We start from the raw sequence: 115,343 nt of genomic DNA on the forward strand, positions 1-115,343 counted from the left end.
TTTACCGTACGTTAACGTTACGGAGTAAATTTCGGTTATATGATAATATAAACCCCACTTCGCCGCTTCGTGGGAAGTTGGCAGAGTGGGGTTATTTTATGGCTTATAGGGACTATAACTTCAGCTTGGGTTTGGACTTTTCGGGCTGATCAGAATCGGGATCGTCCTTGTTGCCGGGCTTGGGGACACCTCCGATGACGAGCTTGCCGTCGAGTGTATCCATTGCCTCTTTGATGCTGATGCTTTGGGGCATTTCGCTTAGTTAGGGCGGGATGCGCTGTCTGTCGGTAAGGAAATCGGGCATCCGGTGGACATAAGGCTCGGCGGGGGCATGTCTCTCGGAACTCAAGGCAATCTGCTTTGTGTCACCGGCGGAGAAGGCACGGGAAAAAGTAACTATGTGGCGGCGTTGATTGTCGGTGCTATCCGTTCTTCCGGAACGGATGTGGATGCGCTGAGCGTTACGCTCCACGAAAACAGCAAGAACAAGGCAGTCCTGTTCTATGACATGGAGCAGAGCGAAGTGCAGCTGTATAAGAATATCATCAACCTGCTGCGTCGTTGCAGACGTGAGTCGATACTGGAATGGTTTAAGGCGTATTACCTTACGGGAATGAGCCGGAAAGAGTGCTTGCTTTCCATTATCCAGAGTTTGGACAAATACCATTATCAATATGGTGGCATCTGGTAGTGATAGACAGAATTGCGGATTTGATAAAATGCGCCAACGATGAAGCGAAGAGCATAACCGTCGTGGAAGAACAATGGATTCTGCCATCTTTTCACGAATGGTAGAACAGAGAGATGCCGTAAATTTTCATCTGTCATTATATTGCCGACGGGATATCAAATGAGGAATCTCTGAATGATACTCTCTCAACTTAACAAATAAAAGGGATTCGCTGTTAATACCAATGGATCCGGAAGCCATGTTGAGAGCAACCACTTCCAAATAAGAAAATCAGGGAACGACCCCACACTGAGGTAAATTTCCTTGCCCATTGATCAAATTCCCTGTAAACAGCTTGTGGATGTCGCTAAATTTTGCGAATATTGTATATATATTGTGCATATATGAATTAAAAACAGATTGTAAAAATAGGGAATATATATTATGAAATTCCCTATTTTCGTGAAATACTCCGTATCAAGAACCTCTGCCGCCTTGTCGGGTTCAGCGATGGGCAGACAGCAACGTTCGTCAAGGGAAAACCGTTGGAATACGCAGGGGAACTCTATTCGGAGGAACACAAGCGGAAATTCAAGACCGAAAAGGTGAGGGCAAGTGCTGAAAGCCCTGACGGACGGGACTAAATTGCTTCTTGCCATCGACCGAAAGCCCATTGCCTAGTGGTTCAAGGAGCAATTCGACAAGCTAAGGCAGAGCATACACCACCCCATGCAGCTACGAAGGAAAGGCAGGGGGGGCTATAAATGTTAAATCCCGTCCGATTTACCGAAAAAAGTGCGGTGTGCCGTTCGTGGTGTACCGCACTTTTTATATATTTGTAATTATACAGGATAAAGAAAGGGATAAACATTTCAAGATAATGGATTATCATTATAAAGAAGATGTAAACAATCATACAAATTGGGAATTGTTTTTTGAAGTAATGGATAGAATAATTTTATTTTTTTTAGGTAGTGTATTACTTTTATCGGGCTGCAAGAATAGTAAACAGCCGGAAGGCTATAATTCTGTTAATATTATCGAATATGTTAATGTTTACGATGAAAACAACAGGATTCTAACTGCACAGGGTAGTGAATATGACTATCTCTATTTTGGAGACAATAAAGATAAAGGGATCTTGGCAGCGACAAATAATTTTACAAAGACATATAGTTATGATAATGATTCTTACTGCTATACCGTAGAGGAGCCCTTGTCAGGATCATTGCTAAAAACAATGAGATATACTGAAAATAGCATAGAAGAACTTGTATTGGAAAATAATAAGGATACATTTAGTTATTCTTTTTCCCTCTATTATGATAAGAATAAACCTAAGTATAAAAAAAGTATTATAATATTAGGAGATGACCCCTTTTCTGACTCAAGATATGAGGAATACTACTACTATGACAATAATGGAAATAAAACCAAGAAAATCCGTCATGACTTGAACACCGGGGAAAGAGAAGAAACCTATAAATTTAATGATACGGATTATAAGGAAGCTGTTAATCTTGTCCCTTCTTCCGATTACAAACAAAACATCGAATGTTCATTGAAACAAACTGTCAATGATACCTTAATCTCTCGGATTACCTTAAACGGTGTACTTGATAGAGTGATGAAGGAATACACGATCGGAAAAAAGAAAATTAAGGAAGAGTTTGACAATGGTATGACTTTAGTCAATAAAGAAACAGAGTATGAAGAAAACGGACTGAGGGTAAACGTCAATCATACTTTAAGAAATACAGGCTACTCAACCGACAGTATCTATTATGAAGGAAACAAAAAAGTTAAGCACATTTATAATTCTGACTATAATGGCACCATAACACTTGAAATTTCAGAATATGATGAACAAGGAAATATAATAAAGAAAACAAAAAAACTCCGATGGGAGTCAGATAATGAAATTACCCGTTGAATGCAAACTTATTTATACATAAATCAAGTTGTCAAGTGTATGAAAAACATGAGCATAATGCCAACTGGAAATATAAGCACTCCCGTTTTTGTATTTGTGTTATTCCTGTTTGTCTGCGTGCAAATGGGTTGTACACATCGTCGTGCTATCCCATTCAACCGGAAAAGTTGGGACGAATGGGACGGCCATTATTATTCCAGATAGTTCATGATTGACGATTTGGTAAATAACCGTCTGAAGGTAGGGATGACTTACAGGGAAATACTGAATCTGTTGGGAGAATCGTATTTTGTGAATGAAGAGGATTCGATGCCCGGCATCCGTTACGAAATAGACGTTGAGTATCAATTCCTCGACATTGACCCCTACAAGGGAAAAGACTTATTCATAAAATTCGGTAAAGACTCTTTAGTGGTCAGTTATAAATTTATTGATTGGAAATCCGGTTCAGAAGACATCACAAAAGAAACTGAATGTAAACAATAAATAAAAGCCTCCGGCGGGGTTTTCGCTGGGGGCTTCTGACCTTTGTACATATAAAAAGCAAAAAGAAAGCTATATCGGAGCATTACACTCTAAAAAGTACCTGCTTGTCACGACAAAATGATATTGAGTGCCTTACTGACCGGGGCAGATCCGCACCCATGCGGACAAATCCCGGTAACAGAATGACAAAGCGGACAACGTTCTTGATATGCCAACTTGTGAATAGGACGAATGATTTTCTTTTTTTGCCAGCCGATTTTATAAAATTGCGATAGTTTGTACTTTCGGGGGAAACTATCATTTTTGCAAATGAAAGAGTTATTTAACAGCATAGCAACGCAAAACGCTGAAATTCGCACAGTTGCTAAATCGTTACCTCTATTTCTCAAATAATTCGCTAAAAGTTTATTCTTCAATCGGTTAGGCCAAACCGATAAAAATCTAAAATACCATAATACAAGTATGATTGAAAGAATAAATAAGCAAATTAATTAGTCTATTATCTAAATATCAAGCCACTATTGGCATTATCTTTATCACCAATATATTGCTTGTAAAGTGTAAAACACCTATATTTGCAACAAAACCATCTATAGAAAAGCGGATATAGCCGGTATAAATATGATATAAGAATGAAGCAGGAAGAGAAAAAAATCGAAACAGACGAACCAATGAACAATTAGACAGGGATGTGATGTCCGAACTCGAAAAACTTGTGGCGGAACAGGGCTTCGGCAATGTCAATCTAAGTACTTTGACAAAGGCCGCAGGAATGGAAGCCAACGTATTCTATAGAAGATACGGTTCGATGGATAATCTCTATGACAGACTTGCCAAGCAATATGACTTCTGGATGAACAATGCCATCGATATTTCCAACTTGAATGTATTGGGACCTAAAAAGTTCTTCGCTGAAACATTCAAGACACTCTTCAGGAACTTGTCTGATAATCCTGTTATGCAAAAGCTGTTGCTTTACGAAATGTCAGTCGTCAATGATACCACAAAAAGAACGGCGGAAACGCGGGACATTATGAACCTTAATTTGATTACATACTATGAAACGCTGTTTAAACCTGCAAAAGTCAATATTAAAAGCATCGCCGCAATCCTAATCGGAGGAATTTACTATTTGATACTTCATAAGGAGTGTGCCAAAATCTGCACGATAGACTTTAATACCCCGGAAGGAGAAAAAGCCTTTTCAGAGGGAATAGACTTCTTGACTGATACCATTTTCAATAGATTGGAAGCGTATGAAAGAGACAGAAATGCAGTCCGGCAAATGCTGGCTGACGGCATAAGCGAGCTAAAGATATGCAAATACATGGGCATTAGCAAGAATGACTTAAAAGTGTTGCTCTCAAAGTAACCACGGCACTACTTTTTATATAGCCATATTTTATATGACTATATTTTTTTCTCACAATGCGATTGGAATAATCATATTTCCATTTTTAGAAGGATTTATGCAAAATAATATTCAATTATAAATCAATAGATTGACGGATATTTTAATGGTGTAACCATCCAAAATACATGTAAATTTATTTGGTTCGAATCCTAATAATAATTAAAATGTATATCATATTTATAAGCAAAATATATTTCTTATAATCTATTTATGCTACTTTTGTCGATTGAGTAATAAAACAAAAAAAGCATGAAGAAAATTATGTTACTACTCCTTTCTGGAGTAATTGTACTTACGAGTACGGCACAGGAAAAGGTTTACCAGATAGAAGAAATCACCGTTATCAACTATGGGGATGGCCGAATGCTCTTTCGCCTGAACAATGAAGAAAAGACCCCGCTCAACGGCTCTCACCGCCTGATTGACGGCTATCACTCGGAGTACATTCTCGCTGACTTTAAGGATGGCATGTATCATGGCAATTACTGACATTTCAAAGAGAACAAACTACTTGAAGAGTGCCATTACAAAGAGGGAAACAGGGATGGATTATATAAGCACTATTATGGTGACGGACAGACCGTGCAAAGTGAGCGAACGTTTATAGACGGCAAAGTGGATGGCGTGAGCAGGACATATCACTCGAACGGCAAAGTTGAAACAGAAAAAGTCTATAAGTTAGGAATTGAAGATGGTTATGACCGCCGATACGGCAGCGACGGCACTCTGACGCTCGACGAATGTTATAAAGACGGTAAACGCGATGGCAAATGGACTGAACATTTGTCGGGCAACGTAGGTGATGTGATCCGCATCAGTTTCTATAAGAACGGCTTGCCCGACGGTCAGTGGATCGAAACGTGGAAAGACGGCAAGCCCCGTAGCAAAAGTAGCTATAAAGACGGCAAAAAAGAGGGTGTCTGGATTAGATATGGTAAAGGCGGCAAGCCCGAAAAGTCCACCACCTACAAAAATGATGAAAAGAACGGAGAAGAGATTACTTATTTCACTGACGGCACTCCTGAAAAGTCGTCAAACTACCTCAATGGCAAATTGAACGGAGTGACAAAGGAATTCTATTTTGGATCAGGCAAATGCAAATCGGAATATACTTTCAAGAACGGTCAACGTGAAGGAGCATATAAACGTTACTTTGATACCGGAGAGTTGCGGGAGGAGGGTTGTTGTGAAGCTGATAGCGAGGTCTATCGCAAGGAGTATTACGCTAACGGCAAGCTCAAATCGGTTGCCGAGCGCAAGGGCGGAGGTTGGAATACTATTGAAAGATATGATTCGGAGGGTAACAAAGAGTAAATGATTAAAAAGCAGAAAAGCATGAGATATAAAAAGACTGTCAGATTGATACTGATATCCGTAATCATTGTTGGAAGTATTGGACTCTTTTATTCCAACGTATTGCAACCTCCGTTTATCCACATAAATGACGGTAAAAGATTGGTAAACCCAAGAGGAACAGACAGTATCTATATCTATACCGAGGATATATTGGTGGCACATCCTCCTAAGGATACTTTGGAGCGCATGAAGATGATGATAAACTATTACGACACAGCAGGCGTGTCTTTAGTTGATTTAAAGAAGCAAGGAGATATAACATTCTACTATATGGGATTTTCGAAAAACACCTGTGCTACCCGGTAATTTTATTTAGAGAATCAAGTTCATGTAGAATGTAACGGTAATGAAACCTATATAGGATCTATTGGCATTGTCCGCAGCATGGAAGGAAGTCCTGATAAATGGAAGATTTCCATAAGTTATAATCTGGGGACAGAGCCCGATGCCGATTATATCGGGTGCAAAACAAAGGATTACATTTTATATGACGAAAGAGATTCTAATTTTTATGAGAGGCATAAGGATGATGAAATCGTGCGATACTACCATGAGTTGCAGGAACGAAAACGACATACAAAGAGCGAGCCAAAGAGTGAACAGGAGATTTTTATATAACAATTTAACCTATAGAATATGAACAAGATTATAATGATTGCAGCCTTATCGGCAGCTTGTGCGTTTACGGGATGTAACAATGCGTCCAAACAAAGAACCGGGAATACCAGTTCGGAAACCAACTTGCCTTCATGTCAGAAGACATCACAGGACAAACTGAACGTGATAGAGATTGACGGTACACCGTATCTTGCACTGAATAAGTTACTGGTATTACCAGATGATGCGAAGAATGTGGCAATACCCTTGCCTGTTTCATTCCTCGGCTATTATAACTATGGACAAGAAAATCCGGGATATCAACCTGCCGATAGTTTGATCTCTTTCTTAAAAACACTCGGATTCGAGGGTATGGAATTTCATATGTGCCATACGCTTCCGTTCAGGAATAAGAATATTCTTCCGGTATTGCTTTGCCTGTCCTTAGGAGACAACGACTACTATCTGCTCGTGACCGTTGATGCCGAACGAGGTGAAATAATTGACCATTTAGAGGTAGGCGAATCAAACGATAACGGTAGAGTTTCATTCCGTATAGATACAGCGTTCAATATTGAGAGATTCAGCGCAGAAACAGTATACAATGAAACGGACAATACTAAAGAAGAGGTCTATAAAGAGAAATTAGGTAGCTATCAAATCGGATCTGACGGCAAAATATGTGATAAATAATGTACAAGACGTTTTATTAAATCAATAATAACATGAAACTTTAAAAAAATATCGTTACGGTACAATTGTTTTTTATATCTATTCTCTCAATTTATATGCAGGATATAATAATTGGAAATGGAAATTTTAATTATATAAAAATAGAAATGATGAAGTCTATAAAAATATTGTTCTGTATTGGTTCCCTGTTCACCCTTTCTTCGTGCAACAGTTGTGCTTCTACCAATGATCAGTTATTGAATGGAATTGATAACCTGATAGGTAAAGTGGACCGGTTTCTGGAAGAACATAAAGCCGTTGCCAAACCCCAACCGCCTATTGATTACGAGAAGGAAGGGGTAAACACCAAGCACTTGTTTATTTTTACGGATACTACCATGACTTACAATGGCAAATCGTTTATGCCGGGAATGACAATTGGAAAACTGTGTGAGATTTTCGGACAATACGAACGTCTTGCAGAGCCCGGAATTTATATTTGGGACTCTATAGGGCTTACTATGACTTCATTGGATGAAAGCGGAAAAGATAGTTCTCCTGTTAACGGAATACTTATCGATTGGAATATAGAGTTGCGGGGAGCTATCAGTGAAGACAATATAAAATGGCTAAGAAACCGTTGTCCCCGTCATTATTTCACGGGCAAAATCATTGTCGATGGTGCTGTTTTGGGTAGAGGGATGCATATTGACCAATTCTTAAAAAAAACGAATTTAAAATTTAGTAACGACCCGTTCCCACTGCTTTATTTCTGTGATTTGTATGACTGGGACTATACAAAAGCACCTATTCACCGAAAGGAAAAATACTATACTTACATGATTAGAAAATCGAATGATGGCACTGATATTGAAAGTTTTAATGCCGCCATTAATTCACGTGGTATTGGTGACCCTCCCTATGATGGCCCTGAATATGAAAAATATGTGAATGGAGAATGAAACAGCAAGAGAATAGAAGGTTTACAGCAAGGAATTATTAATAAGAAACTCAACTAAGGTGTTTGCATTGGCAAGTGTGACGCTTATTGTTCCAGCAAAAGAAGTACTATAATGAAGATAAGCATTATTCTAAAAATTCTCGGATTATCAATTGCATTAGCAATAATATCATTTTTTATTCTTAACTACCTGGCACGAAGTAGATTAAATAGAATAGTTAATCCAACTTTTGATATAACCAAAGTTGTTGCTATTGAGCGTGCTTCTATTTCGGAGCATTCAGAAGTCTACAACGACGGTCGTTTTATAGAGTATGAATGCGTATATAAGGATTCTTGTCTGGATTTGGTAAATCTGGGGCGTGTTGATTCGTTATTTCATCATGTGGAAGATATAGTGGAAGTTACAAATACTCCCATACCATTTCCTAATTCTTTTTTTCCATATTTAATAGCTGCTGAACCTTATAGCGTGAGTATTCAGATAACTTCTTTTTACAATGTCTACTCAATGCCCTATAGCTCTCTAAATAAGGTAAAATTATATATTAAAGGGCAGATTAAAAATAAAATTAGTGAGTCGACAACTACCGTTAAGTACGAAGTATCAGCAAATCGAATAGACATAGCTTTGAACAATAGTCCAGAGGTAGGGCTTTCCTATAATATTGGTATAGACAACAATAGGACTGACGCTGAATTAGTTTTTAATCTACATAATGGTAAGTTGTATGTTGTGGTATTGACAAAAGCACTTGATGTAAACAATTTGCTGAAAAAATATTTGCCATAAAGGATAGTATAGTACCTTATTATGTAGAACAACGAAGAAACAGTAAGAGATATGGGAATACAGAACTATAAATCAACGTAACATGAAACTTAAAACATTTATCGTTATGGGAGTATTTGTCTGCGTGCAAATGGGTTGTACACATCGTCGTGCTGTCCCATTCAACCGGAAAGGTTGGAACGAATGGGACGGCCATTATGCAAAATACGGAAATCGAGGGTGTCAATTCGAGCTAAGAATAAATGATAATGTAACAGCAGAAGTCAAACTATAAACTATATCTGAAATGAAAACGATATATAGTCTTTTATATGGAATGCTTGTACTCTTTAGCACCTGTGGGCAATCTAAGGTACAAGAAAAATTTGATACCATAACAACGTACAGCTATACAAACAGTTATGGTAAAGATGGACGCTTGGCCGAGGTTCTTATCAAACAACAATCACAATTTCTGGAGAATGGAGCATATATTTCGGGACGGGCTGTTGAAATTACTCAAAGATATAACTACCCGGATAATGATACGTACATGATTACAGAGACTGATGATTTATCTCCCAATGAAATATCAACAGTAATCAAAGGTAAAACTTTTGAAAAGTATTATACACTCAAAAATAATGATACCATTAAGTTTCGTATGCGTACTTATACGGATGCAACACAATCGAAGCCACTGGTGGAAAGAGAAAACTATACACTTTCCGGATTCCCAATTACTGATGAAGAGGAAAACATAAATATAGAATCAAATTATTATTATGATGATAAAGGTGATTTAATCAAAATAATAAAGAGGGATTTTAATAGCGGTGAAGTTGTCGAAACATATGGGCTTAAAGAAGTTATTGCAGATACGACAATTATTTATTACCGCATCAATACAGATACTTCATATGCTGTAAAACGATACATAGATAATGGCAAAACCATTGAGATTACATTCGATGAAAATCAGAAGCCGCAGAATAAAATCACCAATTATACGGCCAATGGCTTTGATATTAAAGTAAGAGAATCAGTAAAAAACGGAATTATTACAGTTGATAGCATCTATCAGATAAAAGGAAAAAAGGTTAGAAGTGTTTCCGTCTCGCCTGAAAATAAATCGGTCACTACATTAGAATATGACGGAAAAGGCAATATTACAAAGGAAATTTGCAAATCAAAGTCGGATATTACTATCTCAAATGAAGAGCTGAATGAGATGATTCAACGTTATAAGATGATATGAAACCAGAAAGTGCATATAAGTTGGTAAAAATATGGAGCCATACGAATGCAACAATCATGACTTTGCTTTTCGTAATTCAATGTCATTCTCTTTGGCATGCATTCTGTGTAATTTTTACTATGCCGCTACTCGGTATTGGTACAATAGTAATGTATGAGACTCAAGCTAATGATTACACCGCTCTGAAGGAAAATCTGACAGAAAAGAAGAAAAAGGAAATGCCCTATATCCGTTGGGACGAAGTAATCAAAGATGCACGTAAAGACTATTTATGGGGAGTAATCGGTAGTATAATCCTAAACATTATATATTCCGGGTTTATAATATTTATCCTATGGATGATAATATATGAAGGAGTGTCGACTATTTTTTCATAAATTCATTTCACCATACAAAGAAAAATTGGAAATTATGGAACAAAAAACAATGAAAGGTCATAAACATTCTCTTAATAAGTATCATCAATGGGCTGATGAGGTTCAAGTAGGAAAAGAGGCAGAACAAAGGGAAGAACGGAAATGGAAAAAGATTTTTTTCATTATGGCATTATGCGTTAGTTTATCATTTTGTGCTGTATTTTTTGTCACCTGTTCTCTTTTTGAAACGGCAACAATCACTAATCTTGCTCTTTCGGTAGTAATGATGTTAGTTATTACTTCTGTTTGGCTTATTATGATACTTTATTTAATAATCCCCAAGATATATCCTAAAATTCCTCTTATCAATAACGTCCAACTTAAGTATTATGGTTGTTTCGATTTCGGAAATAAATGGGTTAGTGAAAATATAGAGGTATTTAAGCAGTTTGATGACAAGAAAATCATCATAGATGCAACCTCCCCGACTCGAAATGGTGCAGCAATTTTGTATATTGCAATTTTGATAACATTGGCATTATTTGATTTCTATCCTAAAGTATATGACAACCTATTAGATGGAGATATCTGGGGGACTACTCAAGCTTATACTGTTTATCACAGAATTCTGGATGAGCGAGGTGTATTATTACAAATAATGATAACGTCATGATAAATAAACTCTCGTTTGCAAGCAATATGGCATTAGCATCTGTTTATGCAATTTTTATTCTATTAGCACTACTTTCCGTTTTATCCCCCCGACGAACAGTTATCTTCGACCGGGAAAAGAAAACAATCACCATTCCTCCGCGTTGGAAGATACACAAAGCGGAAACTATACCGTTTTATGATGCCGTTATTACATTTGGTGCTAAAGTAGATAAAAAATCATTTAAGGGAGATGAGGAAATAGTAATAGCTAATTACAAACACCTCGTCAAGGGAGTTTCTTTGCAGTTTGCTGGTCGTACAAACGGGTATTGTTTTGCTCGTTTGATTCAAGCTTATATGACTGAAGACGATTTATCAAATCATCCTGAATTTGAAGCTTTCAAACAGATACAAGAGGAAATGAGAATAAACAAACTACGGAAAGAGGCTGAAAAGCAATAATACAATGAAAAGCCATAAAGAATATAAAAATGAATATCAACACTGGCTTGATGAAATTCAGGCATTAAATAAAGCAGTGCAACATGATGCGAAAAAATGGAAAATTGTAGGCTGTTTTTTCGCTCTGTGTGCGAGTCTATCATTCTGTGGTTCATTTTTTGCGGCTTGCTTTATCTGTGAGATAGCAACAATAACCAACTTGACTTTATCTGTAGGTGTTACAATATTAGGATTTTGCTTTTGGTTAGTATTGATATTTTACAAAGTAGCTCCTAAAGTTTTCCCAAAAATTCCTCTTATTAACAATGACGAATTTGGACATTATGGTTGTTTTGATTTCCGAGATGAATGGGTGTATAAATATATTGATGTATTTAAACAATTCGATGAGAAAAGAATAGTGATTGATGCAAGTAATCATGATAAAGTTGGAGTGTTTTTGACTTGTCTTTTGGCTTTTGTTTTACTTGCTCTATTGGAAATGTTTCCCTTTAGAGACGGAAATAATAATTTCGTAGATAATTTTCTAATTGTTTACGCTTATACGATTGTATTGATATTGGGAATACCGATGCTTTTATCCCCCCGAAGGACAATTGTCTTTGACCGAGAAAAGAAGACAATCACTATTCCTCGCCGTTGGCTAATCCATAAAGAAGAAACGATACCATTTCAAAAAGCGGTGATTTCCTTTGGGCAGGATGCTCTCCGAGGAATTGATGGCGTAGTCATAGCCAATTACCAGCATCTTGTTGGTGAAGTTTCTTTGCAGTTTGCCGGGCGTACAAACGGGTATTGTTTTGCCCGTTTGATTCAAGCTTATATGACTGAAGAAGATTTATCAAACTATCCCGAATTTGAAACTTTCAGGCAAATACAGGAAGAAATCAATATAAACAGACTATGACAGAAAAACAGGTGACATGAAAAAGCAGAAAAAAAAGAGCAACAAGCAATCGAGGCGTGAAATCATAGCCGATGTCAAGCGTAGAGAGGCCGAGTGGAGAAAGGAAAGGAGAAAAGAAAGGTGGCGTATATGCAAATCCCATATCATATTGTGGGGAATATTCATATCTTTCTTTCCATTACTTGTATTTGTCACGGGGTCAGATATACGTAACACCTTCACCAATATCATACTTGGATTGATAACCATTAACGGGTGGATTTGCCTGTGCATGTATTTGCTGTTTAAAGAAGCCCGGAATCTGACCGTCTGGATACCTTTGAAAAATGGCGAAAGTACGGGAAACGCGCAATGGTTACCGGATTCTTCAGGGATTCCGGTAGAGCCTGAATATTTAAGCCGGTGTGATGACAAACAGATTGTTATTGATAATGACGGCATCTCGATGAGAATGGTGATTTTCCTGATCTGGCTTTTTGTATTTTTAGTTTCGGTTTGCGCCGGTTTAATTCCTTCAAACCTTACAACTGAAGATTATGGAAGTATATTACTGCTTCTTGAGCTGTACTTGATTATCCTGACAGCAGGAATAAGTGCCATTCTACAGCCGTGGCGGCGGATTGTTTTTGATCGTGTTTCCAAAACCGTAACGATACCGGGACGACTTCTGTTGCATAAAAAAGAAACGATACCTTATAGTCAGACTGAACTCACGATTCGTTATTATAGGCATAGTTCACGGCTTGCAGCGGATATAATAATTTCCAATGCCAATTCATCCAGTCTGTTAAGTGGAGTCTCCTTGATGCCCGGTGATCTGGATAAGGCCAGGCGTTTTGCACGTTTCATACAACTATACATGGAAGAAGAGGAGTTGCCGGACATACCGGAATTTGAGAAATACAGAAGTAAGGTAAACGTTTAAATTGAAATAATAATGGGTTATGATTCTGTATGATTATTTATTTTACTGTTCCTATAAAATGGGTATGAGGTCACATAACTTTGACGGATTACCAGTGTTAGCAGGCATGATGATGGTTATACCCAATATGGCTATACATTAACAATAGGGGGGTTACAGCAAGGAATCATCAATAAGAAACTCAACTAAGGTGTTTGCACCGGCAAGTGTGACGCTTATTGTTCCATCAAAAGAAGTGCTATACAATGAAGATAAGCATTATTCTAAAAATTCTCGGATTATCAATTGCATTAGCAATGATATCATTTTTTATTCTTAACTACATGGCACAAGGTAGATTAAATAGAGTAGTTAATCCAACTTTTGATATAACCAAAGTTGTTGCGATTGAGCGTGCTTCTATTTCGGAGCATTCAGAAGTCTACAACGACGGTAGTTTTATAGAGTATGAATGCGTATATAAGGATTCTTGTCTGGATTTGGTAAATCTGGGGCGTGTTGATCCGTTATTTCACCATGTGGAAGATATAGTGGAAGTTACAAATACTCCCATATCATTTCCTAATTCTTTTTTTCCAAATTTAATAGCTCCTGAACCTTATAGCGTGAGTGTTCAGATAACTTCTTTTTACAATGTCTACTCAATGCCCTATAGTTCTCTAAATAAGGTGAAATTATATATTAAAGGGCAGATTAAAAATAAAATTAGTGAATCGACAACTACCGTTAAGTACGAAGTATCAGCAAATCGAATAGACATAGCTTTGAACAATAGTTCAGAGGTAGGGCTTTCCTATAATCTTGGTATAGACAACAATAGGGTTGACGCTGAATTAGTTTTTAATCTACATAATGGTAATTTGTATGTTGTGGTATTGACAAAAGCACTTGATGTAAACAATTTGCTGAAAAAATATTTGCCATAAAGGATAGTAGTACCTTATTATGATATAAAATATGTATTTAGATATGCGTAACCACCTGCAAACAACGAGAATTACCTGCAACTAAACTATTAAATATCAATACTATTTAAAATTTAACACTTCACACACCTTATTTGTTGTTCCGCCATTTTCCGCATATTTTTGTGACGTATTTCTATCGCGGTGAATGTACGGGATTTTTTATTGCTACAAAATCGAAGCCTGTTGACATCGGTTTACAACCGTTTACCAAAGGCGACAAACGGCAGAGAAAAATGCGAAGACTGCCACAGATATTTACCCGGTTTACAACAGACGACAACGGTTGACCTATGTTCACTTCCCGATAGAATACACGAAAAGAGTGTGAAATATCAAAAAAGGGAAGAATGAAGACAACCAAGAAATGTGTATTTTGCGGCAGAGCGTTCACAACCAACAGCGGTATGCGGAAATACTGCTCCGTGCGTTGTGCTGACGAAGCCAAGAAAGCGAAGAAGAAACGGCAGCAGGATTTGCTCAATGCCGTAGAACCAGTTTTAGAGATACAGTATCAGGAGTATCTCACCTTTTCAAAGGCGGCAATCCTCATGGGATGCTCACGCCAGTACATTTACAAGCTCGTGGCACAAGGCAGGCTGCGAGCCTCGCGCATCAGCAACCGCATGGCGTTCATACGCAGGGCCGACATCGAAAAGATGCTGGAGGACAACCCTTATAATAGGGTGATGCCCGGTACCCGTCCGAAGCTGGACACTGCCACCGGTCAAAAGAAGTCCGGCAAGGAGAGACAAGCCGCTGTACCGGCTTCCGAAGAAATCCTCTCCTACATTTCCGGTGAGGAAGTCCTTTCCATTTATAAGGTAAAGAAGTCATGGCTTTACACCACCGCTAAGCGCAACCAAATCCCCATCTGTAAAATTGCGGGTAAGAACTATTACAGCAAAAGCCATGTGGAGGAGTGTCTCGGTCTGACCACGGACATTGCCGCCATCACGGACTGGCTCACCACGGAACAGGTGTTTGAGGTGTTCGGCATGAAATCGAAAGCCATCCATGCCTATGCCTACAGACATGGCATTCCCACCAAAAAGGAATACGGCATCCTTTATTATTCGAAGACACACCTTGACGAGTTGCGCCGAATTGACCTGACAGAGGACGAGAACTATTGCACCGTGGAAGACGTGTCGGAAAAATACGGACTTTCCAAGGCCAACATCCACCGCATCGTCAAGGTACACGGCATCGGAAAGCGGAAAGTGGGTATCAGAAACTTCTTGCTCCGTTGCGATGTGGAACGTGCGATGGCGGAAAGAGCCGCCAAAAGGCTGTAGCCGTCGGCAAATTCCCATTGACGGCACGTTTATCTGTCAATTACCGTCAATGACAGGCATCAACGGCATATCATTCGGTTCCTTTGCACCGTGGAGAAAAGCTCCACCAAGTAATATCCATCAAAAAGAAAGAAAAAATTATGGCAAACATTTGCAAGACCGTGAACCTATACACACGGAAAATCAAGGGCGGCAAGATGCTGTCCTACTTCCTCGACTATTATCCCGGCTACCGGGACGAGGCCACCAACAAGGTGATGCGCCACGAATCGCTCGGCATCTACATCTACGCCCACCCGAAGACACAACGGGAAAAGGACTACAACGCACGGCTGACTGAAAAGGCGGAAGCCCTGCGCTGCCGCAGGTACGAGGAAATCGTAAACGAGCGTTACGAGTTCTTTGACAGGAACAAGCTGAACGGCAGTTTCATCGATTACTTCAAGACCTACGCAAGCAAGAAGAACTCCCGTTACGAACAGGCATTCCTGCACTTTGACCGCTTCGTGGGAGGCAAATGCACATTCGGGGAAGTGACCGTGGAACTGTGCAACAAGTTTCTGGAATACCTGCGCAGCACACCGCAGGCCATCCATCAGAAACGCAAGCTGCACACCAATACCATCGCCAGTTATTGGTCGGCATTCCTCGGAACGCTTCACACCGCCCACCGGGACAGGAAGATAAAGGAGAACCCCTGCCCGTATCTGGAGCGGGTGCAGACCATCCCATCCGACAAGGTGGGGCTTTCCGCAGAGGAACTTGCCAGGGTCGCGGAAACCCCTTGTGAGATACCTGTTTTGAAGACCGCCTTCCTTTTCTCCTGCCTGACTGGGTTGAGAAAGAGCGATGTAAAGACTTTCTCGTGGGAAATGATACAGCCGGAAGCGGACGGGACGCTCTACATCACCACCCGTATGCAGAAGACCAAGCAGATAATCTACAACCCCATTGGCGAGGAAGCCCTGCAACTGATAGACGGCAGCAGGGAAGGTCTGGTATTTCCGGGGTTCAAGGACAGCATGACACAGGCCCCGTTCAAGAAATGGATAAAGGCGGCAGGCATTACCAAAAAACTGACCTTTCACGGGGCAAGGCACACTTTCTGCTCGCTACAACTCGATGCCGGGACGGACTCCAGAACCGTGCAGGAACTTGTCGGGCACAAGAACCTCGCCACCACGCAACGTTATCTTGACAGTGTGAACAGCAGGAAGAAGGAAGCGGCCAACCGGATTACCTTGAAACGTGCCGCAGAATGAAAAACACGGCTTTTCACCGGCTTATAGTATGATTTTGAGTATGAAATCATACTATAAGCGTAATTTTCCGTAAATATTTGCCTTTACCTGCAATTTTTGGGGGCGGTATAGCAGGTTTCATTATAATTTTGCAGTAAACAACCGCTGACAAGGCGCAAAAATCCGTAGAACAATGAAGAATCATAACACGATTGTCAATACTGAGAACTGCCTCTTTTATGGCTTGCCCGGCATCGTCATACTTGCCGTATCATTGATGGCGTCTACCCGAATTGGTGCGGATTTCGGAGGGGACACCTTTGTAAAGACCGTTTCCTTTTTGGGCTGCAACGGCCTGTTATGGCTGCTGTACCTCGTATTGTGCCAATACCTGCTTGCAGATCTGCTGGCGATATGCCTCCCAAAGAAGAAGACTGCCACCGTCGGGGTATTGGAGGCGAAGCCCGAAGCCGGTATGACTTTGTCCGAAACGGTTGCTGAACAGCCAACCACTCCAACCCCAGTTTTAAGTCAGGAGCAATACCAGTCCTATTGCGCGGATTTCGAACGGCAAAAACAGGAGGCCCGGGAAGAACTTGCCACATCCGTATTGGGATATGTCAACAGGAAGATGGCACCATTCACCACGGAAGAGAATCTTGCCCAGCTCTGTAATGAGGTCAGGACATGGTGCGACAATCCTCTACATAGCCCCAAAGCCATCAGACTGAAACCTGTTTCCAACCCGAAAGACCGGCTGAGGACTGTTGACTTCAAACATTTCGTGTGGAACATCGGCGCACGGCTCGGGTTTGAGAACGGATATTCGGTGCAGGTACAGGCCGGATTTATCAAGAGACTGTTTCCGAATGAACTTGCCGACATAGAACTCACGTCACTGGCCAGAAGTCTGACCAGCGAGCCGGACAAGGGGCACATCAAGTTGGACAAGCCCCTGCATACAGACAACTATATCTTCCATTCATAGAAAATCCCACATACATTTTTGGCAATCCGTACAGGGAAGTCCGTCTCGGGCTTCCCTATACCGTTATATGCCATTATGTATGATTGGCATCCATAACCAGTCGCCCGCAGACTGTCCAGAGTGTCTTTCCTCCCTTATATTGCCTGTCATTCCTTGATAATACGATTATCTGACGATTACCGTCAATGGTCTGAATCACAACCATATCATAACATTCCTTTGCAGCATCAAAATTTTATGAATATGGAAAACGGACTTACATTCAACGACCTTCCGCAAGTCGTGGCCGGGCTTCGGGACGAGGTAATCGGCATGAGGCAGATGCTCACCAGTCTGCAAAAAGAGAACGGGCAGCGCAAGGAGAACACCCACCGACCGATGTCGGTGGAAGATGCTGCCGAGTATCTGAAGATACCGCTGCGCACCCTTTATATGAAATTGGGCAACGACACCATTCCGGCCACAAAACCCGGCAAACGGTATGTACTCTATCAGGATGAACTGGACAAATGGCTGGAGTGCAACCGCAAGAATCCCGTACCGCTGACCGTGGAGGAAGAAAACGCGGCTGTCCTTGCCTCCAACAGGCGTAAACCCTACAACCGAAACTGGTAGCCATGGAAACCGGAGAGAAGAATGACAACATCCGGGAGCGGCCTTTCAATGTGATAGCCGCCATCGGTGCGGAACTGGATAGCCAAAGGCAACAGGCGGAAAACATACCGGCACAAAGCGGTATGTTTTCCGTCAAGACCGCCAACTTGACCATTCAAGAAGCAGCCAACCGACCGAACCCTGTCCCCCTGTGGCTCACGTTGTGGTATCAAGGAGAAGTGTGCTGCCTTTTTGCGGATAGCAATCTCGGCAAGTCCATCTATGCCGTGCAGATTGCGGCTGCCATTGCGGAAGAGCGTAAAGTCCTCTACTTTGATTTCGAACTTTCGGACAAGCAGTTCCAGTTGCGCTATACCAATGAGGCCACAGGACAATGCCACCGTTTCCCGGATGACCTGTACCGGGTGGAGATTGCGAGGGACTGTCTCTGTCCGCAGGACGATTTCGAGAACGCGTTGATTATGGAAATCGAGCAGTTGTCCGTGAAAATGGGGTGCAAGACCCTTATCATTGACAATCTGTCCTATCTCTGCATGACTTCGGAAAAGGGCGAGGATGCCGGCAGGCTGATGTCAAGGCTGATGGAACTGAAACGCAAGTATGGACTTTCAATCCTGATACTGGCGCACACGCCCAAGAGACAGCTGAATATGCCGATAACGCAGAACGACCTTGCAGGAAGCAAGAAACTCTACAACTTCTTTGACAACGTGTTTGCCATCGGCAAGAGTGCGAAAGATGAGAACCTGCGGTATATCAAGCAGCTCAAGGTGAGGTACGGCAACTTCGAGTATGGCAGTAACAACGTGATTGTGTGTGCTATTGAGAAAGCGGACGATTTTCTGCGGTTCGTCACGCTCGGCCATGCCGCTGAATCCGCACACCTCAAGGAGATAACGGAAGAGGAACGTGGCAGGATGAGGAATGAAGCCCGTACACTTCACTCGCAGGGGATGTCCTACCGTGCAATCGGAGAGAAACTCGGCATTTCCAAGACCACGGTCGAGAGGTATTGCAAGCAATGATGCTACCGTGTCCCGGTGTCCCACCTTTCCCCTATGAGACGGCAGGACACCGTGGACGGTTGAGGACACATGGGACAGGTGGGACAAGATGGGACACTCGTCAAAATCCCCCTGTAAACCCCAAAGGAGTGGAAACAATCATAGAGATACTGAATAAATCTGGTAAAATCTTGCATCCATGCGCTGTCCCACAGTGTCCCACTGTCCCAGCCATCCCACCCGGCACGGGGTGTAAAAGTGGGACACAGGGACAACAAAGTTCAATAACGAATAAAGAAATGTGACATGATGTATCAGTTGGAAAAATACAAGAACCGCAGCAGCCGTCATACCTGCCCCAAATGCGGGCGGCCAAGATGTTTCACCTACTATGTGGACGAGAACGGAAATCCGCTTGACAAGTCTGTGGGAAGGTGTGACCATGAGAGCGGATGCGGCTATCATTATCCGCCAAAGGACTATTTCAAGGACCATCCTGACAAGGATATGCCCGAAACACGGCCATTCCCGAGCAAGGCTATCAGAAAAGGCAACCATAGCAACACCCCCATTGATACCATACCGATGGAATATGTCACACGTTCACGGAGCGACAACAGCCATCTGGCACAGTTTCTCTTTTCCCTGCAAAAAGACAATGAGGCTGTCTTGAAACGTGTGCTGGATGATTACCGCATGGGAGCGACCCGGAACGGGGCGACCATTTTCTGGCAGATTGACAGGGACAACCGTGTGCGTGGCGGAAAGATTATCCCCTACAACAAGGAGGGCGGACACCGCATCAAGGACAAGGGCGTGAACTGGGGTGCATAGCCTGTTGAAAAAACAGGGTGTGTTCAATCAGGATTGGACACTTGCCCAATGTCTGTTTGGCGAACACCTGCTGTCACTACCGGCAAATCAGGACAAGGTGGTGGCTGTGGTGGAATCGGAGAAGACCGCCCTCGTCTGCTCCGTACAATATCCCGATTGTGTGTGGCTTGCCACAGGAGGAAAGAGCCAGTTGTCTGTTGACAAGATGAAAGTGCTTGCCAACCGTACCGTGGTATTCTTTCCCGATATGGACGGTTATCATGAATGGACGGAATGTGTAAAGGCTTTCACATTCTGCCGCAATGCCAAAGTATCGGACGTGCTGGAGCAGAACGCCACGGAAGCCGACCGTCTGGCGAAAATAGACATAGCGGGCTTGGTTCTCCGTGAATGGCAGTCACTCCGGCGATACCATGAGGACACACCGCTTGCAAGGGTGCGGAGGATGATTCAGGAAATGACGGAACGTAATCCCGTCCTGCAAACATTGATAGACACCTTCGGTCTCGTTCCGGTCGTGGACGACGGGTAAACCCGGCTGGCCGGTTGTAAGGCTTGCCGCTCATATAGCCCACTATAACTACACGCTCCGCTTTCGTAGTTGTGGGCTCTCCCGAGGGGATTATGGCTTTGCCTTAATGACCCACTCAGGGTGCTACCCTGAGAACCCGGCAAGGACTTTCAGCCCTATGCAACCCGACCAAAGAGTGACCCTCTCTTTGGAAACTCCGCTTAGGAAACTGTCCTAAGAACCTTATCGATTCGTTTCACTCAAAACCGAATAAAATGGCACAGACATCAGACCATATCAAGCCTTGCAACATAGGCAGCAGCGAGGCGCACAACAGGCGCACACGCGAATATCTCAAACACATCGGCAAGGAGAAATTCTACATCCGTACCGACCTTACACCACAGAACTCGTCATGGGTCTCACCGCTCATGGAGGGTAAAGACCTGACCGCCTATTATAACGAAATCGCCCGGATGGTAAAAGAGAAAACTGGACGTGCGATGCAGACCAGGGAGCGGACAGTCACCAACAAGAAAACCGGCAAGACAAAAGTCGTCAGTGGCAGTTCTCCGCTTCGTGAAAGTGTGGTGGTGTGCAAAGCCGACACGACCATTGACCAGCTTCGGAAGTATTGCGACCGCTGCCACGAGCGTTGGGGCATTACCGCCCTGCAAATCTTTATACACTTGGACGAGGGGCATTACGGCATACCGGGCAACAGTTCCACATGGAAGCCGAACTGCCACGCCCATATCGTGTGGGACTGGATGAACCATGAGACAGGCAAATCCTGCAAACTCGGCAAGGCAGACATGAGCCTGATGCAGGACATGGTGGCTGAATGCCTTGAAATGGAACGCGGCACCCGAAAGGAGGAAACCGGCAAGGCTCATCTGGAACGCACGGATTTCATCATCGCCAAACAGAAGCGGGAAGTGGAAGAAGCCGACAACAGGAAGAAAAGCCTCGACCACGAGAACCAGGTCCGTGAGAAAATCGGTGCGGAACTGGATAATGAGATTGCACGGAAGCAGAACAAGGCGAACCGGGAGAACGGCAATACCATCCTGTCGGGATTGGCCAGGCTGACCGGAAAAGGGCAGTTTGCAGAGACGGAAAAGGAGAATGCCGCTCTAAAAAAGCGGTTGGCAGATATGGTGCGCAGGATAAAAGCGATGGAACAGGAGTACCGCTCACAGTTAGGGCAAGCGTCCGAAAGGCAGGCAAGCCTTGAAGCCACCATCAAAAGGCTGCAATCGGAAATGGCTCATCTTCGCAAGGAAGCCGAAGAGAAGGATAGGCAAATCGCATGTCTTGACAGGTTGGCTTATCCACAGCGTTACCGTCTCTCTTCGGGAGCAGAGCTTACCCATATCCATGTGCCGAACTATCTTCATCCCTCCCTGCATATCTGGACGAAAGTCGGGAATGAACTTTTTGATGATGTGAAATACGGCATATCATACGAAACAGCCCAACGACATTTGCGTGGCGAACTGACGGACGAGGAATTTGTCAATGCGGTTTTTGAACCGCAAGAGCAAGTGAGTGTAGCGCAAGCTCAATTAATTGCTTGGGGCTGCTTTTATGTTGGCAAGCGGTGGACCGGCACAGGCTCATGTGGGTACTGGCGGAGGCGGCTCGCAATCGGATTTGCCGTGGAGAGAAAAGAGAAGAAATGGTTATGGTGTTAAAAAGAGACGATAAACTCTACCAAACAAACATCCTCTGTGTGCATAAAGCACAAGTATACCTTGTCAAGTGTTTAATAATCAGTTGTCATTCGCAGATTCTCAACCTTTTACATGTGAGTCTGCGAATCTTTCTATATATTTGTAGCCAAATAATGACAATTTAGAATATGTACAACAGGAATTAATATGAGCGACAAAATATCAGCAAGAGAAGCATTTGACAATGCTACCTACAAGCAAGCAGCAGATAAAATCAGACAGATTCTATCTGCCATTCGCAACAACCCAGCGTCTTCCGCAAAACGTTGGGTATGGGAACTTATGCAAAATGCAAAGGATATTCCAAACAAGTACGGCAAAGTTTCTGTAGAAATTGAACTAATCTCCGAAAACGAGTTACAATTTAGACACAACGGGAATCCATTTGGTATTAAAAATATTACTGGTCTTATTAGACAAGTCAGTTCGAAGGACTCTCTAAATAGTGATGAAGAGACTACAGGCAAGTTCGGAACAGGATTTATCTGTACTCATCTATTGTCTGATGTAATAGATGTCGATGGTGTGCTAAACTATGATACTTATAGGAAGTTTACACTTTCATTGGATCGTAGCGGTAGAAGTTCTGAGGAATTGATGCCTCGTATAAAAGAAGTTGAAAGCGTTTTTTATGAGCCTGAACGTCATTTTGATGAAATAACAGATTATGAAGCAAATCGTGAAGAGGGTGATTATGACACAGTTTTTACTTATCATCTAACTTCTGTCGAAAAGTTAGAATCTGCACAAGCTGGATTAAAAGACTTGGTAAACACTCTACCGATAACCCTTGTCACACAATCTAAGAAAATAAAACAGGTACATGTCATTGATAGAATAAGCAAATCTGATGTTATATATAAGTGTAACTCTGTCGAGTTAGACGATAATGTCACTTTTTCAAAGATCAGCATCAATGATACTGTAAAAATGTATTTGTCATACATCACAGAAGAAGTAGCCCTTACTATTGAGATAAAGCAAACAGAAGATGGGTATGAATTGATAAAGAGAGATAGCAAACAGCCAGTCTTATATCGTGATTTTCCATTGATTGGTTCTGAAAAATTCTATTTTCCATTCACACTTAATGGCTTTAGATTATGTCCTACGGAAAAACGTGATAATATTCCACTAAATGGAGAAGACAATGAAGAAGCTAAGGATAACCGTACAATAATTGAGCATGCTGTAGATACTGCAATTAAATTCAATGAATGGCTGATTGCACATAATGCAACCAATAGGTATTTGCTCGCTTTTTCAAGAAGACCCGAACCTGAAGTGGCATATGATGAACGCGTTGCTTTACCTTGGATAAAAGATCTTCAATCTGAATGGAGAAGGCAGCTGCTTTCGCAGCCATTGACTGAAACGAAAAACGGCGTATATGAGCTCAGTGAAATATCAGTTCCTTCATTTGCCGGATATGGCGAATCAAATGCAAAATCCACCAATGAAAAGTTCTTCGACTTGGTTGATGGTTTTTATTTAGGTCGTGGACAATTGCCTAAAAAGGAGCATTTACAAGGTTGGCTCGATGTATTACGACCTGAATATTCTACATGGAATGCTGATTTAAAATATGAGAAAGATGATTTTCTTACTGATTTAGAATCTGCTAAATCAGTAAGTCAGCTATGCTCACAACTGAACAAAAGCGAAGCCGAAATATACAATTGGCTGAATGACGTTTATAGCTTCTTAATAGAGCAGAATTGTCTGAATGACTTTGATAAATATTCTATCATCCCTAATATGGAAGGTACATTCATGAAGTTAGAGGAATTGAGTTCCGACAACTCCGAACCAATACCTTCAAAATTAATGGATCTATATAACAAGGTCATGCCATCAACCATAAACAGTAAGATACTCAACTATTCAATAAATTCTGCGGTATTTGGCAATTCTCTAAAAGTTTTCGCACTCAAGGATATTATTGAATGGTTCAATAAAAAGATAACTTCTAAAGATACTTACATTTCGGATGGAAAAAGTTATTATGCGAATTTTTATTTGGCCTACAATATTATAGAATTGTATCCAAAAGGTATTGATGATTCAGAATACGTTTCGTATAGAAAACAATTGTATAATTTCAGTAATGCAGATGGAAGAAATAACCCATTTTCACCTATAGCTGTAGATAATCGAGATCTATGGCGAGAAGCTGATATATATTGGTTTAACGACAATTACAGATATATTGCAGATAAAAAAACTGTAGATAACTTATCGAAGACTTATTTCAAAGAACCTAAAAGTATAGAAGATACATTGAATTGGCTGAATGAGTACATTCAGTTTTACAGAGATAACTCGAAAGGTGATTTGATTAAGGATAAATGTATCTTCCCTAATCAACAACTTGATTTGAAGAGTCTAAATTATTTGAGATATGATGACGATATAGAGGAGGTGTTTAAAGATCTTGCTGATTATGCCTTGAATGTTGAAAACACCAATGATAAATACAGACATGTTCTTCTGCATCGTTCTATTAGTGGCTATGAAAAGCATAACCCTCTCACTCTCAATGAGGTTTATAAATACATTAAGGAGGACGTATTCGACAAAAGTAGTGGCAACATTAGAGATGTCATTTCAAAACATGCTATATCGATAATCAAGAGATCGGAAGATTCAGAGTCTCAAGAAACTAAACTTTACGGATTTGTCAAGACTGTATTTGGAGATTCAATACCAAAGATAGCTTATGTAGACCAAAGCACGGGATTTAACTGGGGGTTTGCTCAAGAATATTATCTGAAAAAGTTATGCAAAACTATAGCTGAGTCTGTGAATCTGGCAGGATTGAAAGAACTTTCAGACGGTTTTGTTGATTATACAGACAAAGATTTGATAGAATGGGTGGATAGTCTAATCGAATTTCTTCATTCCTATAAAAGTAAGAAATATTGGACTATTATTACTGATTCAGATAACGGATATGGTATATGGTTGAACCAAAATTCTGATTTCTGCCGTTTTCAGGATATTAGGAAGGATGAAAATATTCCCAATGAGCTAATAGAACTCGTAGCGAACAATAAGCATGTTGCGTTTGACTATAAAGAACAACTGTATAATTTGGATGCAGCGTATACATCATATCTCGAAACGAACCCTGTTACAATCGAAGAGGTAGGTGAATATCTTGATGAGAAGATTGAAAAATATGAAGGTGACAAACAAGATAAAGACTTTGCTGCTCTGATATTCGCTGTAGGAAAATTATGCTCATCACACAAGGAATTGGGCAAAATAATGAAGTATTACTCAGAAAAGAAGAATGCTCTTATAGTTGGCTCTCTTGGCGAAGGTAAGACTCTCGATTTGGTTGGATCTATTATTCAGCATGGAGATGAAAAGCTCCAAGCTATTAATGACATACTGAACAATAATACTGTTGAAGACCTCTGTGAAGTAAGTAAAATATTGAGGGGTTGTCCTGATGGCAAGATTGAAAAGCTCAAAGACTTCATAAGCAAGATTTCTGGTGAGGAGCCTACTGTTATAGATGAAGATACACCTATAGGAGGTGAAGATTCGATGGATTTAGTATTAGTCCCGAAGACTTATGAAATAGAAAACGTAGAAAATTTCGAAGGTCAGATTCTAAATGTGAAGGCTGATCAAGCTCAGTATGCAGGTCTTTCGCTTGAAGAAATAGAAAAATATGTTAGTGAAGCCAAGGATAGAGTGGTAAAATATTTCAGAGAGCTGAATGATAAACACGATAGTGGCTATCAGTTTGATTCTGAGAAAATATGCAAACACTCTTATAGTCAATTGTATGGTATCTCAGACAAAGATGGCAATGAGATACCAATAGTTGTGCATAGTTACAAAGGCCCTCAATATAGATATTTTGACCTTAACTGGTATGACTGGCAATTACTTTCATGCAAAAATTCTCTCTTGTTCGTTTTGACCACTACAGGACTTCAGTGTATTCCTCTGTATGCACTTCCTGTTAGAAATGTCAACATTGAGATAGATAATGAAATGGCTGATATGAATAGAGCGGCATTACTAACGCTTGCTGCTGTGAGCAAAGAATATTCATCCATTAGTTTCGATTTCGGAAATAATATGCCACATGGCTTTGATAAACTGCTCCCATTTAATTTTGTTCCAAAGGAAATAAAGGAGTGTGTTCAGTCTATTAAAGAGGTATGTGATCAAAACATCCCCCAAATATCCAATATGTACAATTCAGCTAGAAACATACCATTGATTAGAAGTACAGAAGGCTATTCTGTTGCTTTGAAAGAGTATGAAGAGACAGGAAAAATGAGGGATGAGTTTGAGGCACCTATAAATGATTTGAAAGTTCCTGAAGTTGGTACTACATACATTGATTAAATGAATTATGAATATCGATCGTAAGAAACATTGGCAATTCCTCGAAGATGAATTAAAAGCTGAAACTGAGGAATTTAAAAAGATATATCTAACCACTGCAATCTCCCTGCTTAAAAACAGTGGGGGGATGCATGTGGCGCAATTCTTGTCGTTCAAGGACGGAGAAATGATTATGAAATTCTCCGTATCTCGACCTCTGCCAAGAAAAGGTGATTTCCTAGTATGCATGGTTTTACCTCCTCAATTGCAAGATTATCGAACATGGGGAGATAAGACTTATCGTGACCTCTATAAAGCTAGATACAACTCAACAGATTGTGTCTGCATTTGGCATTCACCTGCAAATGACCCTCGATATTCATTAGTTGGCTTTTCAAAGGTTAGTGTAGATTTTGCGAATTACATTAAAGAGTCTCCTAATATTGTCTTAACTTTTGCACCACAAAGGCCACCTATTGACTACGCTATTAACTTACAGAAAGTTGTGGAGGACAAGTGGAGCGAAGGTGTGGCAAGTGTACTTGATAGCAGCTATCATCACAAAGATTGGGAACCGACTTTAATAAAGCAGAATAATGTTTCTGAATTTGTCCATTCTCAGTTGTCTCTAACAGACACAATGCTATTAGAGGGACCTCCTGGTACAGGAAAAACATATATGATAGCTGAACTCTGTGCAAAATTGTGCGCGGAGGGAAAGTCTGTACTTGTTACAGCACTAACAAATCGTGCATTGATGGAAATTGCTGAAAAACAGGCAGTAGAGACGTTGCTCAACGAACATAAGATTTTCAAGACCAATATATCAATAGATGAAATTCGAGAAATCCGTAATCTTGAAAATATCAAATGTGTTGCCCCAATGCCAGGCTGTTTGGTTTTGTCTACGTATTTTATCATTAGTGGATTCGCAGCCGAATTATCGATAGAGCAGCCTTTTGACTATGTAATTATGGACGAAGCAAGCCAAGCTATACTCACCATGTTTGCAGCAAGTAGAAAGATTGGGAAGAAAAACTTATGGGTAGGTGACATCAATCAGCTATCTCCAATAGTGCTCCTTAATAAGGAACTAGTAAAGTTGTGTAATTATAAGCCAATGATTGAAGGACTTAAACTTTTGGCTGATAATAGCTCTTCGCCGATATACCAGCTAACGACTGCATATAGATTCGGCCAAAGAGCAGCAGACTATACTGGCATATTTTACAATAACTCACTTGTGGCAAAAGAATCTAAAAGGTACAATGATTTACCTTCTTTGTCTAACATATTATGTAAGGATGGAGGCCCAACTCTAATTCTTACAGATATGCCCATAGGGGATTGTACTCCAACATTTGCGATGTATATTGTCTCATTTATCGTGACTAATATTTTTAAGGATGCAAAAGATAAAGAAGTTGCGGTTTTGACTTGCATGAAGAAAACAGTCAGTACTCTTCAAATGACCATCGCTCAAAAAGTTAGTAGCCGAAAAAATCTTGTAGTTGATACTGTAGCGAGAGTGCAGGGCTTAACCACTGATGTTACTATTTTTGTTGTACCGGATTACTCTTATATTAGAACACTAGAACCTCGTCTGTTTAATGTGGCAACAAGTAGAGCCAAAGAGCATACGATTATAATTGCAGACAAATATATCTTCGACTGCTCGACTCTTGATATACGAGTGAGAAAGTATCTTGAAAAATTGAAAGCGAATAAATGTATATATGTTCCTGACCCTGAACATGGATTGGGTAAAGTTACAAACATCCTTGATTATCAAGATAGCATAGGTAGGCTACTCTTTTCTTAATGTTTTTGTCAATATAAAGTATTAATATAAAATGGCATTAGCAATAAACATAAACGACCTGCTGAACAAGCAGAAGATTGAATCCAACCGAATAGAGTTCAAGAAAGGCTGGAATCCGACAAGCATATACCATAGCGTGTGCTTTCGCCAATGATTTTGATGACCTCGGTGGCGGTTACATCGTGGTGGGCGTAGATACTGATGATAAGACAGGTGTCGCCATTCATCCAGTAGTAGGTATACCGGCAGAAAATGTTGATGGTGTTCTACAAGATATGGTGGGCTTCAACAACAAGATTGCGCCTTACTATATGCCTCGCACAAGTGTAGAGGAAGTTGATGGTAAGTATGTGCTTGTGATTTGGTGTCCTGCCGGTATCAACCGTCCCTACTCTGTACCGGAAAATGTAACAGCCAAGAACGGTAGTAAGGAATACTTCTACATTCGCAGTGGTACGAGCAGTATCATTGCCAAGGGTGAAGTGTTGGACGAGTTGCGTGAACTCGCCAGCCGTGTACCTTTTGATGAACGGGGTAATCCGGATATTCGGTTGGAAGATATTTCCACGCTACTTTTGCGTGAGTATCTAGTGAAGGTGGAAAGCAAATTGGCAAGCGACATCAATATCAAGCCACTTCATGATATTTTGGAACAGATGGATTTGTTTGTCGGACCAAAGGAGAATCGGATGCTTCGTAATGTGGTAGCCATGATGTTCTGCGAAAACCCAAGCAAATTCTTCAAACGCACACAGGTGGAGATTGTGTATTTCCCCGAAGGACGCTTAAACAATCCAAGCAATCTCTATGAGGGTGCAGTTATAACAGGTTCTGTGCCACAAATTATTGACCGCACGTTAGAGTACTTGAAGCGAATGCTTGTGATGCAGACCATTATAAAGCTCAAGGATGATTACCGTAGCAAGAAGTTCTACACTTATCCCTACCAAGCATTAGAAGAAAGTGTTACGAACTCACTTTACCACCGAGATTATCGGGAATGGGAGCCGGTGGTGATAACGGTCGAACCGGATGGTATCACCATTCAGAACGTGGGTGGTCCCGACCGCAGTATTTCTGCCGCCGACATTTCACGTTGTGAGATTCTTGTGTCTAAACGCTATCGCAATCGCCGTCTCGGAGAATATCTAAAAGAACTGGATATGACCGAAGGTCGCAGTACGGGCATTCCGACTATCCAGAATGTTTTGGAGAATAACGGTTCGCCTCGTGCAACGGTCGTGACGGATGAAGATCGCACTTTTTTCCGTATCACTATTCCTTGCCATGAGGCGGTTGGAAATATCATTGCAGACATTGCCTACAAGGATGATTCTCTCAAAGCATCAAGACGAGGTGTACTCAAAAGTGGACTGGAAAGTACACTCGAAAGTACACTGCAAAGTGTACTCGAAAATGCGCCCAAAAGTACACTCGAAATCATAAAACAAATACAAGGCAATCCCAAGGCTACTTATGCAGACATAGCTAATGCTACAGGCTATTCTCGCAGTTGGGTCGCCAAAACGGTGAAACGACTTCAAGAACAAGGAATCATAGGACGTATTGGCTCTGACAAGACTGGCTATTGGGAAATTATAAACAAATAAAAGAGGAATAGGAATGTTATTAGGTAAGAGAATAAAGGAATTGAGAGACGAGAACGGAGTGCTACAGCGCCAGCTTGCGGCACTTCTTGAAATCGACACACCCATGTTCAGCAAAATTGAACGTGGTGACAGAAGAGCCAAACGTACACAAGTGGTTCAACTCGCCAACTATTTCAATGTCGATGAGAAAGAACTTCTCACCCTATGGGTAGCTGATAAAGTTTTGGATGCTGTGGAAGACGAAGATGAGTTTAAGCATGATGCTATAAAGGTAGCTCAAGATGTCATTGAATAGCTTGATGGATGGTAAAGGTGTGGCAACATTCACTCCTTTACCGCTTTCTCATGGGTGTTTTATGCTACCGTAAATTCCTATGAAAGGTATGTTTCGAATCATTTGTTTTGATTTTTTATGTAAGCAAATATTAAAGTTGTTAAATCTTTGCTTTCAATACCAAATTTATTGAACCAAAAGGACTTTTCTATCGCATTAACTGTAAGTATCTGATAATAAGGCATCCACATATACACCTTTTAAATCCTCTATGGGGTAATCAGGAAAGATGGGATAGCTCGTATGCCAATCACCATCTTCCCTTTGATATTCAGTCTTTACTTCCAGTTTTTTAGCATCTTATCCCCGATATTCTGTGATACATATTGTATGGGTAGCTTTGCATAAATCTCGGTGGTCTTGATAGATGTATGTCCCATCATGATTTGTAACACTTCTTTGGATATGCCTTGCCCAAGAGCCACCGTACAGGCAAATGTATGGCGCGCTATATGTGTGGTCAGGGGAAAAGAACTGTTGAGAGCTAGCCCGATGCCTTTGAGAAACTGATTATACTTCTGGTTGGAGGTTATTTCCATTTTATAGTTGTTGCGTTCCAAGATTTTTCGTGTGATAGGCAGGATTGGAGTGACGAATTCACTCCCTGTCTTTATGCGGTGACCGTCAATGTAATCCTTGCCATCGATGGTGACAACATGCCGGGCATAGTCGAATGATTTTGCATCGCTGTATGCCATACCTGTAAAAGTTTGAAAGAGGAAGAAGTCAAGGTATCTGTTCATCACGTTATCCGTGCTTTCATCCCGCATGCGGATTAGCTTTCTCAGTTGTGCTTCGGTGAGGTGGGGGCGGTCACTTTTTTCTCCGCGCTTGTCTTGGAAACGCTCGTATGGGTTTTCCTTGATAAGTCCAATGCGAAATGCTTCGGATACATACGATTTAAACCGCTTGTGGTAATTGTGGATGGCAGCCTGACTTCTGACGATTGGCTTTCCTTTTGTTGTACAGGTTTGTTCCTCTTTTATGAAAAGGTCAAACTCATGGATATGCTGGAGGGACACATCATCGAATGTCTTGAACTTGCCGAAGCGTTCAAGTGCCTTGTAGGTTGTGAAATGCCCTTTCCGGGTACCTTCACGGAGCGGTCGGTTTTCTATGCGCTCCCTGAGCCATGCCATAAAGTTTCGGCGGTTGCCGCTACTTGTGCCAAGATACGTTTTGAATTGGGCGATGGTCATATCGTCCTTATTCACTTGCATGGCAATGAGGATATGCTCAAATTTGGTAACTTCCTTTTGGATTTCTTCGTTAATGATAATGGCACGTGGATGATTAACTACTGTTCCTTCTTCCCATTGATTGAGGGTGACACTGTGTCCTGAATGGAAATAACAGCGTTCTCTCTGAAGGCATACTACAATTTCAATAGCTCCTGCCACCGTTTCAGTGGCTTTTTTCTTCCGGTTGAAGAATAGTCTTACGTACTTACTCATAATGGTAACACATTTGAGAGATTGGTAACACAGCTATGGTAACACAAAACCCGTCCAAAAGGGGCTTTTCGTGTCTAAGTGTGTCGCTTTTTCTCGTTTTTTTTGATGGTGTTACCACCTTATATACCGCCTCGAAAGAATAGGTAATTGATTGAATGTCAGCGATTGATGATGACTTATAAAAGAAAAGGTCTTCAAAGTGAAGACCCCTTTTCAGTGATCCGCCTGGGTCTTTAACCCACCCGGTTCACAGTCCTAAATATCAATATTTTATCTATCCTTACCCTTTTGAGGGGGTACGATTTGGATACTAACTTTTTTATAGGTTTCTGTCTGCCATTATCTTGGATTCAAAAGTACGCATTCGTTTTGAATTATGCAAGTATTTGATTATTAATATTTCAACTTAGGTGCAAGGTGCAAGCATATATATATATATGCTTGCACCTTGCACCTAAAAATGACTTGTCCCAAAATGACCTTGCTTCGATTTGCCAACAGAGTTCGCAAATTTATTTTTGTTAATCTATTGCCTTTAATATGGTTTGTATGGGAATAAAATAGTATTTTCGGGATTGGAAAATATAAAAGACTGCTGTAAAATGAAAATTACCCGTGATGAATTACTGATAGCCGCGTTCAAGCTGTTTATGTCCGTGAACTATGAAAAAGCCAGTTTTGCGGAACTTGGAAAGATGCTTGGAATGTCGAAAGCCGGAATATTCAAATACTACAAGAACAAACAGGAACTATTTATTGCCGTAGTGGATAAATTTTGGTTCAGCACGCAAAATCCACGAAACAAATTCACTGAAACAAACGGTACATTTGCCGAATTTATAGACGAATATGTGCGTGGCGTACAACGGACAATGGATATGCTGGGCGACCTGATAGGTGCAGAGCGGGAAAAGGTGGCACAAGGAAAGTTCACATATCACGCCCAATATTTTCATTTTCTGTTTCAACTGCTCCAATACGATCCTGATGCAAAAGAAAAACTCCGTAATCTTGTAGAGGTTGATTATGCTTACTGGCGTGCTGCTATACAACGTGCCATAGCTACCGGAGAACTAAGAGAGGATGTGGATGTAGAGGATGCGGTAGTCATGTTCCGACAGGTTTACATGGGACTTTCGTTTGAAATGGCATTTATGGGCGGATTGAACACCCAGCGGCTTGCCAAACATCTACATGCCGTTTACTCCTTATTAAAGCGTTAAACAGTCCACCATTTAACGCTGATTGCTTGCTGACCTGATTGTCCGTGCAAAAAAAAGATAAAAAAGGAAACGTTCGTTTACTTTGTTTGGAATAGTTTTATAACTTTGGCAATATTATTTAATTAATGAGAGTTGTAATGTTATAAAACAAGCCCTACATGGATGCAAGCAAACAACGGGGAAGTATCGTACTGACAAAACAAAATATAGACGGTCAGGATTATATACGGATAGAATATACCGATAATCAGACTATTGCCTTGCTACTTTCGCAAGACAAAGGAATTAAAACAATCGGGAACGGAAGTGCATACATACAAGCATTCACTTTCCCGTTTCCGGAGTTCTACGTCCGTTACTCTCCCCATGCTTATATTGATTACAGCCGGGTATATGTCCGTCATCCTAACCTCCAGCGTGAATACGTGCTGCCGAAAGGCTATTTGGAATTGCTGGAACAGAAGTGTTACAGCCCCTCGACCATCAAGACTTATAGGATTTATTTCAGTGATTTCATGGAGTATCACAAAGGACGTAACATCGACCGTCTGAAAGTGGCGGACATCAATCACTATATACTTTATTTGGTAAATGAGAAAAAAATCTCCGTGTCACAACAGAATATGCGCATTAACGCTATCAAGTTCTACTACGAGAAAGTGAAAGGTGGCAAGTGGCAATATTACGGCGGAATCACAGGTGCCAAAGAGTACAAGACACTGCCCGAAGTGTTTAGCCGTAATGAGATAAGTCGTATCCTCTCCTGTTTGCCTAACTTGAAACATCATTGCATGATTTCGCTGATATATTCTGTCGGACTAAGAAGAAGCGAACTACTGAACCTTATCCCGAAAGACATCATCAGCGAACGGATGTTAGTACGCATAATGGGTAAAAGGAAAAAGTGCCGTTATTCGTTGTTATCAGAAAAAGTATTGAATGAGCTACGAACATATTACAAAGAGTACCGTCCGAAGAAATGGCTGTTTGAGGGGGATAGTCCCGGTGAGCAATATTCGGCGAGCGCATTGGTTAAAGTACTGAAAAGAAGCTGTCGAACGTGCAGGTATTAAACATCGGGTACATGTGCGCATGCTCCGTCACTCTTTCGCTACCTATTTGTTGGAACAAGGTACTGATCTAAGAACTATATAGGAGTTGTTGGGATACAATGGCATTAAGTCAACAAATATATATCTTCATATAACGAGTGCCCATAAATCAAGTATACCCAATCCACTTGATACACTAGATGATTCGTGAGGTGTGGATATTAGAGATTAGGAACTACCCCATAAGGTATGGTTATTGAATACATTATAAACAATGGTTGAAAAGAGTTTAATTCGTTATAATAGAGTTTGTTATGCTAATAGAACAGTTTTCATATTTCACTTTTAGTTGTTTTCAATGCTCGTTAGAGAACATTGTAAAAACTTTAAGTGCTGATTTCTTAGAGAATGGTAAACGAAAGTTATCGTTTAGACCATTCGTGTTTGATTTGTATGATAATAGTCCCCTAAAAGGTGGGGCACATTTTGAAAAAGCATATTTCTTTGCGCCTGCAACAAATAGAAATATCTGCGTTATGTATTCTAACTACTCGGACGGCTGGAATACTTTGGCTCGTTGCTTATCTTCAAAATTGCAATGCGATTGTTACAATTTTCAAATCACTAATATAGATAGTCCTGATAGCATGAACTCTTTTCAATTAATACAAAATGGAATAGATGTTAGGACTGTATATGTTATGAAAGACCCTAAATGGATTTTTTATGAAAATGGTATTGTCCAGTGGTTTGAAGATAAAAGCTATTATAAACGTAGGCTTGTCAAAAATAGAGTGAATAAAGACATCCTACTATCGTATTGTGTAAAACTGGGATTTGCAATAACAGAAGCTAAGTTTTGGGAAAGTAAGGATGCTATTTTATTTGAACGAATACAGTAAGCTATTTTCAAATACAAATTGAGTTTATAACAAGGTCGAGATAACAGCTTAACGCTGTTCCTCACCAAACCATTACTGATAATAGCAAATGAAAATAATGGAGATTAAATATATATTTTGTATCGTCTTTTGTTTTTGGGCAATGAAAACGACAATGGCACAAAGCGACAATAACTTGTTTGCTTTGGAAAAACAGCTTTGTTTTATTCAAGATACACTATCTATACTACGGCAAAATTATCCCTATACAGATGATAATTACTGCGATTCTTTACAACATAGATTCTCTATCCTGCTGGAAGAACTTTGTGCAGTCGATAAAGAAATGAAATACGATTTTATAGAATTGAGGAAAAAAGAACGGCAATTTACTATGGCAGTATCAGTAGACGAGGATATGAGGGTATTTTCCCGAAATACTTATTTCGGTGGTTCGATGCCATTGTTTGCTTCTTATATTCAATATAAGGATAAAGAACACTTGTATTTCTTCGATATAAACGAGGATAATGATATGGGAATATGTTATGATACAATTTATTCCATTCAGGCATTGAATAAAAGATATTACCTGCTTTCAGGAACAAGTCAAATAGTGGCCGCATATCCTTTAGCGGTAATGAAAGCTGTTAGTTGTGCAAACGGAGAGTTGAAGAAAGAAATAATATTCGTTTCCGGTAATCAGCAAACAGATTATTTGTCTATCTCTTATCGCTATGTAAAAGATAACATAGACACACGATTATTCATTAGTGGCAATTTAACGTTCCCCCGTATTGTATATGTTGAAACACAAGAGGAAATATTAAAGCCTGTTACCGTGAGAGATAAAGACGATATCAAATATATCGGTGGAGAAATTGACGTTTATAAACTTGAAAGAAATAAGAATGAAATAAAATTCATCAATAACAACGAAAGTTACCACCTAAACGATGATCCTTTCTAACCATTAGTGATAATTGTATGATATATGGATATAGCAAAAATTATATATGTAAGTTTAACAATGCTGACTGCATGGGTGTTTATGAGTATAGCATTTCCAATCGATACTTATAAGCATCTTTTGGGAGTTGTAGGCTCTTATATATGTGTGAGCTGTTCGGCGCTGTTTGCAAGCTGGTTTGCATGGCATTGGGTACACCCTTTTTCTTATGTAAAGTATTTATTGTGTGGCTTGCTTACTGCATTTTTGTTTCATGCAGGCTTAACTATTGGTTGCAGTATTCCAATTATCTTTTTATCTTGTTGTGGGGTTCATGTGATAAGTACAGAACCTATAACTCTGTGGGAAGTATTAAGCTATCTTTTTAGCATTTTCATTATGTCTTTCTATTTTGTGGGAATTTTTACTTTTGGACAATGCTTGCTAACAGCGAGCATAACAAAGATAATAATATGGAAATTGAATATAGGTAACAATATCACTAATAACGCAAGATAACGGCAAGCCGTTCCCTGCTGAACCATTACTAACAATCGTGCGATGAATAAAACAGTCCAGTCTATACTATCATTGACTGCTGTCAGCCTTTTACTGATAGTGATAACATTCTTTTTGGGTGGCTTAGGTTTCGGGCGACTATTCGGAATATATGGTATTATGGAAGATAGTTTTTTAGGTATGCTTATGGTTATAGATATGCTGGTAATCTACAAGGTCTATAAGCTATATTTCCGTCAGCCCAAAGCTATAATGTTATTGTTTGGTTTGGAATGTTGCTCTATTCTTTTGTGGCTTGTCTTTATCTGTTTAGACCAACATCTATTGGATTGGCAAATAACCAATCTATTATTGCAAGCAGTCAGTTTGGACGGCTTCGCAGGAGATGAACGAGGATTGAATATGCTTGCAGTCTTATGCGGTATGATCTATCCGCTTATTGGGATTGGGTGTTTATTCACTGGATTGAGATTTATAAATAAGTTAGTAACAACGAAAGATAGCATCTGACGATGCTCCTTTCTAACCATTATAAACAATAAAACGAAGTTGTATGGGAGATATTGATATTCTTAATAAATTTGATAATGACAAGTTGATAGATGTAGTGAAAAATTATAAGCGCTATGGTTATGATGATGAGCTTCGTGATTATGCGATCAACTTATTGGGAGAGAGAGGATGGAGCAGAGAAGATTTGCAACAATTTGGTTATTTAACAAACTATGATTATGATGAAGCTGAAAAACAGTATAAAGCATACAATAGAAATTCATTGATAGGCATTTGTACGCTTGTATTTAGTGGAGGGATTTTGGCTGTTGTTTATTTAATCTTTCTAATTCAGGCTTATCGGAATGTTGCAAAATTCTATAATGCGTTAGGGCATAATCAAGATGAAACCGCATTATTCAACGCTCTTGGCGTGCTGGCTTATTTTCATCTGAAAGGAAGAATGAAAAAAGAATTAAAAGGAATAAGATAAGTTTATAATGAAGTGGGATAACGTCTAACGGGGGATTATTGTTTGTAGCTGCACGGGCCTCTTTATATCCGTACAGCTAGTGCAAAAAAAGTTAAAAAGAAAACGGTCGTTTACTTTATAAAAAATGTTTCATATCTTTGGCGCGTCATCAAATTAATGATGTAATGTCTTGGCAGACTAATACCTAAAAGCCAACTACTAATTTTTTATATTTTGAATGATTATGAAAAAGTTCTTGTTTATTTTAACGGTAATTACCTGTTTTTTTGCAAGCAGTGTTGAAGCACGACGTGTGAGGTTTACAATCCCTGTGGACAACAGCATCCCGAAAGTAGTCACTCTTCCGGACAGTTCCTATTATAAAACAGATGAGGGCAGTCATTTAGACTTAGGCTATATCGAAGAAGATGGCAAACGTACCCTTGTACTATTCTCTGAGTCCAAGCCTAATACTTATTACGACATTTCGGACGAATATGCAGAAGTTATTTGTAGGGACTTGAACGTAGAAGAATTGGACACTCTTATTCCCAAGCCTACATTTTGGGATCAATGGGGTGGTAGCATCCTTTTCTACGGTATTGCCGCATTAGTGGTTATCGGTGTGGTGAGTTATCTGAAAGATTTTATATTCAATCTTTTGGGGCTGTCGAAAAAGAAAGAAGAGGAGGAGTGAAAAACAGCCCTAAAAGTTAATAGGCATGTGTATTAAATAACATCCGCAAAAATTTCTTACGGTAATAACAAACCACCAATAAAAATATTTATGACTGACTTTAATTGGATGCTTTGGATAGTAACTCCAATCATCATCGTTTACTATCTTTATCGTCACGTATGGCCTGCCGTACGCAAGTTTATTCGTCTTTTTCAGGGCATACGCATCAATCCCCGTTCTCACTTGACGGAAGCGGAGTACAAGAAGCTGTCCGTAGGTTCACTTTATGCCTTGCAGCAGGGAGCCTATCTTAACTCTCTGACACTGGACATCAAGGATAAGCTTCCCACCATTCTTGCCGATTGGTGGGGCATCTGTAATGCCCAAGATGCCAAGCAGACTTTGGAATACCTCGGAAAAAAGGGATTTGCTTATTACTTCCCCCATGTTTATCAAGCTTTTCTGTTGGATGACGAGGAGGCGAAAGACCGGATTTTCCAGCAACACATGGATAGTCAGGAGGATTATGACAAAGCCGTGGAACAATTGCACAATCTCGAAGATTGCTACGATGAATTGCTGGAGTGTGGTACTATCACTTGTCGGGAAGACCTACTGCGCTACGGTGTAACAGGTTGGGATGCCGGACGTCTTAACTTCATGGCACGTGCTTGCTATGACATGAAATATATCTCTGAAGACGAAGCGTGGCATTACATAAATCACGCTTACGAAATGGTGCACAGCCGTTTTTCCTCATGGCATGACTTTGCTATGAGCTACGTCATCGGGCGTGCCCTATGGGGAGGTAAAAGCGCATCCAATTCAGGCATGATGTATATGGCAGAGGATTTACTGAAAAGTGAGAAAAGCCCGTGGACAAAAATCGAATGGTAACTAATGTAGCCTGCTGGTGGTGAATGTTGTTCTTTATCAAAATATCAGGAGTTTTGTATAAATGAAGAAAGGCATAAAAAAAGATAATTATTTTGAACGTAACCGGATAATCCAGCAAACACAAAAATACAGGTACAACTTTATCGACTACCTTTATTATCAGGGAGAGCGATATAATAAGAGATATATAAGAAGTTCTGGAAATCAGTTAATAACATTGTATTGGATAGGTTTTGTTTTCTTGCCGCTCCTACCTTTTTGTACTCCTCACTATACGGATATCTTGAGGATATCTTGGAAAAAATGAATTTAATAGAAAATCTTCATCCGATAGTGGAGATCGTAATTTTTCTTTTTCCAATATTTGTTGCAATAGCACTTCCGCCCAATTTGTGGTGCTTGTTGAGATACAAAAAGACAGTGTGATGGCCATCAAGCATCACTACCGACAAAGTATATGGAAGGATGCGATTCCCATGTGCTGTTGTGGATGATTCCTTTTTTATTTCACCTGTTATTATTTGCAATCTATGTAACAACAAAAAAATAAACTAAAGGAAATAATGAAAGCAGAACTAGAAATTGAAGAAGAGCCCTTATTTTTCATAATCTCACTTTGAGGGGATGCAAAACTAATTTTAATCACTGTAAATGAGTTAAATAGAGTATGGGAGAATCACGTTAAAAGTAAGCCATTTTCCGACAATCGTACCCCCTAATCGTTTTTTGGAAAAGGGGGTACGATTTGGATACTAAAGTGTGACTTTTCGTGCCCCTTTTTTGTCTTTCAGGCAAGACGGAAACATAAAAAAAGTTCTACAATACGTTGATATTGTAGGACTTGTCTCTTTTTTGTCGCCGTTTGGCTTTGTTCTTATGTGATCCGCCTGGGATTCTCCTTGCAGAGTTACCACGCTGATATTTAAAACTTTATATTTTTTGCTTCAAGCATATCCCATGATTTATCCCACTAATTTGCTACGTGCTTTTGCGGTAGTTTGCTCATGGAGAATACTGAGGGTAAAGATAACTCTTTCTTATCAAGTTTGCAAATTCAAGAGATTGTTATCCTGATGAATTTATTGTGTATTTGTAGAATAAACTAATGATTGTGCTGCGGAATAAACTAATAGCTGTACATCAGAGTAAACTAACTGAAATATAAAGTATCATATTTTCATATCGGCAAGCCTGTTCGTCTTTGTCTGATAAAGTATGAGGTGTTGCCTAAAGCACAAGAATAGATTTGTCTATTTCTTGAGCATCTCTTATCAGAAGTGTCTTAGTGCTTGCTGTCTACTGTTTATAGACTTACAATTTATGCTTAAATGTCATGTAATTCAATACTTATCATCTCATAAATACGTAAATCTAATGACGTTTTCTGTAATACGCAAGTATAATATCCTGCATACACCCTGCAATGCGCACTAATTAAGAGCATTATTTTACTTGAAATACGCACTTTTTTGTCTATTTATAATTTATCCTGTATTCAAATTAAATTATAGTTGTAGGAAAAATAATAAACTGAAGTCTTTGCGGTCTGGCTAACATTATTTATATTTGCTCCTATTACAATATTAATAAAATGACTGAAGGCGCAAAAAATAAACCAATCAAAGATAAGCAACTTGATGCAGGACTATCCCAAAGAACTTGTGTTACTATCTTCTTGGCTTGTTTCGAAAGGATATCCGTATGAACTTCAACAATAGTATAGGAGAAACGGATGGATGAGGGCAGTTGGAACAGGTGTGATGTTAAAGGTAGGAGACCCATTTCTACTGTCCAGTAGCTTACAGCTTTGCAATCTCAAGCAGGTTAATTTTCTTGTTGAACTTACACCTTCATTAATTTCACAAAAATAGTAAAATAAGTGAATCATGAAAGCATTTAAAAATCATCAGTCAATCATTGAAGATTACAAGAAATTTCTAAAAAGTTTCTTCACTATTTCTGATAGACGGATAAAAGAAGAAGTAGAGAAGAAATTTGAAGAGAACTCGAGTTGCGATTCCTATATTCCTGAACCACTTATTCAATTCAACCCTTCCTATAAGACAGGTTTATCTTTGGATGATATCCCGGGGGCTCACTCAGAACTAAAAAATATCCTGGGAAAGTTTAGCCTTTATCATCATCAAGTGGAAGCCATTAAGAAAGGAATAGAAAATAAAGGATTTATAGTCACGTCGGGAACAGGTTCAGGTAAATCACTGACATTCCTTGCCACTATATTTAACGATGTTCTGAAGAGTCCGGGAAAAGGAATCAGAGCAATTATTGTATACCCGATGAATGCCCTGATCAATTCACAAGAAGAAGAAATTAAAAAATATGAGATAAACTATCTAAAGTCACTACTTCGACCAAATATTCCTTTGCAACAACAAAACGAAGGACTGGATGAGCAGATAACGGAACTCAAGTCGCTGACTAAAGGAACTTTTCCTGTGACTTATGCTAAATATACTGGACAGGAAAATGCCACAACTAAAGAAATTATTCGGGAAGAAGAACCACATATTATTCTGACCAACTATATGATGTTGGAACTGATTATGACCCGGTATGAAGAAAGAGTATTTAGAGAATCAATGTCTAAATATCTGAAATTTTTGGCTTTCGACGAATTACACACATATAGAGGTCGACAAGGGGCGGATGTAGCTATGTTAATCCGGAGAATTAAAAATCTGTGCAACAATAAACTTGTTTGCATCGGAACTTCTGCTACCATGAGTTCAGAAGGAAATGCAGATGAAAGGAAAAAAGCAGTCGGAGCCGTTGCCGACCTAATTTTTGATGAAAGTTATTCTCTCAATCAAATCATTGGAGAACAATTGGAGACATCTACCGATTATGCTGAACAGATTCCCTCTTCATCTCAGTTAAGCCGATCTGTCCATGAATCTATTGATTCAAATGATGGTGCTGACAAATTTAAATCTCACCCTTTGGCTATTTGGCTTGAACGCAAAATTGCACTTGATGATACGAACGGATATTTTGAACGGGGAAAACCTCAACCTCTATCTGCCATCATTCAACAATTATCCAAAGATTCTGGAGAAAATTCGGACGATTGTAAAAATGCAATGGATGGATTATTAGGATGGATAGAGCAACTAAACATAAAAGCTGCTGATGAAAATCCAAGAAAATCCTATCTGCCATTCAAAATTCACCAATTCATCTCTCAAACTGGTACAGTACAAGTAACTCTTGACTCAAGAGATGCCAGATACATAACACTCAATGATGAACTTTATACAAAGATAAACGGTGCTGAAACGCTATTGTATCCGGTGTTATTCAGCCGTTATTCGGGTGTAGATTTTCTATGCGTAAAGCTCATTAATGATAAAATTATGCCACGAGATCCAGATAATATGGATGACTTGCCGCCAAAAATTACACAAGAGGACATTAAAGCAGATAAAGTAACAGGGAGGTAAAAACGTATCTTAAATATCGAAGATTTTCCTTATGGATATTTAATTTTGCAAGATGATGATGAAGATGAAGTATGGAATGAAGACGACAAAGATTATCTCCCAGATAGCTGGTTTACAGAAACATTGAAATATGGTAGAAGAATAAAAAACTTTTATGAGTATCGCTTGCCTCAATTATTGCATTTTGACAAAAATGGCAATTATTCCTGGAAGAATGACAATAAATTGCCATTAAAAGCCTGGTATATACCTGCATATCTATTATTCGACCCGACGTCAGGTATTATTTTCGATTTAAAGACGAATGAAAATACTAAATTGTCGCGATTAGGGAATGAAGGACGTAGTTCTGCCACAACCATATTAGGAGCAAACATATTAAAATCTTTATCTGAGAATAATATTCCACTCAGGAACCAAAAGTTTTTGAGTTTTACAGATAATCGACAAGATGCATCATTGCAAGCAGGTCATTTCAATGATTTCTTTACCATAGCCCGTTTGCGTTCTGCAATTTATAAATCCGTTAGAAATAACCTTGATGGGCTGGATAGTAATCGAATTGGCATCGAAGTTTTCAAAGAACTCAATTTACGCGAAGATGAATATGCAAAGTACCTTTCCAAAAACCCGAATTGGCCTGATGAAGGGAACATAAATGCTATTCAAAAATACATTATCATAAGAATTTTATATGATTTGAAATTAGGGTGGAGATATACTACTCCTAATCTGGAGCAAACAGCTTTAGTGCAAATAGGATACAAAAAGCTGAATGATTTTTGTAAAATAGATAGTTTCTTTTCCCACCTGAGTTGGCTAAAAAATATGTCTTCTGAGGAGCGGGAATATACGTTCACACAAATCCTGAACTACTTCCGTACCTCATTTGCCTTTGACCACATTTACTTAGTACAAAAAAGAGAAGAAATTGAGACTGAGCTAAAGAACCTATTAGATGAAAAAAAACCATGGTCTTTGGATTTTGAAGAAAAAATAGATGTCCCCTATGTGTTGCTTCCCTATTCAAAAGGTAAGGCAAAAACAAGAGAATATACAGCTTCTATCGGCCCTGCGAGTTATTTAGGGAAATATATAAAAAGGCTTGTCAAGGATAGAACCGGACAAATTCTAAAGCAAGATGATTTATCAAAAGAAATAGATACAATTTGCCAAATTCTGGTAGAAGGGCATTATTTGAATCAAATACCTGTAAAAACAAGTGAGGGAACGATGCATGGCTACCGCATCCGTGTTGACCACATCCTTTGGAAACCTGGAGATGAGGTGCATACGCTCAGAGATGAAGTCCGCTTTATGAAATATAAAAATATCGAGAGTACCCCTAATCTTTATTTTCAGGACTTTTACAAGCAAGACTTCAAAACCTACGAAAGACAAGGAAAAGAACATACCGGACAGTTGGGAAATGCAAAACGTATCGAACGGGAAGATGATTTTCGTGAAGGCAAGCTCTCAGCCCTGTTTTGTAGTCCTACTATGGAATTGGGAATCGATATCAGTCAATTGAATATTGTTCACATGCGGAATGTCCCGCCACGTCCCGACAATTATTCGCAAAGAAGCGGACGTGCTGGGCGAAGCGGACAGTCAGCATTGGTATTTACTTTCTGTTCTCAAAAATCACCTCACGATCGTAATTACTTTAAGGACCCGACAAAAATGGTTCATGGATCAGTTATTCCGCCAAGGATGGATATCACCAACATGGAATTGATAAGGAGCCATCTAGATGCTTTTATCATGATGGAACTGGGGATTGATATCAAAGTTTCCATAAGTGAAATCATCGATATCAATAAACCGGAACTGCCGGTTTATGAGCATATCAGATTAAAAATAGAAGAAATACAAAAACACCAATTCCTGCAATGGGCCAAACAATTTGATAACATACTTCGAAATATCAATAAAATAGATGATACAAGTTGGTATAGTGACAAGAACTGGCTGATTGATCAAGTACAATTTTTTTATAAAAGGTTTGACAATGCATTCAAACGGTGGAGGATATTATATACAAATACCAAAAAAACACTGGAAGAGGCTCACTCGGTTATATCAACCCCCAATAGCCCTAAAATTGGTGATGCGAAGAGGATGCAAGCCATAGCGCTAAGACAGAGAGATTTATTGCTTAACAAAAGCAATTCTTCATCCGGAAATGAATCAGAATTTTATGTGTTTCGTTATCTTGCATCAGAAGGTTTTCTTCCGGGGTATAATTTCACACGTCTCCCTGTACGTACTTTTGTCGGAAATAAATCTGCCGAGCAGGGAGAATATGTCTCTCGCCCACGTTTTATCGCCCTTAAAGAATTTGGTCCCAACAACCTTATTTATCATGACGGGAGTAAATATAAAGTCGTTAAAATGCAGCTCAACCAAAATGGGGAACAGATGCATACCATAAAAATATCGAAAGAAACTGGTTATGTGTTTGTAGGGAAAGAGGCAGAGAATGCAAGCAATGATCCTATTACAAGAAAAGAGCTTAAAGACTTTGATTCTTTTGAGAAGTTTTCCAATGTTGTAGAATTAAACGAATCCGAAGCTAGAATAGAAGAACGTATATCCTGCAATGAAGAATACCGTACATCGCAGGGATATGATATCGACCATTATTTTTCTTTTTCCAAAGGAATCGACAATACGCAAAAAGCAATAATTAAAGCGGCAGAACATGATTTGTTGCAGGTTATTTATGACCAGTCGGCTACGTTACTACAAATCAACAATAAGTGGAAAATTACAAAAGATGATTCATTTCCTATCGGAACAATTTCTGGACGCTGGAAATCCAGAATTGAGGCGGAACAATCCAATCCTGATGAACCTATTGCAGGGGTAAGAATATACACCACTACTACTTCAGATATTTTGTATATCCAACCTGTTAAAGAGTTGCATTTGAAAGAGGAAGGAGTATGCACCTTAGCTTATGCTTTAAAACGGGCCATTGAAAAGGTCTGCCAAGTTGAAGAGAGCGAAATCGGTGTTTGGATAATGGGGAAAAATGAAAGCAAGAATATTCTTCTGTACGAATCCTCTGAAGGTAGTCTGGGAATACTTAAAGATCTACTGAATAATGCTGCTCAACTTCAGGCTATTTTCAAAGAAGCTTATAATCTGTTAGGATTCGATCCGGAAACATTAATCGATACACGTCCTGATACTCCAAAAGCTTCTTACGACGATTTATTATCTTATTATAATCAGCAATATCACGAAAAATTAGATCGTTTCAGCGTCAAAGAAGCGTTAGAGAAATTGATGCGATGCAATATAGACAATCAACAAGGTGGTCGCACATTAGAAGAACAGTACAATTATCTGCTTCGAACTTACGACCTCAATTCGTCTACTGAGAAACCGCTAATTGAATATTTATACCGGAACGGTCTTAAATTACCTGATAAGGCTCAAATGAACATTCAAAACTTATATGTAAATGCCGATTTCGTTTATAAAATATCTGACAACCAATTTGCCTTGATATTTTGCGACGGTTCAGTACACGACCAATACGAGATTAAAAAGGAGGATCAAATGAAGCGTCAGAACTGTAGAGACGCCGGATACGAAGTCGTCGAATGGCATTATACGGAGCCTATCGAGGAATTTGTAAAGCGAAATAAACATATATTCAAAGTTGTGAGGTAAAATGACAGAATCAATCACCAATCAGGATATCAAACCGGGAATGCTCGTTTACTTCCGACATCGGCAGTGGGTAGTACTCCCTTCCAATGATAAAGACATCGTGCAGCTGAAACCCATCGGGGGCTCAGACGCAGAGGCGACGGCAGTATATCGTCCGCTACAATTGCCCTCCGACAGCATGTATAAGGCAGAGTTCCAATATCCGGAGAAAAAAGATTTGGCAGATTTTCAATCGGCTAAAATTTTATACAATGCCGCCAAATTATCTTTCAGAAATGCTTGTGGTCCTTTCCGTTGTATGGGCAAATTAAGTTTTCGTCCACGTTCCTACCAGGTAGTTCCGTTAGTCATGGCCTTGAAACAAAAGGTTGTACGATTACTTATCGCCGACGATGTAGGAGTCGGGAAAACCATCGAAGCCCTTATGATACTGAAAGAACTGATTGAGCGGGGTGAAATAGAACGTTTTACCATTATTTGTTTGCCACACTTGTGCGAACAATGGCAAAAAGAATTGAAGGATAAATTGGATATCGATGCCGAAATAATCCGTTCAAGCACCATTGCTTCCTTGGAACGAAAATTGCAAGGTGATATTTCAGTATTCAAGCATTACCCCTATCAAGTAATATCCATCGATTATATCAAGTTGAAAGATAAACTGGGGCGAAGAGAGATGTTTATGAATGATTGTCCTGAATTGGTAATTGTTGATGAGGTTCACACCTGTGCTCGCCCTGCGGGCAAAGGCGACCAACTGCGATATGATTTATTGAAAGAGGTAAGTTCCCGACCCGACAGACACATCGTGTTGTTAACCGCAACACCTCATAGTGGAAAAGATGAAGAATTTCAATCGCTTATTGGTCTTTTGAACCCCGAATTCGCCGAATATAACATCTCCGGGATGGATGAAAATAAGCGAAAAAAGTTAGCCCGACATTTCGTTCAACGAAAGCGTGAAAACCTGAAACGCTGGCGTAAACATTCGGAAGAACAGAATCCCTTTCCCGAAAGAGATTCAAAGGAAATTCGTTATTCATTATCAGAAGAATATTTGAGCCTTTACAACGGAATCCTTGATTTTGCTCGTGGGTTGAGCACACAAACCGGGAAGAAAATTAAAAATACTTCTCCAATTAAGTATTGGGCAGCCTTGGCTTTGCTACGAGGTGCCATGTCAAGTCCGGCAGCCGGACTAAGTATGTTGAAGAACCGGAAAAACAAGCTTTCTGAAGAGATCCAGGAAGATGAGGAAGATTTCTATTTCAGAAGTACACTTTTTGATAAAGAGTTGAATCGGGATGACTCTCTGACAACAAATGCGATTAACGAATATGAGGTACAGGAAAAAAACGACGATTTTCTGGAAATATTGACTCAACGAGCAGAGGAACTGTGCAATTACCCTTCTGACAATAAATTATCCAAAGCAATTTCTGTATTATCCGACTGGACAAAAGGGGTACAAGAAATAGTCGATGGAGTAAAACAAAAGGTTGTATATCACCCCATTGTATTCTGCAAATACATTCAAACAGCCAAATATATTGGAGAGAAACTGAAAGACTATTTTGGAAATAAAGTGCAGGTAGTGGTGGCTACGTCCGAACTGGCCGACGAACAACGTCGTGACCTGATAGACTCTATCCATCCGGATAAACCCCGGATACTGGTTGCCACCGACTGTTTAAGTGAAGGTATCAACCTGCAGGAGTTATTCAATGCCGTCTTGCATTATGATCTTCCCTGGAACCCGAACCGTATTGAGCAACGCGATGGGCGTGTCGACCGTTTTGGTCAGGAAAGCCCTAGGATAAAAACATTTATTCTCTTAGGAGAGAATAACGATGTAGATAAAATCGTTTGGGATGTACTCATCAAAAAGATATATGAAATCCGGAATAGTATCGGGGTAAACATATCCATCGGCGATGATGACAGTTCGGTCATGGAAGGATTGATAAAAAAACTGATTACAGGGGAAGAAGAAGCCAGCAATAAGCAACTGAGTCTTTTTGCTGACGACCACATCACCAATGTGATTGAACAAATGCGGCGGAAAGCAGAAAACATACGTAGTATTTTTGCCCATGAAGCTGTCAGTGCGGAAGAAATTGAAAACGAGTTGAAAGAAGTAGACGATGCCATTGGAGATATTTCTTCCGTAGAATCTTTTGTAACATCCTCTATTATTGCTTTGAGAGGGACTTGTACTCCGATCTATGCCCGGAAAACAAACAGGGAAGATGGGATTCAATCCTACAAACAGGGATATAGAATCGATTTGACCAATCTTCCGACACATTTGCAGTCAATGCTGCCAAAAAATGGTAAGAATATTACCATCTGCTTCGAATCGCCTACCCCTGCCGGGCTCGTATATGTCGGGCGAAATCATAAATTTGTGGAGCAGCTGTGCCAGTTTATGCTATCATTAGCAATTGATATGAATAAGAACTCAGCCTATCCACGGGTAGCCAGAAGCGCTGTCGTGCTCACACAGAAAGTAAAAACTCGTACAACACTTATTCAATTCCGCGTGCGGAACGTAATTCGTGAAATCGGCAGTAAACGAGAAGTCATTGCAGAAGAAGTATTCTTATGGGGATACGAAGGAAGTCATGCTGATAGTCGTATATTGTCCGAAGATGAAAGTAAACAACTACTTTTTGAAGTAGAATCAGAAGAAAATATGTCGCAGGAATCACAGGAGAACGAATTTGACTATGAGCAACAACGGTTTTCTTCCAAAGCTGAGGCTTTTAAAGAAGTGGCGCAACAACGGGCCGATCACTTGGTCGAAGCACATGGGCGTTTTCGTTCACTAGTAGGCGGAAAAAGCTATGAAACTGTTATTCCCGTTTTGCCACCCGATATTCTGGGAGTATATATTTTCAAACCTGTAGCAACTCCATTATTTTAAGATTGAAAGAATATGAACAATACATCCGTCAATATACAAGGAAATATTATCTCGAGTGAAATCATTGAGAAGATTCGTTCGGAAGAACAAGGATATTATCAACGACCTTCGTATTTCGATACAGATCACTCCCTCCGTGAGGAAATAGGTAATGCATGGATTAACGCCAAAGCACTGTGGAACATATTTAAGTCTAAAAAAGAACGGGTTAAAGATGAAGATAGCGGTACTACCGAAACCCGGAAATCTTGGATGGAGCCTTTCCTTGCCGAATTAAACTTCACTGCCACCAAAGCACTTGTCTACCAACATGCTGAGAGTGGTAAAAGATTTGATATCAGCCACAGGGATGACGAACTAGACGGGTTTCCTATACATCTGGTTTCCTTCAAACAAAGCCTTGACAAAGCCACTGTCAACGGAAAATCGTCCCCACATGCACTTGTACAGGAATACCTGAATAAAGTGGAGCATACTTATGCGTTGGTTAGTAATGGAATATTCCTGCGATTGCTTCGCGATTCATCCCGGATTGTGCGAATCAGCTATTACGAGTTCAACCTCGAAAAAATGATGGAAGAAGATCTGTTCTCCGATTTCGCTATTCTGTATCGCACATTACACTCCTCGCGATTTAAACAAAAAAATGATTTTCCTGACGGATGTATTTTTGAAACGTACCACTTGCAATCGTTGGAATCCGGTTCCCGGCTTCGAAGTAGCCTGAGCAGTGCTGTTATTAACGCTCTGGTAGGGTATCCAAACGGAATCGTTTCTGCTAAAAATCAAAACTTCAAGAAACAAACAGGTTTAGCCAACGGATTTATACAAAATCCGCATAATTTGGAACTGAGAGAACAAATAGCATCTGGAAGAATTGCTGCAGATACGTTTTACGCCGAATTATTGCGATTGATATACCGCTTTCTTTTTCTGATTGTAACTGAAGAACGGGACCTTGTATATCCGGAAACGAGAGATGAGGAAGTCCTACGGAAGAAGCAAATTTATTACCGGTATTACAGTATTGAGCGACTCCGGAAACTGGCCGGAAAACTGCTATATGCCGATAATAGTAAAGACGACCTGTGGGAGGGAATGAAATCTACATTCATGTTGTTCGAAAACAAATATTACGGGGAAAAACTTGGTATACAAGCCCTTTCATCCGGCATTTTTGCAACAGATGCTTTACGTACATTGATGACACTCCGTTTGGACAACTGTACATTGATAGATACGATTGCTGGCTTATGTTTTTTTGTCAATAATCAGACCGGACAAACCGTACGAGTGAATTATTCGGATCTGGATGTGGAAGAGTTCGGCTCTGTATATGAGGGATTATTAGAGTATAGCCCTGCTTTCAATCTAAAGAACGAAACACCTCACTTTCAGCTCAAAGAGGGAAAATTCAGAAGCGATTCCGGTTCGCATTATACTCCAGAAGAATTATGTAAACCACTTATTCAGTATTCTTTAGAGTATATTCTCGAAGAGAGGTTACTGCAATCGAAAATAGATAAAACAATCCCCCTGCATCGTATCATTGGTCAGGAGCGTGAAACAGCCATAAGAGCATTGCTTGGAATTAAAGTTTGTGACGTAGCATGTGGCAGTGGGCATTTGTTGCTTTCTGCTGCCCGGAGAATCGCTTTGGAAGTGGCTCGTTTATATACAGGAGAAGAGCAGCCTAATCCGGTGGCAATGAGGCAAGCCATGCGGATAGTTATTAAGAATTGCATTTATGGTGTTGATAAGAATCCGTTGGCCGTCGAGCTTTGTAAAGTCGCTTTATGGTTGGAAGCCCACAATCCGGGCGAACCGCTCAATTTCCTCGATCATCACATCAAGTGCGGAGATTCGATAGTCGGGTTAGGTCATAAAGACGAGTTGATGAATGGTATTCCGGATGAGGCTTTCAAAGTGCTTCCGGAGGACGATAAAGAGATTGCAAAGCTTTATCGAACGGAGAATAAAAAAGGAGCCGGCTTGATTCAACAAATAGGATTGTTTGAGAACAAAGTTGGTGACTCTCTTGAAGAACTTATTAAACAGTTTGATTCACTGAATCAAATGCAGGAAAATACGCCAGAACAAGTTGCAGAAAAAGAAAGGCAATACCGGATGTTGATGAATAAATCAGCTATGCAAAGATTGAGAACTTTGGCAGACATGCAGGTTGCTCAATTCTTTGTACCCAAAACGGATGAGAATAAAAATAAGTTAGTCACAAACAAAGATTATTTTGAATATCTCCGGGGAGGTCAGATTCCAATGCAATTAGCGAGTGGAATAATTGAGGTATTTACTAAATATCAATTCTTTCATTGGTTTTTAGAGTTCCCAGAAGTCTTCACACAAGGTGGATTTGATTGCATTATAGGGAACCCGCCATTCCTTGGCGGACAAAAGCTAAGTGGAGCTTTTGGAAATAGTTTTTTGAAGTTTGTAAAATATGCTTATAAGCCTGCCGGGGCAGTTGATCTTGTTACTTATTTTTTCAGACGGATTTTCAATATTCTACGGCCAAATGGTTTTCAATCATTAGTATCTACTAATACTATATCTCAAGGTTCCGCTCGTGAAGGAGGATTAGATGTCATTTGTTCGAAAGAAGGTGTCATTAACCATGCGGTTCGTTCTATGCGCTGGCCGGGTGATGCGGCTGTCGAGATTTCGCTTGTTACCATCCATAAAGGAGAGTGGAGTAAAGATATAGTTTTAGATAAAAAGAAGGTCGAAAGAATCACTCCTTATTTGGATGATTCCGAGGTGTTGGGAAATCCATATCCTCTGAAACAGAATGCTGGGAAAAGTTTTATCGGTAGCTATGTTTTAGGAATGGGCTTTGTTTTGTCACCCGAAGAAGCTGAAGTATTGATTACCAAAGATCCACGGAATAAGGATGTGTTGTTTCCTTATTTGAATGGAGAAGATTTAAATAACGATCCGGAACAGAAACCATCCCGTTGGGTGATTAATTTCTTCGATTGGACGGAAGAAAAGGCCCGTACTTATCCGGATTGTTTTGAGATAGTAGAACGGTTGGTGAAGCCGGAGCGACAACGTTGGAAATTAGATGAGAATGGGAATGAGATTGTTGGAACTTATGCTTTAAGGAAACCATTACCTCAAAAGTGGTGGATATATGGAGAAAAACGACCAGCTCTATACGAGACCATTTCAAAGGTAGACCAGGTCATGGCTATTGCATTGACAAGTAAAACTGTTGCCATTGGATTATTAGCATCGACATGGATTTATTCACATTCTCTGGGTGTTTTTGCTTATGATCAATTTTTATATTTTTCTTATTTGCAATCAACTTTACATAATATTTGGGCTTGGTTCAATGGATCATCTATGAAAAGTGATTTAAGGTATACTCCTTCTGTGTGTTTTGAAACGTTTCCCTTTCCTCAATCTACATCGCATGAAGAGATTAATATTATTGAAGAAGCTGGACGAGAATATTTTTATTTTCGCGAAAAACTTATGAGTGATGTTAAAATTGGGCTGACGAAACTGTATAATCAATTCCATAATAGCCAATTAACCATCATATCTATAGAAGATGAGAACCTCCAAGATAAGATTTTCGAAAAAAAATATGGAAAAGAATCTATCTGGTTGAAAAAGCATTTAACAAATAGATCGTGTAATTTTTCTTATAATAATATTGTCGAGCGTATCCACAAGTTACGAACTCTACACATCCAGATGGATAATTATATTTTAGGCATATATGGGTGGAATGATATAAAGCTTGAACACAACTTCTATGAAGTTAGTTATTTACCAGAAAGCGACAGGATCCGCTTTACAGTTCACCCAGCCGTTCGAGAGGAAATACTAAATCGTTTGTTAAAACTTAATCATCAATTGCACAAGATGGAGATATCAAATCCTTATAGTACTCAAAAGGAATCAACTAAAGGAAATAAAGATAATGTCAGCAAAGATAAGATGTTATTCTGATCTTTGATTACACATCAGAAAACAAATCAATAAAACTTTGATCATTTTTTATCTTAATCCTTCTATTTTGTTTAGAAGGAAGAGATTCTTGTTCTTTGGAGTATTGCTCATGGTTGAGCAATAAAAGCCTTCTAAGAATTTCTTTTCTTGCATTAGGATGAATGGTGAAACGAACTCTGTCATTCTCTGGTAAGTAGTCAACTTCATAGAAATCATGTTTTAAACTTATATCACTCCAACCATAAGCATTCAATACAGAAATGTCTATTTTACAATAGAGTTCTCTAAGTTCGAGTATATCTCTACAAGCGTCTTTTATTGAAGTATTATTTGAATATTTACACAAATGCTTTAGAAATGAAAAATTTTCTTTTCCATATATCTTTTCAAACTCCTTTCCATTCGATGGGAAATGGGCCAAATTAGAAATTTCCAACAAACGATCATTGTGAAATTGATTGTAAAGTTTAGTCATACCTAACCTATTATCACACATTATTTTCTTACGAAGAGAATTATATTTCCTACTTACAGTTTCTAATTCTTTATTATTAAGAGTTATTGGGAATGGAAATGTTTCAAAACAATCTGTCGTTGAATAATTTAATGTGCCAGCTCCTAAAGTGGATGAATTCTTCCAACACCATATATTATGCAAAGTACTGGATAAAACACCGAATTCAGAGAAATTTTCAAATAATATTACTGCCAATTTATGCATATAAACGATCTTAGTTGGGACTAAATCAAAAGATGTGTATTTGCTCACTAAAGGGACTACCATGACCTGGTCTACCTTTGAAATGGTCTCGTATAGAGCTGGTCGTTTTTCTCCATATATCCACCACTTTTGAGGTAATGGTTTCCTTAAAGCATAAGTTCCAACAATCTCATTCCCATTCTCATCTAATTTCCAACGTTGTCGCTCCGGCTTCACCAACCGTTCTACTATCTCAAAACAATCCGGATAAGTACGGGCCTTTTCTTCCGTCCAATCGAAGAAATTAATCACCCAACGGGATGGTTTCTGTTCCGGATCGTTATTTAAATCTTCTCCATTCAAATAAGGAAACAACACATCCTTATTCCGTGGATCTTTGGTAATCAATACTTCAGCTTCTTCGGGTGACAAAACAAAGCCCATTCCTAAAACATAGCTACCGATAAAACTTTTCCCAGCATTCTGTTTCAGAGGATATGGATTTCCCAACACCTGAATTAGAAGTAATTATGACTTTAATTTTCTCATAATAAGCTTGTTATTGATCCCGTATGTGAAAATATCGTATTTTTGCACTTCATAAATACTTCACAATACTATATGAATACAAGAATATCTTATAAATTTGTTCTGAAAGCAGAGGCTAATAGCAGAGGATTATATCCGGTCTATATGAGAGCTTTTCTCCATGGGAAGAAAATAGAAATCGCCACTTCGATAACTATAGTGGAAGGAGATTGGTCGGAAACCAAGCAACGTGTGAAACGGCGCAATAAGCTCAACGAGAAGCATAATATGATTCTTGAAGCTTTCGAAAAGAAAGCCTTAAAATGCATTTTGGATAACTTTGTATACGAAGAAACTCCTTTGACTTTAAGGCAATTTAAAGATTATATGCTGTCTATTGGACAAACCGAAAACAGTTTCACCGATTATATTCTCAATTATCTGAATGAAAATAAATCACGTTTGCGGTCTGAATCGTGGTGGAGCTATAAATCTCAAATCACTAAACTGCTGAAATTCAGAAAACACATCAGCTTTGCAGATCTAACAGAAAAGTTCATCAATGAATACCAACATTACATGCTGTACACTCTTCATAATAACGAAAATACAGTGAGCAAAAGCCTACGCTCTTTACGAACCTTTATAAATATAGCCATGCGGTACGGTCTTATTAAAACTAACCCATTCAAATATATTACCATTAAGAAAGTAGATGGGAAACGGGATTTTCTTTCAGCAGAAGAGTTGAGCAAATTGTCCGATGCCTATATCTCAAATAAAATAATAGACGAGCAAGAAAAAGAAGTACTTCAATATTTTTTGTTTTCTTGCTATACCGGGTTGCGCTACTCTGACTTAAAAATGTTAAAAACATCATCAATAAAGAATAATATCCTACACATAAATATGCATAAAACAAACTGTCTGGTCAGTATTCCGCTATCTCAAAAGGCATTACAACTTCTACCGAATAAAATAAATTCAGAATCCGATTATGTTTTTCGAGTTTATTGCAACAAGGTGACCAACCGAGTTCTAAAACAAGTAGGTAAACGTTACGGAATCCCTAAAAAGTTGACATGTCATGTCGCAAGACATACTTTTGCCACAGTTTCTATCATTCTTGGTATACCTATAGAAGTTGTAAGTAAACTATTAGGACACTCAAGTCTTAAAACGACTCAGATATATGCTAAGATCGTAGATAGTGTGAAAGAACGGGAAATGGAGAAATGGGATAAATTATAAGTTCAAAGAATGATGAATGAGTTAAAAAAATACAAATTTGCAAGATTGATTAATAATCCTAATAAAAAGAGACATGGCTGGCCATACACTCAAATTAATGATTTATACAATTGTCTTAAGAGATGGAGAAAAGAAAGACTCAAATTTCAAGAAGCTCCATCAAGCTATTTATGAAAGCACAGAAAAGGAGAAGGCTAAATTGTTTGACATATACAAAGATAGGTTCTTAAAATCTTTTAAGGAGAAATTTGTTTTGTCAATAACAACACAAAAGGCATTGCAATAAAGTCTATAAACTGTATTCCTGAAATAAATATCATTGACGGAATGATGATAGGGGACTTACTGGCATTGAGCAAGAAGTTTATAAGACCTCAAGCTCTCGAGATAAAGAAGATACAATTACAGAGGATGAAATTACTGTACAGCCTTACTACTTTAAGATTTGGATGCCATATAATAGTAATTTAGGGGTTATAATGATTCAGAGTTATACAGAAGTAGGAGTGGTATCCCTCGTTGTAAATAAGCTTAGAGGCTTTGTCAGGAGCTATAGTTCATTTATTTCGACAGACCGTTTTGTCCATGAAAAATAGAAGAAAGACTTAAAATAAATATAGATAACTTGGATATATTACTAACGATTATACTTAGCGATGAATTCAAAGAACCAAGACAAGAATATCCGATTGTTGTAAAATGCAGATTCATATAAACACATTTTGTTGAGAAGAAAAAAAGAAATAGAATATAAAGTTCAGGATATGGAATAAAATTAAATTTAGTGAAATAAGAAAAAAATGCAAAAGTTTTTTTGAAATGTTAAAGATTTCAATAGGGGTAAAAATAATAATCATATAAATAGTATTTATACGTATTTCTTTGCCACTACTACTGTTTGAATACGCTCTTTTTTTCTTTTTTAAGGGTAGACGGTTATAGAATATAGATGACAAATACACATAATTATCTGCGCTTTACGTCTGTTTGCTAATTATTACCTTTTCCGTTCATACTTTCGCAACGAACATCTGCCTTACACAAGGTGTTCCGATATAGATACGTAGCCAAATGATGGGGCATACTAATATCAAGACAGTACAAATTTAGGCAGAGGTCACTAAAACGAAAATTAATGAGGATATGACAAATTTAACAGAACGGATTGAGGGAATATACCTTTGTGCCAGAGAAAAAAGTCAACTAAGTTTATTCCATTGGAAAATAAGATATTAGATTCTCTGTTGATATTGCGAAGTTCTCACCATCTATGGAGTAAAAAACTAACTTCTTGGCAAATGCACAACTTTTAGTATTGGCGTACTCTATGCAAATATTATTAAAATCGTATTTCTAGGCTACTTCTATCAGAAATCAGATAAAGCGAGTTCCGTATCCTATCTGTTCTTTACTAAAACTAAATCGGGCAATAATCAGGCAATCAGGTGGAAATTGACTTTTAATTTTCTGATAAACAGATGCAAATCTACTCGGCTGTTTCTTTGGGTGTCGATAATATTATTCACAGTCAGGTAGACAAGCGATTTGCAATACTTAAAACACTCCATCAGGTAACAGTCTATATCGGTTCTTCGTAATCAATTATCGTCTTATTCCTCTCTGCTTTTTCTTTTTGCGTTTTTGAACTTGTAATTCCTCTGCTAGTGTTACATCGTAGTTGTTGTTATCATCTAATGAAAAGATTGATAAGAGAGAATCACCGCCACTATTATTTTGCTGATTGTTAGAGTATTTATTGTCTTGTTTGCTATCAAGATTGCAAGATATATTGTTTTCTTTTTCACAGGATTGAAATCTCTCTTTTTTCTTTTCGCCAGTAAAGTTTTGATTCTGTATTTCAAGTTGTTCGGAGATAGAACTGTTCTTCATCGTATTGTAGTAATCAAATGATTCTGTTTGCTGACGATTGTAGTTGAATAGTTTATCAAAGCCCTGTTCCGCTTGTTTGAATAGGTTCACACGGTCAAAACCTCCTGTGACAGTGCCTTTCTTAGTATTCTTATGGTTGGTAAGCGGTGACAGTTTCTTTTTATTGACTTGATCTTTACGACTTACAATCAAATGACAGTGCATATTCAGCTTATTATCGGAACGACTACGGTTAAAATGAATCTTCCCATAGAACTTTATATCTGCTTCGGATAGTCCTTTATTGAAGTTATTGGCATATTCAGAAATAAACACCTCACGGATATAGCGTTTCATTGCTTCGGCTTGTTCTTGTTCTGTGTTACCCATTACTCGAAGTTCGCTTTCCGATGGGCTGACGTGGATAGCAAAAAACTTTGCATCTGTTTTCAGCAATTGCCCGATATTGGTGTCTATATCCTTAATAACTTTTGATTTGTAGATATTATCGTCTGTCAGGTTGAAAAATCCTTCGGTATAGATACCCTTTTCCATCCGTTCTAAATCTTCATGTTCCATGTAATTGGCTAACTGTCGGGAACTTTCTGCATTATTATATGCACCGTTAGATGGTGGAGCAAAGTCTATGTGCATCAGCTTATGTATTTATCAGGTTTGTAATTTCTGTTTTCAGATTCTCCTTCCTTTTACTATCCATCACACCACAAGCAGAAAGTTCCGAATAGAGTTGTATCAAGTGAAGCAACTTCTTATTATCCCGTTGGTGTATTTGGTATAGTGCATTTATCTGTTTGGATTGGTTGTTTATTACATCGGCATGATTACAGAACTGTTCACTTAACTTTTTGAGTACGGCTGTGTGTTTCTCTTGGCTGGCTTCCAGTTGAGAGAGAATAAGAGTTTCCAAAGTTTTACCGATTGCATCGAAACGCAAAGCGATAGAATTTGTAACTCGTATCATGGGATTTAGTTGTTCTTCCTCATAGTGACGGATGAAGCGGATAATATCATCCTGTCTCTTATTTATTTTCGCCAGTTCTGATTTTACAGATTCAGGGGCTTCGGCTGGGTTGATATGTGCCTTGTCTATATACCCGAATGCCAGTTTTACAACTTCACTCTTTTTCAGTGAATAGCGTTTGCATATCTTCTCTACTAAAGCTGCCGTTTCCTTGTCTATGGAAATGGTAGTGAATATCGTTTTTCTACTACTATTTGGCATGGTAATTACTTTTTTATAGAAATATGAATAGATAAATACCTGATAATAAGCACTGCAAAGAAAATGCTTATTACAGGTGTCATTACAGCGTGTTCTTGTAACACGCTAAAGCCGAAGGCTTTGCCCCGCAGGGCAAGAGGGAAGAACAGGACTTGTCCAGTTCCCTCTTGCTCAATTTAGCGAAACGAGCCGAGCCATAAGGCGAGGTGGTTTCTGCTAAATTGGGTGTGGAGATACTTCGTTAGGTGGTAATATTATCCGCCTTGTTTTGCATCGGTTTGCTTATCAAGCTGATTTTCCTTTTTGAACCGTTCGTAGGACTTACAATCTGCATTTTCTTGAACAAATATCCGAATGTCGGATGCTCGATAGTAAGTCTTATGGCTAATCATAAAGTAGGGAAGTTTACCACTTGCCCTATATCGTTGGAGTGTTCGGTATGATACTTTCAATAGAAACGCCAAGTCTTGATTATCCAACAATTTATCGTTGGGATCTAATACAGTGTCGGTATTGATTAGGGATTGTAGATTTTGCCCTATCTCGTTGAGTTTCTTCGATAGTTTCTCCATCCACTTATCAAAGTTTTCGTTGTCTATATACATTTTTCTTCATTTTTTAGTTGAACATTAATATTTTCAATCGATTGATGAAGCAAAGTTCGGAAAACGGATGCAAATAAGTTGGGGGAATACCACTGGTACTCCCCCATAAACAACTGCTATCTTGCTGATAAACAGAATATAATATTTCGGTATTTCTTACGGCTGATAATAGCCCTCATCCTTACTTTTTTGAATAATGGCAGCTTTCAACCTATCTAAAAATTCTGTGATTTTAATCGGCTTGCGTTTGATTACGGCTATTTCCTTTTTGTAGATGTCCCCAAAATTCACATTGAACATCTTCTCGAATATACGTGCTACATCACTAAGGAAGATTTCTTTATGGTCTATACGAACAATTCCCCCTGATATATAGAATATGCCACAAACCAGTTCCATCATATCTACCAGTTTTATAACTTCATTATTTAGATAGAATGGTGATTTCCATTCAGATTCGATATTTATAAAGAACTTAGGATATTCCATTTGACGATAAATAAGCTCTTGCTCCATAGTAATTAATGAAAGTAGTTTATCTATAAAAACCAATTTTAGTTTACTGTTTTCTGTAGGACATGATTCTTCCAACGCTTTGAGAGTTCCAAAATCAACAAAATTCATATTCAGTTGCCTAATACGAAGTTTGTTATCATTTACCCTATTAAGATAGTCGAACAACTCCTCTACAAATTCCAAATAGGCAGAAGACATGTCTTCAACAAAGGATTTGTCAAATTGATATGGATGTTTTAATAATTGATATATTCGTTTCTCAGTTAAGTCCCATTCCATCATAGTAATCTATGTATCAATCATCTTGATTAGATAGTGTATTCATACATTTTAGAAAGATTTGCAAGTCATTATTTAATATAGAAAAGAACTTTGTATCAACTGCCTCAACAATATTAATGGATTTTTGAGATATTTCTGTACCATTTTCTGTCAATGAAATTATTCTTATTCTTGTATCATGAATACTTCCTGTTCGACTTATATATTGTTTTTTCTCAAGAGTTCTGAGCACTTTAGAAACCATCATCCTATCAGTTTTACTATGATTGGCAATATCTGTTTGAGTAATAACCTTTTTTGATTTAGATAACATTGCCAAAACTGATAGAAGAACAAACTGAGTGTGAGTTAAGCCAATCTTATCTAATTCATTTTTTATCTTTCTTTGCCAAAACATATGAACTGTCCAAAGCAAATATCCTGGACTTTCATTCGTTGTAGAATAACTAAATTCAATATTATTTTTCATTTTCTACTAATTTTATCAAATTATCGACTGATTGTGGAAAGAGCTTTCTCAATACGTGAAAACTATAGGAGACTTGCCATTGACTGCGAGTTCCTGACCCAAACGGCAGAAGCTATGGTGGGGATAGCATTTATACAAATTGTCCTTAAGCGATTTTTCTAATCATTTCAAAACAGATTCTCAAAGCCCCCCAAAAAAAGAAATTACTGAAAAGAAGATACGTTGCAAAATCACAATACTATTTTATACAAAATATGTCTGTACAGAGGATGTTCGGGCTCCACTAACGGATGATTGAACTCTTTTATGCGTGTCATACCTATTTTTTGCATCACATGCTCTGAACGTTTATTAAGCAATGAGGTAAAAGAGACTATCTCTTTTAGCTTTAATTCCTCTTTTGCATAATTCAAACAAGCAATAGCAGCTTCCGTAGCATACCCTTTGCCCCAAAACTCGGGTAACAATCTCCATAAGATTTCAACAGCCGGAGCAAAGTCTACTTCAAATGTAACATTGTGCAATCCGACAAAACCAATAAAAACGCCAGTCTCTTTCTCCTCAACAGAGTATGCCCCAAATCCATATATAGTAAATTCCTCTTGTATTTGATTGTACAAAGCAATCGTCTGTTGATAAGACAATTTTTTCAGAAAATACTCCATGACTTTATCATCACTGTTCAATCTGGCAAGATACGAGATATCTTCCTCTTGCCAAGAACGGAAGATGAGGCGTTGGGTTTCAAAATATTGTTTCATCCTTCTATTATTTGTTTAAAGTAAATCATATCGTAAAGTTATTATTCCACAACACTTCAGAAAAAAAATCACTTTCATTTTCTGAGTATCCTCTTTAGATAGTCAATATTTAGCAAATTCACTGTCTCAAAAACTCCTTTATAAAACATAGCAAAATTATTGAAGACACAAGGTAATTCCTTGGCTTTTTGCAACGCATCTACTTGAATTAAAGATACAGAAAAGTCATTCATCTCACAATACTGCGTTATCGTCTCAATGTATTGATAAACATAGGGGTATTGCATATCATAATAAATCGTCATGTGGTAGCAATGTAATTAAATCTTCATCACCTTCTAATAGGTAATAAGCTACAAATATTAGAGGGGTTGAATCTGATGCATTATCAAAATGTAAAATAGGTTGATTTTTAGGCTCGTAAAAAGCTTCACCTGCTTTTATTAGATACGAACTTTGTCCCTCTATTTGAAATAATAAAGTTCCCGAAACTACATAACCCACAACTGGGCAAGAGTGAAGATGATAATCTGCTTTCCCCTTTTGAGGTATTACAATCTTCTTAATTTCGACTTTTGATAAACTCTGTTTATCATGTAAATGAACTGTCAGAAGATCAGTTCTAGTTACTGTACTCTTTTTCATACAAATGCAGCTATTTAGTGATAAAAATAAAACGAATATCAATACTTTATTCATGATTTCTTTGTTTTGCTGCAAAATTAGGGTGAATGAGGTAATTATGTCATTGACCTATGTTAAGAGATTTAAGCCTGCTCAAAGATTCTGGTTTAATACCAAGATAAGATGCAATATGATATTGTGATACATGTTGTTCAATATGCGGGAACGTTCGTAAAAGCAATTTATATCTATCCAATGCACTATCCATTAGTAGCGATGACTCTTTACCGCACTTTCTGATAAAGAGTGTATCTGCAATATACTTTCCTAGCTTATACCACTCATTAGATTCCTGTAACAAAAGTTCGTAGTTGGATTTGGATAAACTCAGTATGAGAGAATTCTCTAATGCCTGTATGCTTCCTATACTTGGCTCTTTGGTTAGAAAACTTCTATAGGAAGTTGTAAAAGAGCCATCTGTATAAAAATCACTTGTATATTCTTCACCATCTTTTTCTATATAAGAGCGAAGTGTTCCCTTTTCAACAAAACCAATAAAAGTGCACACTTTACCCTGCTGCAAAAGAAAATCTTTCTTTTTTAACGAAAATCTTTCAGTTACTTCTATTAATCTCTCATAAGAGCTATTTGATAACCCAATTTCTTCTATTATCAATTTCTTTATGTCCATGATATTCCTTATTAGTTTTACAAAAGTAGGCATAATATTGTATTGGAAAAATGTGAGGTTTTAATTATATCATATTTAGGCTATTTTAGAGCATAGAATATGCCTAATCATGCCTTTATCAGACACTTCTGGACAGTTTTGAAAACGACTCTTGATTCTTCTTTCATTTGCCGATGAAAATAGAATCAACACGTTTTATAAACCATTAAAAATTAAAAGCATGGAAGTAGTAACCATTGAAAAGAGAACCTTTTCGTATGTCTGCGAACGGTTCACCGAGTTTGCCAAACGAATAGAAAGTTTGTGCAGCACTCATACCCAGAAAGTAGAAAACTGGTTGGATAGTCAGGAAGTGTGCTTGTTGTTAGGTTTTAGCAAACGAACACTGCAATATTACCGAAGCAGTGGACGGCTGGCTTATTCTCAAATCGGCAACAAGATTTATTATAAGTCTTCCGATATTGAAAGAATTATTGCGGACAGTGAAACACAAAATCAATCACCCAAACAAACCACGCCTTATGAAAAGAACTAAAGAAGATTATCCGTCCTTCAATCTGTTTTCCATTGTAGGCACATGGGAAAGCATTAATCTGAATCCTACGATAATCATTTATCGGAGCGATAAAGAGTACCTTCTTTCTATTATATATGTATCGGAAACCACTAAACAAGCTTCACCCGCTACTTATGAGATACAGCAAGATGGTAGCCAGTATTTTATTACCAGTGCATCCAAACGACTCTATGTAGATTATGATCCGGCAAAAGATGTACTTAGCATTTCATCACTTGGTGACTATCTGCGCAACTAATCAGCCATATAGCAATCTTGAAATCAATATTTCAATAAAACAATCTTTCAGTCATGGAACTAATAAATAAAGATACCCTGCAAATTAAAGAGTTTATTTCTTCGCTTGATTCGATGCTGAACGGTATTGAATCTATAGTTAAGTATTACAAGCCCCACCTGAACGGGGAACGCTTTCTTTCTAATAATGAAGTTTCCAAGAAACTGAATGTCAGTTTGCGAACCCTGCAAGAGTGGCGAGATACAGGGCTAATCCCCTTTATCCAGATAAAAGGTAAAATCATCTATCGCCAGAGCGATATTGATAAACTGCTTCAAAAGCACTACTTTGAAAGTTGGAAAGAGTAACCTGCCAAGCCCAAAACATTGTTTTTCGGAATTTAATTTGAATCATTGACTTTTCCAGTGAAGTATTTAGTCTGTACAAGTCTTTGGATAAAAATACGCTCGGAATGAAATGGAGAGGAAGATTTTTATTCAAACCGAAGGCTCGGACTTGAACAGGCTAAATACGGAACTTACCTTTGTCAATGCTTCATATTGAGTTCTGGAAAACTTACTATAAAAGAAAAGGATTGAGGAAATGAAATTCATTCTTCCCAATCCTTTTTCAATATTAGCTACTATCTTTATTATATAGCCAATTCCGACAGGCAGCTATTTACTTTTTGCATATCCTTGAAAATATTCTGATCCAATACCCTTGCATAGTGTTTTGTTACGTTTGTATCTGCATGACCTAACATCTTAGCAACATTCTCCATACTCACGCCATTTGCAAGGCAAATGCTTGTGGCATAGCTATGACGGGCGGTATGTGTGCTAAGATTTTTATGAATTCCGCACACATCGGCAATCTCCTTCAAATAACTGTTCATGCGTTGATTACACAATACAGGTAAAAGTTTTCCGGTACACTCTGCCACATCCTTATATTTATCAAGTATGGAAGCTGCCACAGGTAACACAGGAATGTTACACATGATTTTGGTCTTTTGGCGGTTCTTCCTTATCCAAAGTTCCCCTTTGTTGTCTTTTACCAAGTGTTCGGGTGATAAATCTTTCACATCGCTGAACGCCAAGCCAGTAAAAATGCAAAAGACAAAAACGTCACGTACCTGTTCTACTCGTTTAATTGTGAACTCTTTAGCGAGAATGATTTTAATCTCGTCCATTGTCAGAAATTCAGGATCGGTTTTTTCCGGTTTGAAGCGGTAATAAGCAAACGGATCTTTCTTTATCCAGTCGTTTTCTAAAGCAATGCGGATAATCTTCTTCAAATTCTTCAATCGGGTGATAGCAGAGTTCTGCGCACAACCTTTTTCAATCTTCAAAAAAACATCGAACTTAGAAATAAAATTAGCTTCCAAGTTGTTTAGAGCAATATCCGATAGCTGATATTCTTTCTTAATGAATTCCTCCAAATATCGGGTAGTGGTTTCATACCGTTGAACGGTCTTACTTACAAAGTCTTTACCGATCAGCTTACGGCTTTGTTCGTTATGCTCTCTGAATACCTGCAACAGCGTTTTGCTATCTTCGTCCACGCCATAAAACAACTTTCTCACAAGATCAACAGTGATAACTTTGCCGGAAGTTTCCAATTCTCTATAAATTTGGTGTACGTGTGAACGTGTGATTTCTAAGTAGTGGTTCAGTTCCACCGACATACGGTCTTTGCCTTTTGAATTCTCTTTAGCCTGATTCCATAGATTTACAGGACAGCTTCTTTTGATAGAAATATCTACCATACAGCCGTTTACGGTGATTCTCATGCACACGGGTGCTTCTCCGTTCTTTAATAATTTGCCTTTCTTGATGAAGAACAATACAGAAAATGATTTTCGAGCCATTTTTACATCGTTTTTAAAGTTACAAAACTATGTATTCTCTTCCAAAGTACAACCATGCAAAATGCTATGAATCAGTGAGAAAAATGCAAATTCGTGGGACTTTTTTCGATTAAATTTTAGTCCCACGATTTATCCACCGATAATATACTTGAAATGGCTATTTTCTGCTACCTATCAGAAAAAAAAGAAATCCCTGATAATGTCTGATTATCAGGGATTTGCTTGATTTTTCTTTTGTTTTCAGTGATCCGCCTGGGGCTCGAACCCAGGACCCCAACATTAAAAGTGTTGTGCTCTACCTGCTGAGCTAGCGAATCAATCCTTTATTGCTGTTAAGCGGGTGCAAAGATAGAGCTATTTTTCATAATTGCAAATTAATTCCGAACATTTTTGTTATCTTTGTGCCATAAATATCAATACACATTATTTATATATGGCTGACGATAAAAAAATAATTTTCTCGATGGTGGGAGTAAGCAAAGCTTTCCAACCTAACAAGAATGTACTAAAAGACATTTATCTTTCTTTCTTCTATGGAGCGAAGATTGGTATTATCGGTCTCAATGGTTCGGGTAAATCTACTTTGCTGAAGATTATTGCCGGTCTGGAGAAATCTTATCAGGGGGAAGTGGTCTTTTCTCCCGGGTATTCAGTGGGATATCTGGCACAGGAACCTTATCTGGATAACACAAAGACTGTGAAAGAAATCGTAATGGAGGGTGTGCAACCTATTGTTGATGCACTGAACGAATACGAAGAAATTAATCAGAAGTTCGGTTTACCTGAATATTATGAAGATCAGGACAAAATGGATCAACTTTTTGCGCGTCAGGGAGAGTTGCAGGACATTATCGATGCAACGGATGCCTGGAATTTGGATAGTAAATTGGAGCGTGCAATGGATGCTCTTCGTTGCCCGCCCGAAGATCAGTCGGTGGCTAACCTGTCCGGTGGTGAGCGCCGCCGTGTGGCTCTTTGCCGACTGTTATTGCAAAAGCCTGATATTTTGCTGCTCGACGAACCGACGAACCACTTGGATGCTGAGTCTATCGACTGGTTGGAGCAACATTTGCAACAGTACGAAGGTACGGTAATTGCAGTGACGCACGACCGCTACTTCCTCGATCATGTTGCCGGATGGATCCTTGAACTTGACCGTGGTGAGGGTATTCCCTGGAAGGGCAACTACTCCAGCTGGTTGGAGCAGAAGACCAAACGAATGGAAATGGAAGAAAAGACTGCCAGCAAGCGTCGCAAAACTCTGGAACGTGAGCTCGAGTGGGTACGTATGGCACCCAAGGCCCGCCAGGCTAAGGGTAAAGCTCGTTTGAACTCGTACGATAAGCTGTTGAACGAAGATGTGAAGGAGAAAGAAGAGAAGTTGGAAATCTTCATTCCGAATGGTCCTCGCTTGGGTAATAAGGTGATCGAGGCAAAACATGTGGCGAAGGCTTATGGTGATAAACTACTGTTTGACGATCTGAACTTTATGCTTCCTCCAAATGGTATTGTGGGAGTTATTGGTCCGAATGGTGCCGGTAAAACAACTCTTTTTCGTCTGATTATGGGACTGGAAACAGTCGATAAAGGTGAGTTTGAAGTAGGGGAGACTGTGAAAGTGGCTTATGTAGACCAGCAGCATAAAGATATCGATCCGAACAAGAGTGTTTATCAGGTGATTTCCGGTGGTAATGACTTGATCCGTATGGGAGGTCGCGATATCAATGCGCGTGCATACCTTTCGCGCTTCAATTTCTCCGGAGCCGACCAGGAAAAACTTTGTGGTGTGCTTTCGGGTGGAGAGCGGAATCGTCTGCATCTGGCTATGGCACTGAAGGAAGAAGGAAACGTGTTGTTGCTCGACGAGCCGACCAATGATATCGATGTCAATACTCTACGTGCACTCGAAGAGGGTCTGGAAGATTTTGCAGGTTGTGCTGTTGTCATTTCGCATGACCGTTGGTTCCTCGATCGAATCTGTACGCATATTCTTGCTTTCGAAGGCGATTCGAATGTGTTCTACTTTGAAGGTTCTTATTCGGAGTACGAAGAGAATAAATTAAAACGACTTGGCAACGAAGAACCTAAGCGTGTGAGATATAGAAAGCTGATAGCTGACTAATCTTTAACAATATGTAAGCCCCGCAATCAATTTGCGGGGCTTTTTTGTTTCATAGAGCTATAATATGTTTATCTCTCTTAAAAAATTGTAGCATCTTTGTAATGTATATATAAAGAATATTAATTACCTTTGTATTCCAAAACGTTTATTTACAATTTATTAATTAACAAGTTCTATTAACTAACAAAGAGAATTATGAGAAGACATCTAATTCATTTCCTGCTGGTTGCAGTGCTGACGGTATGTTCTGCCGCTACGGCCATTGCCCAGATAACAGTGAAAGGTCAAGTTGTGGATGCGGAAACAGGTGAGCCATTGATTGGTGCAGCCGTAACGATTGTCGGTACCACCCAGGGTAGTGTGACTAACTTGGATGGTATGTTCACACAAAAAGCTGCCTCCGGTTCAACGCTGCTTATCAAGTACCTTGGTTACAAGGAATTCAGCAAGAAGATCACCCAGAAAGGTGGTACTGAAGATTTGGGCGTAATAAAAATGGCAGCCGATGCAATGGTGCTGAATGACGTTATCATCACTTCTTCTGTTGCTGTTTCGCGTAAAACACCGGTAGCTGTATCGACAGTTGACCCTGTCTTTATCGAGGAGAAGCTCGGAACACAGGAGTTTCCTGAAGTTTTGAAGTCTACTCCGGGTATCTATGCAACTAAGCAAGGTGGTGGTTTTGGTGACTCCAAAGTGAACATACGTGGTTTTAAGACTGAGAACTCTGCTATGATGATTAACGGTGTTCCGATGAATGATATGGAATGGGGTGGCATCTATTGGTCGAACTGGGCCGGTTTGAGTGATGTGACTCGTAGCATGCAGGTACAGCGTGGCTTGGGTGCATCAAAGGTAGCGGCTCCTTCAGTGGGTGGTTCTATCAACATTGTGACTAATACAATCGATGCCAACAAAGGCGGTTTCGTATCTTATGGTATGGGTAACGACGGATTGAACAAAATCCTGTTCAAGGTATCTACCGGATTGACCAAATCAGGTTGGGCCATGACCCTTTTGGGAGGTAAGACCTGGGCCGATGGTTATATCCAGGGAACCAACTACGAAGCCTACAACTGGTTTGTGAATATTACAAAGCGTTTCAATGACAATCATCAGTTGTCATTTACTGCTTTCGCTGCTCCCCAGTGGCATAATCAGCGTGGAAATAAAGACGGACTTACCATTGAAGGATGGCAGGAAGTTGCGAAGAATTATATGAATGGTGAGAAGCCTTATCGTTATAACCCTACCTACGGATTCGGGCTGAACGGACAAAGAAAGTCATCGGCATATAATGTGTATAATAAACCTCAGTTGTCATTGAACCATTTGTGGCAGATTAATGAAAAGTCAAGTTTGAGTACAGCTCTGTATGCTTCTATCGGTCGTGGATATGGCTATTCCGGTCAGGGATTGACCAGTGCGGATCGCAGTAACTGGTATGGCAGTAACAATGGTAACCTGAATATGACTTTCCGTAAAGCCGACGGTACATTTGCGTATGATGAAATATATGCTTTGAATGAAGCGAGTGAGAATGGTTCGGTTATGGCAATGTCGAAGTCTAAGAACTTCCATAACTGGTATGGTCTGCTTTCTACTTATACTACTAAGTTCGGTGATTACTTCGATTTCTATGGTGGTATAGACTACCGTTATTATAAAGGTACACACACCAATGAATTGGTTGACCTCTATGGTGGTGACTTTTATGTAGACTCTTCTTCAAGAAAAAGTGTTTTGGCTTCAAACAATGCCGCCGCTGCTGCCGGTTCTTCATTTGTGAACCAGAAATTGAAAGTAGGTGATATTGTTTATCGTGACTTTGATGGCTATGTGATGTCTGAGGGAGTATTTGCTCAAGGTGAATACAACAGAGATAAGTTGAGTGCCTTCATTTCCGGTTCGGTTTCTAATACCGGTTACTGGCGTTACGACCGTTTTTACTATGACAAGGCACACGCCAAATCAAAAACTGTCAACTTCATCGGTTGGAATGCAAAGGGAGGTTTGAACTACAACCTTACCGAAAATCATAATGTGTTTGCCAATATCGGTTATATCAGCCGTGCTCCATTCTTCTCGGGAGGTGCTTTCCTTAATTCAACAGTCAGCAATGCGACAAACCCCGATGCAGTGAACGAGAAAGTGTTCTCTTTCGAAATCGGATACGGCTATCGTTCGAGCTTCCTTACTGTGAACATCAATGCCTACCACACTCGTTGGATGGACAAAACCACTACCCGTTCACAGGATATCACAAACTACTATGAAGGCAGCCTTAGCGAGCCTTACGATGCAAGTAAGCTGGTTTCTACCAAGTCTGTTATCAACATGCAGGGTGTGAATGCTTTGCACCAGGGTGTCGAACTTGATTTTGTAGCAAAACCTTTCCAATGGCTGGATTTGAGCGGTATGTTCTCTATCGGTAACTGGCGTTGGGATAGCAATGCTTCGGGTAGCTTCACTGTAGAAGGTCAATTTGTGAACAGCGCATCTATCAAGGGAAGCGATGGTAAGGATGTGACCGTTCTTGTAAATGCGGCAGCTAACGGACTGGAACCGGGTACAATGAAACTGAACCTGAAAGATGTGAAAGTGGGTGGATCTGCACAGACTACCGCAGCTTTGGGTGCTACTTTCAAGATCGACAAAGCCCTTCGTCTGGGTATCGACTGGAACTTATACGCACGTAATTATGCTGACTGGTCATTGAATTCAAACGACCTGGTGATGAACAGTGAGAAAGACTTTTCTACTCCTTGGCGTATTCCGACTGCAAGTACTTTCGATTTGAACGCAAGTTATAAATTCAACTTTGGTAAGCTGAATGCAGTACTGTCAGGTAACGTGAACAATTTATTCGACCAGACTTATATTTCTGATGCGACAGATGGTAGCAATCACGATTGGAAGACCGCTTACAATGTGTTCTACGGATTCGGCCGTACTTATAGCTTGAGATTAAAAGTTAATTTCTAATCTAAAAACAGGAAGTTTAAATTATGAATAGAAATCTATTAATGCCTGTAGCGGTGTCGTTGATTCTGCTGTCCGGCTGTAAATATAACGATGACAACTTCGAAGGATTGGACGATATGACCCAACCGACGAATTTGATGAAGATAGAGTATACGCTGACTGATGCTGACTATGCAACTATCAGCTCAAATTCGACCAATAAGAAGATTGCTACAGATGCCGGTGTGTCTAAGGATCTTGAGAATGTGAAGACTAACATGTATCTGACAGAGAAGATCACGGGAGCGGATTACATACCTGCTTTCTTGCTTGATAAGTATTACACTGCCGATAAGGGTTCGAGTGCAAAGATTACGTATAAGTACAAAGAAGCGATGTCTTCTTTGCTGTCGGAGTATGCTTCGGTGAAATATCTGAAACCGACGGATGCCGAATACAAGTTGGTTTATGGTGAGAATGCATTTGCGCCTTATCTGAATGAAAAGACAGAAGGTCAGATGTCTAAGATCCTGAACGAGAAGTTCAAAGATGCCGAAAAGGGAACAGCTGTTTTCGTTGACTATAAGTTGGGAGAGGGACAGTTGGAGAATCCGTTGATGTGGCAAAACTTCGAGGCGCTTCCTACCGGAGATTTGAAGGAGCTCAAAGGCTGGTTTATCAGCTCTACCGGTGACACTCAGTGGAAGGTTACTTCTTATGATGATAACCAGTATGTTCAGTATTCGGCAAACGGTACGAAAGGGGCATGCGTCGGCTGGATGGTTACCCCTGCTATTTCTGTTACTGCCGGTGATTATCTCGCTTTTGACGTGACCGTGGGATACTATAATGCTAGCTGCTTGTCAGTACTGATTTCAGAGAATTTCGATGGTGAAAATGTCGGTACTGCCAACTGGGTTGATGTGACTTCAGATTTCAGCATTCCTACCAAGCCGACAAGTGGTTACGGTACGTTTGCTTCTGCAGGTAAAGTGCCTTTGTCAGCTTATGCAGGCAAGAAGGTGTATGTAGCCTTTAAGTACGAAGGTGATGGTGCCAATAAGAAAACCACTACTTATCAGATCGATAACATTATGGTAGGTACCTCCATTCCGGCTAACAGTCTTTCTACTCCTACTTACGCGGTGAAAGTATACGATGGAAAGAACTGGAAGAATAAGAGCAATAGCGTATATGTCCTGACATATGCCGATTACGGAGATATGGGACAGAGTAAACGCTACTTTACTTCTGATGTTCCGGCTGTGAACTATTTGCCTGCTTATTTGTCTAAGATGGTGGCATATCCTGTTGATGGCGATGCACGTGTAGTAGTCTACAGATATTATAATGGTACTGATTTGAAGATCTATAGTGATGAATACACTTATTCTGCCGAAAAAGCGAGATGGGAGTTGAATACACGTATTGTCGATAAGACAGAGCAGTTTGTATTGTCTGACGGCAAGTGGAACTTTGACCCAAGCACAGTAATTACGCTGAAGGCTAAAGGTGATGCAGAAACCTCTACATTCTATCAGACTATTGTGGATTGGGTGAAAGAGCACTATTCTGAATATGTAACCTCATATGGAAATAATGAATATTATTATGGTAGTTCTGCTTATCAGAATAATTTCGACTTCCGCCCAGATAAATGGAAAGTACAAAACCCAGCTGCCTATGGTACTATGTCTGATGATGATTTGAAAAAGCTTATGTTTGAACGTTTACCAGAAGCATTTTTGCCAGCACTCCAGTCACTTTATGGTGATGCCGATGTTGTGGAAGGTGTTGATGTTATTTATACGATTAATTTTGGTATCTACGATGGTTCTGATGCACAATATACCATTAAGTATAAAGTGACAGGTAAAGGACAGTTTGAATATGTTGCAGACTCTTTGAAGAAAGTAGAATAAGAAAACTAATTCATTTATAATTAAGAAAGGCCGCTCTGTGTAATCAGGACGGCCTTCTTTTATATTATAACGAGAGAGTTATGGGGGTGAAAAGGCGTTTAGATACATTCCCGTTTACATCTTCACCTCCATCACTACCGGATTATGATCACTGCACAAATCGAGGTCAGGCGAATAGTAATCTACCCCTTTAAATTCTTTGGAATGGAAAATATAGTCGATTCTCAGCAGGCGTTTAAAGTACCGGAACGTATACATGTACCCATGTCCGCAAGTCTGGAATCCATCTTGAAGATTGTCACCTTTCACGGTACTGTATGTGTAGGACGATGGGAGAGAGTTAAAGTCACCACACACCAGCACGGGGTAGGGGGTGGTGCGGATTAATTGTTCCAAAGTCTTTGCCTGTGCCGCACGTTTCCTGAAGTTCTCGTTGAGTCCCTCCAACAATTGCTTGGCCACTGCTTCCTCTCTGCCTGTCAGTTCGTTTTTAGCCAGTTCCCTTTCCAGTCTGCGCTTATTTTGGCTGACCTCCGTTGTTTGCAGGTGGTTATTGAAAACACGAATCGTTTGTCCGTCTACGTTCAGATCACACCACATACTGCAATTCCTTGAATCGGGGTAAGTGATCAGTCTGCTGTCCTTCACCGGATATTTGCTGAACAGAGCTACCTGCAAGATAGGTGTACTGTCTGGAGCTTGCGGAATGACGGCATACTGCCAGTCTGCAAATGCGTTCCGTATACTGTCTGGAGTAAAGTACCGGTTGCCGGCAAACTCCTGAAAGCAGATAATGTCCACCCGGTGCTCTTTCATATAAGCCGCAAGCTCCTTGCACGAATATCCCGACTGCTCGTTACCGAAACTGTCAACGTTGTATGTCGCTATTTTCAGTGTATTTGCCTCTTTTTCTCCGGCCGTGAAAGGAGGTTGGAAGATCCGACTCAGATATTGCCAGTTGGCAGCTATGGCTATCAACGGAATGATGATCCAGAACCTCCGGCGAATTCCCCAGTAAATGGCGGCGGCAAGATTGATCAATAACAGTCCTGACAGCGCCAGCCCGATGAAAGGCATCAGAGTGGAGTGTTCGGGAGGTATGTGTCCGGCGAATGCTCCGGCAATGGTGATGCCGGCCAGGACAAAAGTCAGTGCAATAGACGTACAATAAAATAGTTTGGATACAGCTTTCTTTCCCATTGTTTTGAATTTCGCATTTTAGTTCACCACAGATTACACGGATTAAGACAGATTGATTATTTATCCGGTTGATCTCAAGCGGAATTCAGACAGACTCCGAGGAGATCCGTGTCAATCTGTGTAATCCGTGGTGAATTGGTTTATTTCAGCCATTTCTTTATCTTTTCCTTTAGCTTTTCCTGAGCGATCGGTTTTGAGATAAAGTCATTGCATCCGGCTTCTTCGGCTGCATTCCGGTCGTGTTCGTAAGCGTATGCGCTTTGTGCAATGATGGGTACTTCCGCGGACAGTTGCCTGATAATTCTGGTAGCTTCCAGTCCGTCTAAGTTAGGCATCTTGATGTCCATCAATATCAGATCCGGATTTACCTCGTCATACATGGTCACGGCCTCCATGCCGTCTTTGGCGCGTACTAAGCGGTATTTTCTACCCAGAATAGCGTTCAGCAGGTCGAAGTTGCTGTCTGTGTCTTCGGCTATCAGTATGGTGGCTTTCTCTGTTTCGACTGCGGTTGTCCGAAGGTCCTCTTCCTTTTCCGTCGTTTCCTCTTTGGGGCGGGGCGTATCCTCTTTGGCCGGGAGCACTTCCGACGGCTGTGTTCCGACGGCTTCGCCGGGCAAGTGGCTGTTCGTTCCCGTTTCCGTATCTTGTATGACATTCTCAAGAGGCAGCCAGAAGGTGAATGTGGTTCCTGTGCCCACTTCCGAGGAGACCGCAATCTCTCCGCCTAGCCGTTCGATGATCGTTTTACAGATTGACAATCCCAGACCCGTACCCTGGGCAAAATTGTTCAGTTTGGCAAACCGTTGAAATACCCTTCCCAACTTTTCGGGCTCGATACCCAGTCCGGTATCTTTGACGTAGAATACAACTCGCTCGCCTTCCTGTTTGTAACCATAGCTTACGCTGCCTTCTGTGGTAAATTTGAACGCGTTGCCTATCAGGTTAGAGAATACCTGGAAGATCCGGTTCTTGTCCGAGTGGATGCTTAGCGCTTCGTCCGGCGAGTCGAACCTCAGTTCCACTCCCTGCGGACAGCGGAATACGTGTGCATCATGAATCTCTTTGCAAAGTGTGTGCAGCCTCACCGGCCCGTAAGTGAACTCTACGATGCCCGACTCTATTTTGGAAAGATCCAATATTTCGTTGATCAGTTGCAACAGCCGTTCGTTGTTGGCGTCTACAATCTCGTAATACTCCCTCCTTTCCTCCGCATTGTCACTCTCCGAGATGATGCGCGAGAATCCTACGATGGCATTGAGGGGCGTGCGTATTTCGTGGCTCATGTTGGCAAGGAAAGCCGACTTCAGTTTGTCCGATGTTTCCGCTTTCTCTTTCGATTCTATCAGTTCACGGCGCATCAGTTCCAGCTGGGTGATGTCCCATTCGATGCTGACAATGATGGGAGAGAAGTCCTCGCTTTCCACCATGATTTTTTGCTTGTCGAGAATCAGCAAATTTCCGTTTTTGTCCTTGCCCTCCATAATCCAGTGCATCCCTTTTCCGGTAGCGGCAATTTCCATATCCTCTTTTCGCTTCTGCTGTGCCATTTCCGGCGGGTAGTAGTCGAAGTCGTTCATTCCGATGGCGTTTTCTGAGCTGATGTCCCGGTTGTACGACTCCCGGTTACGGTAGATGTACCTGAAATCGTTCTCGATATCTTTTACCACGATACCTGCCGGGATGTTCTCCATCGTGGTATCCATGATACGATTGAAGCGTTTGATCTGCGATTCGTACCGGATGCGTTCCGATATGTCGTGGGTGAACGACCAAAAGGTTTCTTCTCCATCATCCGTTGTCACACTGTACATGGTGCCTTCAAAGGCCAGTGTGTTTTTATCGTGCTTCAGGGGTTGGTAGGCCAGGAAGTTGAGGGTCTGGCCTTCCCGTATGCTGCGGTAACGTTCCTCCCAGTCCTCTATGCAGGTCATATCGCCCACGACATCGAACACCCGTATCAGTGACAAGTCCGCCTGTTCCGCGATCCGGTGGTTCAGCCTGAACTGCCTGTTGGCAAATATCAGCGTGCCGTCTCTGCGTGCCGCGTACACACTTTCTTTGGCATTGTTGATGGCATGCGTCAGCGTGTTGATGTCGTTTCGTTTCCGCTGTATGTCGGTGATGTTCTGTATATACCCTTCCAGGACGATGTTACCATCTTCTTCTTCATTCCGCAGGTAGCATTGCTGGCGCATATAGTATACCTGTCCTTCCAGCAGGATGCGGTATTCGATGTATTCCTTTAAGAGTTCGCGGCGGTTGGCTTCCATCCACGTGTTCACGGCGGGCAGATCTTCGCTCAGGATGGTTTCGTAGTAATCCTGAAAGTTGATGCTCCGCTCTTCTTCCGTGCATACGATTCCGTTGTATCCCCGGTAATAGAATGTCCTCTCTCGCGATGAATATTTCCATTGCCCTATTTGTGCCGCTTTTTGTATCTCCTTCAGCTCGTAGTTGGTGCGTTCCAGTTGCAGTTTCACGTTGCTGCGCGCCGTGATGTCGCGATATTGGCACAGCACCTTGTCACCGTCGTACGGCTGCATGATACATTTGAAGTAATACGTTTCGCCCCCTTCCAGTGGCAGCCGGTAGTTACGGTTCACCGTTATCCCCTGTTGGGTCACCCGCCTGAAGTCCGGTAGCAGTTTCTGGAAGGTATGGTCGGGAAGCAAGTTGAACAGATTTTTCCCCAAGAGTCTGTCTTCTTGCAGGAACCACAAATCGCTGTGTGGGTCGATGTCCAGACACGTGCCGTTTTTGTCCACCAAGATCAGTGTGTCGGATGTCAGTTGAAGTATCTTGTGGGCATTGTCTACGTCATGCAATATTCTATCCATGCTTTGTCCGATTTATTGGTTTAAGGATTCCGTTTTTGTTCTTTTGGCTTTTTCCCATGCTCCTGTTCCTTTCTTTTTACGAAGGTAGTTAACACCTTTCATTACGTTAATGTTCATAAACAGGAAATAATACGGGATGAAGAGCAGCTTGTTTTTCACTTGCCGGGTAGAAAGGTAGTAGCCCCATCCTCCCATGATGTAGAATAGGAGCTGGAGTGCCAGGATGGTGCCGTAACAGACAGGGGAGCCCCCCACCAGTAGAATGGCGATGTTGAGTGGAAGCAGCGCGAACAGCAGCACCGGTGCCAGAGACCACCTCAGCACTCTATGCGATACGTATTGAAACGTCAGCACTCCGTAACGGAACGGATTGAGTAGTTCTCTCAGCCGCCAGATAGATTGCAGTCCGCCGGCTGCGATACGCACTTTCCGCTTCTGCTCCTCGCGCATGTCGGCCGATCCGCTTTCGATGGCATACGCCTGCGTGCAATATGCTATCTTGTATCCCTGCATGGCGATGCGCAACGACAGGATGAAGTCGTCCAGCAGCGTGTCCGGTTCCATCACTGTGAAGAGCTCCCGGCGTACGGCAAATAGTTCGCCTGCGGCTCCCACGGCGGAGTAGAGGCGTGCATCCAGTGCTTTCAGTGTCGATTCATATTTCCAGTATATGCCTTCTCCTCCGGCCGCCGCACCGTCTTTTTCTTGCACGGCTATCCTTTTCTCACCGGCAACGCATCCCACCTTCGGGTCTTCAAAAGCCCGGACTATTTCGCGTATCGCTTCGCGGTTGAGCATCGTATTGGCATCGGTAAACACTACGAGCGGCGTGTCCACCAGCATCATGCCCCGTGTCATGGCGGCCGTTTTTCCTTGCCGCAGGGGTTGGAAGTGGACGGTGGCCTGCGGCCAGTTTTCCAGTCGCTGGTTGGTAGAGTCGTTGCTTCCATCGGTGGTCCACACGATGTGCAGCTTGTCCGCCGGGTAGTCCAGCCCGAGGCAGTTACGCATCTTCTCGTCCACCACCTCTTCTTCGTTAAAGGCTGTGATGAAGAGTGTCACGTCCGGCAGTCTCTTGTCCGGGGGGAGCTGTCGCCGGACAGGTTTCACAAAGAGTTCCTTCAGTTTGACCAGCATGTAAAGCAGTATTCCGTATCCCAGGTGGGTATAGAATACGAGGAAGAGGGAGAGCCAGAAAAGGATTTCGATCCAGGTGGTAATTGTGTTGTTCATAATAGGTTAGAGTCTTTATCTTTATAGGTTGTTTTTTTGTAAAGCAGCCCCGTGGCGCCTTTTAAGGCCTTGAGCAGACGGACCCCGAAACTCCTGGCCAATGAACCGTCGGCATCAATGGTGCTATTGCTGGTCAGTGCCCGGGCTTTACGACTTGTAATGAATATCAGTCTTCCGTAGGGCTTCATGGCAAGTGCCAGTGAACCGTCTTCTCCTCTCCGGATGTCTGTGCGGAATCCGAAAAGGCGTCCGAGTTCTGTATTGAATCCGAATGTCATTCCCCGTACGCAGAGTTCCGGCCGTTTGATGGCCTGTATGCTCAGGTGTAAGTCACGCAAGCACTCGTAGAGCCACAGCCCCAAACGGGAATGTCTCTTGTCCGGAATGAAGCTCCACAGGCTGAATGTACAAGCGACGCCAGGCTTCATTAAGTTCCGCACATGGGTGTCGATATAGTGTGGCGGATACATGGTATCGGCGTCAATGCAAATATGATATCTCCCTTTTGCATGGTCCAGACCACACTGTCGGGCATATCCGGGTCCCTTTTTAAGTTCGTTGAAGTAGGTGGCTCCTACCGCTTGCAATGCCTGCTCCGTCCGGTCGGTGGAATGATTGTTGACCACTAAAATCTCGATGGGGTAACTGTATTCGTTGTTGCCAAGAGACCAGAGGCAGCTTAATATGTGGGGCTCTTCGTTGTGCGCAATCACTACTACGGATACCAAAGGGGTGTCCGACTGCTTTTCATGTAACAATGTGCCGATTTCGGACAGAGTGTCTCCGGGGATTTCGGACAAGGTCAGTCCGAAAATTGATAAATATTTGGTATACCATTCCATGCTTGTTGTTTGTTTTGTTGTATTAACTTATTTGGGCGATAATCTCTTTCCGATACCCTTCACCTGCGTCGGTTACCCGCTTGTTTCCGAATGCTTCGTTCACGTATTTCTTTTCCAGTTTCACCTTTCTCCGTGCTTTCATCCGCCACCATTCGTACTCCACATCTATGTGTCCGATATCTACCGCCTGGTATCCAGCCTTGTGGAGGTCGTATGCCAATACCGTGGCCGTAGGCCCCAATGCTATCAGGAATAGTACTTCCTTTTCTACTTTCAGTGCCTCGTTCAGGATGCGGTCATAGCGTTCGAAAGCGTTCCGGGGCGGGCAGAGGATGCGTCGGATACTTCCGGCATTATCAAAAAGGTCGTTTCCTACTCCAAGTCGGCTCATTGCGCCTTCGATGAACACGATGTCGCGTCCTTCCCAAATGGTCTTGAGTTCCCGAAACCAACGTGCGCAATGTTCCTTGGATGTATAGTCCATATAAGGGCGTGAGAGAAATGCGTTTTCGTATTTTCGTCCGGGGATCAGTAGCTGGTCCCACCATTTGCCGTAAATGAAGAAGTGAGTTCGCTGAAACCGACGGCATTTGCGCCTGTAACGGTTCAGTCCGCTGAATACATCGGGGATAGCCACCAGATGTCCTTCTTCGTGGCTGACCAGCACTTCTCGCAGGCGCTTTGCAAGCAGCGGAGAGCCTTCCTGGAAGCCGATGGATTTGGAGGGGCTTGTCAGTAGCATCTCTCCGTCTCCGAATCTGCTGATGGAACGGTTTCCCTCCGTGATATGTCGGATGGTCTCGTCAATGGAGGCTACGGTGGGAACGATGTTTTGATGGTGTTGCAATACTATTGACCAGAAGTTGTACCACTCTACAATAGATGCATAGCGTATTTTGAGTGCAAGTGTTTTTATGATCTGTAGTCCGTTCATGATATCAGGCTGTTAAAAAGTTCTTTCCATTGTGAGGCGATATGGTCTATTTTAAACCGTTCCACATGGATGCGGGCCCGTTGTCCCATCTCTTTGCGGATATTCTCATGGCTGATCAGGTATCCTATTTTCTCGGCTAGCTTGTTGATGTTTTCTTTGGGTACCAGCAGCCCGTCGTTGCCGTCATCAATGATGTCGCGCGGGCCACAGGGGCATGCGAATGATACTGGCGGAACTCCGCATACCATTGCTTCGACGAGCACCATGCCGAAACCTTCATATCTGGACGAGAGGGCGAAGATCGAGCTTTCACAATATTTATCTACTATATTACTGACGGTGTGCTCCAGGATGCACGACCGGGATATGCCCAAGCCATCTATCAGTTTTTGAAGTTCTTCTCTGAATCCGTCGCCGTAAATGCGCAGTGTCCAGTCCGGGTGTTGTTCCGAAACTATTTTCCAAGCTTTTATCAGCATGTCGAATCCCTTTTGGGGTACATACCGTCCGGCGGCGATCACTTGTTTCCGACTTCCGTCTGATTGTCGGTCCGGGAAGAAGGGAAGCGGATTGTGGATTACCGTCACATTATTCAGTTCCGTCCATTCGGCAGCGTCTTCGTAACTTAATACAATGAATCTTTTGAGCTTTCTCAGTTTTCTTATCAATTGCTTCATCCAGTAGCTTCGTATCCACTTTTTCAAAAATGCGGGTAAGGGCTTGTCGCTGAGTTCTCTGTAGTTAGACTTATTGAAATGGATCTCTCCGAGTTTGATGCTGCCGTCCGTCATGTTGTTGATGATATTGATATCTCTTCGTAGAGTGGAGATGGTAATGTCGGGTTTAAGCTCGTTAAGGCATGCGTCCAGTCTTTTCTTGAATAGTTTTTGTTTCTTTACGTATCCCGTGATGTGCCTTAAAACGGGCATACCGTCCATTTCATCGTAATTGATGTCCAACTGATGTAGCGTGATGCTGGGATGCAGCGGATAGTAGGGGGCCTTGTCCTTGCCATCGGTCAGGATAAGGTGTATGTCGTATCCGAATTTCTTAGTGAAATAATTTACCTTTAGGCTAATCACTCTTTCCATACCTCCCGGACAGTGGATTGACGGAATGCAATAGGCTATTTTCAGCTTTTTTTCAGAGGCTACTTGATACTTTCCGATTACTTTCTGCATCTGTGCATGCCATGACAGGTGGCTGATAGACTGTCTGATTCCGGCAGGATCCCATGTTTGTGTTTGGTAGAAGTCTACTATCGCCTGTATCCGCACTGGAGTTTCGTTTGCCGGTGCTTTCAGTACGTAGGGTTTGTCGTCAAAGTCGGTATCCGTTTCGGAGTAGATGAAAGGTAGTCCCCGGGCCGCATATTCCCGGTTCTTGAGTGTCTTGATGGTTGTGATTCCGCTCCGGTGCCTTGCCAGGCTTCCGATGCCGAAATCGGACTGTTCGAATATCTTGTCGAGTTGCTCTCCGTGCTGCTGTCCGTGTAGTATGACGAAAGGTTCCAGTTTATACTGTGCAATGACAGGCAGTATCTCTCTGCGCTCGCGTTCGCCGGTTAGTGCACCCACGATGTGGAAGTAGACCTTATAGGAGGGGTGGGTGGCGTAGTAGTCTGCCATTCCCTTTATAATCCGGTCGAAGCCGTGCCAGTAGTGTACCTCTGCCACACCTATCAGGTGCAGTTCTCGGGAAGTGTCATTCCGGGTTATCTTTTGCGGTATGGCATCGAAGTCTATTCCGTTTGAGATGCGTATCGTATGTCCTCCGAATATTGTTTCCGCATCAGAGAAGGTGACGATACCGTCAAGCTGTGCCGCCAGTTTTCTGCGGAAGCATCGGTCAACAAGCAGATCCAGTTTCATTCTGCGGGTGATGTATTCCTGGTCGTACGGATAGGTGGGAATTTCCATGACCACCTTCACTCCCTGTCGTTTCAGCTGCTTCACCATGCTGATGGTGAACGGGTTGGCGTTGTGGTACGAACGCATGTAGACCAACCGGATATTTTCCTGCAGAATGTATTTTACGATGCTTTGTAACTCAAATCTTTTCCGGAGTTTTCCTTTTATTCCGCTGCCGTAGTCCCGCAGCGTGTGATTGTCTATCATCCGGCATTTGTGTCCATTTTCCTCGTTCAGATAGCACGTGTGCACGTCCATTCCGCACTCTTTCAGCGCTTTTACCTGATAGCGGATTTTCTTGCTGATGCCGTTCGCTTCTTCAAATCCGTGGAATATAAGAAACAGTGCTTTCATCGTTTGTTTTTGTTTATGATGCTTTTTGCCTTGCCAGTGATGTCGTATTCACCGGTCAACTGTATATAGCACCCAAATATACAGAAAAATATAATGCTTTTTACAATCAGGGTCAGAAAAATGTTGCCTCCTTCTGTCATTAGGCTGAGCGGATAGAGTACGGCTATCAACAGGATGCTGACCATCAGGGGCGAGATCAGTTGGATGGCGAAATGGCGCAAGCTGCGGTGCAGCGTCATCCGGTACATCATCCAGTAGCACTGAGCGAAGTTGACGGTAAACGTGAGCGTGATGCATGTGGCTACAGCTTCGAGCGTGCCGAACCAAAAAATGCCCAGTAGGATGCCAGTGACGTTGAGTATGGACGAGAACAGTCCGCACATAAATAAGTTCTTCGTGTCGCCCGCCGCCTGAAAGATGGAGCCGGAAGAGGAGAGGATAATCTGCACGCCTACCGACAGGGTGAGTATTCGGAATACCGGGATGGAGGGCGTCCATTGGTCGCCGAAGATGATCAGTGTCACTTCGCCAGCCGTGAAGTAGAGCAGCACGCTCAACGGTAGCCCGATGAAGGCGAGGAAGCGGACGATGCGTTCGTAGCCGGAAGCCAGTCGCTCGAGGTCATCCTGATAGTCACTGAAGATGGGGTGCATCACCGGGGTGATCACCTGCGTAATGTTCTGTAACGGCAGCATCATCAGGCGGTACGACTTTTCGTAGTAGCCCAAGGGAGACATGCCCATGTATTTGCCTATTAGCAGTTTGTCCAGATTCCGGCTGAAGTAGTTGATGATGTTGAACAGGAACTGGTAGGCGGAGTAGGAAAAGATACGGCGAAGCACGTCCAGTCCTAGTGTAAACTTCAGGCGTTGCGGATAGCGGCGTATGGAGACCGCGAAGATCAGGATGCCCGACAGGATGGGGCCGATGATCAGCGCATAGAGTCCGGCTCCGCACAGGGCTGCCACGACGGCAGCCGTTCCGGTGGCTATCTGTATGACGAAACTCCGCAGGGCGATGAACTTAAACTCTTTATTGCGGTAGAACAGCGCATTGGGAACGATGGTGGCGGAAGCAAAAAATAGGTTGACAGCCAGCAGCTGGCACAGGGGGCGCAGAATCTCCCGGTCGTAATAGGCGGCTATGGGCCACGAGGCAGCGGCAAAGAGCAGCGCCAGCCCAATGCCTGTCCAGACGGTGAAGGAGAAGAGGCCAGACAGATTTTCTCCGGTCAGTGTCTTGTGCTGGATGATGGCGGGAGACAGTCCCACGTCAGTAAACAAGTTGAAAAAGGCGATGATTACCGTGGCTACGGCCATCACGCCGAAGTCGTCCGGTGAAATCAGACGTGCCAGCACACCCGCTACGACGAGTGATACCCCTATGCCGCTATACTTGGCAAGGGCGGTATAGAATACTCCGGAAAAGAGTTGATGTTTGAGTGAAGTCATTACTTTCGGGTTTTGAACTTGATTTTTTTATTTTTTTCCTTGACCGGGCGGGCCCGGGGGATACCACAGGTTATACGGATTCACATAGGCAAGCCGTTTCTCTCACGATCCTTATATATTAGCAGGTTCTGTGTTTGTTGCTATAAATCCGCGTGATCCGTGGTGAACCCCACATTGATCTGTATAAGTCCGTAGCGAACTCTGCCGCTTTTCATCTCCCCTCCTCCTTTTTTTTCAGCATCAGTACCATCAGGGTACGCATCCTGACGTAGGGCCTGTAGTGCCTCAGGCAGAGTAGGAAAAGCCCGATGCGTTGGCGTAGGGGCAGTGTGTGGGCTTGCCATACGGCTGCGTCGAGCATCTGACATAAGAACTGACGTATCAGCCTGCGGACGTTTTCCGGATAAGAGGGAGCCGCTTTCAGCAGTTCGTCGGTCACGGTGAGATAGCCTTCCATGTTTCTCCAGGTGAACTGCCGGGTCATGGTGGAGTCGGTTCTGAAGCGTCGCAAAAAGAATTTCTGGGGAATGTATCCTACCTTTTCCGCCTTTAAATACAGTTGCGACGTGAAGAGTTGGTCTTCGTGGATGATCCGGGGATAAAAGGTCAGTCCGGAGGTTTTCAGATAGCTCGTGCTGATCAGGTTCAGGCACGGCGAGGGGCTGAATACACGGGCGGAAAGTTGTCGTTGCAGTAGTTCCACTCCTTTGTATACTTGCTTCGGTCGGGCACAGGCGCTCCGGTCGTAATTGAAATGCCGGGCACAGGGGTGGTCTTTGTTTAAGATATCTGCATCGAAACATACAAAGTCCAGCTGTCCGGCTTCGCATGCGGAGTAGCAGGTCTCCAGTGTATCGGCTTCCAGCCGGTCGTCACTGTCCATAAAGTAGACGTACTTCCCCTGGACATATTGCATCCCGTTGTTCCGGGTGATGCTTTGCCCCTGGTTGGCCTGACTGTATACCCTGATTCGCATATCTGTTGCTGCCACCTGTTCCACCACTTTCCGGCTGCTGTCGGTCGAACCGTCGTCTATGGCGATTATCTCTAGTTCGGTCAATGTTTGCCGGCAAATACTTTCGAGGGCTTCCTGCACGTAATGGCAAGTGTTGTATATGGGGATGATGACACTCACTTTGGGGTGCTTGTTGGGTTGTTCCATGGCGTTTGTTTGTAGGGGTCAGTTCTGGTTAGCAAAGGTACACAAAAAAATGGAAGGAAGCGGTTCTCGCTCTTAGAAAAAAGATGAAGTTTACGTGGTGATTTCATTGAGTATTTCTTGCTGACTGATTCTTCCTTTCGAGTTGCCCCTTATAAAGGAGATGTTATAGGTTATGATTTCCGCTAGTTTGTCGATTGACACGTATTTGCCGTGTTCCGGCTTGCTCAGCAGGCTGCGGTCTATTTCCATCATTTCGGTGGCTTCCGTGGTAGATAAGTTCGCCTTTTTTCGTAGGGTACCAATAGCTCCTCAATGGATTGGTGTATCACATTATTGACCATTTCGATTTTTTCATCTTCGGGTTCTATCAAAAGTGTTTTTGTAATTTTCTTTTTCATCTGTGCTATGATTGTTTGGGCGTTACTGTTATGCTTCCTATTAAATATTATGTATATGTTTTGAATAATTGTGTCCTGACGGGACACAGTTGTGAAGAAATAAAACTTCACCTTTGTGGCACAAACTGATAGTTGACGAAAAATAATTAAGATAAAACAGATTACTTTATGGAAAAAGATCATTTTTTTATTCTGGAGAAAAGTTTTCTCATCTCACAGCAGGTATAAGATCTGATAGACACTTGTGGGGCCAGGGGGTAGAAACCTATATGGTGTTCTTGATGTACCTGCGCCATCAGCCCGGCTATGTGGCATGCTATACGCGCAGCTCACTGGAACACTTGGCACAGTGCAGCAGGGGCACGGTAGAGCTCTTCAGTAACGTACTGCTCAACTTCGGGGGCTCGCAGGGGCATGCAAGCGGTGTGGACAGCGGTCCGTCCCTCGTCCGGAACAGGGGACGGAACTCCCTGTGCGGAAGTGCCTGTAACTCTCTGTGGGATAGGAAGAAAAACTCGGAAAAACCTATAATACAATACAAGACAAGAAAGGACAAGATAAAACAGAAACAATAGAAAAGAAACGGAAACCGGCGGACGTTCCTGCCGCTGTTGTTGCTGCTATCATTGGTATGGCCGAAGTTTCCGGTATAGCCAATGCTCCCATCGCTGCCTTCGCTGTTCCTGCCGCCCCCTCCTCCGGGAGGAGAAAGGGCTACTTCCGTTACGTCCGTATGCGGGTTGGGAGACATTGGTGGACGAAATACAAGCCAACCGTTTCTGGATGAAGATAATGGGGATGCATCCTACCTGAGACATCGTCGCGTCCTAGTGCCACGGGGTATGTAATGAATGCACGGGGAGATAGAGGCTGTAAGTGCTGCTGCCCGAATGGTGGAACCCAGTACTTTGGAGGGAAGAGTCCGGTGCTTCGGAAAAGAATGTTTCTTAAATGGTGAACAGTCAACGATGAACAGAGGAAGCCACAGGTCCAGTGAGATTCGATCACGGATTGTCACAGATGTTTTGATCTGATTCCCGATGAATGAAATTATTGATTTGTGAAAATCTCTGTAATCAGTGGTGAAACCGTATCACTCACCGTGTTCGGTATGTATAAATTTCTTGTTGGCCCCTTTGAGGTGGAACAGGCTGGCTATGGTCCCCAATGCCAGCGAAGGCACCTGCGTTAGTGCTTTTAGTAGCCTACCGTTGAGCAGGCGGGCTGGAACAGGAATAAACATGGCGGCAACCTGTGCTGCCGACAATATCCACCATTTAGACGCTGCCGGACGGTAGACCAGTGTGGCAAGCAGAGTGAATCCGAAAACGGCTACCAGTTGCACCAGGCGCGGAGGGAGCATCCATTGGATGATTTTATCGACCAGATCTAAAGAGGGCCACCACCGCCACCATCCTTCCATCTGCTTGACGCTTTTTATGAAGGACAGTCCCTCGCACAAGATGCCGAATTGCGCCGCCATCCAGCGCCGGCGCTGATTCTTGATGTTCTCTTTTTTTTGCGTTTTCTCGTCGTAGACAGGTAGGTGTTCCAGATAGACGGTGTGCATTCCGCACTCAAGCAGCGTAAGTTCCAGCTCTTTGTCCTCTCCTGCGGTTTCCAGGCTTTGCACGGCATCGTAATACCAGAAGTAATCAAAAGCCATGCCCGAGCCTGCCAGTCCGGCAGACAATCCGAGGGCGTTGTGTCCGCTCCTGAAAAATCCATTGTTGATCTCCTCGCTCACTCCGTCGAGCAAGGCAATGTCCGTATTCAGGTTTTTGCCTGTGCGGTGAGCCTGCATCGCCTGTACTCCGGCGGAGTAGGCACGGTTCACCTCGGAAAGGAATCCGGGTACGGTCACGTTGTCGGCATCCATCACCACGGCAATGTCATACATAAAGGCTAATTGGCGGTTGCCCAGTCCTTTCGCCTTTCCGTCTTCCTCGATGGTGCTGATGGCCAGTAGGAGGGCTTTGGCCTTGGAACTGTCTTCGTAGGTAGCCACCAGCAGGCGGATAGGGAGTCGGCTTAGGGCTTTGTTGGTGGAGTCCTGCATGTGGTCGGAGATGACGTATACATCGTACATTTCTTCGGGGTAGTCCTGCTCGAGGAAAGAGCGTACGGAGTCAATGATGACTTTGTCTTCCCGGTAGGCCGGGAAGAAGACGGCGATGCGGTGTAATTTGTCCGCTTCCGGATAGTGGGGCGCACGATAGAATTTGGACGCAATAGCGTACACCAACAGATAGGCTACGCAAAGTGCCAGCGGAACGAACAGGATCCAGTCGATCAAGGTTAGTATGAGTATCATAAGTCTTAATGTAGGTTATGGGTCGATATATTTGTGTAAATCGGTTCAACTGTGGTTCACCACAGATTACACAGAGGATCATTTCGGCAGAGTCTTACAGAATCCTATAGAATCTCAGAGAATTCCACAGGATTTCACTTTCTCGTTTATGGATATCCCCCAAGAAAATGATTCCTCTCTGTGTTAATTTGTGTAATCTGTGATGGACTGTCACTCAACACAGCTTCCAGAAACCCTTCACTCCGTGCCAGACGGCTTTTGCCAGCTTGGGCTCTCCTTTCAGGACGAAGCACAGGCTGTCTTTGGGAGCTACGATCAGCATTTGGTAAGCGATAGCCAAGCAACGTTCCATTCCCGGGAGGTTGCGCCAGGCGTAAAGCATTCGGTTTCGCATCATATAAAAGGTGCGGAGAGGGCTTTGCCGCCCGGTACTTTGGCTCTCTTTGTGGAAGATGGTGCAGCGCGGCTCGTACCACAGCTGATAGCCGGCACGCGTCATGCTGGTACACCAGTCCAGCTCCTCGTAATAGAGAAAATAGATCTCCGGCATCAGTCCGGCTTTCCAGATGACCTCCCGTTTCAGCATCAGCGCAGCTCCATGAAGGTAGGCACTGGGGCGTGGAGTGTCGAAAGTCCCGTCGTCCGGACATCCCATGCCCAATGCTTTATTGCGCATCGTATACCGGCTGAGCTTGGTATATCCGGCAAATTGAATGTTTTGCGGCGGAAAGGCAAAACGGATTTTAGGTGATACAGCCCCGATGCGGGGATCGCTCTCCAACCGTTCTATCAGGGCGGGCAGTCCGTCTTCGGTCAGGTAGGTGTCGTTATTGATCAGGAACAGGTATTTTCCTTGTGCTATCTGTATTCCGAGATTGTTTCCTCCCGAGAATCCGAGATTTTTCTCGCTGCGGAGAGTCCGTACAAAGGGATACCGTTCCTGTATCAGGGAGGCTTCATCCTGGCGGGACGCGTTGTCCACCACAATGATTTCATAACTGACGGAACTGATTGTGTCGCGTAGCGATTCTATCAACACGCAAGTGTCGTCCAGCCCATTGTAACAGATGGTGATAAAAGATATTAAAGGAGGTATTTGTTTCATGGATGTCTGTGATGAACCCTTTATTCTTTTTTATTTCGTTAATAATCAATCTCTTTTTTTCTTCTCTTTTCTCTCCCTTTCCAGTTCTTCGTCTTCTTTCTGCATCACCGGATCGATGTAAGGTCCCGCTATGCAGAGAGCAAAGCCCGTATAGACAATGATGGAGTTGGGGTATTGCATGACGTCGTTGGCATAAGCCGCGACAAAGAATCCGGCATTCATGCAAAGCCATGCGGCCAGCAATCCTCTCAAACGTTGGTTCATAATCCTGAACATCAGCAACCACGAACACCAAGCGAAAAGCACTCCGTGGATAAGTAAATAAAGCATTAGTCCCACGATGCCCGTTTCCACCCATACGGCTACCAGCCACGAGTCAGGTGGATAGGGCATTACCTCTTTAGGACCGTATTGTGCTCCCTTGGAGAGTCCGATACCATATCCGATAGGCTTCTCGTCCATAAGACCCTTCATCTTTTTACGGTTTTCCACCCGCACCTGATAAGAGGCATCTTCGGAAGGCCGGAAGGCCGAACGCATTTTACGAATGTATTGGTTGCCATCTCCGATAGTAGTGAAGTTGAAGAAAGAAAACACTGCAATAAATGCCAGGGTACTAAGAGCAAAGCTTTTCCAGCTTTTGGACACAAGGATGAAGAGTGCGATTCCGCCAAATGGTACAGCCATTGCTGCCCGGGTGCCGGAGATACCCATGCCGTAGATGGCACAAATGGCAATGATGGCGAAATAAACTTTCATCCATCTCTTTCGTACGTAGAACGTGGCTATGCCGAAAGTGGTGACAGCCATTGCAGAGTGAACCCCGAAGTTTGCAGCATCGGGGAAACAGGAGAAATATCTGATTCCCGACCAGATAAGATGTGTACGGTAGCCTCCTAATGTGTATAGAAAATATAGCTCTTTGGCATTGAAACCATGACTTTTTTGCCAATATCCCTTGAAGGCAGCAATAAGTATGAAGACAGACCAGATAAGCAGTAGCCATTCTATCCCTTTATAATTGCGGATGGCCAAAGGGACGACGAAGGCAAAGACCAACGGATAAACCCAATAATGTGTAATAGCGATGTTCCAAGCTGCCTGAATATGGTTGGGGTTGCCTATCTCGAAAAGGCAATATGCACCCCATACCATGAATAGTCCGAACATGACATTCTGTCCCCGTTTCCAATCGGTTTCTTGTCCGGTGCATCGCATTAGCGTGATCATACTCAGTGCTATAACTAATGGCAATGTAGTTACCCCCATTCGGATGGGAACGAATATACCGATGGCAATAAGTACCAACTGGACTGAAAACAAGAGATAAAATGCTATCTCAGATTGATCCGGATCTCGTTTCTTTTGTAGTTCATCATTCATCATCGTCATCGTCAATATCTTGCGGCTTCTTTCTACTGTTCTTTTTCCAGTTAAACAGGCTTTCCGTCAAAGCAAGTTGAGATAAACGATACATCTGTTTATGTACAAATGTATATGGGGGAAGCATGCCGGTATAGGTCTCCACTTCGTATTTGGGTGCCCGGTTCAGGTATAGGTACGGAGATGTGCCCAACTGGGACTTGAGTTTCTGTAACAAGACCTTGTCTGTCGCTTTCCAGCCATGGACAGCTGATGCTACTAACAAGTTGAGCTGGGCATCTTGCAACAGCGGAGTGGGGATGTTGGCTTTCTCCAAGCTCGGATATTCCACAATTAAGATATCTTCGGTTCCGGGAGTATAAAGGTCTGTCAAATTTTTAGCCAGGGTAAAGGCGGATGAGTTGGAATTGAAATCCGTTCCATCCGTGAGACGGCGCACTTTCAGCCCGATACTTTCCCAATATCCCTGTAATTGTTCCGCCAGATAGGTCTTGCCGCTACCTTGCTCCGTACTGAGAAGGTTGAGGATGAAAGGCATGCCTTCCTTCCGCTCGGTGAAGAACCGGAGGATGGCGCTACTCATATAACGCGTGGCAATCTCTTCACACTGTTTGCTGATAGGGCTCAGTTTCAATGGGGCGGGATAAGCTCCCAATACGATGCTGCCAGTCTGTTTGCGCGTACGGGTGGAGTCGCGCAGGGTGCGGTCGATGGCTTCGATAAGCAGGAAGAGGGCTACCAAAAAGATAAAACTGCCGGCTGCTGCCATCATTACGATCTTCTTGCGACTGGCCACCTCTTCATTGATGGGATATGCGGGCGGATTAAGCACCTTCAGAATGGCTGCGGTCATTTCCAGGTTCTTTTTCCGGAGCAATGCGTCGTTGTAACTTTTAAGGTTTGTCAGGTAATTTTGTTCAGTGAAGCTTATCGTACGCTCTTTTCGCTTGATAGTAGTCCCCACCGGAGCGAAATGGGTGTATTTGGCGTTCAGGTCGCTGCGGCTTCTCTGCACGATCTTGAGTTCTGCTTTGGCTTTTTCAAAGAGCAATAGTTGGTCAAGCCATTGCTCCACGATGGTGGCTTTGGCAACGCCTTCTTTGGTCTGCTGCCCGGCAACGTATTGATTGGCAATGGTTGAGAGGTCCCGCCGACTCTGAATCAGGCGATTTTTGTATTCTGTGAGCTTCATTCCCGTACTATCTCCGGCTGTTGAGATCGTCTCCATCTCGATGATTTTACCGGTCAGGTTGGTGGCCTGCTTTAACTTGTCTACCAGTTCCACATTGTGGATTATCCGTTTGGAATTAGCGTCCATTTGCCTCTCCAATTCTTCGAGCATTGCCCTAGAGCTGTTGTATTCAAATAACACGTTTTGTTCGCGTAGTTCGAACTCTTTATTGATAGCTGCTATTTCTTTGGTTTCATCATAATAGTTGATAATCCGATTCTCTACATTATACTGTGTCAAGTCATCTTCATATTTGGTCAGGTCGCCTCCAATACGCTTCAATTCAGCTTTGAAATATTCGATGACCTTGTCCGTCCCCTCATATCGCAGAGCTTGGTATTCGTTGACAAATTCTTTCATCAATATCTCAATTGTGTTATAAGCAATGCCCGGATCACCAGATTGATAGCTTACCTTCAGCAAGTCACTGCTTCCTTTCCTTTCTACTTTGATGTTCTTCAGGGCTTGATAGCTATAGTAAACATGCTGGAAGTAAAACAGCCCATATATATAGTTGTTCTTATCCTGACGTTCGTACTTTTGAAAGTTCTCCATAGTCTTGTCTTCACTGGTCCGATCTATTAAGGCTATGAGAGCTTTCCCGTCCGGACTGTTTTTCATATGGTTATAGGTGTAATTATAGCTGGCAGCAGTGATGCCTTCATTGTCTTTGTCCGGACTCCCTTTTACCAGTATCCGTGAGAAGAGGCGCAGAGATACCCGCTTCAAGGTGCTTTCGGCCTGGATGATGTTAATAAGGTTGTCCATTGAGTTCTGAGCCAGCGCCCAATCTACTTTGGTACTTTCTTCAACTCCATAGCCGGACACTACACCGGTGTATAAGGTTGCCTCCACATTATAACCACCTCTGAGATTTCCTGTACGGAAATAAACGATTGCGGTAATTAGGGCGGTTCCCAATAGAATCCACCATTTTACTCGATATAGAGCGCGAAGTAAATAGAGTACATAATCCATAGGGCAAAGCTTTTATTTTTTTAAAATGGGGGTACGGGTGACTACCTCGAGAATCATCAGGCTTTTGGTTACTTCAAATCGGCTTTTCTCAAATGCTTCTAATGCGGTGGACTGCCTTTCTTTTTCCACAGAAAGGTCTCCTGTATTGATCGTATTGTTAACAAAGTTCTTCTCTGCAATATCGTATTGCATATTAGCCAATTCCAAGGCTTCTGCACGCAATTTTAGCACATTGAGCTGAGAGGTTGCCGTGGCATATAATTCTATGATTTCCCGCTTCATCTCTTCAAATTTAACTTCCCGTTCCAGAACAGCTGTTTTGACAGTTAATTTCTGGCGCCTTACACGTGGGACTAAATCAAATAATTCATTAAACGGAATGTTTATGGCCCCGCCTACAGTATACATTTTCTGTTTGGAAGTGCTGTAATTGTACATAATCGGAGTCGCTACGTCCGTAAAGGTATTGTCTACTCCGAAACGACCCCACTGGTAGCTGCCCCGTACACTGAAAAACTGTAGAAACGACCGTCTTTCTTTTGCCAGCAGTTTGCGTTCGATCTGCTCTTTTACACTGGCAAGTTCATAGATCGGTCCTCCTTTGGCGTTTTCGAATAACAGATCGAGGGGAGGAAGTGAAATGTTGGTGTAATCTTCCGGGTTTAGTTTTGAGAAATCACTGGTTTCCTGGGCATTTGCGAAAGAAACCGGTGAAAATAGAAGTAGGGGTATACTACATAGTATGAATAAAACTCTTTTCATATCGATGTACTTATTTGTATATATTGTCTGTTTGCTTGTGAAATCCGTGCAAATATAAGATAAATTTGCAACTAATGCCCTAAATATACCCCTTTTTTTAGAAATAAAGCATCGAATGCAGTAATATTTTATTTAGTGCCTGTTTAAGTTCTGTCGGGAGGGAAGATTTGTTTTCAAGGATATTTCCCCGTCTTTGTGGGAGCATAGCAGGCTATGTGACGCATAAAAACGGGGAGACAGACTGAAAAGAAACTCAAAAACAGGTCAAACCTATATTGAGAATTTATTCAGGAAGAATATAAAACAGGTTCTCAGAATGCTTCTGTCATGTTGAAGTAGAACAGATTTTGCTTGTTCACCATGTTGCGTCCCAGGTCGAGGCGGACGTTCATGCGGGGCTGCACTTCAATGCGGAGACCCACACCCATGTTAGGTAGGACACCTTCTATTTTTCCCGGGTTAGGGCCCATGAATCCGCATCCCGCCCAAGCCACATAGCCCACATGGTTGAGCATGCGCTTCACCCAATTGCCTTTGTCCGTATTGATCATCTGACGATATTCCGCCATGACGACATGTGACGACTTATCACGATATTGGCCCATGTAGTAACCTCGGAGATCGAACGGAGTACCGCTGAGAGCGTATTTGTTGAGAGGGACGTCGCCAAACACGTTTTTCGTTTGTGCCGTCCAGGCAAGCACGCCACGTTTGCGCAGAGTCTTGTATTGGCGGTAGTCTATCTCCAGGCGGTAGAAATTATTGTCGCTTCCCAGGAACTTCTGGTACATCATGCCACGGAAGTCGAGGTACATGCCCCGATAGGCATTGGCGGGCACGTCGCGTGTGTCGTAAGTCAGCAGGAAGCCGACACCGGAACTGAAGTTCTTATAGCCTTTGTCCGTGCCGCCGGCAGCTTTGTAAGAGGGCTGGTCGACAAGGTATTTGGCCGGATCGTACATGTGATCATAGTTAAGGTCGACCTGCGGGCCGGCAAAGAAATTGCTTTCACCCAGGCGGAACAGGAACCAGGGGTTGATCTGTAATCCACTGTATCGGTACTGGCTGGTGGTGTCGCTGCGCACATAATCTTTATTGGTGCTGTAACCGATGCCGTAAAAGTTTTCTTGTGTATTTTTGTAACTGAACTGTCCGAAGATGCGGAAGCGGTCGCCTTTAAAGAATAGTTGCGGCTTGGAGAACAAATTGAGTCCGCCGTTGAACATCAGTGCGATGGCTACAGGTACCACGGAGCGTTGCTGGGTGGTGTCGCTCGGGTTCATACGAAAAGTCATCAAAGCACTTCCGCCAATCAGCAGGCCGAAGTCGGGGGTGTAGCTGGGCCCTCCGAGAATATTGTAATGAAGGTTGCGCCGGGCTACCCGCTGACGCCGCAGTTCACGTTTCGAAAGGGCAGGGGTGCTGTCTTGCTTGGCTGTGTCCGTGTTGAATGTGTTGCCGACGGCTGTCTGTCCGTCTTTTACTGTTGAAATGCCTTTGTCTTGGGCCGTAACGAATGCGGCAGGCATGATCGCCATCAATATACCTATTATATATCTTTTCATTGCTTTGTATGAATATTGGTGCAAAGGAAACTATTTTATTTGGATAAGTTTTCATCCAAATAGATAATAAATCTAAATACTGTGACAAAAGTTCCGGAAAAGGATACTATTTTTGCAAAAGAAAAAGGAGAAGACTCCTTTATTAACCAAATTACTTTACCACATGAATAAACGAATATTATCTGTTTTTGCTCTAAGTGCCGCATTCCTAACCGTATGCGCGCAGCAAGACAAGGGAGGTATCAGTCCGGAAATGCTGAACCAAATCAAACAAAGCTACCAAGGCACGACAACCGACAAAGCCATCCGCAATGCAATCGGTAACAATGACATCCGCAAGCTGGCGCTGAATCAGGACAACCTGAAGGGGATGGATACTCACTTTTCCATCAAAGTTGACTCAAAAGGAATTACAGATCAGAAGTCGTCGGGCCGTTGCTGGCTGTTCACCGGGCTGAACGTGATGCGTGCCAAAGCAATAGCCCGGTATGGACTGGGGTCTTTTGAATTTTCGCAGAACTACAACTTCTTCTGGGATCAGCTGGAGAAGGCCAATCTTTTCCTGCAGGGCGTTATCGATACCCGCGAAAAGCCGATGGATGACAAAATGGTGGAATGGCTCTTCCGCAATCCGCTGAGTGATGGCGGCACGTTTACCGGGGTGGCCGACATTGTCTCTAAATATGGCCTGGTACCCAAAGAGGTGATGCCCGAGACGAACAGTAGTGAGAATACATCGCGCATGGCAGGGCTGATTGCCGAAAAACTGCGTGAGTATGGTCTGCAACTGCGCGACCGCGCCGCAAAGGGGGCCAAACAGCCTGAGCTCGAGAAGGACAAGACGGAGATGCTGGGCACCGTATACCGTATGCTGGTGCTCAACCTGGGCGTTCCTCCCACCGAGTTTACCTGGACACGCAAGGACGAGAAGGGAAATCCGGTGGAGACTGCACAATATACACCGATGTCTTTCCTGGAAAAATATGGTGACAAGAACCTGCTGGATAACTACGTGATGCTGATGAATGATCCGAGTCGCGAATATTATAAATGTTACGAAATTGATTTTGACCGCCACCGCTACGACGGACGTAACTGGACCTACGTCAATCTGCCTGCTGACGAAATCAAGGAGATGGCCATCGCATCACTGAAGGACAGCACAATGATGTATTTCTCGTGCGATGTGGGCAAATTCCTGAACTCGGAGCGAGGATTGCTCGACGTGAACAATTATGATTATGCATCGCTGATGGGAACTACCTTCGGGATGGACAAAAAACAACGCGTGCAGACGTTTGCCAGTGGATCGAGCCATGCCATGACTCTGATGGCGGTAGATGTCAAAGATAATAAACCGGTGAAATGGATGGTCGAAAACAGTTGGGGGGCAACCAACGGCTATCAGGGACATCTGATTATGACGGATGAATGGTTTGATGAATACATGTTCCGCCTGGTAGTGGAGAAGAAATTCGCAACTCCCAAGGTGTTGGAAATCCTGAAGCAGAAACCAATCCGTTTGCCTGCTTGGGACCCGATGTTTGCACCGGAACAGTGAACGCTTTTGAACGATCGGCGATGAACGGTTGTTGAACGGCGAACGGTCAACGGTCGGAAATAAATACGGATTGACCGTCGATGGATGGGCCGGTAATCGGTAACATAGAAATGAAAGGGTGTAGCCATACGGGAAGGAGGGCTACACCCTTTTTGTGTTAAGGCTACACCTTCAGCCCCGTATGGCTACACCCTTTTTTCTTAAAATTATCCCTCAGTGCTGCCGGAGATTGCTTCCTTCCGTCATCTTCTTCTGCTACATCTCTCTGCATCCCTTCGTTATCCATTGTTAACCGTTCCTCGTTTAAAAGCGGTCCCTGTTGATCGTTCCTCGTTCACAAACACTGATCGTTTAGAATTAACCACCGTTAATAGTTCACAGTTAATCACCGTTAACGGTCCATCGTTCAACAACCGTTCATCGTCGATCGTTCAAAACCCTTCCTCGTTTTTTTAGCCTTTTTTATCTATTGATGTTTGTTCAAAGGGTGAATTACGGAGAAATTTCCGTAATTCCTTTCATTTTTCCTCTTTATTCACATTATTATTTATTACTTTTGCGGGCAAATTATGAAACCATTATTTTATATAATCACATGGCAAATGTAATAAAGTTACGTAAAGGCCTTGACATCAACCTGAAAGGAAAAGCTGCTGAAGAGCTCTCAACGGTGAAAGAACCGGGATTCTACGCACTCGTACCCGATGATTTCCCAGGAGTGACTCCGAAGGTGGTGGTGAAAGAGCAGGAATATGTGATGGCCGGGGGACCCTTGTTTATCGACAAGAATCATCCTGAAGTGAAATTTGTTTCGCCCGTTAGCGGCGTTGTAACAAGCGTGGAGCGCGGTGCACGCCGTAAGGTGCTGAACATCGTGGTGGAGGCTGCCGCAGAGCAGGATTACGAAGAATTCGGCAAGAAGGACGTATCCAAACTCGATGGCGAGGCTGTGAAAGCTGCACTCTTGGAAGCTGGTATGTTTGCATTTATGAAACAGCGTCCGTATGACGTGATTGCCGATCCGACAGTCGCTCCGCGGGCTATCTTCATCTCTGCTTTCGACAGCAACCCGCTGGCACCCGATTTCGAATACGTTCTGAAAGGGGAAGAAGCTAATTTCCAGACAGGACTGGATGCCCTGGCTAAAATAGCCAAAACGTATCTGGGTATCAGCATCAAACAAAAATCGACAGCCCTGACACAGGCTAAAAATGTCACAGTAACCGTATTTGACGGACCGAACCCTGCCGGAAATGTAGGGGTACAAATCAATCACGTAGCTCCCGTAGTGAAAGGTGAGACGGTGTGGACTATCGGCGCGGAAGCCGTAATCTTCATCGGACGTTTGTTCAATACCGGACGGGTGGACCTGACTCGTACCGTAGCCGTTACAGGATCTGAAGTGGTGAAACCTGCTTATTGCAAACTGAAAGTCGGCGCACTGCTGACTCATGTGTTTGCCGGAAACGTGACGAAGGACAAAGAGTTGCGTTATATCAGCGGCAATGTGCTGACAGGCAAACAAGTGAAGCCGAACGGATTTCTGGGTGCTTTCGACAGCCAGCTCACAGTGATTCCCGAAGGTGACGACATCCACGAAATGCTGGGATGGATCATGCCCCGTTTCAATCAGTTCAGCGTCAACCGCTCGTATTTCAGCTGGTTGATGGGGAATAAGAAGGAGTATGTGCTCGATGCCCGTATCAAGGGAGGCGAACGCCACATGATTATGTCCGGCGAATACGACAAAGTATTCCCGATGGACATTCTGCCTGAATTCCTGATCAAAGCAATCATTGCCGGGGACATCGACCGCATGGAAGCTCTGGGTATCTACGAAGTGGCGCCCGAAGACTTTGCTTTGTGCGAATTTGTCGACTCTTCGAAACTGGAATTGCAACGCATCGTTCGTGCCGGACTCGATATGCTTCGTGCTGAAATGATGTAATTCATAACACATAATTTATAATTCATAATTAATGAAAGCGTTAAGAAATTATCTCGATAAGATAAAGCCGAACTTTGAAGAGGGCGGCAAACTCCACGCGTTTCGTTCGGTGTTCGATGGCTTCGAAACTTTCCTGTTCGTGCCCAACACCACTTCGAAATCGGGAGCGCACATCCACGACTCGATTGATAGCAAACGTATCATGTCGATTGTGGTTATTTCGTTGATACCGGCTTTGCTGTTCGGTATGTACAACGTAGGTTACCAGCATTTCACTCACACTGGAGCTCAGGGTGGCTTCATCGAAATGTTCATTTACGGTTTCCTGGCCATTCTGCCTAAGATTATCGTATCTTATGTAGTGGGTCTGGGCATTGAGTTCGTGGTGGCACAATGGAAGAAGGAAGAGATTCAGGAAGGATTCCTCGTTTCGGGTATCCTGATCCCGATGATTGTACCGGTAGACTGTCCGTTGTGGATTCTGGCCATAGCCACTGCATTCGCTGTTATTTTTGCGAAAGAAGTGTTCGGAGGTACAGGTATGAACGTGTTCAACGTTGCCCTTGTGACCCGTGCATTCCTGTTCTTCGCTTATCCTACCAAGATGTCGGGTGACGCCGTTTGGGTGGCACAAGACAGCATCTTCGGATTGGGTAACACGGTAGACGGACTGACAGCGGCCACTTCGCTGGGTGTGGCGTCTACTGCTACCGATCCCAATGGCTTCCCGGCTTTCTCGTGGGATATGGTGACCGGTCTGATTCCGGGCTCTATCGGTGAAACCAGTGTGATTGCTATTCTGATTGGTGCCGTTATTCTGCTGTGGACAGGTATCGCAAGCTGGAGAACAATGCTTTCGGTATTCGTTGGCGGTGCATTCATGGGATGGATCTTCAATACTGTAGGTCCCGACACTGCCATGGCTCACATGCCTTGGTACGAACACCTGGTGCTGGGTGGTTTCTGCTTCGGTGCTGTGTTTATGGCTACCGACCCTGTGACATCCGCACGTACGGAAACCGGTAAGTACATCTTCGGATTCCTGATCGGTGCGATGGCCATCATCATCCGCGTGTTGAACCCGGGTTATCCCGAAGGTATGATGCTCGCTATCCTGCTGATGAACATCTTCGCTCCGCTGATCGACTATTGTGTGGTTCAGAGCAACATCAAACTGCGTGAAAAACGCGCCATTAAGTCTAACAATTAAACCGAACAAGAAAGATGAATACAAATAGTAACTCTTATACTATCATTTATGCTTCGGTAATGGTTGTTATCGTGGCATTCCTGCTTGCATTTGTCAGCTCTTCTCTGAAAGACATTCAGAATAAAAACCAGGAGTTGGACACCAAGAAGCAAATTTTGTCTGCACTGAACATCAGAGATGTGAAAGATGCCGATGCTGAATATAATAAATATGTAAAGGGTGACATGCTGATGAATGTGGATGGCACTCTGACAGAAAATACGGATGGTTTCTCTATCAGCTACGAAAAAGAAGCGAAGGAAAACAATCGTTTGCACGTTTTCGTATGTGAGGTAGACGGAGAAACCAAATACGTGGTACCGGTTTACGGTGCCGGTCTTTGGGGCGCTATCTGGGGATATGTGGCTTTGAATGCCGATAAAGACACTGTTTACGGTGTTTATTTCTCGCATGCCAGCGAAACTCCGGGCTTGGGTGCTGAGATTGCGACAACTGCTTTCCAGAATGAATTCTCTGGCAAGAAGGTATTGAAAGACGGACAGGTTGCACTGGCTGTAGAGAAAAACGGTAAGGTGACAGACCCTGCTTATCAGGTTGACGGTATTTCGGGTGGTACAATCACTTCGAAAGGTGTGGACGCCATGATCAAAGCATGTCTGAGCCAGTACGATAAATTTTTAACTAATAATTAAGGAGGAACGATAGAATATGAGCCAATTATTTTCTAAAAAGAATAAAGAAGTATTCGCTACTCCGCTGGGATTGAATAACCCGGTAACCGTGCAGGTGCTCGGTATCTGTTCGGCACTGGCTGTAACGGCCAAACTGGAACCGGCTATCGTGATGGGTCTTTCGGTAACTGTGATTACGGCTTTCTCAAACGTCGTTATCTCTTTGCTGCGTAAGACGATTCCTAACCGTATCCGTATCATCGTACAGTTGGTGGTAGTAGCCGCATTGGTAACTATAGTAAGTGAGGTGCTGAAAGCGTTTGCATACGATGTAAGCGTACAGCTTTCGGTATACGTAGGTCTGATCATTACAAACTGTATCCTGATGGGACGCCTCGAAGCGTTTGCCATGGCAAACGGTCCGTGGGAGTCATTCCTCGACGGTGTAGGTAATGGTCTGGGATATGCCAAGATCCTGATCATCGTGGCTTTCTTCCGCGAGTTGCTCGGATCGGGCACATTGCTCAACTTCCGTATTATCCCTGAATCATTCTATAAGATGGGTTACATCAACAATGGTTTGATGTTGATGCCGCCGATGGCACTGATCATCTGTGCATGTATCATCTGGTATCAGCGCAGCCGCTGCAAAGAACTCCAGGAAAAGTAATACAACCTAAGAAAGTAAAAGAAAAATTATGGAACAATTATTAAGTTTATTTGTCCGCTCCATCTTTGTGGACAACATGATATTCGCCTTCTTCCTGGGTATGTGTTCATATCTGGCTGTGTCGAAGAATGTGAAAACTGCTGTAGGACTGGGTATCGCCGTAACTTTCGTATTGGTGGTTACGTTGCCGGTCAACTACTTGCTTCAAACTAAGGTGCTGGCTGCCAATGCGATCATTGAAGGTGTTGACCTCAGCTTCCTGAGTTTTATTCTCTTTATTGCCGTTATTGCCGGTATCGTGCAGTTGGTAGAAATGGTGGTGGAACGCTTCAGCCCTTCGCTCTACGCTTCACTGGGTATCTTCCTTCCGCTGATCGCCGTTAACTGTGCCATCATGGGTGCTTCACTGTTCATGCAGCAGAGAATCACGATGGATCCGTCGAACCCGCAGGCTATTACCGGCGTGGGCAGTGCTGTAGTATACGCACTCGGTTCCGGTATTGGCTGGTTGCTGGCTATCGTCGGTCTGGCCGCTATCCGCGAAAAGATGGCTTACTCTGATGTTCCCGCTCCGCTGAAAGGTCTGGGCATTACGTTTATCACAGTAGGACTGATGGCTATGGCCTTTATGTGTTTCTCTGGATTGAAATTATAACTAAAGTAAAAAGAATAAAACAATGACGTCTTTAATATTAGCAAGTATCGGAGTCTTCCTTGTGGTGATCATCCTGCTTGTCATTATACTGCTCGTTGCGAAGAGCTATCTTTCTCCTTCGGGCGAGGTTACGATTACGATGAATGGAGAGCAACAACTGAAAACATCTCAGGGTGGTACTCTGCTGGGTACGTTGTCTGCCAACAATGTGTTCCTTTCATCGGCTTGTGGTGGTAAGGGTTCATGCGGACAGTGCCGTTGCCAGGTGCTCGAAGGTGGTGGCGAGATTTTGCCTACCGAAACCGGTTTCTTCTCTCGTAAAGAACAGGCCGATCACTGGCGCCTCGGATGCCAGGTGAAGGTGAAACAGGATATGTCTATCAAGATCGACGAGTCTATCCTGGGTGTGAAAGAGTGGGAGTGCGAGGTGATCTCGAACAAGAACGTGGCTACGTTTATCAAAGAGTTTATCGTGGCTCTGCCTCCGGGCGAACACATGGACTTTGTGCCGGGTTCGTATGCCCAGATCAAGATTCCTACCTTCTCGATGGATTATGATAAGGACATCGACAAGAGCCTGATCGGTGACGAATATCTTCCGGCATGGGAGAAATTCGGTCTGCTCGGCCTGAAGTGCCGCAACGACGAACCGACCATCCGTGCTTATTCTATGGCCAACTATCCGGCTGAGGGTGACCGCATCATGCTGACTGTACGTATCGCTACTCCTCCTTTCAAACCGAAAGATCAGGGACCGGGCTTTATGGATGTGATGCCGGGTATCGCTTCTTCTTACATCTTTACGCTGAAGCCAGGTGACAAGGTGACCATGAGTGGACCTTACGGTGACTTCCACCCGATTCTGGATTCGAAGAACGAAATGATGTGGATCGGTGGTGGTGCAGGTATGGCTCCGTTGCGTGCCCAGATTATGCACTTGACCAAGACGCTGCATATCACTGACCGTACGATGAACTACTTCTACGGTGCCCGTGCACTGAACGAGGTGTTCTATCTGGAAGACTTCCTGCAGATTGAGAAAGACTTCCCGAACTTCAAGTTCCACCTGGCACTCGACCGTCCGGACCCTGCTGCAGACGCAGCCGGTGTGAAGTATACGGCAGGTTTCGTACACAACGTGATTTACGAAACTTATCTGAAGAACCATGAAGCTCCGGAAGACATCGAATACTACATGTGTGGTCCCGGCCCGATGAGTAAAGCTGTCGAGAAGATGCTCGACGATCTCGGTGTTCCGTCTAAGAACTTGATGTTCGATAACTTCGGTGGATAACCCTTCGGAGATCATCATAAAAGAAACTGCTTTCGGGTTGTCCGGAAGCAGTTTCTTTTTATCTTTGTGTCATTATTCAAAAATGTGGAAAAAACAATGAATGGTTTGAAGGATATACTCGAAAGGTTGAAAATAGAACAACTCAATCCGATGCAGGAAGCGTCTGTTGAGGCATTTAATAAAGGTGGCGAAGATTTGATATTACTTTCGCCCACAGGTTCGGGCAAGACCCTGGCCTTTCTGTTGCCGCTGGTCGGCAGTTTGAAGGCCGACGTGAAAGGAGTACAGGCCGTGGTGCTGGTGCCATCACGTGAGTTGGCATTGCAGATAGAGCAGGTGTTCAAGGCGATGGGGACGGAATTCAAGGCGATGAGTTGCTATGGCGGACGTCCGGCGATGGAAGAGCACCGTACGATGAAAGGAATGCAGCCGGCGGTTATCATCGGTACGCCCGGCCGTATGAACGACCATCTCTCCAAGCAGAACTTCGATGCAAGCACAGTGAGTCTGTTGGTGATCGATGAATTTGATAAATGCCTGGAGTTTGGTTTTCAGGAAGAGATGGCAACGGTTATCGGACAGTTGCCCGACTTGAAACGGCGTTTTCTGACTTCGGCAACAGATGCGGAAGAGATTCCGCAATTTACAGGACTGAACCGTACAATAAAGCTTGATTTCCTGACAAACGATGTGGAGGAATCACGTTTGCGGTTGATGAAGGTGGTTTCGCCTGCTAAAGATAAGATAGAGACCCTGTATAAGCTGCTTTGTACGTTGGGAAGCAGTTCGAGTATTGTTTTCTGTAACCACAGGGATGCGGTGGACCGTGTGAGTGCCTTACTAACGGAAAAAGGAGTTTCCAATGAACGCTTTCATGGAGGTATGGAGCAACCGGATCGGGAACGGGCACTGTATAAGTTCCGTAATGGCAGCTGTCCGGTGCTGGTGTCTACGGACCTGGCTGCCCGCGGACTTGATATCCCGGAGGTGGAACATATCATCCATTATCATTTGCCGGTGAACGAAGAAGCCTTTACCCACCGCAATGGCCGTACTGCCCGTTGGGATGCGACGGGTACTTCTTATCTGATACTGAATCCGGAGGAACATGTGCCGGATTATATACCTTCGGAGCTTGAGATCTTCGACTTGCCGGAGAATGCACCCCGTCCGGCTAAACCTCAGTGGGTGACTATTTATATAGGTAAAGGGAAGAAGGACAAATTGAGCAAGATCGACATAGCCGGTTTCCTTTATAAAAAAGGAAATCTGGCACGTGAGGATGTCGGAGCAATCGACGTGAAAGATCATTATGCCTTTGTTGCCGTGCGGCGCCCCAAGATGAAGCAATTGCTGACGCTGATCCGTGGCGAGAAGATCAAAGGGATGAAAACGGTGATCGAGGAGGCGGATTAAACCGGATTTATCGGATAGAGGCGGCAGGGCACTGACACCACAGATTATACCGATTGACACATGACGAATTCACCATGGGTTGCACAGATTGACATGGAACGGATTCACCACAGATTACACCGATTGGCACGGCACTTTCAACTTTATTGCTGATAAGATCAATCATCAATCTGTGTTAATCTGTGAAATCTGTGGTGAAACAGCTTTCCGGTTTCCGGCTCTTCCCGGCTTTAGTCCTTCTTTCTTATAAATATTCACTTTTTAGTCATTCTCTCTTTCATTTCAGAATAGAATATCGTGTAATAATATCAGTTTGAACTTTTTCTACCATCTTGGCATGTATAGATAACAAAATGGTGCATAAATCCTGCATAAACCATTAAAAAGTAAGATAAATGCCCTCTAAGATTGTAATTTTACAGGGAAACGTTTGTTGAGAGGAAATAAATTCGTAAATTCGCCATGTCAGTAGACATAAAATAACGAAATTGTATAACCAAAAACACTCATCAAATGAAAAAGCATAATTTCAGTGCAGGCCCTTCCATTCTCCCTCGCGAAGTAATAGAAGAAACAGCGAAAGCCATTCTCGATTTCAACGGTTCAGGTCTTTCTGTGTTGGAAGTCAGCCATCGTGGCAAGGATTTTCAGGCAGTTATGGATGAAGCCGTTGCTTTGTTTAAGGAAATACTTAACATCCCCGAAGGGTATTCGGTACTTTTCCTGGGCGGTGGTGCCAGTATGCAGTTCTGCATGGTGCCTTACAACTTCCTTGAGAAGAAGGCAGCTTACCTGAACACCGGTGTTTGGGCTAAAAAAGCGATGAAAGAGGCGAAAGGCTTTGGCGAAGTGGTTGAGGTAGCTTCTTCGGCTGATGCGAACTATACGTTTATCCCTAAAGACTTTACCATACCTGCTGATGCTGATTATTTCCATGTGACCACCAACAATACGATTTATGGTACGGAATTGAAGGGAGATCTTGATTCACCGGTTCCGATGGTAGCCGACATGTCTTCTGATATCTTCTCCCGTCCGGTGGACGTTTCGAAGTATATTTGTATCTACGGCGGTGCTCAGAAGAATCTGGCTCCCTCCGGCGTTACATTCGTCATAGTAAAAGACGATGCGGTAGGCAAGGTGTCACGTTACATCCCGAGCATGCTGAATTATAAGACCCATATCGACGGCGGTTCCATGTTTAACACACCTCCCGTATTGCCTATCTATTCCGCCATGCAGACTTTGCGCTGGATCAAGGCTCAGGGTGGCGTCAAAGAGATGGATCGCCGGGCTACCGAGAAGGCAGACATGCTGTATGCCGAGATAGATCGCAACAAGATGTTTGTAGGGACAGCTGCTAAGGAGGACCGTTCGCGTATGAATATCTGCTTTGTGATGGCACCGGAATATAAGGATCTGGAAGCCGATTTCCTGAAGTTCGCTACGGATAAAGGAATGTCCGGCATCAAAGGGCACCGCTCGGTGGGTGGCTTCCGTGCATCTTGCTACAATGCAATGCCGAAAGAGAGCGTACAGGCATTGATTGACTGCATGCAGGAATTTGAGAAACTTCATTAATAATGTGATTTCACCACAGAGCATACGGAAAGGATACAGGGCTCTCTTGAATGACGGCATTTGGTGTCTGCGGTATCCTCTGTGGTGAATTCTCCCAAAATAGAATAAGAGAAATGAAAGTACTTGTTGCAACCGAAAAGCCATTTGCCAAGATTGCGGTGGATGGCATCAAGAAAGAAATAGAAGGAGCCGGATTTGAATTGGTTCTGCTTGAGAAATATACAGATAAAGCCCAACTGCTTGACGCAGTGAAAGATGCGAATGCCATTATTATCCGTAGTGACATCATCGACGCCGAGGTGCTCGATGCAGCGAAAGAGTTGAAAATAGTAGTTCGTGCCGGTGCCGGATACGATAATGTAGACCTGAATGCAGCCACTGCACACGGTGTATGTGTGATGAATACTCCGGGACAGAACTCGAATGCTGTAGCCGAGTTGGTGTTTGGCCTGCTTGTTTATGCTGTCCGTAACTTCTATAACGGAACATCGGGTACGGAGTTGATGGGAAAGAAACTGGGTATCCACGCATACGGTAATGTAGGACGCAATGTGGCGCGTATTGCCAAGGGATTCGGTATGGAACTCTATGCTTATGACGCTTTCTGCCCGAAAGATGTGATAGAGAAAGATGGGGTGAAAGCCGTCGACTCTGCCGAAGAGCTTTATAAGACCTGTAACATCGTCTCACTGCACATTCCCGCTACAGCCGAAACGAAAAACTCCATCAATCATGATCTGCTGGCCAATATGCCGAAAGGGGCTATCCTGGTTAATACGGCCCGCAAAGAAGTGATCAATGAAGACGAATTGATCCAGTTGATGGAGGAACGGCCGGACTTTAAATACATCACAGACATCATGCCTGCGGCCAATACGAAGTTCGCCGAACTCTTTGCCGGACGTTATTTCTCGACTCCGAAGAAGATGGGAGCACAGACGGCCGAGGCGAATATCAATGCCGGTATTGCAGCTGCACGGCAGATTGTGGGTTTCCTGAAAGAGGGTTGTGAAAAGTTTAGAGTGAATAAGTAATCTGCAGTTCTTATGGCAACAATAAAACCATTTAAAGGCATCCGTCCTCCGCAGGACTTGGTAGAACAGGTCGCTTCACGTCCGTATGACGTGCTGAATTCAGAAGAGGCTCGTGCAGAGGCTGCCGGGAACGATAAATCATTGTACCACATCATTAAACCGGAAATAGACTTTCCCGTCGGGACAGATGAACATGATGAGAAGGTGTATGCGAAAGCGGCAGAGAATTTCCGTCTGTTCCGTGACAAAGGATGGCTGGTGCAGGATGACAAAGAGAATTATTATATCTATGCCCAGACCATGAATGGCAAGACACAGTATGGGCTGGTGGTGGGTGCTTACGTGCCCGATTATATGAACGGTGTCATCAAAAAGCACGAACTCACCCGGCGTGACAAGGAAGAAGACCGCATGAAGCATGTCCGTGTGAACAATGCCAACATCGAACCGGTGTTCTTTGCTTATCCCGACAATGCGGTGCTCGATGCCATTATCCGCAAGTATACGGCTCAAAAGCCGGTATACGATTTTATTGCTCCCGGTGACGGATTCGGACACACTTTCTGGGTGATCGACAACAGCGAAGACATTGCTGTCATCACCAAGGAGTTTGCTGCCATGCCGGCGCTTTATATCGCCGACGGGCATCATCGTTCGGCTGCCGCTGCTCTGGTAGGGGCCGAAAAGGCAAAGCAGAATCCTAATCATCGCGGAGACGAAGAATACAACTATTTCATGGCCGTATGTTTCCCCGCCAATCAGTTGACTATTATCGACTACAACCGGGTGGTGAAAGATCTCAATGGCTTGACGCCTGCCGAATTTCTGACTGCCCTTGAAAAGAATTTTGAGATCGAAGAGAAAGGTAAAGAGATTTATAAACCCAATGCGTTGCATAACTTTGCGCTCTATCTGGATGGCAAATGGTATAGCCTGACAGCCAAACCGGGTACTTATGACGACAATGATCCTATAGGTGTATTGGATGTGACCATCTCTTCCAACCTGATTCTGGACGAAATTCTGGGAATCAAGGATCTGCGTTCGGATCGCCGGATTGACTTTGTAGGGGGAATTCGCGGCTTGGGCGAATTGAGCAGACGGGTTGACAGCGGCGAAATGAAAGTGGCTTTGGCACTTTATCCTGTTTCGATGAAGCAATTGATGGATATTGCCGATACAGGAAACATTATGCCTCCGAAGACTACCTGGTTCGAACCGAAACTGCGTTCCGGGCTGGTGATACACGAGCTCGAATAAAAAGAGATCCGATACCGGATTGAGGAGTGTTTGGGTATGGAAAACAGAGGAGGGGATGTACCCAAACTCGTTATTCACCACAAATTGCATGGACTTATACAGGTAAATTATTGGTTGTCAGTAAATTGATGCCGTTCTGTGTTAATCCGTGTAATTTGTGGTGAACTCGTTTTGTGTTTCGGACTATTCAAATATGTACGTTTTTCCGTATCTTTGCCGCCGAAGTAATTATTATCAGGAAACAGATATGGGACGAAAAGAAGAATACAAATTGCAGAACGAACAATTCATGCAGACATTACGCACCGAAGCGGATGTACACGAATTGCCATGCGGCATATTATATAAGGTTTTGGAGGAAGGTACCGGCGCAGCCACGCCCCGTTCCAACAGTGTGGTGTCGGTTCATTACAAGGGCACTCTTATCAATGGACGTGAATTTGATAATTCCTGGAAGCGGAACTGTCCCGAAGCTTTTCGTCTGAACGAGGTTATCGAAGGATGGCAGATTGCTCTGCAAAAGATGCGGGTGGGAGATCACTGGATCGTCTACATCCCTTATAATATGGGCTATGGCACACGTACCAGTGGCCCGATTCCGGCTTTTTCAACTTTGATTTTCGAGGTACAATTACTGGGTATAGCTTGAACCATCAAAAAAAAGATTCCGGATATCATGACAGAAGACACCTATAAGACCATCACTGAAGTCTCGGAGGGAACATATACCGAGAAACGAAGCAAATTTATTGCCATCGCTCTCCCGGTTCGTACCTTGGAAGAGATTAAAGTGCATCTGGAGGCGTACCAGAAGAAATACTATGATGCCCGCCACGTCTGCTATGCCTATATGCTGGGACACGAGCGGAAGAATTTTCGTGCCAACGATAACGGAGAGCCGTCGGGTACTGCCGGCAAACCGATTCTGGGACAGATCAACTCGAACGAACTGACGGATATACTGATTATTGTGGTCCGTTATTTCGGAGGGATCAAGTTGGGCACTAGTGGACTGATTGTGGCCTATAAGGCCGCCGCCGCCGAGGCCATCGCTGCCTGCACCATTGTAGAGAAAACTGTGGACGAGGAAGTAACCGTACTTTTCGAGTATCCTTTTATGAACGATGTCATGCGGATTGTAAAGGAGGAGGAACCGGAGATTCTGTCTCAGTCGTATGATATGGATTGCAGCATGACGCTTCGTATCCGGCAGTCGGCAATGCCCCGTTTAAGGTCCCGGCTGGAGAAAGTGGAGACTGCCCGCATTGCAGATGAACAGGAAGGAAATGGATAGTAGAGATAGGGGGGCGTCGGAACTCTGTGATGAATGATGACACACCTCTCCGAAATAATAAAAAAAAGATAGATAGAATGGCATTTGAAGCAACAAAAAGAGAATGGAGCGAGTTGTACGCCTTTTTCCGTCTGCTGGCGGATGGAAAAGTATCGCTTGGAACTCCGCAGGCAAAGAAAGAAGATGAAAAGTACCGGCCCATTGCAATGATCCAGCGTGAAGAGCATGATGGCACCCGGCGTTACTATATTGAAGAAGAGGTCATCCGGATGGAAGGTGAGAAGGTGGAGAAAAGTATTCCCCGTGAGGACTTTGCAACAGTGGCGGACCTGATTCTGGACGCGCTTAAAAATTCTTCGGCGGATGAAGTTACGTCACCCGACGGGGTGGAGGAGTTCCTGGACGAGGCAGGTATCTTTGATCTGGAAGCCCGGACGGAGGACCGTACCGACTTCTCGATTGCTTTCTGGCATCCTGAGGCTCCGTTGGCGGGTTTCAATGTCCGTTCGCGTCTCAGTGCGATGAATCCGCTGTTGGATGGTGGACGTGCGGCGAACCTGAAGTTGGAGCAGTCCGGTATCAAGTTTGCCACTCCGACCGTCAATAAGATTAATGCCCTCCCTGAATCACCCACGGAGGTGGCCGAGCGTATGATGATGATCGAGCGTCTGGGAGGTGTGCTGAAGTATTCGGACGTAGCGGACCGTGTGTTCCGTTGCAATTTGCTGATGATCGATCTGCACTTCCCCCGTGTGCTGGCAGAGATGGTGCGTATGATGCACCTGGACGGCATCACACGCGTCAGTGAACTGACCGAACAGATGAAGATCATAAATCCTCTCAAGATAAAAGAGGAACTGATCAGCAAGCATGGCTTTTACGAGTTTAAAATGAAGCAGTTTCTGCTGGTACTTGCCTTGGGTATGCGTCCGGCCAAAATATACAATGGGACCGATTCGGCAGTTGAGGGTATATTGCTGGTCGATGGCAAAGGTGAGGTACTGTGCTATCATAAATCGGAAAAGAAAACATTTGAGGACTTTCTTTATCTGAATTCGCGTCTCGAAAAGGGATCGGTTGATAAAGACAAGTATGGCTTCCTCGAGAGAGAGAACGGAGTGTATTATTTCAAACTGAATGTAAAGATTGGGTTGATTAAAAGATAAATCCGATTGGCAGGAGAATAGATAATGAAGACAAATGAAGTTTTAGAGACCATTAAGGCACGGCGTAGTGTACATGCGTATGATCGAAAGCAGATTCCGGCAGATGACTTGAACGCCATCCTGGAAGCGGGTGCTTACGCGCCGAGCGGCATGCATTATGAAACGTGGCATTTTACTGCCGTCCGTAATACGGTGAAACTGGAAGAACTGAATGAACGGATCAAAGGGGCATTTGCCAAAAGTGATGACAAGCATCTTCGGGAACGGGGGCACAGTGAGACGTATTGCTGTTACTATCATGCCCCAACCTTGGTCATCGTGTCCAATGAACCCAAGCAATGGTGGGCCGGGATGGATTGTGCCTGTGCTATCGAGAATATGTTTCTGGCAGCCACTTCACTGGGCATCGCTTCCTGTTGGATCAATCAGCTCGGTACGACCTGTGATGATCCGGAGGTACGGGCCTATCTGACTTCTCTCGGAGTGCCCGAAAATCATAAAGTTTATGGTTGCGTAGCTTTGGGATATAAAGCGGAAGGCGCATTGTTGAAAGAAAAGACAGTTAAAGCCGGTACGATAACCATCGTGGAATAGGATATTAAGATTCACCACAGAGAGTTTCACAGAGTTTAAATTGACCACAGAGTCTCACAGAGTTTATCTTTTATGATTTCTACTCTGTGATACTCCGTGCTACTCTGTGGTGAATCGTGAATCAGTTGTTGCTTAGCTTACTTCAGTCGAAGCAGCCGTAGCATGTGGGCAGCAGTTTGCGGTCGCCCAGCGTATTATCTACACGGGCTACATTTACCCAGAACTTATTCTCACGCACACTCTCTATCGGATATGCGGCTTTTTCACGCGTATAGCAGTGTTCCCACTGATCGCTTACTACTTCATATTCAGGGTGCGGAGCATTTATCAGTACATTGTCTTCCTTATCGGCTTCACCGTTTTTCACTTCCTGAATTTCATTCCAGATGGTCAACATCGTAAGGACGAAGTTATCCAGTTCGGAGAGGCTTTCGCTTTCAGTGGGCTCGATCATCAGTGTGCCGTGCACGGGGAAGGAGAGGGTAGGAGCATGATAGCCGTAGTCCATCAGGCGTTTGGCAATATCATTTTCGCTGATACCGGTTTCTTCGTATACCTTGCGACATTCCAGAATCATCTCGTGTCCCACAAAGCCGTTGGCTCCCCGGTATACAATGCCATACGTATCTTTCAGGCAAGCAGCCAGATAGTTTGCATTGAGAATGGCTGTCTTGGTTGCCATTGTCAGTCCTTCGGCACCCATCATACGGATATAGCCGTAGGTGATAGGCAGAATACCGGCACTGCCAAACGGTGCGGCGGATACTTCGTTCTGTGAGTTGCCAAACAGTCCGTGTCCCGGAAGGAACGGTACCAGATGTTCCGCTACACAGATCGGACCTACGCCGGGGCCGCCTCCTCCGTGGGGAGATGCAAAGGTTTTATGCAGATTCAGGTGACAGACGTCCGCTCCGATAAATCCCGGATTCGTCAGTCCTACCTGTGCATTCATGTTGGCTCCATCCATATATACCTGAGCTCCACAGGCGTGAATGATTTGGCAGATCTCTACGATTTCCGTTTCAAAGATACCGTGTGTCGAGGGATAGGTGATCATCAGTGCGGCCAGGTCATCCTTATTTTCTTCAGCTTTGGCACGGAGGTCATCCATATCTACGTTTCCATGTTCGTCACATGCACAAGTTACAGTGGTGAATCCGGCCTGGATGGCTGATGCGGGATTGGTGCCGTGTGCAGATGCGGGGATCAATACTTTGTTGCGGTGTCCTTGTCCGATGCTTTCAAGATAGGCACGGATGGTGCGCAGACCGGCATACTCACCGGCAGCACCGGAATTGGGTTGCAGGCTTACTCCGGCAAATCCGGTGATGACTTTCAGCTCTTCACTCAGGTTGTGAATCAGTTCGCGGTATCCGGCCGCCTGATCCTCCGGAACAAGCGGGTGCATGCACATAAACTCAGCACAGCTCAGAGGTAACATTTCGGCTGCCGCATTCAGTTTCATGGTGCAGGAACCGAGTGAAATCATCGATTGTGCCAATGAAATATCCTTCCGGTCGAGACGCTTGATGTAGCGCATCATTTCCGTTTCGGTATGATATTTAGAGAATACTTCGTGTGTGAGGTAAGGGGTCTGGCGTTTCAATTCCTCGCTGATGATAGTTGCTTCGGGGATGTCATCCACTTTCTGGAAGTCTTTTCCAGCAGCGATGGCAAAGATAGACAGTAGAATGTTGGCAGCTGCTACGTCGGTTGTTTCGTCAATACTCAGTCCCACGTCTCCATTATCAAAATAGCGCAGGTTCACCTCTTTGCTCAGAGCGATGGTGCGAATCTGCTGTGCCGATACGCTGTCGGGCAAAATGAACCGGAGGGTATCGAAATACTGTCTGTTCACTTGCTTGAATCCCAGTTTACCGATACTCTTTTCCAGGAAAACGGTAATGCTATGGATGCGTGAAGCGATGTTACGGATACCTTCCTGTCCGTGATAGACGGTATAGAATCCTGCCATGGTAGCGAGCAGTGCCTGAGCGGTACAGATATTGGAAGTCGCTTTTTCCCGTTTGATATGCTGTTCGCGTGTCTGGAGTGCCATGCGGTAACAGAGTTTGCCATATTTATCTTTCGACCATCCGATGATACGTCCCGGCATGTTGCGTTTGTATTCGTCGCGGGTAGCGAAATAACCGGCCGAAGGACCACCGTAGAACATGGGAGTACCCAAACGTTGTGTGGTACCGAATACAATGTCCGCTCCCCATTCGCCCGGAGGGGTAAGTAGTGCAAGACTCAGGATATCGGCAGCCACAGCTACCTTGCAGTTGGCTGTATGTGCTTTTTCGGTAAATTCGCGGTAGTCTTCCGCATTACCGTTTGCATTGGGATATTGCAGGACGCAGGCAAAGAGGTCATCTGTAAATTCAAGATCCCGGAACTTTCCGGTACGGATTTCAATGCCTTGCGGGATGGCGCGAGTGGTGATGACCGCCAAGGTCTGCGGGAAGATATTTTCGTCGATAAACACCACGTTGGCTCCCGCCTTCTGCTGGTTGCGTGAACGCAAGCCATACATCATCGTCACAGCTTCGGCGGCAGCGGTGGCTTCGTCCAGCAGTGAACAGTTGGCCAAGGGCATGGCGGTCAGGTCACATACGGCAGTTTGGAAGTTCATCAGGGCTTCCAGTCTTCCTTGCGAAACTTCTGTCTGGTAAGGAGTATAAGAAGTATACCAGACCGGATTCTCGAATACATTTCGCTGGATGACTGCCGGGGTGATCGTGTTGTACCATCCCATACCGATATAAGTGGTGAACAGTTTGTTTTTGCCTGCCAGTTCAGCGATGTGGCGGGCAAACTCGTATTCGGTCATCGGTGCGGGTAGTGCCAGAGGTGCTTTGAGCCGGATGTTGGCCGGAATGGTTTTATCGATCAGTTCGTCGAGCGAAGCAACTCCAATTTTCCGGAGCATTACTTCGGCATCCGCTTTGTTGACGCCGATGTGGCGGCAGGCTAATAAATCGGTTTTCATGTTATTAATGATTTATTTATAATAAGGTTTGTTGATAATCTCTTACCTGAAGAACGGATTTTCCGCCTTCTCTATTCCGATGGTAGTCGGTGCTCCGTGCCCCGGATATACGATTGTTTCGTTGGGGAGGACGAACAGGCGGCTGCAGATATGCTCTTTCAGTTCATCAAAGTTGCCTCCGGCCAGGTCGGCCCGTCCGATGCTTCCCTGAAACAGCACATCGCCCGAAAACATACAGTTGTCAGCCCGGCAGTAATAGACAAGGCTTCCGGGAGAGTGTCCCGGTACATGGATTGCTTCCAGTGTTGTGTTTCCGAAGGTGATGATGTCTCCGTCATGGAGATATTTTCCCAGTGGGACGGGTGCTTCATTCAGTTGAAAACCGAACATGCGACTCTGTTTGGGGGCTTCGTCTATCCAGTACTCGTCGGCCTGATTGGCTTCGGCAGACAGCCCGAACTCGCGAAGCATGAATGGATTTCCGAAAATGTGATCCAGATGCAGGTGAGTGTTCAGCAGATGTTTTATGTTCAGATTGTTGGTGACGATGAAGTTCTTTAAAGCTTGTTTCTCTTCGTCATAAAAGCAGCCCGGATCTATCACGACTGCCTCGTTCGTTTCGTCCCATAAAACGTAGCAGTTTACGGGAAACATATTGAACTCAAATCTCTTAATTTTCATGACTATGTTGTTTGATCGTTTAAATCGTTACATATACCACTTTCTTGGTTTGAAAGAACTCCTCATCGAAATCTTCATTCAGGTTATGCATACTTGTCTTATGCTTAAACGGCATCGCCTCGTGTTCCAGTTCGCCTCCTTTCAGGCAGATAAGTCCGTTGGGGAGAGCATTTTGCTGTTTGGGCGAGATGTTTTTCCGGATAATCTTTATCAGGTCGGCCAGGGGCATCACGGCACGGCTGACAACGAAGTCGAATGTTTGTTTCTCTTCTTCGGCCCGTGCATGGCGGAAAGTGACATTTTTAAGTCCGATGGCATTGGCTACCTCGGTTGCCACACGTACTTTCTTGCCGATGCTGTCCACCAGATGGAATTTCGTGTCCGGAAAAAGAATGGCCAACGGTATTCCGGGGAATCCTCCTCCGGTACCGAGATCCATGACACTGCTGCCGGCCCGGAAACGGATGATGCGGGCGATACCCAGCGAATGAAGCACATGGTGTTCGTACAGATTCTCGATATCCTTGCGTGAGATTACGTTGATTTTAGAATTCCAGTCAATGTAAAGTTCGTAAAGCGCAGCGAATTGTTTGCGTTGCTCTTCCGTCAAGTCGGGAAAGTATTTAAGAAGAAGCTTCACTCCGTTTTCCCCTCCGGCAGAGGGGAGGGAGGAAGTTTGTTCTGTTGTATTCATAAGGTTGTAATATATCTGTATTTTAATAATAAAGTTAGATTATTTTGATTTCATCTCTCCGATGATCGGGTTGCTGCCCAGCATGTGTTCCATCATTTCGTATGGAATCTTAATTTCTACCGGTCCCATGGCATACGGGGTGATATCATATACATTATAATAAAAGGTGATGCCGTCTTTGTCCAGATAGAAGTTTTCCGTCGGGGCAATATCTCCGGTAGAGCCGTAACCCATATCTTCGAGTGCTTCATGCGTTGTCACTTTCTTGTCCGCCATCAACTGATTCCACAGCAAGTCGGTCAGTGCTTCCTTATAATCACCAGTGAAAATATCATCCAGCTTCAG

At 42.7% G+C, this 115,343-nt stretch carries 96 protein-coding genes, 1 tRNA gene and 6 pseudogenes (1 of these 103 only partly in view); 66 read left to right on the forward strand and 37 right to left on the reverse strand.

Translation table 11 applies throughout. The features are described 5' to 3' along the window. Positions 1-337 precede the first annotated feature (337 nt). Positions 338-789 (forward strand): annotated as a pseudogene (locus BSHG_RS0220420) (bifunctional DNA primase/helicase); the annotation flags it as partial. 31 nt (positions 790-820) lie between these two features. Here BSHG_RS0220420 and BSHG_RS23495 read toward each other — a convergent pair. Continuing rightward, positions 821-1,072 (reverse strand): annotated as a pseudogene (locus BSHG_RS23495) (IS982 family transposase); the annotation flags it as partial. A 50-nt stretch (positions 1,073-1,122) separates the two neighbouring features. Here BSHG_RS23495 and BSHG_RS23500 point away from each other — a divergent pair. The 20 genes and pseudogenes from BSHG_RS23500 to BSHG_RS08240 form a co-directional block, all read left to right on the forward strand. After that, positions 1,123-1,441: pseudogene (locus BSHG_RS23500) on the forward strand (mobilization protein); the annotation flags it as partial. 109 nt (positions 1,442-1,550) lie between these two features. Beyond that, on the forward strand, positions 1,551-2,603 hold the full coding sequence (locus BSHG_RS08305) for a hypothetical protein (protein ID WP_008659794.1): 1,053 nt from the start codon (positions 1,551-1,553) through the stop codon (positions 2,601-2,603). 207 nt (positions 2,604-2,810) lie between these two features. Then, positions 2,811-3,089 carry a hypothetical protein gene (locus BSHG_RS23505; protein WP_008659795.1) on the forward strand — a complete coding sequence of 93 codons (279 nt, stop codon included), beginning with the start codon at positions 2,811-2,813 and terminating at the stop codon, positions 3,087-3,089. 694 nt (positions 3,090-3,783) lie between these two features. Then, positions 3,784-4,461, forward strand: coding sequence for a TetR/AcrR family transcriptional regulator (locus BSHG_RS08300; RefSeq protein WP_008659796.1), 678 nt, complete (start codon positions 3,784-3,786; stop codon positions 4,459-4,461). 291 nt (positions 4,462-4,752) lie between these two features. Further along, positions 4,753-4,992: a hypothetical protein gene (locus BSHG_RS23510; RefSeq protein ID WP_226776804.1), complete on the forward strand. Its 240-nt coding sequence runs from the start codon at positions 4,753-4,755 to the stop codon at positions 4,990-4,992. Positions 4,993-5,085: 93 nt separating this feature from the next. After that, positions 5,086-5,817, forward strand: coding sequence for a toxin-antitoxin system YwqK family antitoxin (locus BSHG_RS0220430; RefSeq protein ID WP_226776807.1), 732 nt, complete (start codon positions 5,086-5,088; stop codon positions 5,815-5,817). Between the two features lie 21 nt (positions 5,818-5,838). Then, complete coding sequence (locus BSHG_RS23515; RefSeq protein WP_008659797.1) at positions 5,839-6,165, forward strand: hypothetical protein; 327 nt, start codon at positions 5,839-5,841, stop codon at positions 6,163-6,165. Positions 6,166-6,495: 330 nt separating this feature from the next. Beyond that, positions 6,496-7,149, forward strand: a complete 654-nt coding sequence (locus tag BSHG_RS08295; RefSeq protein WP_226776812.1) for a hypothetical protein — start codon at positions 6,496-6,498, stop codon at positions 7,147-7,149. Between the two features lie 146 nt (positions 7,150-7,295). Further along, entirely contained in the window at positions 7,296-8,090 is a 795-nt protein-coding gene (locus BSHG_RS08290) for a hypothetical protein (RefSeq protein ID WP_032497471.1), read from the forward strand. 111 nt (positions 8,091-8,201) lie between these two features. Beyond that, positions 8,202-8,882, forward strand: coding sequence for a hypothetical protein (locus BSHG_RS08285; RefSeq protein ID WP_008659806.1), 681 nt, complete (start codon positions 8,202-8,204; stop codon positions 8,880-8,882). Between the two features lie 286 nt (positions 8,883-9,168). Next, positions 9,169-10,119, forward strand: coding sequence for a hypothetical protein (locus BSHG_RS08275; RefSeq protein ID WP_008659818.1), 951 nt, complete (start codon positions 9,169-9,171; stop codon positions 10,117-10,119). Further along, a complete protein-coding gene (locus BSHG_RS08270) occupies positions 10,116-10,496 on the forward strand; it encodes a hypothetical protein (protein ID WP_008659819.1) in 381 nt (126 codons plus the stop codon). The genes BSHG_RS08275 and BSHG_RS08270 overlap by 4 nt, the downstream gene beginning before the upstream one ends. Before the next feature lie 34 nt (positions 10,497-10,530). Next, positions 10,531-11,148, forward strand: coding sequence for a hypothetical protein (locus BSHG_RS23520; RefSeq protein WP_032497405.1), 618 nt, complete (start codon positions 10,531-10,533; stop codon positions 11,146-11,148). Further along, on the forward strand, positions 11,145-11,591 hold the full coding sequence (locus BSHG_RS23525) for a hypothetical protein (protein WP_232282867.1): 447 nt from the start codon (positions 11,145-11,147) through the stop codon (positions 11,589-11,591). Before BSHG_RS23520 ends, BSHG_RS23525 begins: the two co-directional genes overlap by 4 nt. Positions 11,592-11,595: 4 nt before the next feature. Beyond that, complete coding sequence (locus BSHG_RS08265; protein ID WP_008659820.1) at positions 11,596-12,498, forward strand: hypothetical protein; 903 nt, start codon at positions 11,596-11,598, stop codon at positions 12,496-12,498. Between the two features lie 16 nt (positions 12,499-12,514). Then, positions 12,515-13,423: a hypothetical protein gene (locus BSHG_RS08260; RefSeq protein WP_008659821.1), complete on the forward strand. Its 909-nt coding sequence runs from the start codon at positions 12,515-12,517 to the stop codon at positions 13,421-13,423. Positions 13,424-13,668: 245 nt separating this feature from the next. Further along, positions 13,669-14,349: a hypothetical protein gene (locus tag BSHG_RS08255; protein WP_008659823.1), complete on the forward strand. Its 681-nt coding sequence runs from the start codon at positions 13,669-13,671 to the stop codon at positions 14,347-14,349. 389 nt (positions 14,350-14,738) lie between these two features. Then, positions 14,739-15,686 carry a helix-turn-helix domain-containing protein gene (locus tag BSHG_RS08250; protein ID WP_008659825.1) on the forward strand — a complete coding sequence of 316 codons (948 nt, stop codon included), beginning with the start codon at positions 14,739-14,741 and terminating at the stop codon, positions 15,684-15,686. Between the two features lie 140 nt (positions 15,687-15,826). Then, positions 15,827-16,948 (forward strand): tyrosine-type recombinase/integrase, encoded by a 1,122-nt coding sequence (locus BSHG_RS08245; RefSeq protein WP_008659827.1) that lies wholly within the window; start codon positions 15,827-15,829, stop codon positions 16,946-16,948. Between the two features lie 172 nt (positions 16,949-17,120). Continuing rightward, positions 17,121-17,915: a hypothetical protein gene (locus tag BSHG_RS08240; RefSeq protein WP_008659829.1), complete on the forward strand. Its 795-nt coding sequence runs from the start codon at positions 17,121-17,123 to the stop codon at positions 17,913-17,915. Between the two features lie 73 nt (positions 17,916-17,988). Here the strand turns inward: BSHG_RS08240 and BSHG_RS23650 are convergent, their stop codons facing one another. Next, positions 17,989-18,120, reverse strand: coding sequence for a hypothetical protein (locus BSHG_RS23650; protein WP_255344002.1), 132 nt, complete (start codon positions 18,118-18,120; stop codon positions 17,989-17,991). Between the two features lie 38 nt (positions 18,121-18,158). Here BSHG_RS23650 and BSHG_RS08235 point away from each other — a divergent pair, with 38 nt between their 5' ends. The 9 genes from BSHG_RS08235 to BSHG_RS08215 all read left to right on the forward strand — a co-directional run bounded on the left by BSHG_RS08235 (position 18,159) and on the right by BSHG_RS08215 (position 30,692). After that, on the forward strand, positions 18,159-18,530 hold the full coding sequence (locus BSHG_RS08235; protein WP_008659830.1) for a helix-turn-helix domain-containing protein: 372 nt from the start codon (positions 18,159-18,161) through the stop codon (positions 18,528-18,530). A gap of 2 nt (positions 18,531-18,532) precedes the next feature. Beyond that, positions 18,533-19,555 (forward strand): AAA family ATPase, encoded by a 1,023-nt coding sequence (locus BSHG_RS08230; protein WP_008659831.1) that lies wholly within the window; start codon positions 18,533-18,535, stop codon positions 19,553-19,555. Positions 19,556-19,840: 285 nt separating this feature from the next. After that, positions 19,841-20,368, forward strand: coding sequence for a PG0870-related protein (locus BSHG_RS23655; protein ID WP_050443370.1), 528 nt, complete (start codon positions 19,841-19,843; stop codon positions 20,366-20,368). A gap of 4 nt (positions 20,369-20,372) precedes the next feature. After that, positions 20,373-20,900: a DUF6371 domain-containing protein gene (locus BSHG_RS23660; RefSeq protein WP_050447271.1), complete on the forward strand. Its 528-nt coding sequence runs from the start codon at positions 20,373-20,375 to the stop codon at positions 20,898-20,900. 254 nt (positions 20,901-21,154) lie between these two features. Continuing rightward, positions 21,155-22,576, forward strand: coding sequence for a hypothetical protein (locus BSHG_RS0220460; protein WP_008659833.1), 1,422 nt, complete (start codon positions 21,155-21,157; stop codon positions 22,574-22,576). A gap of 186 nt (positions 22,577-22,762) precedes the next feature. Further along, a complete protein-coding gene (locus BSHG_RS08225; RefSeq protein ID WP_008659834.1) occupies positions 22,763-26,986 on the forward strand; it encodes a sacsin N-terminal ATP-binding-like domain-containing protein in 4,224 nt (1,407 codons plus the stop codon). A gap of 7 nt (positions 26,987-26,993) precedes the next feature. Further along, positions 26,994-28,787, forward strand: coding sequence for an AAA domain-containing protein (locus BSHG_RS20910; RefSeq protein WP_008659836.1), 1,794 nt, complete (start codon positions 26,994-26,996; stop codon positions 28,785-28,787). Positions 28,788-28,969: 182 nt separating this feature from the next. Next, on the forward strand, positions 28,970-30,397 hold the full coding sequence (locus BSHG_RS08220; protein ID WP_008659840.1) for a winged helix-turn-helix transcriptional regulator: 1,428 nt from the start codon (positions 28,970-28,972) through the stop codon (positions 30,395-30,397). Positions 30,398-30,410: 13 nt separating this feature from the next. After that, entirely contained in the window at positions 30,411-30,692 is a 282-nt protein-coding gene (locus BSHG_RS08215) for a helix-turn-helix domain-containing protein (protein ID WP_008659841.1), read from the forward strand. A 317-nt stretch (positions 30,693-31,009) separates the two neighbouring features. Here BSHG_RS08215 and BSHG_RS08210 read toward each other — a convergent pair whose 3' ends face one another. Continuing rightward, positions 31,010-32,185: a site-specific integrase gene (locus BSHG_RS08210; protein ID WP_008659843.1), complete on the reverse strand. Its 1,176-nt coding sequence runs from the start codon at positions 32,183-32,185 to the stop codon at positions 31,010-31,012. Positions 32,186-32,787: 602 nt separating this feature from the next. Between BSHG_RS08210 and BSHG_RS08205 the strand changes: the two genes are divergently transcribed. The 13 genes and pseudogenes from BSHG_RS08205 (at position 32,788) to BSHG_RS08160 (ending at position 53,401) form a co-directional block, all read left to right on the forward strand. Continuing rightward, a complete protein-coding gene (locus BSHG_RS08205; RefSeq protein WP_005800293.1) occupies positions 32,788-33,408 on the forward strand; it encodes a TetR/AcrR family transcriptional regulator in 621 nt (206 codons plus the stop codon). Positions 33,409-33,566: 158 nt separating this feature from the next. Further along, a pseudogene (locus BSHG_RS08200) lies at positions 33,567-34,671 on the forward strand (tyrosine-type recombinase/integrase). Positions 34,672-34,774: 103 nt separating this feature from the next. Then, positions 34,775-35,362, forward strand: coding sequence for a hypothetical protein (locus BSHG_RS08195; protein ID WP_008659845.1), 588 nt, complete (start codon positions 34,775-34,777; stop codon positions 35,360-35,362). Positions 35,363-35,459: 97 nt separating this feature from the next. Beyond that, positions 35,460-36,311: a hypothetical protein gene (locus BSHG_RS08190; protein ID WP_008659847.1), complete on the forward strand. Its 852-nt coding sequence runs from the start codon at positions 35,460-35,462 to the stop codon at positions 36,309-36,311. A gap of 24 nt (positions 36,312-36,335) precedes the next feature. Beyond that, positions 36,336-36,809: a hypothetical protein gene (locus BSHG_RS22070; RefSeq protein ID WP_008659849.1), complete on the forward strand. Its 474-nt coding sequence runs from the start codon at positions 36,336-36,338 to the stop codon at positions 36,807-36,809. Between the two features lie 42 nt (positions 36,810-36,851). Next, positions 36,852-37,319 (forward strand): hypothetical protein, encoded by a 468-nt coding sequence (locus BSHG_RS08185; protein WP_008659851.1) that lies wholly within the window; start codon positions 36,852-36,854, stop codon positions 37,317-37,319. A 43-nt stretch (positions 37,320-37,362) separates the two neighbouring features. After that, positions 37,363-37,794 carry a hypothetical protein gene (locus tag BSHG_RS08180; protein WP_008659853.1) on the forward strand — a complete coding sequence of 144 codons (432 nt, stop codon included), beginning with the start codon at positions 37,363-37,365 and terminating at the stop codon, positions 37,792-37,794. Positions 37,795-38,011: 217 nt separating this feature from the next. Further along, positions 38,012-38,470, forward strand: a complete 459-nt coding sequence (locus tag BSHG_RS08175; protein ID WP_008659855.1) for a hypothetical protein — start codon at positions 38,012-38,014, stop codon at positions 38,468-38,470. A gap of 90 nt (positions 38,471-38,560) precedes the next feature. Next, entirely contained in the window at positions 38,561-39,349 is a 789-nt protein-coding gene (locus tag BSHG_RS08170; protein WP_005787146.1) for a DUF1266 domain-containing protein, read from the forward strand. A 1,886-nt stretch (positions 39,350-41,235) separates the two neighbouring features. Then, complete coding sequence (locus BSHG_RS0220470; RefSeq protein ID WP_032497407.1) at positions 41,236-42,810, forward strand: DEAD/DEAH box helicase; 1,575 nt, start codon at positions 41,236-41,238, stop codon at positions 42,808-42,810. A 45-nt stretch (positions 42,811-42,855) separates the two neighbouring features. Continuing rightward, positions 42,856-46,494: a helicase-related protein gene (locus BSHG_RS0220475; protein WP_032497408.1), complete on the forward strand. Its 3,639-nt coding sequence runs from the start codon at positions 42,856-42,858 to the stop codon at positions 46,492-46,494. Position 46,495: 1 nt separating this feature from the next. After that, the gene (locus BSHG_RS08165) at positions 46,496-49,420 is read left to right on the forward strand and encodes a helicase-related protein (protein ID WP_008659858.1); all 2,925 of its coding nucleotides are present in this window, start codon (positions 46,496-46,498) and stop codon (positions 49,418-49,420) included. Positions 49,421-49,432: 12 nt separating this feature from the next. Further along, positions 49,433-53,401 carry an Eco57I restriction-modification methylase domain-containing protein gene (locus BSHG_RS08160; RefSeq protein ID WP_008659861.1) on the forward strand — a complete coding sequence of 1,323 codons (3,969 nt, stop codon included), beginning with the start codon at positions 49,433-49,435 and terminating at the stop codon, positions 53,399-53,401. Between the two features lie 7 nt (positions 53,402-53,408). Here BSHG_RS08160 and BSHG_RS08155 read toward each other — a convergent pair whose 3' ends face one another. Next, on the reverse strand, positions 53,409-54,614 hold the full coding sequence (locus BSHG_RS08155) for a type IIL restriction-modification enzyme MmeI (RefSeq protein WP_008659863.1): 1,206 nt from the start codon (positions 54,612-54,614) through the stop codon (positions 53,409-53,411). A 108-nt stretch (positions 54,615-54,722) separates the two neighbouring features. Between BSHG_RS08155 and BSHG_RS08150 the strand changes: the two genes are divergently transcribed. Next, a complete protein-coding gene (locus BSHG_RS08150) occupies positions 54,723-55,880 on the forward strand; it encodes a site-specific integrase (protein ID WP_008659865.1) in 1,158 nt (385 codons plus the stop codon). 73 nt (positions 55,881-55,953) lie between these two features. Further along, a complete protein-coding gene (locus tag BSHG_RS08145) occupies positions 55,954-56,166 on the forward strand; it encodes a hypothetical protein (RefSeq protein WP_008659868.1) in 213 nt (70 codons plus the stop codon). 1,316 nt (positions 56,167-57,482) lie between these two features. Here BSHG_RS08145 and BSHG_RS08140 read toward each other — a convergent pair. From BSHG_RS08140 to BSHG_RS08100, 9 genes and pseudogenes are all read right to left on the reverse strand, one after another. After that, positions 57,483-58,403, reverse strand: a complete 921-nt coding sequence (locus tag BSHG_RS08140; protein WP_008659874.1) for a DUF5712 family protein — start codon at positions 58,401-58,403, stop codon at positions 57,483-57,485. A gap of 4 nt (positions 58,404-58,407) precedes the next feature. After that, positions 58,408-58,992: a BfmA/BtgA family mobilization protein gene (locus BSHG_RS08135; RefSeq protein ID WP_008659875.1), complete on the reverse strand. Its 585-nt coding sequence runs from the start codon at positions 58,990-58,992 to the stop codon at positions 58,408-58,410. Positions 58,993-59,246: 254 nt separating this feature from the next. Beyond that, a complete protein-coding gene (locus BSHG_RS08130; RefSeq protein WP_008659876.1) occupies positions 59,247-59,597 on the reverse strand; it encodes a helix-turn-helix domain-containing protein in 351 nt (116 codons plus the stop codon). 156 nt (positions 59,598-59,753) lie between these two features. Continuing rightward, positions 59,754-60,395, reverse strand: a complete 642-nt coding sequence (locus tag BSHG_RS08125) for an RteC domain-containing protein (RefSeq protein WP_008659877.1) — start codon at positions 60,393-60,395, stop codon at positions 59,754-59,756. A gap of 13 nt (positions 60,396-60,408) precedes the next feature. Next, positions 60,409-60,864 (reverse strand): MarR family winged helix-turn-helix transcriptional regulator, encoded by a 456-nt coding sequence (locus tag BSHG_RS08120; RefSeq protein WP_005778558.1) that lies wholly within the window; start codon positions 60,862-60,864, stop codon positions 60,409-60,411. Positions 60,865-61,094: 230 nt separating this feature from the next. Continuing rightward, positions 61,095-61,625: a GNAT family N-acetyltransferase gene (locus tag BSHG_RS08115; protein ID WP_005778556.1), complete on the reverse strand. Its 531-nt coding sequence runs from the start codon at positions 61,623-61,625 to the stop codon at positions 61,095-61,097. A gap of 74 nt (positions 61,626-61,699) precedes the next feature. Further along, positions 61,700-61,930: pseudogene (locus tag BSHG_RS08110) on the reverse strand (YoaP domain-containing protein); the annotation flags it as partial. Next, on the reverse strand, positions 61,914-62,324 hold the full coding sequence (locus BSHG_RS08105; RefSeq protein WP_005778552.1) for a cupin domain-containing protein: 411 nt from the start codon (positions 62,322-62,324) through the stop codon (positions 61,914-61,916). The pseudogene BSHG_RS08110 and the gene BSHG_RS08105, both read right to left, overlap by 17 nt. A gap of 46 nt (positions 62,325-62,370) precedes the next feature. After that, positions 62,371-62,940, reverse strand: coding sequence for a Crp/Fnr family transcriptional regulator (locus tag BSHG_RS08100; RefSeq protein WP_008659879.1), 570 nt, complete (start codon positions 62,938-62,940; stop codon positions 62,371-62,373). 220 nt (positions 62,941-63,160) lie between these two features. On the opposite strand from BSHG_RS08100, the gene BSHG_RS08095 reads away from it, so the two are divergent. The 3 genes from BSHG_RS08095 to BSHG_RS08085 are packed head-to-tail and all read left to right on the forward strand — an operon-like array spanning position 63,161 to position 64,102. Next, positions 63,161-63,475 (forward strand): helix-turn-helix domain-containing protein, encoded by a 315-nt coding sequence (locus BSHG_RS08095; RefSeq protein ID WP_005778549.1) that lies wholly within the window; start codon positions 63,161-63,163, stop codon positions 63,473-63,475. Beyond that, the gene (locus BSHG_RS08090; RefSeq protein ID WP_008659881.1) at positions 63,462-63,755 is read left to right on the forward strand and encodes a DUF3876 domain-containing protein; all 294 of its coding nucleotides are present in this window, start codon (positions 63,462-63,464) and stop codon (positions 63,753-63,755) included. The genes BSHG_RS08095 and BSHG_RS08090 overlap by 14 nt, the downstream gene beginning before the upstream one ends. A 53-nt stretch (positions 63,756-63,808) precedes the next feature. Then, positions 63,809-64,102 (forward strand): helix-turn-helix domain-containing protein, encoded by a 294-nt coding sequence (locus tag BSHG_RS08085; RefSeq protein ID WP_008659882.1) that lies wholly within the window; start codon positions 63,809-63,811, stop codon positions 64,100-64,102. A 284-nt stretch (positions 64,103-64,386) separates the two neighbouring features. Here BSHG_RS08085 and BSHG_RS08080 read toward each other — a convergent pair whose 3' ends face one another. Then, a complete protein-coding gene (locus BSHG_RS08080) occupies positions 64,387-65,607 on the reverse strand; it encodes a site-specific integrase (protein ID WP_008659884.1) in 1,221 nt (406 codons plus the stop codon). A gap of 244 nt (positions 65,608-65,851) precedes the next feature. After that, positions 65,852-65,924, reverse strand: a tRNA-Lys gene (locus BSHG_RS08075). 116 nt (positions 65,925-66,040) lie between these two features. Between BSHG_RS08075 and ettA the strand changes: the two genes are divergently transcribed. The 3 genes from ettA to BSHG_RS08060 all read left to right on the forward strand — a co-directional run bounded on the left by ettA (position 66,041) and on the right by BSHG_RS08060 (position 72,615). Then, a complete protein-coding gene (gene ettA / locus BSHG_RS08070) occupies positions 66,041-67,729 on the forward strand; it encodes an energy-dependent translational throttle protein EttA (RefSeq protein WP_005776885.1) in 1,689 nt (562 codons plus the stop codon). Positions 67,730-67,924: 195 nt separating this feature from the next. Beyond that, positions 67,925-70,714, forward strand: coding sequence for a TonB-dependent receptor (locus tag BSHG_RS08065; protein ID WP_008659888.1), 2,790 nt, complete (start codon positions 67,925-67,927; stop codon positions 70,712-70,714). A gap of 23 nt (positions 70,715-70,737) precedes the next feature. Further along, the gene (locus tag BSHG_RS08060; protein WP_008659889.1) at positions 70,738-72,615 is read left to right on the forward strand and encodes a choice-of-anchor J domain-containing protein; all 1,878 of its coding nucleotides are present in this window, start codon (positions 70,738-70,740) and stop codon (positions 72,613-72,615) included. Between the two features lie 114 nt (positions 72,616-72,729). Here BSHG_RS08060 and BSHG_RS08055 read toward each other — a convergent pair whose 3' ends face one another. The 17 genes and pseudogenes from BSHG_RS08055 to BSHG_RS07990 all read right to left on the reverse strand — a co-directional run bounded on the left by BSHG_RS08055 (position 72,730) and on the right by BSHG_RS07990 (position 94,277). Then, the gene (locus BSHG_RS08055; protein WP_008659891.1) at positions 72,730-73,815 is read right to left on the reverse strand and encodes an endonuclease/exonuclease/phosphatase family protein; all 1,086 of its coding nucleotides are present in this window, start codon (positions 73,813-73,815) and stop codon (positions 72,730-72,732) included. A gap of 140 nt (positions 73,816-73,955) precedes the next feature. Then, positions 73,956-76,655: an ATP-binding protein gene (locus BSHG_RS08050; RefSeq protein ID WP_008659893.1), complete on the reverse strand. Its 2,700-nt coding sequence runs from the start codon at positions 76,653-76,655 to the stop codon at positions 73,956-73,958. Between the two features lie 12 nt (positions 76,656-76,667). Further along, positions 76,668-77,888 (reverse strand): glycosyltransferase family 2 protein, encoded by a 1,221-nt coding sequence (locus tag BSHG_RS08045; RefSeq protein ID WP_008659895.1) that lies wholly within the window; start codon positions 77,886-77,888, stop codon positions 76,668-76,670. Further along, positions 77,885-78,730, reverse strand: coding sequence for a glycosyltransferase family 2 protein (locus tag BSHG_RS08040; RefSeq protein WP_005800167.1), 846 nt, complete (start codon positions 78,728-78,730; stop codon positions 77,885-77,887). Before BSHG_RS08040 ends, BSHG_RS08045 begins: the two co-directional genes overlap by 4 nt. A gap of 22 nt (positions 78,731-78,752) precedes the next feature. After that, a complete protein-coding gene (locus BSHG_RS08035) occupies positions 78,753-79,664 on the reverse strand; it encodes an SP_1767 family glycosyltransferase (RefSeq protein ID WP_008659903.1) in 912 nt (303 codons plus the stop codon). Beyond that, entirely contained in the window at positions 79,661-80,845 is a 1,185-nt protein-coding gene (locus BSHG_RS23070) for a glycosyltransferase family 4 protein (RefSeq protein ID WP_050440918.1), read from the reverse strand. The genes BSHG_RS08035 and BSHG_RS23070 overlap by 4 nt, the downstream gene beginning before the upstream one ends. Next, positions 80,825-81,928: pseudogene (locus BSHG_RS23720) on the reverse strand (hypothetical protein); the annotation flags it as partial. The gene BSHG_RS23070 and the pseudogene BSHG_RS23720, both read right to left, overlap by 21 nt. Further along, a complete protein-coding gene (locus BSHG_RS08030; protein ID WP_008659907.1) occupies positions 81,925-83,379 on the reverse strand; it encodes a lipopolysaccharide biosynthesis protein in 1,455 nt (484 codons plus the stop codon). The pseudogene BSHG_RS23720 and the gene BSHG_RS08030, both read right to left, overlap by 4 nt. A gap of 211 nt (positions 83,380-83,590) precedes the next feature. Then, a complete protein-coding gene (locus BSHG_RS08025) occupies positions 83,591-84,541 on the reverse strand; it encodes a glycosyltransferase (RefSeq protein WP_008659909.1) in 951 nt (316 codons plus the stop codon). A gap of 90 nt (positions 84,542-84,631) precedes the next feature. Further along, the gene (locus BSHG_RS23295; RefSeq protein WP_008659911.1) at positions 84,632-84,793 is read right to left on the reverse strand and encodes a hypothetical protein; all 162 of its coding nucleotides are present in this window, start codon (positions 84,791-84,793) and stop codon (positions 84,632-84,634) included. Between the two features lie 462 nt (positions 84,794-85,255). Next, on the reverse strand, positions 85,256-85,690 hold the full coding sequence (locus BSHG_RS23530; protein ID WP_032497409.1) for a hypothetical protein: 435 nt from the start codon (positions 85,688-85,690) through the stop codon (positions 85,256-85,258). 342 nt (positions 85,691-86,032) lie between these two features. Next, positions 86,033-87,253 (reverse strand): glycosyltransferase, encoded by a 1,221-nt coding sequence (locus tag BSHG_RS08015; RefSeq protein WP_008659913.1) that lies wholly within the window; start codon positions 87,251-87,253, stop codon positions 86,033-86,035. Positions 87,254-87,467: 214 nt separating this feature from the next. Continuing rightward, a complete protein-coding gene (locus BSHG_RS08010) occupies positions 87,468-88,358 on the reverse strand; it encodes a glycosyltransferase family 2 protein (protein ID WP_005800154.1) in 891 nt (296 codons plus the stop codon). Positions 88,359-88,403: 45 nt separating this feature from the next. Further along, complete coding sequence (locus BSHG_RS08005; protein WP_008659916.1) at positions 88,404-89,741, reverse strand: O-antigen ligase family protein; 1,338 nt, start codon at positions 89,739-89,741, stop codon at positions 88,404-88,406. After that, entirely contained in the window at positions 89,734-91,950 is a 2,217-nt protein-coding gene (locus BSHG_RS08000; protein WP_008659917.1) for a GumC family protein, read from the reverse strand. Before BSHG_RS08000 ends, BSHG_RS08005 begins: the two co-directional genes overlap by 8 nt. Before the next feature lie 12 nt (positions 91,951-91,962). Then, positions 91,963-92,712: a TolC family protein gene (locus tag BSHG_RS07995; protein ID WP_008659918.1), complete on the reverse strand. Its 750-nt coding sequence runs from the start codon at positions 92,710-92,712 to the stop codon at positions 91,963-91,965. A gap of 311 nt (positions 92,713-93,023) precedes the next feature. Beyond that, entirely contained in the window at positions 93,024-94,277 is a 1,254-nt protein-coding gene (locus BSHG_RS07990) for a BamA/TamA family outer membrane protein (RefSeq protein WP_008768498.1), read from the reverse strand. 163 nt (positions 94,278-94,440) lie between these two features. Between BSHG_RS07990 and BSHG_RS07985 the strand changes: the two genes are divergently transcribed. After that, positions 94,441-95,838, forward strand: coding sequence for a C1 family peptidase (locus BSHG_RS07985; protein ID WP_008659919.1), 1,398 nt, complete (start codon positions 94,441-94,443; stop codon positions 95,836-95,838). A gap of 163 nt (positions 95,839-96,001) precedes the next feature. Here BSHG_RS07985 and BSHG_RS23665 read toward each other — a convergent pair whose 3' ends face one another. Continuing rightward, positions 96,002-96,124: a hypothetical protein gene (locus BSHG_RS23665; RefSeq protein ID WP_255344003.1), complete on the reverse strand. Its 123-nt coding sequence runs from the start codon at positions 96,122-96,124 to the stop codon at positions 96,002-96,004. Positions 96,125-96,433: 309 nt separating this feature from the next. Here BSHG_RS23665 and BSHG_RS07980 point away from each other — a divergent pair, with 309 nt between their 5' ends. The 14 genes from BSHG_RS07980 to BSHG_RS07915 all read left to right on the forward strand — a co-directional run bounded on the left by BSHG_RS07980 (position 96,434) and on the right by BSHG_RS07915 (position 110,631). Beyond that, on the forward strand, positions 96,434-97,786 hold the full coding sequence (locus BSHG_RS07980; protein ID WP_005787198.1) for a Na(+)-translocating NADH-quinone reductase subunit A: 1,353 nt from the start codon (positions 96,434-96,436) through the stop codon (positions 97,784-97,786). 31 nt (positions 97,787-97,817) lie between these two features. Continuing rightward, on the forward strand, positions 97,818-98,996 hold the full coding sequence (locus tag BSHG_RS07975) for an NADH:ubiquinone reductase (Na(+)-transporting) subunit B (protein ID WP_005787201.1): 1,179 nt from the start codon (positions 97,818-97,820) through the stop codon (positions 98,994-98,996). 14 nt (positions 98,997-99,010) lie between these two features. Continuing rightward, the gene (locus tag BSHG_RS07970) at positions 99,011-99,688 is read left to right on the forward strand and encodes a Na(+)-translocating NADH-quinone reductase subunit C (RefSeq protein ID WP_005800146.1); all 678 of its coding nucleotides are present in this window, start codon (positions 99,011-99,013) and stop codon (positions 99,686-99,688) included. A gap of 16 nt (positions 99,689-99,704) precedes the next feature. After that, on the forward strand, positions 99,705-100,337 hold the full coding sequence (locus BSHG_RS07965) for an NADH:ubiquinone reductase (Na(+)-transporting) subunit D (protein ID WP_005787205.1): 633 nt from the start codon (positions 99,705-99,707) through the stop codon (positions 100,335-100,337). 28 nt (positions 100,338-100,365) lie between these two features. Next, positions 100,366-100,992 (forward strand): NADH:ubiquinone reductase (Na(+)-transporting) subunit E, encoded by a 627-nt coding sequence (gene nqrE / locus BSHG_RS07960; protein WP_005787208.1) that lies wholly within the window; start codon positions 100,366-100,368, stop codon positions 100,990-100,992. A gap of 22 nt (positions 100,993-101,014) precedes the next feature. Further along, positions 101,015-102,286: an NADH:ubiquinone reductase (Na(+)-transporting) subunit F gene (nqrF, locus tag BSHG_RS07955; RefSeq protein WP_005787210.1), complete on the forward strand. Its 1,272-nt coding sequence runs from the start codon at positions 101,015-101,017 to the stop codon at positions 102,284-102,286. Between the two features lie 96 nt (positions 102,287-102,382). Then, on the forward strand, positions 102,383-103,702 hold the full coding sequence (locus BSHG_RS07950) for a DEAD/DEAH box helicase (protein WP_008659921.1): 1,320 nt from the start codon (positions 102,383-102,385) through the stop codon (positions 103,700-103,702). Between the two features lie 513 nt (positions 103,703-104,215). After that, complete coding sequence (gene serC / locus BSHG_RS07945) at positions 104,216-105,283, forward strand: 3-phosphoserine/phosphohydroxythreonine transaminase (RefSeq protein WP_005794503.1); 1,068 nt, start codon at positions 104,216-104,218, stop codon at positions 105,281-105,283. A gap of 113 nt (positions 105,284-105,396) precedes the next feature. After that, entirely contained in the window at positions 105,397-106,317 is a 921-nt protein-coding gene (locus BSHG_RS07940; RefSeq protein ID WP_008659922.1) for an NAD(P)-dependent oxidoreductase, read from the forward strand. Positions 106,318-106,329: 12 nt separating this feature from the next. Then, positions 106,330-107,577 (forward strand): DUF1015 domain-containing protein, encoded by a 1,248-nt coding sequence (locus BSHG_RS07935; protein ID WP_005787217.1) that lies wholly within the window; start codon positions 106,330-106,332, stop codon positions 107,575-107,577. 247 nt (positions 107,578-107,824) lie between these two features. After that, a complete protein-coding gene (locus tag BSHG_RS07930) occupies positions 107,825-108,226 on the forward strand; it encodes an FKBP-type peptidyl-prolyl cis-trans isomerase (RefSeq protein WP_005787219.1) in 402 nt (133 codons plus the stop codon). A 27-nt stretch (positions 108,227-108,253) separates the two neighbouring features. Beyond that, positions 108,254-108,871 (forward strand): IMPACT family protein, encoded by a 618-nt coding sequence (locus BSHG_RS07925; protein ID WP_005787221.1) that lies wholly within the window; start codon positions 108,254-108,256, stop codon positions 108,869-108,871. 77 nt (positions 108,872-108,948) lie between these two features. Continuing rightward, positions 108,949-110,037 carry an HpaII family restriction endonuclease gene (locus tag BSHG_RS07920; RefSeq protein ID WP_008659927.1) on the forward strand — a complete coding sequence of 363 codons (1,089 nt, stop codon included), beginning with the start codon at positions 108,949-108,951 and terminating at the stop codon, positions 110,035-110,037. A 24-nt stretch (positions 110,038-110,061) separates the two neighbouring features. Beyond that, the gene (locus BSHG_RS07915; RefSeq protein ID WP_008659929.1) at positions 110,062-110,631 is read left to right on the forward strand and encodes a nitroreductase family protein; all 570 of its coding nucleotides are present in this window, start codon (positions 110,062-110,064) and stop codon (positions 110,629-110,631) included. A 142-nt stretch (positions 110,632-110,773) separates the two neighbouring features. Here the strand turns inward: BSHG_RS07915 and gcvP are convergent, their stop codons facing one another. The 4 genes from gcvP to BSHG_RS07895 all read right to left on the reverse strand — a co-directional run. Next, a complete protein-coding gene (gene gcvP / locus BSHG_RS07910) occupies positions 110,774-113,623 on the reverse strand; it encodes an aminomethyl-transferring glycine dehydrogenase (protein ID WP_005817855.1) in 2,850 nt (949 codons plus the stop codon). Positions 113,624-113,665: 42 nt separating this feature from the next. Then, entirely contained in the window at positions 113,666-114,304 is a 639-nt protein-coding gene (locus BSHG_RS07905; protein WP_005787229.1) for an MBL fold metallo-hydrolase, read from the reverse strand. A 19-nt stretch (positions 114,305-114,323) separates the two neighbouring features. Then, positions 114,324-114,944 (reverse strand): 16S rRNA (guanine(527)-N(7))-methyltransferase RsmG, encoded by a 621-nt coding sequence (gene rsmG, locus BSHG_RS07900; protein ID WP_010992836.1) that lies wholly within the window; start codon positions 114,942-114,944, stop codon positions 114,324-114,326. 93 nt (positions 114,945-115,037) lie between these two features. Further along, positions 115,038-115,343: the 3' portion of an RsiV family protein gene (locus BSHG_RS07895; RefSeq protein WP_005787233.1), read on the reverse strand. The gene runs 549 nt beyond the window's last position; only the last 306 of its 855 coding nucleotides appear in the window; its start codon lies off the right edge, out of view — the gene reads right to left on this strand; it ends in the stop codon at positions 115,038-115,040.

The sequence above is a fragment of the Bacteroides sp. 3_2_5 genome (assembly GCF_000159855.2).
GTDB lineage: Bacteria > Bacteroidota > Bacteroidia > Bacteroidales > Bacteroidaceae > Bacteroides > Bacteroides fragilis.

Coding starts and splice junctions, on each gene's coding strand:
- BSHG_RS23655 (WP_050443370.1), top strand. CDS start 19,841: ATGATGTATCAGTTGGAAAAATACAAGAACCGCAGCAGCCGTCATACC.
- BSHG_RS0220460 (WP_008659833.1), top strand. CDS start 21,155: ATGGCACAGACATCAGACCATATCAAGCCTTGCAACATAGGCAGCAGC.
- BSHG_RS08290 (WP_032497471.1), top strand. CDS start 7,296: ATGATGAAGTCTATAAAAATATTGTTCTGTATTGGTTCCCTGTTCACC.
- BSHG_RS08195 (WP_008659845.1), top strand. CDS start 34,775: ATGCTAATAGAACAGTTTTCATATTTCACTTTTAGTTGTTTTCAATGC.
- BSHG_RS08050 (WP_008659893.1), bottom strand. CDS start 76,655: ATGGATAGAATATTGCATGACGTAGACAATGCCCACAAGATACTTCAA.
- BSHG_RS08285 (WP_008659806.1), top strand. CDS start 8,202: ATGAAGATAAGCATTATTCTAAAAATTCTCGGATTATCAATTGCATTA.
- BSHG_RS07920 (WP_008659927.1), top strand. CDS start 108,949: ATGGCATTTGAAGCAACAAAAAGAGAATGGAGCGAGTTGTACGCCTTT.
- BSHG_RS07990 (WP_008768498.1), bottom strand. CDS start 94,277: ATGAAAAGATATATAATAGGTATATTGATGGCGATCATGCCTGCCGCA.
- BSHG_RS08105 (WP_005778552.1), bottom strand. CDS start 62,324: ATGAATAAAGTATTGATATTCGTTTTATTTTTATCACTAAATAGCTGC.
- BSHG_RS08000 (WP_008659917.1), bottom strand. CDS start 91,950: ATGGATTATGTACTCTATTTACTTCGCGCTCTATATCGAGTAAAATGG.
- BSHG_RS08040 (WP_005800167.1), bottom strand. CDS start 78,730: ATGGAATGGTATACCAAATATTTATCAATTTTCGGACTGACCTTGTCC.
- BSHG_RS08060 (WP_008659889.1), top strand. CDS start 70,738: ATGAATAGAAATCTATTAATGCCTGTAGCGGTGTCGTTGATTCTGCTG.
- BSHG_RS08045 (WP_008659895.1), bottom strand. CDS start 77,888: ATGAACAACACAATTACCACCTGGATCGAAATCCTTTTCTGGCTCTCC.
- BSHG_RS08035 (WP_008659903.1), bottom strand. CDS start 79,664: ATGAACGGACTACAGATCATAAAAACACTTGCACTCAAAATACGCTAT.
- BSHG_RS08250 (WP_008659825.1), top strand. CDS start 14,739: ATGAAGACAACCAAGAAATGTGTATTTTGCGGCAGAGCGTTCACAACC.
- BSHG_RS07950 (WP_008659921.1), top strand. CDS start 102,383: ATGAATGGTTTGAAGGATATACTCGAAAGGTTGAAAATAGAACAACTC.
- BSHG_RS08215 (WP_008659841.1), top strand. CDS start 30,411: ATGTTATTAGGTAAGAGAATAAAGGAATTGAGAGACGAGAACGGAGTG.
- BSHG_RS08255 (WP_008659823.1), top strand. CDS start 13,669: ATGAAGATAAGCATTATTCTAAAAATTCTCGGATTATCAATTGCATTA.
- BSHG_RS08145 (WP_008659868.1), top strand. CDS start 55,954: ATGGCTGGCCATACACTCAAATTAATGATTTATACAATTGTCTTAAGA.
- gcvP (WP_005817855.1), bottom strand. CDS start 113,623: ATGAAAACCGATTTATTAGCCTGCCGCCACATCGGCGTCAACAAAGCG.
- BSHG_RS07970 (WP_005800146.1), top strand. CDS start 99,011: ATGAATACAAATAGTAACTCTTATACTATCATTTATGCTTCGGTAATG.
- BSHG_RS08140 (WP_008659874.1), bottom strand. CDS start 58,403: ATGCACATAGACTTTGCTCCACCATCTAACGGTGCATATAATAATGCA.
- BSHG_RS08115 (WP_005778556.1), bottom strand. CDS start 61,625: ATGAAACAATATTTTGAAACCCAACGCCTCATCTTCCGTTCTTGGCAA.
- BSHG_RS08160 (WP_008659861.1), top strand. CDS start 49,433: ATGAACAATACATCCGTCAATATACAAGGAAATATTATCTCGAGTGAA.
- BSHG_RS08015 (WP_008659913.1), bottom strand. CDS start 87,253: ATGATACTCATACTAACCTTGATCGACTGGATCCTGTTCGTTCCGCTG.
- BSHG_RS08190 (WP_008659847.1), top strand. CDS start 35,460: ATGGAGATTAAATATATATTTTGTATCGTCTTTTGTTTTTGGGCAATG.
- BSHG_RS08275 (WP_008659818.1), top strand. CDS start 9,169: ATGAAAACGATATATAGTCTTTTATATGGAATGCTTGTACTCTTTAGC.
- BSHG_RS07965 (WP_005787205.1), top strand. CDS start 99,705: ATGAGCCAATTATTTTCTAAAAAGAATAAAGAAGTATTCGCTACTCCG.
- BSHG_RS08085 (WP_008659882.1), top strand. CDS start 63,809: ATGGAACTAATAAATAAAGATACCCTGCAAATTAAAGAGTTTATTTCT.
- serC (WP_005794503.1), top strand. CDS start 104,216: ATGAAAAAGCATAATTTCAGTGCAGGCCCTTCCATTCTCCCTCGCGAA.
- BSHG_RS0220470 (WP_032497407.1), top strand. CDS start 41,236: ATGAAAGCATTTAAAAATCATCAGTCAATCATTGAAGATTACAAGAAA.
- BSHG_RS07925 (WP_005787221.1), top strand. CDS start 108,254: ATGACAGAAGACACCTATAAGACCATCACTGAAGTCTCGGAGGGAACA.
- BSHG_RS07940 (WP_008659922.1), top strand. CDS start 105,397: ATGAAAGTACTTGTTGCAACCGAAAAGCCATTTGCCAAGATTGCGGTG.
- BSHG_RS07980 (WP_005787198.1), top strand. CDS start 96,434: ATGGCAAATGTAATAAAGTTACGTAAAGGCCTTGACATCAACCTGAAA.
- BSHG_RS08095 (WP_005778549.1), top strand. CDS start 63,161: ATGGAAGTAGTAACCATTGAAAAGAGAACCTTTTCGTATGTCTGCGAA.
- BSHG_RS08165 (WP_008659858.1), top strand. CDS start 46,496: ATGACAGAATCAATCACCAATCAGGATATCAAACCGGGAATGCTCGTT.
- BSHG_RS07930 (WP_005787219.1), top strand. CDS start 107,825: ATGGGACGAAAAGAAGAATACAAATTGCAGAACGAACAATTCATGCAG.
- nqrF (WP_005787210.1), top strand. CDS start 101,015: ATGACGTCTTTAATATTAGCAAGTATCGGAGTCTTCCTTGTGGTGATC.
- BSHG_RS08125 (WP_008659877.1), bottom strand. CDS start 60,395: ATGATGGAATGGGACTTAACTGAGAAACGAATATATCAATTATTAAAA.
- BSHG_RS08180 (WP_008659853.1), top strand. CDS start 37,363: ATGGGAGATATTGATATTCTTAATAAATTTGATAATGACAAGTTGATA.
- BSHG_RS23530 (WP_032497409.1), bottom strand. CDS start 85,690: ATGTCTCCCAACCCGCATACGGACGTAACGGAAGTAGCCCTTTCTCCT.
- BSHG_RS08175 (WP_008659855.1), top strand. CDS start 38,012: ATGATTATGAAAAAGTTCTTGTTTATTTTAACGGTAATTACCTGTTTT.
- BSHG_RS07935 (WP_005787217.1), top strand. CDS start 106,330: ATGGCAACAATAAAACCATTTAAAGGCATCCGTCCTCCGCAGGACTTG.
- BSHG_RS08135 (WP_008659875.1), bottom strand. CDS start 58,992: ATGCCAAATAGTAGTAGAAAAACGATATTCACTACCATTTCCATAGAC.
- BSHG_RS23650 (WP_255344002.1), bottom strand. CDS start 18,120: ATGGTTGTGATTCAGACCATTGACGGTAATCGTCAGATAATCGTATTA.
- BSHG_RS23515 (WP_008659797.1), top strand. CDS start 5,839: ATGAGATATAAAAAGACTGTCAGATTGATACTGATATCCGTAATCATT.
- BSHG_RS20910 (WP_008659836.1), top strand. CDS start 26,994: ATGAATATCGATCGTAAGAAACATTGGCAATTCCTCGAAGATGAATTA.
- BSHG_RS08270 (WP_008659819.1), top strand. CDS start 10,116: ATGAAACCAGAAAGTGCATATAAGTTGGTAAAAATATGGAGCCATACG.
- nqrE (WP_005787208.1), top strand. CDS start 100,366: ATGGAACAATTATTAAGTTTATTTGTCCGCTCCATCTTTGTGGACAAC.
- BSHG_RS23505 (WP_008659795.1), top strand. CDS start 2,811: ATGATTGACGATTTGGTAAATAACCGTCTGAAGGTAGGGATGACTTAC.
- BSHG_RS08240 (WP_008659829.1), top strand. CDS start 17,121: ATGAAGAATCATAACACGATTGTCAATACTGAGAACTGCCTCTTTTAT.
- BSHG_RS08055 (WP_008659891.1), bottom strand. CDS start 73,815: ATGGGAAAGAAAGCTGTATCCAAACTATTTTATTGTACGTCTATTGCA.
- BSHG_RS08090 (WP_008659881.1), top strand. CDS start 63,462: ATGAAAAGAACTAAAGAAGATTATCCGTCCTTCAATCTGTTTTCCATT.
- BSHG_RS08030 (WP_008659907.1), bottom strand. CDS start 83,379: ATGACTTCACTCAAACATCAACTCTTTTCCGGAGTATTCTATACCGCC.
- BSHG_RS23520 (WP_032497405.1), top strand. CDS start 10,531: ATGGAACAAAAAACAATGAAAGGTCATAAACATTCTCTTAATAAGTAT.
- BSHG_RS08265 (WP_008659820.1), top strand. CDS start 11,596: ATGAAAAGCCATAAAGAATATAAAAATGAATATCAACACTGGCTTGAT.
- BSHG_RS08080 (WP_008659884.1), bottom strand. CDS start 65,607: ATGGCTCGAAAATCATTTTCTGTATTGTTCTTCATCAAGAAAGGCAAA.
- BSHG_RS07985 (WP_008659919.1), top strand. CDS start 94,441: ATGAATAAACGAATATTATCTGTTTTTGCTCTAAGTGCCGCATTCCTA.
- BSHG_RS08230 (WP_008659831.1), top strand. CDS start 18,533: ATGGAAACCGGAGAGAAGAATGACAACATCCGGGAGCGGCCTTTCAAT.
- BSHG_RS08300 (WP_008659796.1), top strand. CDS start 3,784: ATGTCCGAACTCGAAAAACTTGTGGCGGAACAGGGCTTCGGCAATGTC.
- BSHG_RS08065 (WP_008659888.1), top strand. CDS start 67,925: ATGAGAAGACATCTAATTCATTTCCTGCTGGTTGCAGTGCTGACGGTA.
- BSHG_RS08120 (WP_005778558.1), bottom strand. CDS start 60,864: ATGAAAAATAATATTGAATTTAGTTATTCTACAACGAATGAAAGTCCA.
- BSHG_RS08150 (WP_008659865.1), top strand. CDS start 54,723: ATGAATACAAGAATATCTTATAAATTTGTTCTGAAAGCAGAGGCTAAT.
- BSHG_RS08205 (WP_005800293.1), top strand. CDS start 32,788: ATGAAAATTACCCGTGATGAATTACTGATAGCCGCGTTCAAGCTGTTT.
- BSHG_RS08025 (WP_008659909.1), bottom strand. CDS start 84,541: ATGGAACAACCCAACAAGCACCCCAAAGTGAGTGTCATCATCCCCATA.
- BSHG_RS08010 (WP_005800154.1), bottom strand. CDS start 88,358: ATGAAACAAATACCTCCTTTAATATCTTTTATCACCATCTGTTACAAT.
- BSHG_RS08100 (WP_008659879.1), bottom strand. CDS start 62,940: ATGGACATAAAGAAATTGATAATAGAAGAAATTGGGTTATCAAATAGC.
- BSHG_RS07905 (WP_005787229.1), bottom strand. CDS start 114,304: ATGAAAATTAAGAGATTTGAGTTCAATATGTTTCCCGTAAACTGCTAC.
- BSHG_RS07915 (WP_008659929.1), top strand. CDS start 110,062: ATGAAGACAAATGAAGTTTTAGAGACCATTAAGGCACGGCGTAGTGTA.
- BSHG_RS08210 (WP_008659843.1), bottom strand. CDS start 32,185: ATGAGTAAGTACGTAAGACTATTCTTCAACCGGAAGAAAAAAGCCACT.
- BSHG_RS08170 (WP_005787146.1), top strand. CDS start 38,561: ATGACTGACTTTAATTGGATGCTTTGGATAGTAACTCCAATCATCATC.
- BSHG_RS08225 (WP_008659834.1), top strand. CDS start 22,763: ATGAGCGACAAAATATCAGCAAGAGAAGCATTTGACAATGCTACCTAC.
- BSHG_RS23510 (WP_226776804.1), top strand. CDS start 4,753: ATGAAGAAAATTATGTTACTACTCCTTTCTGGAGTAATTGTACTTACG.
- BSHG_RS08260 (WP_008659821.1), top strand. CDS start 12,515: ATGAAAAAGCAGAAAAAAAAGAGCAACAAGCAATCGAGGCGTGAAATC.
- BSHG_RS23665 (WP_255344003.1), bottom strand. CDS start 96,124: ATGGATAACGAAGGGATGCAGAGAGATGTAGCAGAAGAAGATGACGGA.
- BSHG_RS07975 (WP_005787201.1), top strand. CDS start 97,818: ATGAAAGCGTTAAGAAATTATCTCGATAAGATAAAGCCGAACTTTGAA.
- ettA (WP_005776885.1), top strand. CDS start 66,041: ATGGCTGACGATAAAAAAATAATTTTCTCGATGGTGGGAGTAAGCAAA.
- BSHG_RS23295 (WP_008659911.1), bottom strand. CDS start 84,793: ATGATGGAAATAGACCGCAGCCTGCTGAGCAAGCCGGAACACGGCAAA.
- BSHG_RS08235 (WP_008659830.1), top strand. CDS start 18,159: ATGGAAAACGGACTTACATTCAACGACCTTCCGCAAGTCGTGGCCGGG.
- BSHG_RS08005 (WP_008659916.1), bottom strand. CDS start 89,741: ATGAATGATGAACTACAAAAGAAACGAGATCCGGATCAATCTGAGATA.
- BSHG_RS08130 (WP_008659876.1), bottom strand. CDS start 59,597: ATGTATATAGACAACGAAAACTTTGATAAGTGGATGGAGAAACTATCG.
- BSHG_RS07995 (WP_008659918.1), bottom strand. CDS start 92,712: ATGAAAAGAGTTTTATTCATACTATGTAGTATACCCCTACTTCTATTT.
- BSHG_RS08185 (WP_008659851.1), top strand. CDS start 36,852: ATGAATAAAACAGTCCAGTCTATACTATCATTGACTGCTGTCAGCCTT.
- BSHG_RS22070 (WP_008659849.1), top strand. CDS start 36,336: ATGGATATAGCAAAAATTATATATGTAAGTTTAACAATGCTGACTGCA.
- BSHG_RS23070 (WP_050440918.1), bottom strand. CDS start 80,845: ATGCAGAAAGTAATCGGAAAGTATCAAGTAGCCTCTGAAAAAAAGCTG.
- BSHG_RS08295 (WP_226776812.1), top strand. CDS start 6,496: ATGAACAAGATTATAATGATTGCAGCCTTATCGGCAGCTTGTGCGTTT.
- BSHG_RS23525 (WP_232282867.1), top strand. CDS start 11,145: ATGATAAATAAACTCTCGTTTGCAAGCAATATGGCATTAGCATCTGTT.
- BSHG_RS08245 (WP_008659827.1), top strand. CDS start 15,827: ATGGCAAACATTTGCAAGACCGTGAACCTATACACACGGAAAATCAAG.
- BSHG_RS08305 (WP_008659794.1), top strand. CDS start 1,551: ATGGATTATCATTATAAAGAAGATGTAAACAATCATACAAATTGGGAA.